General features: G+C 65.9%; 100 protein-coding genes and 1 tRNA gene (2 of these 101 running past the window's edge). 41 read left to right on the top strand and 60 right to left on the bottom strand.

The window, feature by feature from the left end; all coding sequences use genetic code 11:
• The 8 genes from paaI to paaA form a co-directional block, all read right to left on the bottom strand.
• On the bottom strand, positions 1-416 hold the 5' portion of the coding sequence (gene paaI / locus SOM61_RS10610; protein ID WP_320474052.1) for a hydroxyphenylacetyl-CoA thioesterase PaaI. 22 nt of this gene lie to the left of the window's left edge; 416 of the gene's 438 nt are visible here — the first part of the coding sequence; its start codon is at positions 414-416; its stop codon lies off the left edge, out of view.
• Positions 406-1,935 (bottom strand): 3-hydroxyacyl-CoA dehydrogenase PaaH, encoded by a 1,530-nt coding sequence (paaH, locus tag SOM61_RS10605; RefSeq protein ID WP_320474051.1) that lies wholly within the window; start codon positions 1,933-1,935, stop codon positions 406-408. Before paaH ends, paaI begins: the two co-directional genes overlap by 11 nt.
• Positions 1,936-1,937: 2 nt before the next feature.
• On the bottom strand, positions 1,938-2,729 hold the full coding sequence (paaG, locus tag SOM61_RS10600; RefSeq protein ID WP_320474050.1) for a 2-(1,2-epoxy-1,2-dihydrophenyl)acetyl-CoA isomerase PaaG: 792 nt from the start codon (positions 2,727-2,729) through the stop codon (positions 1,938-1,940).
• Between the two features lie 107 nt (positions 2,730-2,836).
• Positions 2,837-3,913, bottom strand: coding sequence for a 1,2-phenylacetyl-CoA epoxidase subunit PaaE (paaE, locus tag SOM61_RS10595; protein ID WP_320474049.1), 1,077 nt, complete (start codon positions 3,911-3,913; stop codon positions 2,837-2,839).
• Positions 3,914-3,920: 7 nt separating this feature from the next.
• A complete protein-coding gene (paaD, locus tag SOM61_RS10590; RefSeq protein WP_320474048.1) occupies positions 3,921-4,433 on the bottom strand; it encodes a 1,2-phenylacetyl-CoA epoxidase subunit PaaD in 513 nt (170 codons plus the stop codon).
• Positions 4,433-5,185: a 1,2-phenylacetyl-CoA epoxidase subunit PaaC gene (paaC, locus tag SOM61_RS10585; RefSeq protein WP_320474047.1), complete on the bottom strand. Its 753-nt coding sequence runs from the start codon at positions 5,183-5,185 to the stop codon at positions 4,433-4,435. Before paaC ends, paaD begins: the two co-directional genes overlap by 1 nt.
• An 8-nt stretch (positions 5,186-5,193) precedes the next feature.
• A complete protein-coding gene (gene paaB / locus SOM61_RS10580; RefSeq protein ID WP_147933255.1) occupies positions 5,194-5,478 on the bottom strand; it encodes a 1,2-phenylacetyl-CoA epoxidase subunit PaaB in 285 nt (94 codons plus the stop codon).
• Positions 5,479-5,560: 82 nt separating this feature from the next.
• Entirely contained in the window at positions 5,561-6,550 is a 990-nt protein-coding gene (paaA, locus tag SOM61_RS10575; RefSeq protein ID WP_320474046.1) for a 1,2-phenylacetyl-CoA epoxidase subunit PaaA, read from the bottom strand.
• 116 nt (positions 6,551-6,666) lie between these two features.
• On the opposite strand from paaA, the gene paaX reads away from it, so the two are divergent.
• Complete coding sequence (gene paaX / locus SOM61_RS10570; protein ID WP_320474045.1) at positions 6,667-7,602, top strand: phenylacetic acid degradation operon negative regulatory protein PaaX; 936 nt, start codon at positions 6,667-6,669, stop codon at positions 7,600-7,602.
• On the opposite strand, the gene SOM61_RS10565 is transcribed toward paaX, so the two are convergent.
• Positions 7,603-8,262: an NAD(P)-dependent oxidoreductase gene (locus tag SOM61_RS10565; RefSeq protein WP_320474044.1), complete on the bottom strand. Its 660-nt coding sequence runs from the start codon at positions 8,260-8,262 to the stop codon at positions 7,603-7,605.
• A gap of 100 nt (positions 8,263-8,362) precedes the next feature.
• Between SOM61_RS10565 and SOM61_RS10560 the strand changes: the two genes are divergently transcribed.
• Both SOM61_RS10560 and SOM61_RS10555 read left to right on the top strand, forming a co-directional pair.
• Positions 8,363-9,292: a LysR family transcriptional regulator gene (locus SOM61_RS10560; protein ID WP_320474043.1), complete on the top strand. Its 930-nt coding sequence runs from the start codon at positions 8,363-8,365 to the stop codon at positions 9,290-9,292.
• Between the two features lie 65 nt (positions 9,293-9,357).
• Complete coding sequence (locus SOM61_RS10555) at positions 9,358-10,491, top strand: M14 family metallopeptidase (protein ID WP_320474042.1); 1,134 nt, start codon at positions 9,358-9,360, stop codon at positions 10,489-10,491.
• A 61-nt stretch (positions 10,492-10,552) separates the two neighbouring features.
• Here the strand turns inward: SOM61_RS10555 and SOM61_RS10550 are convergent, their stop codons facing one another.
• From SOM61_RS10550 to pmbA, 3 genes are all read right to left on the bottom strand, one after another.
• The gene (locus SOM61_RS10550; protein ID WP_320474041.1) at positions 10,553-11,050 is read right to left on the bottom strand and encodes a DoxX family protein; all 498 of its coding nucleotides are present in this window, start codon (positions 11,048-11,050) and stop codon (positions 10,553-10,555) included.
• Between the two features lie 119 nt (positions 11,051-11,169).
• On the bottom strand, positions 11,170-11,412 hold the full coding sequence (locus tag SOM61_RS10545) for a hypothetical protein (RefSeq protein WP_320474040.1): 243 nt from the start codon (positions 11,410-11,412) through the stop codon (positions 11,170-11,172).
• 14 nt (positions 11,413-11,426) lie between these two features.
• Complete coding sequence (pmbA, locus tag SOM61_RS10540; protein WP_320474039.1) at positions 11,427-12,779, bottom strand: metalloprotease PmbA; 1,353 nt, start codon at positions 12,777-12,779, stop codon at positions 11,427-11,429.
• A gap of 94 nt (positions 12,780-12,873) precedes the next feature.
• Between pmbA and yjgA the strand changes: the two genes are divergently transcribed.
• The 3 genes from yjgA to SOM61_RS10525 are packed head-to-tail and all read left to right on the top strand — an operon-like array spanning position 12,874 to position 14,752.
• Complete coding sequence (gene yjgA / locus SOM61_RS10535; protein WP_320474038.1) at positions 12,874-13,473, top strand: ribosome biogenesis factor YjgA; 600 nt, start codon at positions 12,874-12,876, stop codon at positions 13,471-13,473.
• The gene (gene mog, locus SOM61_RS10530; RefSeq protein WP_320474037.1) at positions 13,451-14,071 is read left to right on the top strand and encodes a molybdopterin adenylyltransferase; all 621 of its coding nucleotides are present in this window, start codon (positions 13,451-13,453) and stop codon (positions 14,069-14,071) included. The genes yjgA and mog overlap by 23 nt, the downstream gene beginning before the upstream one ends.
• Before the next feature lie 12 nt (positions 14,072-14,083).
• Positions 14,084-14,752, top strand: coding sequence for an alpha/beta hydrolase (locus tag SOM61_RS10525; protein WP_123068825.1), 669 nt, complete (start codon positions 14,084-14,086; stop codon positions 14,750-14,752).
• A gap of 49 nt (positions 14,753-14,801) precedes the next feature.
• On the opposite strand, the gene SOM61_RS10520 is transcribed toward SOM61_RS10525, so the two are convergent.
• Positions 14,802-16,127: an aspartate aminotransferase family protein gene (locus SOM61_RS10520; RefSeq protein ID WP_320474036.1), complete on the bottom strand. Its 1,326-nt coding sequence runs from the start codon at positions 16,125-16,127 to the stop codon at positions 14,802-14,804.
• 140 nt (positions 16,128-16,267) lie between these two features.
• On the opposite strand from SOM61_RS10520, the gene SOM61_RS10515 reads away from it, so the two are divergent.
• Positions 16,268-16,822 carry a carboxymuconolactone decarboxylase family protein gene (locus SOM61_RS10515; protein ID WP_320474125.1) on the top strand — a complete coding sequence of 185 codons (555 nt, stop codon included), beginning with the start codon at positions 16,268-16,270 and terminating at the stop codon, positions 16,820-16,822.
• Positions 16,823-16,826: 4 nt separating this feature from the next.
• Here SOM61_RS10515 and SOM61_RS10510 read toward each other — a convergent pair whose 3' ends face one another.
• The 3 genes from SOM61_RS10510 to SOM61_RS10500 form a co-directional block, all read right to left on the bottom strand.
• The gene (locus SOM61_RS10510) at positions 16,827-17,675 is read right to left on the bottom strand and encodes a fumarylacetoacetate hydrolase family protein (protein WP_320474035.1); all 849 of its coding nucleotides are present in this window, start codon (positions 17,673-17,675) and stop codon (positions 16,827-16,829) included.
• A gap of 75 nt (positions 17,676-17,750) precedes the next feature.
• The gene (locus SOM61_RS10505; RefSeq protein WP_320474034.1) at positions 17,751-18,113 is read right to left on the bottom strand and encodes a c-type cytochrome; all 363 of its coding nucleotides are present in this window, start codon (positions 18,111-18,113) and stop codon (positions 17,751-17,753) included.
• A complete protein-coding gene (locus tag SOM61_RS10500; RefSeq protein ID WP_320474033.1) occupies positions 18,110-18,682 on the bottom strand; it encodes a c-type cytochrome in 573 nt (190 codons plus the stop codon). The genes SOM61_RS10505 and SOM61_RS10500 overlap by 4 nt, the downstream gene beginning before the upstream one ends.
• 86 nt (positions 18,683-18,768) lie before the next feature.
• Between SOM61_RS10500 and SOM61_RS10495 the strand changes: the two genes are divergently transcribed.
• Genes SOM61_RS10495 through SOM61_RS10480 form a run of 4 tightly spaced genes read left to right on the top strand, consistent with a single transcriptional unit; the run spans position 18,769 to position 22,982 of the window.
• On the top strand, positions 18,769-19,161 hold the full coding sequence (locus tag SOM61_RS10495) for a c-type cytochrome (RefSeq protein ID WP_320474032.1): 393 nt from the start codon (positions 18,769-18,771) through the stop codon (positions 19,159-19,161).
• Between the two features lie 10 nt (positions 19,162-19,171).
• Positions 19,172-20,134: a cytochrome c oxidase subunit II gene (gene coxB, locus SOM61_RS10490; protein WP_320474031.1), complete on the top strand. Its 963-nt coding sequence runs from the start codon at positions 19,172-19,174 to the stop codon at positions 20,132-20,134.
• Positions 20,131-22,653: a cytochrome c oxidase subunit I gene (gene ctaD / locus SOM61_RS10485; RefSeq protein ID WP_320474030.1), complete on the top strand. Its 2,523-nt coding sequence runs from the start codon at positions 20,131-20,133 to the stop codon at positions 22,651-22,653. The genes coxB and ctaD overlap by 4 nt, the downstream gene beginning before the upstream one ends.
• Positions 22,654-22,655: 2 nt before the next feature.
• The gene (locus SOM61_RS10480) at positions 22,656-22,982 is read left to right on the top strand and encodes a hypothetical protein (RefSeq protein WP_320474029.1); all 327 of its coding nucleotides are present in this window, start codon (positions 22,656-22,658) and stop codon (positions 22,980-22,982) included.
• Positions 22,983-23,130: 148 nt separating this feature from the next.
• Here the strand turns inward: SOM61_RS10480 and SOM61_RS10475 are convergent, their stop codons facing one another.
• From SOM61_RS10475 to SOM61_RS10465, 3 genes are read right to left on the bottom strand one after another with little or no spacing between them, the layout of a single operon-like run.
• On the bottom strand, positions 23,131-24,447 hold the full coding sequence (locus tag SOM61_RS10475; protein ID WP_320474028.1) for a PQQ-dependent sugar dehydrogenase: 1,317 nt from the start codon (positions 24,445-24,447) through the stop codon (positions 23,131-23,133).
• 57 nt (positions 24,448-24,504) lie between these two features.
• Positions 24,505-25,767 (bottom strand): MFS transporter, encoded by a 1,263-nt coding sequence (locus SOM61_RS10470; RefSeq protein ID WP_320474027.1) that lies wholly within the window; start codon positions 25,765-25,767, stop codon positions 24,505-24,507.
• A 17-nt stretch (positions 25,768-25,784) separates the two neighbouring features.
• The gene (locus SOM61_RS10465) at positions 25,785-27,179 is read right to left on the bottom strand and encodes a KamA family radical SAM protein (protein ID WP_320474026.1); all 1,395 of its coding nucleotides are present in this window, start codon (positions 27,177-27,179) and stop codon (positions 25,785-25,787) included.
• Positions 27,180-27,459: 280 nt separating this feature from the next.
• Here SOM61_RS10465 and SOM61_RS10460 point away from each other — a divergent pair, with 280 nt between their 5' ends.
• On the top strand, positions 27,460-27,915 hold the full coding sequence (locus tag SOM61_RS10460) for a cache domain-containing protein (protein ID WP_320474025.1): 456 nt from the start codon (positions 27,460-27,462) through the stop codon (positions 27,913-27,915).
• Between the two features lie 115 nt (positions 27,916-28,030).
• Complete coding sequence (locus tag SOM61_RS10455) at positions 28,031-29,746, top strand: methyl-accepting chemotaxis protein (RefSeq protein WP_320474024.1); 1,716 nt, start codon at positions 28,031-28,033, stop codon at positions 29,744-29,746.
• Between the two features lie 76 nt (positions 29,747-29,822).
• Here the strand turns inward: SOM61_RS10455 and SOM61_RS10450 are convergent, their stop codons facing one another.
• A complete protein-coding gene (locus tag SOM61_RS10450) occupies positions 29,823-30,392 on the bottom strand; it encodes a DNA-3-methyladenine glycosylase (protein WP_320474023.1) in 570 nt (189 codons plus the stop codon).
• Positions 30,393-30,551: 159 nt separating this feature from the next.
• Here SOM61_RS10450 and SOM61_RS10445 point away from each other — a divergent pair, with 159 nt between their 5' ends.
• Positions 30,552-31,409, top strand: coding sequence for an HDOD domain-containing protein (locus SOM61_RS10445; protein ID WP_320474022.1), 858 nt, complete (start codon positions 30,552-30,554; stop codon positions 31,407-31,409).
• Positions 31,410-31,477: 68 nt separating this feature from the next.
• A complete protein-coding gene (locus tag SOM61_RS10440; RefSeq protein WP_320474021.1) occupies positions 31,478-32,653 on the top strand; it encodes a tetratricopeptide repeat protein in 1,176 nt (391 codons plus the stop codon).
• Here the strand turns inward: SOM61_RS10440 and SOM61_RS10435 are convergent.
• From SOM61_RS10435 to SOM61_RS10405, 7 genes are all read right to left on the bottom strand, one after another.
• Positions 32,650-33,159: a DNA-deoxyinosine glycosylase gene (locus SOM61_RS10435; protein ID WP_320474020.1), complete on the bottom strand. Its 510-nt coding sequence runs from the start codon at positions 33,157-33,159 to the stop codon at positions 32,650-32,652. The genes SOM61_RS10440 and SOM61_RS10435 overlap by 4 nt on opposite strands.
• Positions 33,160-33,380: 221 nt before the next feature.
• The gene (locus SOM61_RS10430) at positions 33,381-34,652 is read right to left on the bottom strand and encodes an alpha-amylase C-terminal beta-sheet domain-containing protein (protein WP_320474019.1); all 1,272 of its coding nucleotides are present in this window, start codon (positions 34,650-34,652) and stop codon (positions 33,381-33,383) included.
• Positions 34,653-34,933: 281 nt separating this feature from the next.
• On the bottom strand, positions 34,934-36,433 hold the full coding sequence (locus tag SOM61_RS10425) for an efflux transporter outer membrane subunit (protein ID WP_320474018.1): 1,500 nt from the start codon (positions 36,431-36,433) through the stop codon (positions 34,934-34,936).
• Between the two features lies 1 nt (position 36,434).
• Positions 36,435-39,614: an efflux RND transporter permease subunit gene (locus SOM61_RS10420; protein WP_320467467.1), complete on the bottom strand. Its 3,180-nt coding sequence runs from the start codon at positions 39,612-39,614 to the stop codon at positions 36,435-36,437.
• A gap of 6 nt (positions 39,615-39,620) precedes the next feature.
• The gene (locus SOM61_RS10415) at positions 39,621-40,847 is read right to left on the bottom strand and encodes an efflux RND transporter periplasmic adaptor subunit (protein WP_320474017.1); all 1,227 of its coding nucleotides are present in this window, start codon (positions 40,845-40,847) and stop codon (positions 39,621-39,623) included.
• Between the two features lie 398 nt (positions 40,848-41,245).
• Complete coding sequence (locus SOM61_RS10410) at positions 41,246-42,091, bottom strand: alpha/beta hydrolase (RefSeq protein ID WP_320474016.1); 846 nt, start codon at positions 42,089-42,091, stop codon at positions 41,246-41,248.
• Positions 42,088-42,315: a hypothetical protein gene (locus SOM61_RS10405; RefSeq protein ID WP_320474015.1), complete on the bottom strand. Its 228-nt coding sequence runs from the start codon at positions 42,313-42,315 to the stop codon at positions 42,088-42,090. The genes SOM61_RS10410 and SOM61_RS10405 overlap by 4 nt, the downstream gene beginning before the upstream one ends.
• A gap of 153 nt (positions 42,316-42,468) precedes the next feature.
• Here SOM61_RS10405 and SOM61_RS10400 point away from each other — a divergent pair, with 153 nt between their 5' ends.
• From SOM61_RS10400 to SOM61_RS10385, 4 genes are all read left to right on the top strand, one after another.
• Complete coding sequence (locus tag SOM61_RS10400; RefSeq protein WP_320474014.1) at positions 42,469-43,446, top strand: LysR family transcriptional regulator; 978 nt, start codon at positions 42,469-42,471, stop codon at positions 43,444-43,446.
• Positions 43,447-43,489: 43 nt separating this feature from the next.
• Positions 43,490-43,936: an Mpo1 family 2-hydroxy fatty acid dioxygenase gene (locus tag SOM61_RS10395; RefSeq protein ID WP_320474013.1), complete on the top strand. Its 447-nt coding sequence runs from the start codon at positions 43,490-43,492 to the stop codon at positions 43,934-43,936.
• Between the two features lie 99 nt (positions 43,937-44,035).
• Entirely contained in the window at positions 44,036-44,974 is a 939-nt protein-coding gene (locus tag SOM61_RS10390; RefSeq protein ID WP_320474012.1) for a DMT family transporter, read from the top strand.
• Positions 44,971-45,459 (top strand): GNAT family N-acetyltransferase, encoded by a 489-nt coding sequence (locus tag SOM61_RS10385; RefSeq protein ID WP_320474011.1) that lies wholly within the window; start codon positions 44,971-44,973, stop codon positions 45,457-45,459. Before SOM61_RS10390 ends, SOM61_RS10385 begins: the two co-directional genes overlap by 4 nt.
• A gap of 294 nt (positions 45,460-45,753) precedes the next feature.
• Here the strand turns inward: SOM61_RS10385 and hutI are convergent, their stop codons facing one another.
• From hutI to ada, 9 genes are all read right to left on the bottom strand, one after another.
• Positions 45,754-46,977 carry an imidazolonepropionase gene (gene hutI, locus SOM61_RS10380; RefSeq protein WP_320474010.1) on the bottom strand — a complete coding sequence of 408 codons (1,224 nt, stop codon included), beginning with the start codon at positions 46,975-46,977 and terminating at the stop codon, positions 45,754-45,756.
• The gene (locus tag SOM61_RS10375; RefSeq protein ID WP_320474009.1) at positions 46,970-47,575 is read right to left on the bottom strand and encodes a HutD/Ves family protein; all 606 of its coding nucleotides are present in this window, start codon (positions 47,573-47,575) and stop codon (positions 46,970-46,972) included. The genes hutI and SOM61_RS10375 overlap by 8 nt, the downstream gene beginning before the upstream one ends.
• Positions 47,572-48,951 carry a formimidoylglutamate deiminase gene (locus tag SOM61_RS10370; RefSeq protein ID WP_320474008.1) on the bottom strand — a complete coding sequence of 460 codons (1,380 nt, stop codon included), beginning with the start codon at positions 48,949-48,951 and terminating at the stop codon, positions 47,572-47,574. Before SOM61_RS10370 ends, SOM61_RS10375 begins: the two co-directional genes overlap by 4 nt.
• Positions 48,948-49,736, bottom strand: a complete 789-nt coding sequence (hutG, locus tag SOM61_RS10365; protein ID WP_320474007.1) for an N-formylglutamate deformylase — start codon at positions 49,734-49,736, stop codon at positions 48,948-48,950. The genes SOM61_RS10370 and hutG overlap by 4 nt, the downstream gene beginning before the upstream one ends.
• Positions 49,737-49,759: 23 nt before the next feature.
• The gene (hutH, locus tag SOM61_RS10360) at positions 49,760-51,301 is read right to left on the bottom strand and encodes a histidine ammonia-lyase (RefSeq protein ID WP_320474006.1); all 1,542 of its coding nucleotides are present in this window, start codon (positions 51,299-51,301) and stop codon (positions 49,760-49,762) included.
• A 15-nt stretch (positions 51,302-51,316) separates the two neighbouring features.
• Entirely contained in the window at positions 51,317-53,026 is a 1,710-nt protein-coding gene (hutU, locus tag SOM61_RS10355; RefSeq protein WP_320474005.1) for a urocanate hydratase, read from the bottom strand.
• A gap of 92 nt (positions 53,027-53,118) precedes the next feature.
• A complete protein-coding gene (locus tag SOM61_RS10350; protein ID WP_320474004.1) occupies positions 53,119-54,789 on the bottom strand; it encodes an amidohydrolase in 1,671 nt (556 codons plus the stop codon).
• Positions 54,790-54,873: 84 nt separating this feature from the next.
• Positions 54,874-55,563, bottom strand: coding sequence for a 2OG-Fe(II) oxygenase (locus SOM61_RS10345; RefSeq protein ID WP_320474003.1), 690 nt, complete (start codon positions 55,561-55,563; stop codon positions 54,874-54,876).
• On the bottom strand, positions 55,560-56,633 hold the full coding sequence (gene ada, locus SOM61_RS10340) for a bifunctional DNA-binding transcriptional regulator/O6-methylguanine-DNA methyltransferase Ada (protein ID WP_320474002.1): 1,074 nt from the start codon (positions 56,631-56,633) through the stop codon (positions 55,560-55,562). Before ada ends, SOM61_RS10345 begins: the two co-directional genes overlap by 4 nt.
• Positions 56,634-56,791: 158 nt before the next feature.
• Here ada and hutC point away from each other — a divergent pair, with 158 nt between their 5' ends.
• The 11 genes from hutC (at position 56,792) to SOM61_RS10285 (ending at position 70,206) form a co-directional block, all read left to right on the top strand.
• On the top strand, positions 56,792-57,493 hold the full coding sequence (gene hutC, locus SOM61_RS10335) for a histidine utilization repressor (RefSeq protein ID WP_320474124.1): 702 nt from the start codon (positions 56,792-56,794) through the stop codon (positions 57,491-57,493).
• A gap of 76 nt (positions 57,494-57,569) precedes the next feature.
• The gene (locus SOM61_RS10330; RefSeq protein WP_320474001.1) at positions 57,570-57,977 is read left to right on the top strand and encodes a response regulator transcription factor; all 408 of its coding nucleotides are present in this window, start codon (positions 57,570-57,572) and stop codon (positions 57,975-57,977) included.
• Between the two features lie 230 nt (positions 57,978-58,207).
• Positions 58,208-58,534, top strand: a complete 327-nt coding sequence (gene trxA / locus SOM61_RS10325) for a thioredoxin TrxA (RefSeq protein WP_005665082.1) — start codon at positions 58,208-58,210, stop codon at positions 58,532-58,534.
• Positions 58,535-58,674: 140 nt separating this feature from the next.
• Positions 58,675-59,937 (top strand): transcription termination factor Rho, encoded by a 1,263-nt coding sequence (gene rho, locus SOM61_RS10320; protein ID WP_005665081.1) that lies wholly within the window; start codon positions 58,675-58,677, stop codon positions 59,935-59,937.
• A gap of 362 nt (positions 59,938-60,299) precedes the next feature.
• On the top strand, positions 60,300-60,569 hold the full coding sequence (locus SOM61_RS10315) for a type B 50S ribosomal protein L31 (protein WP_320474000.1): 270 nt from the start codon (positions 60,300-60,302) through the stop codon (positions 60,567-60,569).
• Positions 60,570-60,681: 112 nt separating this feature from the next.
• Positions 60,682-62,403: an ArnT family glycosyltransferase gene (locus SOM61_RS10310; RefSeq protein ID WP_320473999.1), complete on the top strand. Its 1,722-nt coding sequence runs from the start codon at positions 60,682-60,684 to the stop codon at positions 62,401-62,403.
• A gap of 270 nt (positions 62,404-62,673) precedes the next feature.
• On the top strand, positions 62,674-63,141 hold the full coding sequence (locus SOM61_RS10305; RefSeq protein WP_320473998.1) for a hypothetical protein: 468 nt from the start codon (positions 62,674-62,676) through the stop codon (positions 63,139-63,141).
• A 123-nt stretch (positions 63,142-63,264) separates the two neighbouring features.
• A tRNA-Leu gene (locus tag SOM61_RS10300) sits at positions 63,265-63,349 on the top strand.
• Positions 63,350-63,472: 123 nt separating this feature from the next.
• Positions 63,473-65,677, top strand: coding sequence for an O-linked N-acetylglucosamine transferase, SPINDLY family protein (locus SOM61_RS10295; protein ID WP_320473997.1), 2,205 nt, complete (start codon positions 63,473-63,475; stop codon positions 65,675-65,677).
• Between the two features lie 189 nt (positions 65,678-65,866).
• Positions 65,867-69,214, top strand: coding sequence for an MHYT domain-containing protein (locus SOM61_RS10290; protein ID WP_320473996.1), 3,348 nt, complete (start codon positions 65,867-65,869; stop codon positions 69,212-69,214).
• Positions 69,211-70,206, top strand: a complete 996-nt coding sequence (locus tag SOM61_RS10285; RefSeq protein ID WP_320473995.1) for a response regulator — start codon at positions 69,211-69,213, stop codon at positions 70,204-70,206. Before SOM61_RS10290 ends, SOM61_RS10285 begins: the two co-directional genes overlap by 4 nt.
• Positions 70,207-70,402: 196 nt before the next feature.
• Here SOM61_RS10285 and SOM61_RS10280 read toward each other — a convergent pair whose 3' ends face one another.
• From SOM61_RS10280 to SOM61_RS10260, 5 genes are all read right to left on the bottom strand, one after another.
• Positions 70,403-71,572: a glycosyltransferase family 4 protein gene (locus tag SOM61_RS10280; RefSeq protein WP_320473994.1), complete on the bottom strand. Its 1,170-nt coding sequence runs from the start codon at positions 71,570-71,572 to the stop codon at positions 70,403-70,405.
• Between the two features lie 12 nt (positions 71,573-71,584).
• Positions 71,585-72,724 (bottom strand): glycosyltransferase family 4 protein, encoded by a 1,140-nt coding sequence (locus SOM61_RS10275; RefSeq protein WP_320473993.1) that lies wholly within the window; start codon positions 72,722-72,724, stop codon positions 71,585-71,587.
• Positions 72,721-73,671 (bottom strand): GDP-mannose 4,6-dehydratase, encoded by a 951-nt coding sequence (locus SOM61_RS10270; RefSeq protein ID WP_320473992.1) that lies wholly within the window; start codon positions 73,669-73,671, stop codon positions 72,721-72,723. Before SOM61_RS10270 ends, SOM61_RS10275 begins: the two co-directional genes overlap by 4 nt.
• Position 73,672: 1 nt before the next feature.
• On the bottom strand, positions 73,673-74,713 hold the full coding sequence (gmd, locus tag SOM61_RS10265; RefSeq protein ID WP_320473991.1) for a GDP-mannose 4,6-dehydratase: 1,041 nt from the start codon (positions 74,711-74,713) through the stop codon (positions 73,673-73,675).
• A gap of 303 nt (positions 74,714-75,016) precedes the next feature.
• Positions 75,017-77,329, bottom strand: coding sequence for an NADP-dependent malic enzyme (locus SOM61_RS10260; RefSeq protein ID WP_320473990.1), 2,313 nt, complete (start codon positions 77,327-77,329; stop codon positions 75,017-75,019).
• 140 nt (positions 77,330-77,469) lie between these two features.
• Between SOM61_RS10260 and thiL the strand changes: the two genes are divergently transcribed.
• Complete coding sequence (gene thiL / locus SOM61_RS10255; protein WP_320473989.1) at positions 77,470-78,444, top strand: thiamine-phosphate kinase; 975 nt, start codon at positions 77,470-77,472, stop codon at positions 78,442-78,444.
• A gap of 1 nt (position 78,445) precedes the next feature.
• On the opposite strand, the gene SOM61_RS10250 is transcribed toward thiL, so the two are convergent.
• The 3 genes from SOM61_RS10250 to SOM61_RS10240 form a co-directional block, all read right to left on the bottom strand.
• Positions 78,446-79,774 (bottom strand): sensor histidine kinase, encoded by a 1,329-nt coding sequence (locus tag SOM61_RS10250; RefSeq protein ID WP_320473988.1) that lies wholly within the window; start codon positions 79,772-79,774, stop codon positions 78,446-78,448.
• A 265-nt stretch (positions 79,775-80,039) separates the two neighbouring features.
• Positions 80,040-82,649, bottom strand: a complete 2,610-nt coding sequence (locus SOM61_RS10245) for an EAL domain-containing protein (RefSeq protein ID WP_320473987.1) — start codon at positions 82,647-82,649, stop codon at positions 80,040-80,042.
• Positions 82,646-84,682 (bottom strand): sensor histidine kinase, YfiR-like protein-associated, encoded by a 2,037-nt coding sequence (locus SOM61_RS10240; RefSeq protein WP_320473986.1) that lies wholly within the window; start codon positions 84,680-84,682, stop codon positions 82,646-82,648. The genes SOM61_RS10245 and SOM61_RS10240 overlap by 4 nt, the downstream gene beginning before the upstream one ends.
• Positions 84,683-84,991: 309 nt before the next feature.
• Here SOM61_RS10240 and SOM61_RS10235 point away from each other — a divergent pair, with 309 nt between their 5' ends.
• The 4 genes from SOM61_RS10235 to SOM61_RS10220 all read left to right on the top strand — a co-directional run bounded on the left by SOM61_RS10235 (position 84,992) and on the right by SOM61_RS10220 (position 89,795).
• Positions 84,992-85,474: a CinA family protein gene (locus SOM61_RS10235; protein WP_320473985.1), complete on the top strand. Its 483-nt coding sequence runs from the start codon at positions 84,992-84,994 to the stop codon at positions 85,472-85,474.
• 98 nt (positions 85,475-85,572) lie between these two features.
• Positions 85,573-88,407, top strand: a complete 2,835-nt coding sequence (locus SOM61_RS10230) for a M16 family metallopeptidase (RefSeq protein WP_320473984.1) — start codon at positions 85,573-85,575, stop codon at positions 88,405-88,407.
• 57 nt (positions 88,408-88,464) lie between these two features.
• The gene (locus SOM61_RS10225) at positions 88,465-88,821 is read left to right on the top strand and encodes an ArsR/SmtB family transcription factor (protein WP_320473983.1); all 357 of its coding nucleotides are present in this window, start codon (positions 88,465-88,467) and stop codon (positions 88,819-88,821) included.
• Positions 88,818-89,795 carry a cation diffusion facilitator family transporter gene (locus SOM61_RS10220; protein WP_320473982.1) on the top strand — a complete coding sequence of 326 codons (978 nt, stop codon included), beginning with the start codon at positions 88,818-88,820 and terminating at the stop codon, positions 89,793-89,795. Before SOM61_RS10225 ends, SOM61_RS10220 begins: the two co-directional genes overlap by 4 nt.
• Positions 89,796-89,945: 150 nt before the next feature.
• Here the strand turns inward: SOM61_RS10220 and cysK are convergent, their stop codons facing one another.
• Genes cysK through tcdA form a run of 3 tightly spaced genes read right to left on the bottom strand, consistent with a single transcriptional unit; the run spans position 89,946 to position 92,377 of the window.
• Positions 89,946-90,878: a cysteine synthase A gene (gene cysK / locus SOM61_RS10215; RefSeq protein ID WP_320473981.1), complete on the bottom strand. Its 933-nt coding sequence runs from the start codon at positions 90,876-90,878 to the stop codon at positions 89,946-89,948.
• Between the two features lie 31 nt (positions 90,879-90,909).
• Entirely contained in the window at positions 90,910-91,443 is a 534-nt protein-coding gene (locus tag SOM61_RS10210; protein WP_320473980.1) for an FKBP-type peptidyl-prolyl cis-trans isomerase, read from the bottom strand.
• 43 nt (positions 91,444-91,486) lie between these two features.
• A complete protein-coding gene (tcdA, locus tag SOM61_RS10205; protein ID WP_320473979.1) occupies positions 91,487-92,377 on the bottom strand; it encodes a tRNA cyclic N6-threonylcarbamoyladenosine(37) synthase TcdA in 891 nt (296 codons plus the stop codon).
• A gap of 110 nt (positions 92,378-92,487) precedes the next feature.
• On the opposite strand from tcdA, the gene pdxH reads away from it, so the two are divergent.
• Positions 92,488-93,696: a pyridoxamine 5'-phosphate oxidase gene (gene pdxH, locus SOM61_RS10200; RefSeq protein WP_320473978.1), complete on the top strand. Its 1,209-nt coding sequence runs from the start codon at positions 92,488-92,490 to the stop codon at positions 93,694-93,696.
• A gap of 48 nt (positions 93,697-93,744) precedes the next feature.
• Positions 93,745-94,962, top strand: coding sequence for a cyclopropane-fatty-acyl-phospholipid synthase family protein (locus SOM61_RS10195; protein WP_320473977.1), 1,218 nt, complete (start codon positions 93,745-93,747; stop codon positions 94,960-94,962).
• A gap of 177 nt (positions 94,963-95,139) precedes the next feature.
• Here the strand turns inward: SOM61_RS10195 and msrA are convergent, their stop codons facing one another.
• On the bottom strand, positions 95,140-95,682 hold the full coding sequence (gene msrA, locus SOM61_RS10190; protein ID WP_320473976.1) for a peptide-methionine (S)-S-oxide reductase MsrA: 543 nt from the start codon (positions 95,680-95,682) through the stop codon (positions 95,140-95,142).
• 146 nt (positions 95,683-95,828) lie between these two features.
• Between msrA and SOM61_RS10185 the strand changes: the two genes are divergently transcribed.
• Positions 95,829-96,341, top strand: a complete 513-nt coding sequence (locus tag SOM61_RS10185; protein WP_320473975.1) for a flavin reductase family protein — start codon at positions 95,829-95,831, stop codon at positions 96,339-96,341.
• 107 nt (positions 96,342-96,448) lie between these two features.
• Positions 96,449-97,642: an acyl-CoA dehydrogenase gene (locus tag SOM61_RS10180; RefSeq protein WP_320473974.1), complete on the top strand. Its 1,194-nt coding sequence runs from the start codon at positions 96,449-96,451 to the stop codon at positions 97,640-97,642.
• Here the strand turns inward: SOM61_RS10180 and SOM61_RS10175 are convergent, their stop codons facing one another.
• Positions 97,643-98,491, bottom strand: a complete 849-nt coding sequence (locus SOM61_RS10175) for an oxygenase MpaB family protein (protein WP_320473973.1) — start codon at positions 98,489-98,491, stop codon at positions 97,643-97,645.
• A 95-nt stretch (positions 98,492-98,586) separates the two neighbouring features.
• Here SOM61_RS10175 and SOM61_RS10170 point away from each other — a divergent pair, with 95 nt between their 5' ends.
• Positions 98,587-100,545, top strand: coding sequence for a phosphatase PAP2 family protein (locus SOM61_RS10170; protein WP_320473972.1), 1,959 nt, complete (start codon positions 98,587-98,589; stop codon positions 100,543-100,545).
• A 65-nt stretch (positions 100,546-100,610) separates the two neighbouring features.
• Here the strand turns inward: SOM61_RS10170 and SOM61_RS10165 are convergent, their stop codons facing one another.
• From SOM61_RS10165 to SOM61_RS10155, 3 genes are all read right to left on the bottom strand, one after another.
• The gene (locus tag SOM61_RS10165) at positions 100,611-100,958 is read right to left on the bottom strand and encodes a hypothetical protein (RefSeq protein WP_147935595.1); all 348 of its coding nucleotides are present in this window, start codon (positions 100,956-100,958) and stop codon (positions 100,611-100,613) included.
• Between the two features lie 35 nt (positions 100,959-100,993).
• Positions 100,994-101,458: a nuclear transport factor 2 family protein gene (locus SOM61_RS10160; RefSeq protein WP_320473971.1), complete on the bottom strand. Its 465-nt coding sequence runs from the start codon at positions 101,456-101,458 to the stop codon at positions 100,994-100,996.
• 122 nt (positions 101,459-101,580) lie between these two features.
• On the bottom strand, positions 101,581-103,875 hold the full coding sequence (locus SOM61_RS10155) for a carbohydrate binding family 9 domain-containing protein (RefSeq protein ID WP_320473970.1): 2,295 nt from the start codon (positions 103,873-103,875) through the stop codon (positions 101,581-101,583).
• Between the two features lie 266 nt (positions 103,876-104,141).
• Between SOM61_RS10155 and SOM61_RS10150 the strand changes: the two genes are divergently transcribed.
• The gene (locus SOM61_RS10150; protein WP_320473969.1) at positions 104,142-106,253 is read left to right on the top strand and encodes a putative bifunctional diguanylate cyclase/phosphodiesterase; all 2,112 of its coding nucleotides are present in this window, start codon (positions 104,142-104,144) and stop codon (positions 106,251-106,253) included.
• 147 nt (positions 106,254-106,400) lie between these two features.
• Here SOM61_RS10150 and SOM61_RS10145 read toward each other — a convergent pair whose 3' ends face one another.
• From SOM61_RS10145 to pyk, 8 genes are all read right to left on the bottom strand, one after another.
• A complete protein-coding gene (locus tag SOM61_RS10145; protein WP_320473968.1) occupies positions 106,401-107,084 on the bottom strand; it encodes an OmpW/AlkL family protein in 684 nt (227 codons plus the stop codon).
• 63 nt (positions 107,085-107,147) lie between these two features.
• Complete coding sequence (locus SOM61_RS10140) at positions 107,148-108,509, bottom strand: SGNH/GDSL hydrolase family protein (protein WP_320473967.1); 1,362 nt, start codon at positions 108,507-108,509, stop codon at positions 107,148-107,150.
• A gap of 259 nt (positions 108,510-108,768) precedes the next feature.
• Positions 108,769-109,800, bottom strand: a complete 1,032-nt coding sequence (locus tag SOM61_RS10135; protein ID WP_320473966.1) for an L-threonylcarbamoyladenylate synthase — start codon at positions 109,798-109,800, stop codon at positions 108,769-108,771.
• A gap of 1 nt (position 109,801) precedes the next feature.
• Complete coding sequence (locus SOM61_RS10130; protein WP_320473965.1) at positions 109,802-110,986, bottom strand: 5-(carboxyamino)imidazole ribonucleotide synthase; 1,185 nt, start codon at positions 110,984-110,986, stop codon at positions 109,802-109,804.
• A gap of 5 nt (positions 110,987-110,991) precedes the next feature.
• Complete coding sequence (gene purE / locus SOM61_RS10125) at positions 110,992-111,489, bottom strand: 5-(carboxyamino)imidazole ribonucleotide mutase (RefSeq protein WP_320473964.1); 498 nt, start codon at positions 111,487-111,489, stop codon at positions 110,992-110,994.
• A 3-nt stretch (positions 111,490-111,492) separates the two neighbouring features.
• A complete protein-coding gene (locus tag SOM61_RS10120) occupies positions 111,493-112,389 on the bottom strand; it encodes a phosphoribosylaminoimidazolesuccinocarboxamide synthase (RefSeq protein WP_320473963.1) in 897 nt (298 codons plus the stop codon).
• A gap of 277 nt (positions 112,390-112,666) precedes the next feature.
• Positions 112,667-113,731 (bottom strand): class II fructose-bisphosphate aldolase, encoded by a 1,065-nt coding sequence (gene fba / locus SOM61_RS10115; RefSeq protein WP_109346142.1) that lies wholly within the window; start codon positions 113,729-113,731, stop codon positions 112,667-112,669.
• A gap of 124 nt (positions 113,732-113,855) precedes the next feature.
• Positions 113,856-115,018 carry the 3' portion of a pyruvate kinase gene (gene pyk / locus SOM61_RS10110; protein WP_320473962.1) on the bottom strand. It continues 286 nt past the right edge of the window, so the window shows 1,163 of its 1,449 coding nt (coding positions 287-1,449); the start codon falls outside the window, past its right edge; it ends in the stop codon at positions 113,856-113,858.

Here is a 115,018-nt window from a genome sequence, read left to right as displayed (position 1 = left end):
GTGCCGGCGACGCGGTGCGACTTGCCCCGGAACAGCGCGATCGTGCGCCCATCCTGGTCCGTCACGGCGACGTCGTAGACGCCGGTCTTGCCCTGCAGCGCCTGCTCCACCGCCTCGGCCACCAGCACGTCGCCGGGACGGCCGGGCGCGAGGTAGTCGATGGTGCAGCCGGCGCCGACGGTATTGAAGTTGTGCGAGTTGCAGGCGAAAGCGAAGGCACTGTCGGCCAGCATGAAGATGTAGCCACCGTGGCAGGTGGCGTGGCCGTTGAGCATATCGTCGCGCACCTTCATCGACATGCGCGCATAGCCGGGGCGGATCTCGAGCAGCTGCATGCCGAGGCCCTGGCTGGCCGGATCGCGTTCGTACATCGTGCGGCCGGCCAGTTCGGCCAGCCGTTGTGGATCAACGTGCATGGAAACGCGCCCCCTGCGGGTCAAACGCCAGCTTGCGGCGCAGCAGCGGCGACACGCGGTAGCGGTCTTCGCCATAGGTGGCGGCCAGGTTGGCCAGCACGGTGACGACCTGGCGCAAGCCCATGCTGTCCGCCCAGGCCAGCGGGCCGCGTGGATAGTTGACGCCCTTCTGCATCGCGATGTCGACGGCGCGGGCGCTGCATACGCCCTGGTTGACGGCATCGGCGGCCTCGTTGGCCAGCATCGCCACGGTGCGCATCACGGCCATGCCGGGCACGTCGTCCAGGCGCGTGACGGCAAAGCCGGCGGCCTGGAACAATCCGACCGCGGCCTGCCAGGCGGCGTCGCCGCACTGGTCGGCGCGCGCCAGCGCGATGCGGGTCGCTCCCGCGGGATCGAGCAGCAGGTCGAACAGGATCGTATCGCGGTGGCCGTCCGCCTCGGCGCGCTCGGTGGCGCTGCGGCCATCGGTGAGGTAGATCGCGGCGCCGTCGCAATACAGGCCGGGTGCGGCCTCGATGGCGACCGGGTCGAAGCCGGCGCCGCGCAGGCGTTCGGCGAGCGCATCGACCGCCTTGATGCCGCCGGCATGGCGCAGCGCAGACGGTTTCTGTCCTGGCGCCTCGGTCTGCGGCGCCGGTTTGGCGACCTCGTCACCGTAGCGGTAGAAACCGCGTCCCGTCTTGCGGCCCAGGAAGCCGGCGCTGACGAGTTCTTGCTGCAGGATCGAGGGCGTGAAGCGCGGGTCGTTGTAGTAGGCGGCGAATACCGAGTTGGTGACCGAGAAGTTGACGTCGTGGCCGATCAGGTCCATCAGCTCGAAAGGCCCCATGCGGAAGCCGCCGCAGTCGCGCATCACGGCGTCCAGCGTCGCCACGTCGGCGGCCTGTTCCAGCAGCAGGCGCAGGGCTTCGGCGTAATACGGCCTGGCCACGCGGTTGACGATGAAGCCGGGCGTCGACTTGGCATGCACCGGGCTCTTGCCCCAGCTTTCGGCGGTGGCGTGGACGACGTTCGCGACCTCGCGGCCGGTGGCCAGGCCACTGATCACCTCGACCAGCGCCATCAGCGGCACCGGGTTAAAGAAGTGCATGCCAACCAGGCGCTCAGGGTGCTGCAGTTGCGCGCCGATCGCCGTGACCGAGATCGACGAGGTATTGGTGGCCAGGATGCAGTGCTGGCCGACGATGCCTTCGAGCTCGGCGAAAAGAAAGCGCTTGGCGTCCAGGTTCTCGACGATGGCCTCGACGACGAGGACGGCGCCGGCGGCGTCGTGCAATGACGCGATGCGCTTGAGGCGTTCGCGCGCCAGGTCGGATTCGACCGCGCCCATGCGGCCCTTCTCGACCAGCTTCGCATAGGTCTTGCCGATGCCGGCGATGGCCTTGTCGGCGGCGTCCGCGCGGGTATCGAACAGCAGGACCTGGTGGCCGGCAGTGGCCGCGACCTGCGCGATGCCGGCGCCCATGGCGCCGCTGCCGATGACGGCGACCGTGCTGCCTGGAGGGATGGCGTGCATGCTCACTCTCCCTTGAAATGCGGCGTACGCTTGGCCATGAAGGCGGCCACGCCTTCGCGGTAATCGTGGCTGTAGCCGAGTTCGCGCATCATGCCGGCCTCCAGCTGCAACTGGTCTTCGAGCGAGTTGGCGTAGCTGGCCTGGAAGGCTTTCTTGGTGAATGCCAGCCCCTTGGTCGGCGCGGCGGCGAAGTGTTCGGCCATGGCCAGCGCCTCGTCCATCAGGGCTTCGTCGGGCACGCAGCGCCAGATCAGGCCCCATTCCTCGGCTTTCTCGGCGCTGAGTTTTTCGCCCAGCATGGCCAGGCCCATGGCGCGCGCGTGGCCGATCAGGCGTGGCAGGTGCCAGGTGCCGCCGGTGTCGGGGATCAGGCCCAGCTTGCTGAAAGCCTCGATGAAGCTGGCCGATTTGGCGGCCAGCACGATGTCGCAGGCCAGCGCCAGGTTGGCGCCGGCGCCGGCGGCCACGCCATTGACAGCGCAGATGACCGGCATCGGCAGGTTCTTCAGGGTGAGCACCAGCGGGGCGTAGAATTTTTCGACCGATGCGCCCAGGTCGACGCTCGGGGCGCCGGGGTCGACGGCGCGGTCGGACAGGTCCTGGCCGGCGCAGAAGCCGCGGCCGGCGCCGGTCAGGACCAGCACGCGGACGGATTTGTCGGCCTGCAGTTTATCGAGGGCGTCGCGCACTTCGAGGTGCATGGCCTGGGTGAAGCTGTTCAGGCGCTCGGGGCGGCTCAGGGTCAGCAGCGCGATGCCGTTTTCGATCTTGAATTGTATGGATTCGTAGCTCATTGTTGTCTCCATTTTTTTGTCGCTATCTCTTGCACGTCGTTCCCGCCCTCGCCGGGCGCCTTGGCGGGAACGACGGTCTTTGGGCTGCGGGCTATCGATCGATTCGCTTACTCATGGATATCGAAATCGACCACCACCTTGTCAGTGACCGGGAAACTCTGGCAGCTCAACACAAACCCGCGCGCCACTTCGTAATCCTCGAGCGCGTAGTTCACGTCCATCTCGACCTCGCCATCGAGCACCTTGCAGCGGCAGGTCGAGCACACGCCGCCCTTGCACGAGTAGCGCATGTCGAGCCCGGCGCGCAGGCCGGCGTCAAGTAGCGATTCCTTGTCCTTGTCCATTGTGAAGCTGGCGGCGTTGCCGTCCATGATCACGGTCACTTCAGTCAGGTTTCGTGCTGCCGATTCGGCCGAACGCGGCTTGCGCTCGCGTGTCGGCGCGCTGGCGGCGAACAGTTCGATCCGGATCTGCTCTTTCGGCAGCCCGGCTTCCTGCAGCGCGCGCGAGACGCCGTGCATCATGTCTTCCGGGCCGCAGATGAAGGCGACGTCGATGTCCCTGATATCGATCCAGTGGCGCAGGAACTGGCTGCACTTGTCTTCGGTGATGCGGCCGTTGAACAGTTCGATGTCCTGCTGCTCGCGGCTCATCACGTACACCAGGCGCAGGCGCCCCATGTACTGGTCCTTCAGGTCGGTCAGTTCATCCCGGAAGATCACGCTCGACGAGGCGCGGTTGCCGTAGACGATGGTGAAGCGGCTCTCGGGTTCGGCCTGCAGCGTGGTCTTGACGATCGACAGGATCGGCGTGATGCCGCTGCCGGCGGCGAACGCCAGGTAGTGGCGGCTGCTGGCCGGATCGAGCGGCACGTTGAAGTTGCCGCTGGGCGGCATCACGTCCAGCGTCGCGCCGGGCTGCAGGCTGTCGTTGGCCCAGCCCGAGAACAGGCCGCCGCTGCAGCGCTTGATCGCCACCCGCAGCTGCGCGTCCTGCACGGCCGAGCAGATCGAGTACGAACGGCGCACCTCTTCGCCATCGATGGTGGCGCGCAGGGTCAGGTACTGGCCCTGGCGGTAGGCGAAGGCCTCTTTCAGCTCGGGCGGGACGTCGAAGGTGACGGCGATGGCGTCGCGCGTCTCGTGCTTCACCTTCGATACGGTCAATGGATGGAACTTGCTCATGCTGGCCTCAGTGGCATTTGAAGTAGTCGAACGGCTCACGGCAGTCGAGGCACTTGTACAGCGCCTTGCACGGAGTCGAGCCGAATTCGCTGGTCAGTTGGGTGTGGGGCGAGCCGCAGTGCGGGCAGGCGACGTCGGGCGCGGCGCGGCGGCGGATGCCGGCGTGCAGGCCGCTGATGTCGATCGCCTGCTGCACCGGCGGCGCGATGCCGTAGCCTTTCAGGGCAGCCTTGCCGGCCGCGCTCATCCAGTCGGTGGTCCAGGCGGGCGACAGGCGGCTCTCGATGCGGACATCCTCGATGCCGTGCGCGCGCAGCGCTGCGCTGACCGATTCCGAGATCACCTGCATCGCCGGGCAGCCCGAATAGGTCGGCGTGATCGTGACCACGCATGTCTCGCCCTCCAGGCGCACGTCGCGCACGATGCCGAGATCGACCACCGAGATGACGGGGATTTCCGGGTCGGCGACCTCGCCGAGCCAGTCCCAGACCTGTTCAACGGAGACGGCCAGAAAGCTCATTACCAGGCCGCTCCCGGATAGGCGCGCTGCAGGAACTGCATCTCGGCCAGGATGAAGCCGAGGCGTTCGCTGTGGCGGCCCTGCTTGCCGCCGCGCTGCATCCAGGCGTCGGGCGACGGCATCGTCAAGGTGGCGTCAGCGAAGACCTCGGCCATGTGGTCGAGGCATTGCGTGCGAATCGAATCGACAGGCGGAGCGATTCCCTGCGCCACCATCGCATGGTCGATCTCGTCGTAGAGGAACATCTCGCCGCTATACATCCACAGCTCGTCGAGCGCCGTCTGCATCATGGCGCGGCTCTTGTCGCTGCCATCGCCCAGCCGCACCACGAGGTCGCCGCTGCGGCGCAGGTGATAGGTCACTTCCTTGATCGACTTGGCGGCGATCTCGCGGATGCGTTCGTCGCTGGATCGGGTCAGGCCATCCATCAGGAAGTAGTGCCAGGTGTCGAACAGGAATTGGCGCGTGAGGGTGTCGGCGTAGCTGCCGTTGGGCTGCTCGACCAGCAGGCAGCTGCGGTACTCAATGGCGTCGCGCAGGAAGGCCAGGCGGTCTTCGTCGCGGCCCTTGCCTTCGAGCTCGCCCGCATACGTCAGCCACATGCGGGTCTGGCCCAAGAGGTCGAGGGCGACGTTGGACAGGGCCATGTCTTCTTCGAGCGCGGGGCCCTTGCCGACCAGCTGGCACAGTTGCTGCGACAGGATCAGGGCGTTGTCGCCCTGGCGCAGCAGGTACTGGAATTTGGCGTCCATCTGCAGGCTCACAAGTTCTTGACTTCTTCCGGCATCGGGAAGAAGGTCGGGTGGCGGTAGACCTTGCTGTTGGCCGGCTCGAACAGCGATTCCTTGTCGGAAGGGCTGCTGGCGACGATGTCGGCGGCGCGCACGACCCAGATCGAGACGCCTTCGTTGCGGCGGGTGTAGACGTCGCGTGCGTTGTTGATCGCCATTTCGGCGTCAGGGGCGTGCAGGCTGCCGACATGCTTGTGGGCGAGGCCGTGCTGGCTGCGGATGAAGACTTCCCACAGGGGCCATTCTTTGCTCATTGTTGTCTCCGTGATGGCGTTCGCGTAGGGCGGGCGTGTCTTGGACGCGTGGACGGCAAAGCCGTCCACCCTACGGCTGTTTTTATGCCGCGGCTTTTTTGGCGGCTTGCTTGTCGGCGTGGGCGACGAGGGCGTCGCGGAACCATTCGCCGTCGTCCCAGGCTTTGACACGCGTGCGCAGGCGCTCGCGGTTGCAGGGGCCGTTGCCCTTCAGGACGTTGTAGAACTCGGACCAGTCGATCTCGCCGAAATCGTAGGAGCCGCGTTCGGCGTTCCACTTGAGGTCGGGATCGGGCACCGTCAGGCCCAGGTATTCGGCTTGCGGCACGGTCTGGTCGACCATGCGCTGGCGCAGCTCGTCGTTGGAGAACAGCTTGATGCGCCAGGCCGTCGATTGCGCGCTGTTGACCGACTCGGCATCCGACGGACCGAACATCATCAAGGAAGGCCACCACCAGCGGTTGAGCGCATCCTGGGCCATCGCCTTCTGCTCCGGCGTGCCCTTGGCCAAGGCCATCATGATGTCGTAGCCCTGGCGCGCGTGGAAGGATTCTTCCTTGCAGACGCGGACCATGGCGCGTGCATACGGGCCGTACGAGCATCGGCACAGCGGGATCTGGTTGATGATGGCCGAGCCGTCCACCAGCCAGCCGATCGCACCCATATCGGCCCAGCTCAGCGTCGGATAGTTGAAGATGCTCGAATACTTGGCTTTGCCGGCGTGCAGGGCGGCCAGCAGCTCGTCGCGCGAGACTCCCAGCGTCTCGGCGGCGCTGTACAGGTACAGGCCGTGGCCGGCCTCGTCCTGGATCTTGGCCAGCAGGACCGACTTGCGCTGCAGGGTCGGCGCGCGCGTCACCCAGTTACCTTCCGGGAGCTGGCCGACGATCTCGGAATGCGCGTGCTGCGAAATCTGGCGGATCAGCGTCTTGCGGTACGCTTCCGGCATCCAGTCCTTCGGTTCGATCTTGATCCCGGCGTCGATGCGCGCCTGGAACGCCTGCTCTTCGGCGCTCATGTCCTGTTCTGTGCGGACTTTCTTGAGGCCGGTCTCCACCATCTGTGCGTACATAGCTCCCCCGTGGTTCTCTACAATTGCAAACCCGTCCAAATCATAATACGATACAAAAAACTTGATGTACACAATAATTTTGAATCATATCGCAGCAAGAAAAATTGACCGCAATCATGAAACGACTCTCCTGCACTGGGTGGATCGCCCACAACCTGGCCCTCGATCCGCCGCGCCACAAGTCGCTGGTGGTGACCGTGTGCGGCGACACGATCGCCCCGCACGGCGGCGCCTTCTGGCTCGGCAGCATGATCGAGCTGGTGGGTCCGCTCGGCGTCGGCGACCGGCTGGTGCGCACCAGCGTGTTCCGCCTGGTGCAGGAAGGCTGGCTGACGGCCAGCCGTGAAGGCCGGCGCAGCCGCTATGCGATCGAGCCGAAGGCGCTGCCCCGCTTCGAGCGCGCCAACCGCCGCATCTATTCGGCGCCGGGCCTGGACTGGGACGGGCGCTGGACCTTCGTGCTGGCGCCGCATGGCAAGAGCGGCAGCATCGACAGCGAGCTGCGCACCCTGCTGCGCAAGGAACTCGAGTGGGAGGGTTTTGCGATGCTGGCGACGGGGGTGATGGCGCATCCGGCGCCCGAGCGCGACACGCTGCGCGAGATCATGGCGCGCGCGGATGCCGTCGACAAGGTCTTCGTGTGCCAGGTCGACGAGCTGCCCGGCATGGGCACGCGACCGCTGCCCGAGCTGGTGGGTGACTGCTGGAATCTCGACGCGGTGGTGAATGCCTATCGCGGCTTCATCGAGCGCTTCGCGCCGCTGCCCGGCATGCTGGGCAAGGGCGACGTGAGGCCCGAGGATGCGTTCGCGATCCGCACCCTCTTGATCCACGCCTACCGCCGGGTGCAGCTGCACGACCCGATGCTGCCGCTGGCCCTGCTGCCGCAGCCGTGGCCGGGGACCGACGCCTATGCGCTGGCGCGCGAGATCTACCGCCTGTGCCACGCGCGCGCCGAAGAGCACGTGCTGGCCATGCTGCGCAAGGAAGACGCGGCGACGCCGGATGCCGACGCCGCCTATCACGGCCGCTTCGGCGGCCTGCGCGATTGATTACGCCTGGCTGGCGACGGTGAAGCGCGCCCGCAGGTGGCGCGGCTGTTCGATTTCATCGGCGATCGCGAGCGCCAGGTCGGCGACCGCGATGCCGGCCGGCTTGTCGCCGTCCATCAGCAAGTCTTCGCCGCCGACACGGTAGCCGCCGGTCGCCTCGACTTGCCCCAGCATCGCGGGCGGGCTGAGGAAGGTCCAGTCCAGCGCGGTGTTGGCGCGCAGCGTGTTCAGCGCGTCGCGCGCCGCCTTTGCGCCCGGCACGATATTCGGCGGCACGTGATCGAGGAATGCCGGCGTGTCGACCAGCTGCACGCCGGGCGCCACGAACAGGCTGCCCGCGCCGCCGACCACCAGCAGGCGCCGCACGCCGCCGAGTTCAACGCCACGCTCGATGGCCGCGCTGCCGCGCATGAAGTTGTCGTACAGGGCAGGATCGTTCCAGCCCGGATTGAAGGCCGAGACCACGGCGTCGTGACCGCGCACGGCGGCCGCGATCGCATCGGCGTCATAGGCGTCGGCCACCGCCGCCGTCAGGCCCGGCTGCGGCGCCAGCTTCGACGGATCGCGCACCAGCGCGGTGACCCGGTGGCCGCGTTGCAGGAGGGTGGAAAGGACGGCGGCGCCGACAAAGCCGGTGGCGCCGATCAGGGCGATGTTCATGCGTGACTCCAGTGATGTGTTCAATTCGCCTACGATACCGGCTTCACGATAAGGCGATAAGATGGCTGCAAGCACTATCACCTTGAAGCCAGGCTAATAGATGAACGACCTGAAACCCTATGCGGTATTCGCCGAAACGGTCTCGAGCGGCTCGATGAGCGCGGCCGCGCGCCGGCTGGGCATGAGCCCGTCCGCCGTCAGCCAGTCCATCAGCGCGCTTGAGCGGCAGGCCGGCGTGACGCTGCTGCACCGCTCGACGCGCAAGCTGACCCTGACCGAGGCCGGCGCGCGTTGCTATCCGCACTGCCTGCGCCTGCTGGAAGCAGCCAATGCCGCCAACGACTCGCTGCTGCACGCGCGCGACGCGCCGAGCGGCGAGCTGCGGGTGGCGGCGCCGGTGGGCTTCGGCCTGCACATCGCGCCGGCCTTGGCGCCGGTGCTGGCCGCCTGGCCGCAATTGCGCTTGCGGCTGCTGGTCGACGACGCCATGATCGACCTGATCGACGCCCGCATCGACATCGCCATCCGCGCCGGCCGCCTGCCCGATTCGGGCTGGATCGCGCGCCGCCTGTGCCAGTTCGACGTCATCGTGTGCGCGGCGCCAGCCTATATCGAGCGCCACGGCATGCCGAGCACGCCGCAAGCGCTGCAGGACCATCACTGGCTGGGCTCGATGCGCCAGGCGACCGAGCCCAAAGGCGACGACGGCGTGCCGTCCATGGAGCTCGACCTGCGGCAGGGGGAGCAGCGCGAGCACATGCGCGTCGGCGTGCGCATCGTCAGCAACAACCAGCTCTCGCTGCAGCAGATGTGCGAACAGGGCATGGGCCTCGCGCTGCTGGGCCACGCCGACGTCCACCCCGCCCTCGAACGTGGCGCCCTGGTGCGCGTGCTGCCGCACTGGCAGTTGCCGGCGCTGCCGGTGGCGGCCATGACGCCGCGGCGCGACGGCGATCCGGCCAAGGTAAAGATTGCGCTGGACGCCCTGCAGCGCCATTTCGCCGCCCTGCCCGGCGCCAGGCCCGCCTAGCGAGCGTGTGCCGAAAACGAGTATCATCGATGCTTCAACGTACCTTCCCAACACAGGACAACACCATGTCTATCAAGATCAGCAGCCAATTCGACGCTGGCGCCATCGAGGTCGTGAACGCCACCAGCGCCAACGCCATCGACCTGAACATCCGCAAGGACTCGCACGCCGACATCATCCAGTGGTTCTACTTCCGCCTGCAGGGCGCGCAGGGCGAAGCCTGCTCCATCCGCCTGCTCAACGCCGGCAACGCCGCTTATACGGCCGGCTGGGAAGGCTACCAGGCGATGGCGAGCTACGACCGCGTCAACTGGTTCCGCGTGCCGACCTCGTTCGATGGCCAGGTGCTCACCATCGAGCACACCCCGGGCATGGACAGCGTCTACTACGCCTACTTCGAGCCATATTCGTGGGAACGCCACCTGGAGCTGCTGGACCGCGCCCAGATGGCCGAGAACGTGCGCATGCTCGACCTGGGCTCGACCGTCGACGGCCGCGACCTGAACATGCTGGTGATCGGCGAGCCGGCCGAGGGTAAGAAAAAGGTGTGGGTGATCGCGCGCCAGCACCCGGGCGAGACGATGGCCGAATGGTTCGTCGAGGGCATGCTCGACGCGCTGCTGGATCCGGCCCACCCGTTCGGGCGCCAGCTAATGAAAGAGTCGGTGTTCTACGTGGTGCCGAACATGAACCCGGACGGCTCGGTGCGCGGCAACCTGCGCACCAATGCGGCCGGCGCCAACCTGAACCGCGAATGGCTCAAGCCGAGCATGGAGCGCAGCCCCGAGGTGTTCCTGGTGCTGCAGAAGATGCACGAGACGGGCGTCGACCTGTGCCTGGACGTGCACGGCGACGAAGGACTGCCCTATGTGTTCGTGGCCGGCAGTGAATCGCTGCCGAACTTCACCAAGGAGCAAGGCGAAGCGCAAGACCGCTTCATCGCCGACTTCAAGATCGCCAGCCCCGACTTCCAGGACGTGCACGGCTACGGCGCCACGCCGTACACCGAAGAGACCCTGACCATGGGTTCGCCGCACATCACCCACGCCTTCGGCTGCCTGTCGCTCACGCTGGAACTGCCGTTCAAGGACAACGCCAACGATCCGGATCCGCAAGTCGGCTGGGACGGCGCACGCAGCGCGCGCCTGGGCGCCGCGGTGCTGCAGCCGGTGCTGAACGCGATCCGCGCAGTCAAGTAAGCCCACCCCGCTGTCGCGACAACGCCCCGCATGCCGGGGCGTTTTTTATGGCGCACCAGGGTCAGATCGCGACGCCAAAGCGACGATCCAGCGCAAACCGTCCACTGCCGCGCACCGCGATGTACAGCGCCAGGAAGCCCATCAGGAAAGGAAACTCGATGCCGCGGTCGATCCACGGCCAGGTGGGGCCGAGCGCATGGCAGATGCCGACCATTTGCAGGGCGATCAGGAGCGCGACCGGCCTGGCCCACAATCCCAGCGCCAGCATCAGCGCGCCGCCCGTCTCGAGCAGCATGACAAGGAAGGCCAGTTGCGGCGCGAACGGCAAGCCCATCACGTCCTGGATCAGCCGGGTCGAGCCGGCCATCGGATCGGCCATCGACCCGTGCGGGATGCCCAGCGCCTTGGGCAGGCCATGGGTGAACATGACGATGCCGAAAACGCAGCGCAGCAGGGCATAGAGGACGGGTTCGGCGCGCCGGTAGAAGGTGTCCAGTTGCGGCAGCAGCAGGCGCTCGCGCGCCGCGGGCCGACTGGTTTCCTGGAGGATTGATTGCATCGCTGGTCCTTGCGCGTGGTGGAAGACCGGCTCATCTTGCCGGCGCACGCTGCAGCGATAAAGATACTGAAACCGGATTGTTAATTCACTATCGATCAACAATCCAGCTGCGGGGGACCTTAGAGTTCGACGCCCAGGTGGGTCTTGACCCACGCATTCGCATCCGCGATGCTGTCGAAATGCAGGGTCGCGATCGCGGTTTTATCGGACGCAAGGAAGGTGGCATATACCTTGCGGCTGTCAGCGCCGGCCGAACTGAGCAGGTCGGATTGCGGGGCCAACTCGACGGTGGCCACCAGGTCGAGATTGAGCAGCACCGTCTTGGGGCTGCTCTCTTTGTCGATGCGGACGAATCGGCCCATGGCGCGCTCCTCTTTCAGTTACCGGCCACGACCATCTTCTCGATCAGGATCGAGCCGGTGGTCTTGTTGCCGCGTACGAGGGTATCGTTACCAACGGCAACGATTTGCTGGAACATCTCACGCATATTGCCGGCGATGGTGATTTCTTCGACCGGATACTGGATGACGCCGTTCTCGACCCAGTAGCCCGACGCGCCGCGCGAATAGTCGCCGGTCACGTAGTTGACGCCCTGGCCCATCAGTTCGGTGACCAGCAGGCCCGTGCCGAGCTTGCGCAGCATGCCTTCGAAATCGTCGCTGCGACGGGTGTCCTTGGAGACGATCTCGAGATTGTGCGAGCCGCCGGCATTGCCGGTGGTTTTCATGCCCAGCTTGCGTGCCGAGTACGAGGACAGGAAGTACCCCTGCAGCACGCCATCGGCGATCACCTTGCGGCGCACGGTCTTGACGCCCTCTTCGTCGAACGGCGCCGAGCCGACCGCGCCGACCAGGTGCGGATCTTCGACGATCTGGATGTGCGACGGGAAGACCTGCTTGCCCAGGGTATCGAGCAGGAAGGTCGACTTGCGGTACAGCGCGCCGCCCGACACGGCTTGCACGAAGGCGCCCAAGAGGCCCGCGGCCAGCGGCGCTTCGAACAGCACCGGGCAGGTGCGGGTATTGAGTTTGCGCGCATTCAGGCGCGCCAGCGCGCGCTCGGCGGCGTAGCGGCCCACTTTCTCGGGCTTGGCCAGCTCCTTGGGATTGCGCGACGAGGTGTACCAGTCGTCGCGCTGCATTTGATTGCCCTTGCCGGCGATCGGCGCCACCGAGATCGTGTGGCGCGAGAACGGGTAGCCGCCGATGAAGCCGCGCGAGTTGGCGCCGACGAAATGCGATTGCTGGACGTAGACGCTGGCGCCTTCGCTATTGGTGATGCGCTTGTCGACCTCGAAGGCGGCGTTTTCACAGCGCTTGGCCAGCTCCACCGCTTCTTCGGTGCTGATCTGCCATGGGTAGAACAGACGCAGATCCCGGGGTGCAAGCTCGAGGAGATCGGCATCGGGCAGGCCGGCGCAATCGTCCTCGGCGGTGAAGCGGGCGATATTGGCGGCTGCTTCCACGGTCGCCTTGAGCGAGCCGGTCGAGAAATCGGAGGTGCTGGCATTGCCGCGGCGCTGGCCCACGTAGACGGTGACGCCCAGGCCCTTGTCCTTGTTTTGCTCGATCGTCTCGATGTTGCCTTTACGCACAGAAATCGACAAACCGCTCCCTTCGCTGATCTCGACCGAGGCGTCGGTCGCGCCCTGCTCGCGGGCGAACGCCAGTACGTCGCGCGCCAGCTGTTTGAGCTGATCCTGGGTGTGGGTAAAAGCGTTGTCGTTCATAGGTGTTTTTCGTGGCAGGCCCTAAAACAGTTATCATAGCAGCCGTTTACAGTTTTCACTGATCGGCCCCGCGCCAATCAAATCCATTCATATCATGCCTAATCCAAATCGCGGCTCCGTCGGCTTCCAGTCGAACGAGTTCGAACCCGAATACGACCGCCCTTCCAAGTCGGAACTCAAGCGCCAGTCGAATGAGTTGCAAAAGCTCGGCGAACAGCTCGTCGAAGCCCCGCGCGACCGTGTCAAGCGCGTGCCGATGCCGGAAGACATTCGCGATGTCATCCTCGAGACCCAGACCATCACCAACCACGAAGGCCGCCGCCGCGCCATGCAGTTCGTGGGCAAGAAGATGCGCACCCTGGACGAGGAAGAAGTCGCCATCATCCAGCGCACCATCGACAGCTGGAAAGGCGCTTCGAAAGCCGAGACGGCATCGCTGCACGCGCTCGAGCGCCGCCGCGAGAAGCTGCTGGCCGACGACAAGGCGCTGACCGTCCTGCTCGAGGAAAATCCCGAACTCGACGTCCAGCACCTGCGCACCCTGATCCGCAACGCGCGCAAGGAAGTGGCCGAGTCCAAGCCGCCGAAGGCCTACCGCGAAATCTTCCAGATCCTGAAGGACCTGGGCAAGAAGAAGAAAGCCGACGCCGACGCCGATGAAGAAGGCAACGATGACGACGCCGACGAAGAGTGACGACATGCTCGTGATCGGCCTGGTGTCGGTCTCCGACCGCGCCAGCGGCGGCGTCTACGAAGACAAGGGCATCCCGGCGCTGAACGAGTGGCTGGCGGGCGCGATTACGACGCCATTTCGCGTCGAGACGCGACTGATCCCGGACGACCGCGCCAATATCGAAACGACCCTGGTCGAACTGGTCGATAGCGCGCGCTGCCACCTGGTGCTGACCACCGGCGGCACCGGCCCGGCGCGGCGCGACGTCACGCCCGAGGCCACGCTGGCCGTCGCCACCAAGGAAATGCCCGGCTTCGGCGAGCAGATGCGCCAGATCAGCCTGCGCTTCGTGCCGACCGCGATCCTGTCGCGCCAGACCGCCGTCATCCGCGAAACTGCGGACCACGCGGCCCTGATCATGAACCTGCCGGGCCAGCCGAAGTCGATCAAGGAAACCCTCGAGGGGCTCAAGGACGACGCCGGCAACACGGTCGTCGGCGGCATCTTCGCCGCTGTCCCCTACTGCATCGACCTGATTGGCGGTCCGTACATGGAAACCGATCCGGCGGTGAGCAAGACCTTCCGTCCCAAATCGGCGCTGCGTGCGCCTGCTGTTTAAACAAGAGAGCCTATGAGCCAGCTGCTGGAAAACATTGAAGTCGAGACCGCGCCGAACCCGGAAATCGCCATCATCTGGCTGCATGGGCTGGGCGCCGACGGCAACGACTTCGTGCCGATGGTGCGCGAACTGGACCTGGCCGGTCTGCCCGGCATCCGCTTCGTGTTCCCGCATGCGAACACGATGCCGGTGACGATCAACGGCGGCTACGTGATGCGCTCCTGGTACGACATCGTCGCCACCGACCTGGTGCGGCGCGAAGACGAAGCCGGCCTGCGCGCCTCGCAGCTGCAGGTCGAAGCGCTGATCGCCCGCGAAAAATCGCGCGGCATCCCGGCTTCGCGCATCATCCTGGCCGGCTTCTCGCAGGGCTGCGCGATGACCCTGCAGACCGGCCTGCGCCACCCGGAACCGCTGGCCGGCATGATGTGCCTGTCGGGCTACCTGCCACTGGCGGGCGTGGCCGGCGCCGAGCGCCATGAGGCCAGCCTGGCCACGCCGATCTTCATGGCGCATGGCGTGCAGGATCCGGTGGTGCCGTTCGCGCGTGCGGAAGATTCGCGCAAGGTGCTCGAGTCGCTCGGCTACCAGGTCGAGTGGCATGCCTACCAGATGCAGCACACGCTGTGCCTGGAAGAGGTGCAGGATATTGCGAAGTGGATTCGCAAGGTTGTTGCGTAATTTTGCGGTACTGGTTTGCGGGCTGACTTGGGTTCCCGCCACCAGCGCCTCAATTCGCCAGCGCCGCCTCCACCGCATCGCTCAAGCGCGACACGATCTCCGACAAATCCGCCGGCGTCGCAATGAACGGCGGCGCCAGCAGCACATGGTCGCCGTGCTGTCCATCGATCGTTCCCCCCATCGGATAGACCAGCAGGCCGCGCGCCATCGCCTCGGCCTTGATCGCCGCATGCAGCTTGCGCTCGGGATCGAACGGCTCCTTCGTCTCCCTGTCGCGCACGAATTCCAGCGCCAGCAGCAGCCCGCGTCCGCGGATGTCGCCCACGTGTTCGTGCACCCCGAACACGTCGCCCAGCATGCGGCGCAGCACCGCGCCGCGGCTGCGCACGCGCGCCAGCAGGTCGTCGCGCTCGATCACCTGCTGCACCGCCAGCGCCGCGGCGGCCGCCACCGGATGGCCGATATAGGTGTGCCCGTGCTGGAACATGCCGCTGCGGCTGCGCAGGCACTCGACGATTCGCCAGTGCGCCAGCACCGCGCCGATCGGCTGGTAGCCGGCACCCAGGCCCTTGGCCACGGCCACGATGTCGGGCGCCACGCCATCCTGCTCGATCGCGTACATGGTGCCGGTGCGGCCCATGCCGCACATGACTTCGTCGGCGATGAGCAGGATGTGATGGCGGTCGCAAATGGCGCGCACGCCCTGGAAGTAGCCGGGCGTGGGCGGGATCGCGCCGCCGGTCGCGCCCACCACCGGTTCGGCCACGAAGGCGATGATGTTCTCTGGCCCGGCGCGCAGGATGGTCGTCTCCAGTTCGTCGAGCAGGCCGGCGGTGTAGTCGTCGACGCTGACGCCGCTGGCGCGGCCGCGGTACTCATAGCAGGCCGACACCCGCAGCGCATCCTTCAATAGCGGGGCGAAGGCGCGCCGTCTCCATTCGTTGCCGCCCACGCCCAGCGCGCCCAGCGTGTTGCCGTGATAGCTCTGGCGCCGCGCCAGAAAGCGGGTGCGCTGCGGCTCGCCCATCTCGACCCAGTACTGGCGCGCCAGCTTGAGCGCGGTCTCCATCGCCTCGGAGCCGCCGGAGACGAAATACACTCCGCCCATGCCTTCCGGCCCGCCCTCGACCAGGCGCTTGGCCAGCTGCTCGGCCACGTCGGTGGTAAAGAAGGCAGTGTGGGCGTAGGCGCAGCGGTCGATCTGGCGGTGCATGGCGGCGATCACGTCGGGGTGGCCGTGGCCCAGCGAAGAGACGGCGGCGCCGCTGCTGGCGTCGATGTAGGTCTTGCCGTTGGTGTCGCGAAGCACGATGCCTTCGCCGCCAGCCGCGAGGGGCGGCACCTGGCGCAGGCTGCGGTGGATGATATGGCTCATGAACGCTTACCTCCAGTGGGGTCGACACTTGACGATAAGCGCGCGGGCGACGGCTTCTTTTGATTTTTAGCGCGGGCCGTGCGAATATTTCTGTGGATTCACTTTTGGTGCAACACATGAGTGAGCAGATGAATGAGCAGATGAGCGAACGCCTGGGCCCCATCCCGGATCACGCACTGAGCGAGGCCCAGCGCACCGCCGCGCAGGAGATCGCCGCCGGCCCGCGCGGCGCCGTCTACGGCCCCTTCGTGCCGCTGCTGCGCAGTCCCGAGCTGATGAGCCATGCGCAGCGCATGGGCGAGTATCTGCGCTACCGCAGCGCGATCGGGGTGCGTTTGTCGGAGCTGGCGATCCTCGTTACGGCGCGCCAGTGGGACCAGCAGGTGGAGTGGGCGATCCATGCGCCGATCGCGGCCCAGGTGGGGATTCCGTCGTCGGTGATCACCGCCATCGCGGCGCGCGAGCGGCCGGGCGACATGCTGGTGGACGAAGCGGTGGTGCACGACTTCTGCACCCAGCTGCACGAGCACAAGGCGGTGTCGGACCGGGTGTATGCCGACGCGCTGGCGCTGTTCGGCGAGCAGGGCGTGGTCGACCTCATCGGGATCAACGGCTACTACACCCTGCTCGCCATGGTGATGAATACGGCGCGCACCAGCGTGCCCGAAGAGGGCGACTGGCGCATGCCGGATTAGTTGGCTACTTCGGAAACGCGACCACCTCGGCCTGCTGCTCGCCCAGTCCCGCGATCCCCACGCGCAGCTGGTCGCCCTTCTTGAGGAAGCGCTGCGGCGAGCGGCCCATGCCAACGCCCGGCGGGGTGCCGGTGGTGATGATGTCGCCCGGCTCCAGGGTCATGAAGCGCGATACGTAGCTGACGATCTGCGCGACACTGAAGATCATGCTCGCCGTGTTCCCGGTCTGCATGCGCTTGCCGTTCAGCTCCAGGTAGAGGTCGAGGTCTTGCACGTCGTAGATTTCGTCGCGCGTGACCAGGAAGGGGCCGACCGGGCCGAAGGTGTCGCAGCCTTTTCCTTTATCCCACTGCGAGCCCATTTCGAACTGGAAGGCGCGTTCCGAGACGTCGTTGACCACGCAGTAGCCGGCCACGTGCTTGACCGCGTCTTCTTCGCTCACGTACTGCGCGCGCGCGCCGATGATCACGCCCAGCTCGACTTCCCAGTCGGTCTTCTTCGAGCCTTTCGGCAGCACGATCGCATCGTCCGGGCCGTTCAGGGAGCTGATCGCCTTGGTGAAGAACACCGGCTCGCTCGGCATCGTGGATTTGGTTTCGGCGACGTGGTCGGCGTAGTTCATGCCGATGCCGATGAATTTGCCGACGCCCTTGACCGGCACGCCCAGGCGCGGATTGCCGCGCACCAGCGGCAGGGTTTTGTGGTCGATCTTCGCCAGCTTGCGCAGCGCCTTGTCGCCCAGTACCGACGCATCGATGTCGTCGATGATGCCGGACAGGTCGCGCAGGCGGCCCTCTTCGTCGAACAGGCCCGGTTTTTCTTTGCCCGGGCGGCCATAGCGCACCAATCTCATGTCAATCTTCCTCGATCGTGAACGTGCAGGCCGTGGGCGGCCCGCATCAAACCGGGGATGATACCAAGGATCGACCTATTGACTGAGCAGATAGGCGCTGATGTCGATCGCATCGCGCTCGCTCACACCCATGGCCGGCATCGCATTGCCGGGGTCGATGGCCTGTGGATCCATGATCCAGCGCACCAGGTTGTCCTGGGTGTTGGGCACCTTGCCGGCGATGTAGCGGCGCTCGGCCATGTCGTCGAGCGGCCGGCCGACATAGACCTTCGAGCCGGCGATGGTCGGCACCGCGTGGCAGGAATGGCAGGCGTACTGGGTCAGCGCGATCTTGCCGCGTTCGGGATCGCCCTGGATGCCGGGCGCCGGCCGCGTCGGGCCGCAGGCCGCCACCAGCATGGCCAGCGCCATCATGGCGGGAATGCGTGCTGCGGTCATGGCGCCTCCCCCTCGGTTACGGTTGCCGCCGCTGCCCCGATAGAGGTCCTGCGGCGAAAATCTTCCTGCGTCATGTCCGGCATGGCCGACACGAACGCCACCACGGCCCAGATATCGTTGTCGCTCAGGTGATATTCCCAGGCCGGCATGCCGCTCATCTTGATGCCGTTGCGCGTGATCCAGTACAGCTCGCGCGTTTCCCAGTTGACGTCGGCGTCGACCAGCGGGCCGGGCACCGGCTGCATGCTCATGCCCTGCTTGAGCGGCGCCACACCCGGCCCGCCATGGCACTGGATGCAGTTGGCCTTGTAGACGGCAGCGCCGCGCACCAGCTGCTCCGGCGCGCCCAGTCCCTCGGGCACCTGGATATCGCGCGCATGGTTCTGCACCGAATACTGCAAGCCTTCCTCGAAGACGGTATAGATCAGCGGGTAGTGCTGCTGGGTGGCGGCGATGTTGTAGAAACCGCCGCGCAGGACGACCAGGCCGATGACGGCGCCGATCACCCCTGCCCCCAGCAGGGTCAGCACCATGGTCTTGACGATAAGTCGTGCGCGATTGGATAGCATCACTTAGGCCGCTCTGTTAAAAAAATGACATCGGATTTCTTGTATTATAAAAGCCACAGCCTTTTCACGAAAAATCAACCGTGCGCATGAATATCTGTCAATACGGCCGCCCCCCCCTGCTCCGCGCCAGCGCCCTGCTGCTGTGCGCGGCGCTGGCGAGCGCCTGCAGCAGCCAGGACCAGCCCAGCCGCGTCGAAGGCGGCGATCCCGAGCGCGGTCGCCTGCTGACCCAGCAATACCAGTGCGCGGCCTGCCACTTCATTCCCGAGGTGCAGGGCACGAACGGCGACGCCGGCCCGTCGCTGCAATACATGGGCCGCCTGAGCTATATCGCGGGCAGCATCCCGAACCAGCCCGAGAACATGGTGCGCTTCCTGCGCAACCCTCCCGCGGTCAAGCCCGGCACGCTGATGCCGGCGCTCGGCATTTCCGAAGAAGATGCGCGCCACATGGCCGCCTTCATGTACACGCTGAAATGAGCGAGCTGCGATGAACGACCTGCAATCCGTCCTCCACCCGGCAGGCGCCGATGCCGCCATCATCCACCAGTTCACCTGGGTGCTGTGTGTCGGCGCCACGCTGATCTTCGTCTTCGTGATGGGCTTGCTGACCCTGGCCATGCGGCGCAAGGCGCGCCCGATCCGGCCCGCCATCTGGATCTTCGGCGCCGGCATCGCCTTCCCGGTCGTGGTGCTCACCGCCCTCCTCGCCTGGAGCACCTGGCGCAGCGCGCAGCTGGCGCCGCAGACCTCGCACGACGCGATGACGATTTCGGTCACCGGCAAGATGTGGTGGTGGGAAGTACGCTACCGCGACCCGGCGACCAATCGCGAGATCATCACCGCCAATGAAATCCACATACCGGTCGGCGAGTCGGTCTACCTGGGCATGACGGCGTCCGACGTGATCCACAGCCTGTGGGTCCCGGCCCTGGCCGGCAAGCGCGACATGATCCCGGGCCGCGTGACGGGCCTGACCCTGCGCGCCGACAAGGCGGGCGTCTACCGCGGCCAGTGCGCCGAGTACTGCGGCGAGCAGCACGCGCGCATGGCCTTCCACGTGATCGCCCTGCCGCGTCCCGAATTCGACGCCTGGCTGGCGCGCCAGGCGCAACCCGCGCTGCCGGCCGACACCACGGTGCTGCAGCGCGGCCGCGAGGCCTTCCTGGCGCAGCAATGCCAGGCCTGCCACACGATCCGCGGCGTCACCGACGTGCCGCCGTTCTCCGAGCAAGCGCGCATTGCCGACACCTCGCGCCTGGGCCCCGACCTGACCCACGTCGGCAGCCGCCGCGAGATCGCGGCCGGCACCCTGCGTAATCACCGTGGCACGCTGGCCGGCTGGATCGCCGACCCGCAAGCCATCAAGCCGGGCGTGTTCATGCCGCCTTCACAAGACCTGGACGGCGAAACCCTGCGCGCACTGGCCACTTACCTCGAGCACCTGAAATGACGACGCGCGACGCTACCTTGAACGACGACGCTTTACCCAATCCCCTGCCACGCCCGCCGCTGGAGCTGACCCGCCTCGAAGAAGTCTGGGAAACCCCGCGCGGCTGGCGCTTCTTCAAATCGGTCAACAACACCAATATCGGCCTGCTGTACATCGGCACGGCGATCCTGTTCTTCATCCTGGCCGGCATCCTGGCCCTGATCATGCGGGTGCAGCTGGCGGTGCCGGACAACGACCTGGTGGCGGCCAGCACCTACAACCAGATCTTCACGATGCATGGCACCGTGATGATGTTCCTGTTCGCGATCCCGATCGTCGAGGCGATCGCGGTCTATCTGCTGCCGAACATGCTGGGCGCGCGCGATCTACCCTTCCCGCGCTTGTCGGCATATGCCTTCTGGGCCTATGCCTTCGGCGGCCTGGCCTTCTTCTGCACCCTGTTCTGGGGCCTGGCGCCGGACGGCGGCTGGTTCATGTATCCGCCGCTGACCGGCATGAAGTATTCGCCCGGCCTGAACGCCGACTTCTGGCTGCTGGGGATCGGCTTCATCGAGATCTCGGCGATCGCCGGTGCGATCGAACTGATCGTCGGCATCCTGTTCACCCGCGCACCGGGCATGACCCTGCGCCGCATGCCGGTGTATGCCTGGGCGATGCTGGTGGTGGGCGTGATGATCATCATCGCCTTCCCGGCCGTGATCGCCGGCACGGCGCTGCTCGAACTCGAGCGCGCGCTGAACATGCCGATCTTCGATCCCGAGCGCGGCGGCGACCCGCTGATCTGGCAGCACCTGTTCTGGTTCTTCGGCCACCCCGAGGTCTACATCATCTTCCTGCCGGCGGCCGGCATGATCTCGACCATGATCCCCACCATCGCCCAGAACCGCCTGGTGGGACGGCGCGTGATCGTGGTGGCGCTGGTCGGCGTCGGCATCTTCAGCTTCGGCCTGTGGGCCCACCACATGTTCACCGCCGGCCTGGGCGTGCTCGAGATGAGTCTGATCTCGGCGGCCAGCATGGCGGTCGCCATCCCCACCGGCATCCAGGTATTCGGCTGGATCGCCACCTTGTGGAGCGGGCGTATCAAGATGAACGCTCCTACTCTGTTCATGCTCGGCTTCATGTTCATCTTCGTGCTGGGCGGGCTGACCGGCGTGATGGTGGCCGTGATCCCGTTCGACTGGCAGGTGCACGACACCTATTTCATCGTCGCCCACCTGCACTATGTGCTGATCGGCGGCATGGTGTTCCCGGTGTTCGCCGCCATTTATTACTGGATGCCGCTGGTGAACGGCAACCAGATGTCCGAGCGCTGGGCCAAGCCGATCTTCTGGCTGCTGTTCGGCGGCTTCAACATCACCTTCTTCCCGATGCACATCACGGGCCTGTACGGCATGCCGCGCCGGGTGTACACCTACTCGCACGAGATGGGCTGGGACTGGCTCAATATGCTGTCGACCGTCGGCGCCTTCATGTTCGCCCTCGGTATCCTGGCCATGATCGTCGACGCCACCCGCACCCTGCGCCGTCCGGAGAAAAAGACCGGCAATCCGTGGAATGCGGCCACGCTCGAATGGCTTCCCAACGAAGACTACGGCAACCGCAGCATCCCGATCATCACCTCCGACGATCCGCTGTGGGACCAGCCGACCCTGTCGAAGGAAGTGGAAGAAGGACGCCATTACCTGCCCGGCACCGTCACCGGCCGCCGCGAGACAATCGCCACCAGCCCGGTGAGCGCGACACCCAACTACCTGATGATCCTGCCCGGCGACAGCTGGCTGACCGTGATCGGCGCCGCCGGCACCGCCGGCTTCTTCCTGCTGCTGACCGTGAAGGCGATGGTGCTGGCCTTCATCTGCGGCTTCATCGCGATCGCCTCGATCATCGGCTGGCTGTGGCAGTCGGATCGCAGCGTCAATATGACGCACGCTCCGATCGGCGGCGGCATCAAGCTGCCGATCGGTGCGGTTGGTGCCGCCTCGCATTCGTGGTGGGGCACCTTCATCATGCTGATCGTGATCTACGGAATCTTCTGGTCCTTTGCCTACACCTATATCCACACCTCGATGCGGCTCGAGATCTGCCCGCCGCCGGGCGCCTCGCTGCCCGACGGGATCTACACCATCGGCGCCGCCGTCCTGCTGCTGGCGGGCTCCGCCCTGGTCTGGTTCAGCGGCCGCCTGAAGGGCCACGGCATGGCCTGGACGACGCTGGCGGCGCTGGCCTGCACCACGGGCGCCTTCCTGCTCGACGTGCACAGCTGGCGCCTGGTACACCTGGACGGCACCAAGGACGCGTGGAGCGCCTCGATCTCGATCATGCTCGGCTTCCAGGGCGTGATGCTGTTCGTGCTGCTGCTGGCCGCACCCTACCTGTGCGTGCGCGCCTGGCGCGGCCTGGTCAAGCCGGAAAACCGCGCCACGCGCGACAATATCGCGCTGATCTGGCACTACGTGACGCTGCAGGGCCTGACCGCCATGGTGGTGATCCGTGGCCTGCTGCTGGTGATGGATTGACTATGGACGACCAATTCTTCCGGCGCGCCACGCGCGCCTCGCTTCCCCTCCTGGTCTGGGCCGCGCATTTCGGCTTCAGCTATATCGTGGCCACGGCCCAGTGCACGCCGGGCGCCTGGCGGCCCGAAGGGCCGAACCCGTGGCTGCTGGGCGGCGTCACGCTGCTGGCACTGGCCATCTGCGTATGGAGCGGCGCCGCCGGCGCCAGGCGCCTGCGGCAGGGGTCGACCGAGTTCGTGGATTATGTGGCGGCGGCCAGCGCGGTGCTGGCGTTCGTGGCGATCGCGTGGACCGGGATGCCTGTGTTGCTGGTGAGCGGCTGCGCCTGACGGCGCGCTCGGACACGCGGCCGTAACACGTCGTTCCCGCGCAGGCGGGAACCCAAGCTTGCTCGCACTGACGCTACGTCCAATGATATCGGCAACGCGAAAGACTTGGGTTCCCGCCTGCGAGGGAACGACGTGCTGGCGTCGCGGATTAGCCTGGCTCAGGCACCACGCGCCAGATCACGTTGCCGACATCGTCGGCCACCAGCACCGCGCCCTTGTGGTCGACCGCGACCCCGACCGGCCGGCCATGGGCCTGGCCATCCTGGTTGACGAAGCCGGTCAGCATGTCGACCGGCTTCCCGTTCGGCCGTCCACCCTTGAACGGCACGAACACCACGTTGTAGCCCGAGCGCGGCTTGCGGTTCCATGAGCCGTGGTTGCCGATGATGGCGCCGTTCCTGAACTGCGCCGGCAGCAGCGAGCCTTCGTAGAAGGCCAGGCCCAGCGCCGCCACGTGGGCGCCCAGCGCGTAATCCGGCACGATTGCCTTTTCCACCAGGTCGGGACGCGGCGGCTTGACGCGCGTGTCGACGTTCTTGCCGAAGTAGCTGTACGGCCAGCCATAGAAGCCGCCATCCTTCACCGAAGTCAGGTAGTCCGGCACCAGGTCGCTGCCGATCAGGTCGCGCTCGTTCACCACGGTCCACAGCACACCGGTCTCGGGCTGCCAGGCCATGCCGTTCGGATTGCGCAGGCCCGACGCGAACACGCGCGTCTTGCCGCTGGCGACGTCGATCTCCAGGATCGCGGCCCGGTCCTGTTCCTGGTCCATGCCGTTCTCGGCGACGTTGCTGTTCGAGCCCGTGGTCGCGTACAGCTTGCTGCCATCCTTGCTGGCGATGATGTTCTTGGTCCAGTGGTGGTTCAGCGGACCGCCCGGCAGCGGCGCCACCTGCTGCGGTTTGTCCAGGATCTCGGTCACGCCTTCCTTGTACGGAAAGCGCACCACCGCATCGGTATTGGCCACGTACAGGGTGTCGCCCACCAGCGCCATCCCGAACGGCGAATTCAGGTCTTTCAGGAACACGCTTTTGAGTTCGGCCACGCCGTCACCGTCGGCGTCGCGCAGCAGGCTGATACGGTTCGCGCTCGGCACGCCGGCGCCGGCACGCGCCATGACCTTGCCCGTCACCCAGTCGCCGATGCCCTTTTTTGCGGGACGCTGCGGCGCATTGGTCTCGGCCACCAGCACGTCGCCGTTCGGGAGCACGTAGATCCAGCGCGGGTGATCCAGCGCGGTGCCGAACGCATTGACCGCCAGGCCGGGCGCCGGGGTCGGCGTCATATTGGCCGGCCAGCTCTTGGCCGGGGCGATGTGGACGGTCGGGATAAGGGTCTTGTTCGGCTCCTTCAGGGTCGGCTGCGACCCCATGTCGGCGCCGGCCGGCAAGGTCGATTTATCGCCGCAGGCGGCCAGCACGAGCATGGCGGCGCCGGCGCACATCAACGGAAGTGGTTTGCCCATGGCTTTCCCCAGGAATATTGAATGGGGAAAGTGTATATGACAAGTCGCCCTTGCACGTTACGGCTGAGAAAGCTCAGCCGTGCGCCGGCGCGCGAAACGCCACAGGCCGGGCAGCTGGATCGCCACCAGCAGGGCGAAGGCGGCGCGGTAGGCTTCCGGCGGCGCGCGGCCGAGCAGGTCGGGCTCCCACAGGCCGATCACCAGCCCGAACCCAGCCTGCACCAGGAAGGCGCCGATGAAGATCAAAAGGTTCAGGAAAGTCGCGGCGCGTCCTGTCAGTTCGCGCGGCATCGATTGCGCCACGATGGCGTATTCGATGCCGGTGATCGTGCCCACCAGCGTGAACATCACCGACAGCATCGCGAAACTGGGACGGTAACCGACCACGAAGGCCGCCTGCACCAGCACGAAGAAGGTGATGCCGGCGGCCGCCACATCGAGCGGCGGCATGCCGCGCCTTCCGGCCCATTCGGTGATCATGCCGACCGCGATCGCACCGAACACCACCGCCGCCATCCCCAGGTACAGCAGATAGGCGACCGCGGGCTCGGGATAGCGGCCCACGTCGGACAGCCAGCGCCCGATCCACAGGCCCTGCACCCCGAAGAACACCGCATGCGGGATCAGCACCAGTGAGGCCACCGCCCGAAAACTCGATGCACGCCAGACTTCGCGCAGGGCCGGCAGCAACGGACCGCGCTGCGCGGCGGGGCCGTCGGCCTTGGGGTACAGCAGCGCGATCAACAGGCCGGTACAGGCCACCAGCGCCGCCAGCAGGAGGAACAGGCCGCGCCAGTCGGTGTATTCCAGCGCCGCGCGCACCGGCATCGTGGCGCTGGCGGCGCCCATGCCGCCCACCGCGATCAGGTAGCCGTGCACCGACGGCAGCCGGTTCGGCGCGATCCAGGTGGAGATCGCCTTGACCGCCGCCATGAAGCAGCCGCCCAGGCCGCAGCCCATGACGGCGCGCGCCGCCAGCAGGCCATAAAAGCCGTTGCAGTTCGCGAACAGCAGCGCGCCGCAGGAAGCCAGCAGCAGCATCGTCACCTGCACCCGGCGCGGCCCAAAGCGGTCCAGCGCCATCCCGACCGGCAGCTGGACCAGGGCGAAGGCGAAGAAGAACGCGCTGGTGAGCAGCCCGAGCTGGCCCGGCGTGAGCGCCAGCGCGCCCACCAGGTGCGAGGCCAGCACCGCGTTCACGTTGCGCAGCAGGCAAGACAGGTAGTGCCCCAGCGCGAACGGCAGGAACACGTAGAAGAACACCCCCACGCCGGACAGGCGCAGGGGTGCCGGGCAAGCCACGGCGGCTGGCTGCATCATCGGACCCGCGCCCGGCGTCAGGCCGCGTCGGGTTGCGCTTCGCCGCGCTGGCCGGCCGGGACCAGCGGGATCACGCGCCCGCCGGGGCCGCGCAGCGGGCCGCCGCTTTCCATCTCGAAGAAGAAGCGGTCACGCCCGAACGCGGGCTTGAGGTGATCGAGCCAGGTCGCATTGGGGTCGAACCTGGCGAAGAACGGGCGGCGCACCCACTCCGGATTGCGCGCCTGCAGGAACTGCAGCGCGAACAGCTTTTCGCCATTGATGGTCACCACCCCGTCGATCACGACCTTGCCCGGGAAGGCGCTCATCGACGGCCCGCGCACGGTGCGCGACAGGCCCGACACCATCGAGTACGCCTCCTGGAAGATCTCATGGGCGCGCGCCAGCGGCAGCGAGAAGTAGTCGCGCGGCCCGGTGTCGCGCTCGACGAACATGTAATAGGGAATGGCGCCCAGGCGTACGCCGGTGGTCCACAGCTCGGCCCAGCTCTTCGGGTCTTCGTTGATGTGGCGGATCAGCGGACCTTGCATGCGCAGGGTGGCGCCGGTGCCGACGATGCGCTTGACCGCCTGCTGGGCGATGGGCGCCCGCAGTTCGACCGCGTGGTTGTAGTGGCCCATGATGGCCAGGTTCTTCCCGCTCGCCACCACTTTCTCGAACAGACGCAGCAGGTCGTCGCTGTCCTTGTCCGACACGAAGCGCTGCGGCCAATAGGCGACCGACTTGGTGCCGATGCGGATGTTCTGGATGTGTTCCAGCTCGGGCGCCAGCAGGGGTTCGAGGAACTCGGCCAACGAGCGGGTGTTCATGATCATCGGGTCGCCGCCGGTGATCAGGACGTCGGTCACGTCCCGATGCATCTTGAGGTAGGCCACCAGTTCGCTGCACTCGCGCGCATCGAACTTCATCTCTTCCATGCCGACGAACTGCGGCCAGCGGAAGCAGAAGGTGCAGTAGGCGTGGCAGGTCTGGCCGGCGCTGGGGAAGAACAGCACGGTCTCTTTATACTTGTGCTGCAGGCCCTTGAGCGGCGCGTCGTTCACGCGCGGCACGTTGTGCGTCATCTGGCCGGCCGGGTGCGGATTCATGCGCATGCGGATGTCGTTCACCAGGCGCGCGGTCGCGGCATCGTCCTTCTTGACCAGCACCAGCTCGCGCAGCTGCTCGTACTCCTGGGCCGGCAGCATGTCGCGGTGCGGGAAAGTCAGGCGGTAGATCGGATCGTCGGGCACGCGCTTCCAGTCGATCAGCTCATCCATCACATAGGCGTTGGTGCGAAACGGCAGCACGTGGGATACCACCTGTACGGCTTCCTGCAGCTCGGGCGAAAGCCATTCCCATTGGCGCGCGGTAACGATGGACTGGCGCGTGTACGGCTTGAACTTGGTAGGCGTCGATGCAGTCGTGGTCACAAGAATTCTCCAGTGAGATGACAAGCGGCAAGTTGCCGGGAAGCACTCATCTTAGGGAGCCTGTATGCAACAGGAATTGCCTTCAATCAATCACCCTGTCTCTCGCACCGGGGTTTGGACAAACCTGTCGCAAGGCGTGACGAAATGAGGCAAGGACACAACGCGACCGGCTCGCAGTCCTTGCGCTTGTGCGAACGCAATCCGGCACTGTCACGGCTGGGTACATTAGTGCGTGCAGTTGAGAAATATCCTACAAGCATTCAACTGAAAGGAAGTCCCCATGAAGATGATCGCCACCGTCGCTGCCCTGTGCCTGGGGCTGGCCGCCACGAATGCGCTGGCCAATGACCCGACCGAGAAAGACGCCATCGCGATGGCCGAGCGCGGCGCCGCCGTGATCAAGGCCAAGGGCAAGGCCGAGATGATGAGACTTATTAACGCCAAGGATCCGAGCTTCGTCCAGGGCGCGCTGTATGTCGACCTGCGCGACGTCAAGACCGGCATCGTGCTGGCCCACCCGTACAACCCATCGATCGTCGGCAAGGACCTGACCGACGTGCCCGATGCGAACGGCAAGAAATACCGGCGCGAGATCATCGAGCTGGCCGCGGCCAAGGGCAAGGGCTGGGTCGATTACCAGTACAAGAATCCGACCACGGGCAAGATCGAGCCGAAGACCACGTATATTTTGCTGGTCGATGATGTGGTGCTGGAGGCGGGCATCTATAAGAAGTGAGTTTTGGCTGGCGCTTTCAGGGTGCCGGCAAACTTGGGTCCCCGCCTTCGCGGGGACGACGGCTATTCTCGCTGCGCCTCCTGTCCAGCGATGGCCACCACTCACGGAGTAATCCATGCTGAACAAACTGCGGATCGGCCAGAAACTGCTGCTGGCCCCGGGACTCGTGCTCGTCCTGCTGACCATGCTTTCGGCGGCCGCCTATTACGGCATGGTGCGCCAGAACGCGTCGCTTGAGCACATGGTGCAGGTGCGCGCCGCGCGACTGCAGGCGGTGGCCGACGTCGCCGGCGAGGCGCGCTTCGCGCATGCCAACGCCTACCAGCTGCTGGCCTGGGTCAACGGCAGCTTCGCCCAGAACCGGCTGACGGCGCTGACGGCCGACATCGGGCGCAGGCACGCCGCCATCGGCGACAAGCTGGGCAAGTTCGCGCTAGAAGCAGAAGCGGACGAACGCGCGCCGATCGAGGCCTCGCAGGCGGCGCTGGCGAGCTACCGCAAGGCGGTCGGCGAGACCATCGAGATGGCATCAAGCGACCAGTCGATCGCCACCAACTCGATGCAGAAGGCCGAACAGCAATTCGTCGCCCTCGACGCCGAACTGACGCGCCTGGCCCAGCTCGAGAAAGAAATGAGCGAGGGTGCCCACGCCGCCGCCAAGGCCGAGTTCCGTAGCCTGGGCTTGAGCATGGCCGGCCTGGTGCTGCTGTCGATCGGCCTGTCGCTGGCGGTGACGATGCTGGTGCGGCGCTCGATGCTGGCCGGGATCAACGCGATCGCGCACACGGTCGGCGAACTGGCCGAGGGCCGGCTCGACGCGCCGCCCTTGCAGGCGAAAGGCCGCGACGAAATCGACGACACCGCGCGCGCGCTCGATCACACCATAGCGCGCCTGAACGCCGCCCTGCACAGCGTGATGAACGCGGTGCGCTCGATCGACACGGCGTCGCAGGAAATCGCCAGCGGCAACCTCGATCTCTCGACCCGCACCGAGATGCAGGCCGGCTCGCTCGAGCAGACCGCCAGCACCATGGAAACCCTGACCACGGCGGTCAAGGACAATGCCAGCAATGCGCGCCAGGCCTCGGAACTGTCGGCGACGGCGGCGCAACTGGCGGCGCGCGGCGGCCAGGCGGTGCAGCAGGCGGTGACGACGATGGAATCGATCCAGGCCAGCTCGCGCAAGATCGTCGAGATCATCGGCGTCATCGACGGCATCTCGTTCCAGACCAATATCCTGGCCCTGAACGCGGCGGTGGAAGCGGCGCGCGCCGGCGAACAGGGACGCGGCTTCGCGGTCGTGGCCTCGGAGGTGCGCACCCTGGCCCAGCGCTCGGCGGCGGCGGCCAAGGAGATCAAGGGCCTGATCGCCGATTCGGTGAACATCATCGAGCGCGGCAACGCCTCGGTCAGCGAGGCCGGCGCCAGCATGGGCGACATCGTGTCCTCGGTGCGCCAGGTGAACGACATCATCGGCCGCATCAGCATCGCCAGCACCGAGCAGGCCGACGGCATCGCCGAAGTCAATCGCGCGGTCGGCCAAATGGACGGCATGACGCAGCAGAACGCGGCCCTGGTCGAGCAGGCCGCGGCGGCCGCCGAAAGCCTGCACGAGCAGACCGTCAACCTGGCGAAGGCGGTGGCGATCTTCCGCATCGCACCGGGAACGGATGGCGACGCAGCCGGCGTCGATACGCAGCAGGAGACGATTGCCGAAGAAGCGCCGGAAGCCGGCTTCCAGGGCGTGGGCGAACGGCGTTCATCAGGCAGTGCGATGCGGGGCAGCCCGGTGCGCGCCCTACCCGCCGCCCCCACGCGCCGCCGCGCCTGAAGCAAGCACGCCGCTCACGCAAGCAGAATGCCCGCTGCGCAAGCACCGTCGCACCCGCGAAGGCGGGTGCCCAAGTTCAGCGGAACGGCCTGCTCACAAACTTCGACCCCGCCAACCCAAACCGCCAAGGCACGTCGACCGCCTTAGAAATCCCGATACGCGGCCCGGCCACAACCGTCAATCCCGGCGCGGCCGGCAACAGTTCGAATGGTTGTTCCGACAACGCCATGCCATTGTGCACATGGGTCACGCCCAGCGCCTGGCACAGCTTGCCCGGCCCGGAACACAGCAGGCGCTCATCGACCGCATCGCGCCGTACCCGCATGAGGTCCAGCCCCGCCACCGGCTCCAGCGCGCGGATCAGGACACCGGCGCCATGCCCCGCCTCCTGGCACACGAAATTCAGGCACCAGTGGATGCCGTACGACCTGTAGACATAAGCATGCGCGGGCGGCCCGAACATCGACGCATTGCGCTCGGTCGGCCCGGAGTACGCATGCGAAGCCGGGTCTTCATGGTCATAGGCTTCGGTCTCGACGATGCGACCACCGACGCCGTCGACCAACACCGTCACCCCGATCAACTGCTGCGCAACCGTCTCTGCCGGCGCCGAAAAATCGATCCCTGCAATTGTAGAAATAGCCATGCGGCGATTCTAGCGTGGGACAGCACGACCCGCCGTTTTGGTGAAATTGACACAAGAACAGAGTGATAATGGCATTGCCTTGCTGCAATATCGAAATGACTCGGGTATAGTGGCAGAGTCCTCCGCATTTCCGCGAAGCCTATTCGCGCCTCCACCTCCATGAACACCGTCGTCGAGTCCATTCCGCAGATCGACCAGGTCGATGCCCTGATCAAATCGATCCGCATCCCGCCTCGGCCCAGCCTGCTCGCCGACCTGCAGCGCGAACTGGCAGCGGAAGATCCGTCGCTGGACGCCATCGGCAAGATCGTGGCGAGCGACGTCGGCATGTCTGGCGCCCTTCTGAAACTTGCCAATTCGGCCATCTATGGCGGCCGGCGCAAGGCCAAGTCGATCGAGCAGGCCATCCTGTTCCTCGGTATTAACCAGGTGGCGGCCATGATGACCGGCCTGCTGGCGCGCCAGGCGATTCCCGCCAACAGCGCGGCCCTGGCCAGCTTCTGGGACATCTCCACCCGCCGCGCGCAGGCGATGGTGTTCCTGTCGCGCCGCCTGCGCATGGGCGAACCGGACGTGGCCCACACCTTCGGCCTGTTCTGCGATACCGGTGTGCCGCTGCTGATGGAGCGTTTCAAGGATTACAACGTCACCTATGGCGCGGCCTCGCTCGAAGCGGTCCGCCCGTTCACCGCGCTCGAAGTCGAACGCCACGACACCAGCCACGCCGCCGTCGGCTGCCTGCTGGCGCGTAACTGGGGGCTGTCGGACCACGTGTCGTGGGCCATCCTGCACCACCACGACTACGCCGTGATCGACGACACGTCGACGGCGTCGCCCGTACGCTCGCTGGTCGCGCTGTCGCTGCTGGCCGAGAATGCGATCTGCCGCTACCAGGGCCACGCCGAGTCGAACGAGTGGAACAAGGGCGGCGCCGCGGCCTGCGCCTATCTCGGTTTGTCGGACGAAGAAACCGCCGAGATCCTGGACGAATTGCTGGAAGCCTTCCACGAGGATTGACGCACTTTACTTCTGCCTGACGCAAGCGGATACTGGGATGTAAATACCCGCGCGTACAGGGAGGAGACATGAAGCGCCTCGTGACCGGACTGCTGTCGCTGTCCTTGCTGCTGGGCGGCTGCGCCAGCACCGCCCCCACCTCCCCGCCACCCGCGCTGTTTGCCGACGAGCGCTTCGCGCCGCCGTCCGAAGCGGTCGGCGCACAAGACCTGTTCACGCTCAGCCCCGCAATGCGCGACTACCTGCGCAGCTCCACCTTCACCCAGCGCCTGCGCGCCAAGGGCATGCGCCACGGCCTGGTGGATGCGCTGTACAGCAAGACCGATCTGAAACTGGAATACGAGTCGCGCATCACGCGCACCGCCAGCGAAACGTACGAGGCGCGCATGGGCAACTGCCTGTCGCTGGTCGTCATGACCGCCGCCTTCGCGAAAGAACTGGGGATGCCGGTGCGCTTCCAGAGCGTGGAGGTGGCGGACAGCTGGAGCCGCACCGCCGGCATCTACCTGTCGAGCGCCCACATCAACATCAGCCTTGGACAGCATGCGTCCGACGTCCTGCGCGGCTATGATCCCGAACGGGTGCTGGTGGTCGATTTCATCCCGCGCGACGAAGCCGCGAGCCTGCGCACCCGCGAGCTCGAAGAAGAAGACGTCGTCGCCCTCTACCTGAACAACCGCGCCGCCGAAGCGCTGATACAGGACCGCATCGATGACGCCTACTGGTGGGCACGCGCGGCGGTGGCGGCGCGTCCCGGAACGGCGACCACGCTCAATACGCTGGCCGTGATCTACCACCGCCACGGCGAACTGGCGCTGGCCGAGCGCACCTTCCAGGCCGCGCTGGCGCGCGAGCCCGAGAACCTGTCGGTGCTGCGCAACCTGGAGCCGCTGCTGCTGACGCTGGGCCGGCCGCTGGAAGCGCAGGCGCTGGCCAAACGCATCGCATCGATCGAGCCGACGCCGCCGTATCACTATTTCGACCAGGGCATGGTGGCGCTCAAGGCCGGTAACTTCGACGGGGCCGTGGCGCTCTTCGCACGCGAGGTGAAGCGGGCGCCGTATAACGACGAGTTCAGGTTCTGGCTGGGGATCGCGCACCTCAAGCTCGGGCATCTGGGCGATGCGCGCGAGCATATCGCGCTGGCGGTCGATCACAGTACGCGCGGGGATATGCGGGAGGTGTATTCGGCCAAGTTGGCGCATTTGCGGAAGGTGGCGACGACAGGGACGCGCCTTCGCTAGCCCCGCTGCTCGTCGCCCCGGAGTCTCGACCACACATCCAGCTTCTGTTCGAACGACATCGCCATATGCGCTGGCGAACTGGATGGCAACACGACGGTACGATAAGCAGCTGCTGCGAATTGCGACGCGAACTTGCCCGACGCCTGGCCATTGAAGCCGACCGTCTCGAGCAAGGGGCACAGCTCGCGCAGTCGGTCGAAGTCATTGGCAGCCGGCTTGCGGATCGCCGAATCCAGACTGCCAACCCGCTCGCACTCGCCCAGCACATCCCACAGGCCGATGCCATGCGCCAGCAGGCGCGGCAAGCGTTCGGCGTAAGGCAGCGCCGCCAGGTCGTCGTCCACCACGCTGGAAATCAGGCGCCAGAACTGGTTGCGCGGATGGGCGTAATACTCGCCGGCGGCCAGTGAAGCGGCACCAGGGAAACTGCCCAGGACAAGGATGCGCACGCCGGCATCGAGAACCGGCGCCAGGCCGGTGAGAGTGGGGACGGTTGCGTTCTGCATGAAGGCATTGTAGCGATAGGCAGACCTGACAGCTTGAAACCCGGCCAGCGCGCGGCTTTCGTTGCACAGGCGCGTCAAGCAAAGCGGAGATGCTGCAAAATGGAGATGGGCATACGCCTGAAGACATCCGGGTGTATCGCTGGCAGGATTTGCACGTATCGCTGGTTTTTTGCTTAGAAAGGAAGCCGGCCACCGCGTGGTAGCCGGTTCAGAGACGGATCCTACTTGATCCAGACCGCGTAATTATTCCCCGACGTCTGCAGCACCCACCCACTTCCCGCCGGACTCCAGCTATTCGGCCCGATCTTCATCGCCAGCTGACGCGTATTGCCGTTGATAATCGCCGCATACAGTCCCTGGGTCGCCTGCTGGATCGCCACCGGCGACGTCGAATGCACGCCCGCGCTACGCCGCGCCGCCATCAGCGCCGAAATCGGCGTCTTGAGGTTCCAGTTATAGATGTGCGGGTAGTACACGGTCGGAATCCCCGGATGGCTCAGCACATACGCATACCCTTCCATCACCGCGCCGCACGGCACCGACCAGTAGTTCTGGCCATTGCCACAGCTTTCGGACGGACCGGTATCGTGGTTGTCCACGAAGGTCACAGACATCGCCGGCCACCAGCCCAGCGCCCCCTGCGGCTTGCCGGATGAGTCACGCAGACGCCAGTAGTTGCCGTTCGCAAGCGCATCGTTGAGCAGGCCCTTGGTGGTGAAATCGAAGGCGCCGCAGCTGTTGGCCGTGCCGTTAATCCAGTTCATGATTTCCTGGCGGTGGGCGTCGATATTGTTCAGGTTCATATCGTTCCACAGCTCGCCGACGCAGAATTCGGCGCCGAAGGCGTTAGCGTACTGGCCGGCATAGCTCGGGCTGAAGCCGCGCACGTAGTCGATCCGCATGCCGGTAAAGCCCACCGGCTTCAGGGTGTGGTTGAGCCAGGTGATGATGCCGTTCTGGACTTCGCCCACATTGCGGTGGTCGAGGTCGCGGCCGCCGTCGAAGCCGAGGGCCGTGTCGGGATTGCCCAGGCCGCAGTTGCATTCGTCATTGTTGACGATCGAGTGCAGGGTCCAGTTGGGATTGGTGAAGTCCGACCAGTTGGTGGTGCCGACGCGGTGGTTGACCACGATGTCGGCCACTGCCCTGATGCCGTTGTTGGTGAAGGCGCGCACGACGTTGGTCAGCTCGGCCGAGCTGCCATAGCTGGAACTCAACACATTGAGCTGGCGCGGCAGATAGCCCTGGGACGCGGCGGAATCCGACGCCGGCGGGAACCAGACGTGGGTGAATCCCATCGTTTTCAGGTCGCCCACATTGCCCAGCAGCGTGTTGTACCAGTTCGGACTTTGATAGCCCGACGAGTTCCAGTGGAAGCCCTGCAGCAGGACGGCCTGGCTGTTGCCGGACTGGGCCGGCGGGGTGGCGGCACTGGCTCCTGCGCAAACAGCCAGGGCGCTCGCCGCCAGCATGACGATGATGCTCTTCTTCATTATTGTGTCTCCTCCGATTTTTTTGCAGTTGGAATGGTTTTCCTTCAAAAATCAGCGTCTTGTCACGCCCATCGGAAGCGACCAGCGAGGTAGATAAACTACCTGTTTCCTCCAAGAATCCTTGCCACCGATGAGTTCGACACGAAGAGTCTCTGCGCGCACGATAAGTGTGTCAATTGAATCTGGGTGAAATATGTAGTTTTCCTACCTCAAACAAAAAAGCGGCGGTACGCTCACACGCACCGCCGCAAAGGGCAAACAAACGCCAGGGGTAAATCAGTTCAACGCTGTGCCAGTGTCGTAGTGCCCGCCTGCGCCGCATCCCAGCCGCCACCCAGCGACCTGATCAGCGCCACGGTGGTCAGCGCGCGGTCGCCGCGCAGCTGCACCGCGCTGCGTTCCACCGCCGCCAGGTTGCGCTGCGCATCGAGCAGTTCCAGGTAGCTCGAGCGGCCGGCGTCGTACAGCTTCTGCGCCAGGTCGGCGGAGCGGCGCGCCGAGACCACGGCGGCGTCGATCTGGGCCGACTGGCCGGCCAGGATGCGTAGACCCGCCAGGTTGTCCTCGACTTCGGCGAAGGCCACCAGCACGCTCTGGCGATAGGTGCCGACCGATTCCTCGAGCGCCGCTTCGCTGCGCAGCACGTTGTTACGGTTGCGGCCACCGTCGATCAGCGGCATCGACGCCAGCGCGCCCACCACCCACGAGCGGCTGCTCCACTTGAACACTTCCGAGAACACGCCGCCCACGCCGCCGCCATCGGCGCTGATGGTCAGCGCCGGGAACATGGCGCCGCGCGCCACGCCGATGCGGGCGTTGGACGCTTCCATCGCACGCTGGGCGGCGACGATGTCGGGACGGCGCTCCAGCAGCGACGACGGCAGGCCGGCGGGAATCGCCGGCATCAGGCTCGCATCGAGCAGCGGGCTCGGGCCGGCCACGTAGTCGGCCGCCGGCTTGCCCAGCAAGACCGCGAGCGCGTGCTCGGTGGTGGCGCGCTGGCGCTGCACGCCGATCGCTTCGGCGCGGGCAGTCGCCAGCTCGGTGCGGGCGCGCGACAGGTCGAATTCGCCGATGTCGCCCAGGTCGAAGCGGCGCTGGGTCACGCCCACGCTCTCTTCACGCAGGCGCACGGTCTGGTCCACCGTCACGAGTTCAGCGTCCAGCGCGCGCAGCCTGAAATAGGTCTGGGCCACGTCGGCCTGCAGCGCCAGCAGCACCGAGCGGAAGTTCGCCTCGGACGTCGCCGCGTCGCCGCGCGCCGCCGACACGCCGGCCGCCACGCGGCCGAACAGGTCGACCTCGTAGCTGGCCGAGAGGCGCGCCGTATAGCTGTTGCGCGCTTCGGTGTCGGTGCCCTGCGGCAGGTTCGATTCCAGCGGCGACAGGCGTGCGCGTTGGGCGCCGATGCCGATCCCCACTTGCGGGATGCGGTCGGCTTCGGCGATGCCGGCGATGGCCCGTGCCTGCTTGACGCGGCTGGCCGCGACCGACAGGTTGGCGTTGTTGGCGGCGGCTTCCTCGATCAGCGCGGTGAGCGCCGGGTCGTTGAAGGCCAGCCACCACTGGCCGCGCGCCTGGGCTTCGGCCGGCTGCGCCGGCTTCCAGCGCGCACCGTCGATGCCTGCCACTTCCACGTCGGCCGCGGCCGGCGTTTGCGACTCGCGGAAGGCGGTCGGGGTGGCGACGTGCGGCTGGACGAAGTCCGGCGTGGCGCAGGCGGTCAATAACAAGGCCGCCAGCAGCGGCGCGACGCCGCGTCGAATGAATGGATTATTCATCTCAATGTACTCCTTCCGTGCTGTGCGCCACGGCGGGCGCCTTCGCAGGTTTTTCAAAACGCTTGGCCAGCATGCGCAGCAGCACGTAGAACAGCGGCGTCAGGAACAGGCCGAAGAAGGTCACGCCCAGCATGCCCCAGAACACGGCGATACCGATCGCGTGGCGCATCTCGGCGCCGGCGCCGCTCGAGAACACCAGCGGCACCACGCCGGCGATGAAGGCGATCGACGTCATCAGGATCGGACGCAGACGCAGGCGGGAAGCTTCCAGCGCGGCGTCGATCACGCTGCGGCCATGGTCTTCGAGTTCGCGGGCGAATTCCACGATCAGGATCGCGTTCTTCGAGGCCAGCCCCACCAGCACGAACAGGGCGATCTGGGTGAACACATTGTTGTCGCCACCCGACAGCTTGACGCCAGCCAGCGCGCACAGGATCGACATCGGCACGATCAGGATCACCGACAGCGGCAGGGTCCAGCTTTCGTACTGGGCGGCCAGCACCAGGAACACCAGCAACACGCACAGCGGGAACACATAGATCATGGTGTTACCCGACAGGATGTCCTGGTAGGTCAGCTCGGTCCATTCATACGACACGCCCTTCGGCAGCGTCTCTTTCGCGATCTGTTCCATGATGGCTTGCGCCTGGCCCGACGACACGCCCGGAGCGGCGCCGCCATTGAGCTCAGCCGACACATAGCCGTTATAGCGCGTCACGCGGTCGGGACCATAGGTGTCCTTCACGCGCATCACCGACGACAGCGGAATCATCTCGCCGGTATTGCTGCGTACCTTCAGCTGCTCGATCTGCTCGCGGTGCGAACGGAACTCGGCGTCAGCCTGCACGCGCACCTGGTAGGTACGGCCGAACTGGTTGAAGTCGTTCACGTACACCGAACCCAGATTCACCTGCAAGGTCTGGTTGATCGCGGACAGCGGCACGCCCAGCTGCTTGGCTTTCACGCGGTCGATGTCGGCGAACAGCTGCGGCACGTTGATCTGGAAGCCCGAGAACACACCGGCCAGCTCAGGGGTCTGCCAGGCGCGTGCCTGCACTGCCTGCACCGCGTTGTTCAACTCGTCGTAGCCGACGTTGCCGCGGTCTTCGATCATCATCTTGAAGCCGCCGGTGGTGCCCAGGCCGTTCACAGGCGGTGGCGACAGCACCAGCACGAAGGCGTCTTCGACGGCGCCCATGCGCTTGTTGATCTCGGCCGCGATGGCGTCCGCGCTCATGTCCTTGCCCTTGCGATCCTTGAACGGCTTCAGGCTGGTGAACACGATGCCGGCGTTCGGCGCATTGGTAAAGCCGTTGATCGACAGGCCCGGGAAGGCGATCGACGATTCCACGCCCGGGATTTCCTTGGCGATGGACGACATCTGGCGGATCACGGCTTCGGTACGGTCGAGCGACGCGGCGTCCGGCAGCTGGGCGAAGCCGATCAGGTAGGCTTTATCCTGCTGCGGCACGAAGCCCGGCGGCACCGCCTTGAACATGAACACGGCGGCCACGGCCAGCGCCAGGTAGACGCCGATGGCGGCGGTCTTGCGGCGCAGGACGCCCTTCACGCCATCTTCGTACTTCTCGGACGAACGGGCGAAGAAGCGGTTGAACACGCCAAAGAAACGGCCGAACACGGCGTCGATCATGCGCGTCAGGCGGTCTTTCGGCGCATGATGCGGCTGCAGGATCGAGGCCGACAGGGCCGGCGCCAGGGTCAGCGACACGAAGGCCGAGATCACGGTCGAAATCGCGATGGTCAGGGCGAACTGGCGGTAGAACTGGCCGGTCAGGCCCGCCACGAAGGCGATCGGCACGAACACAGCGCACAGCACCAGCGCGATGGCGATGATCGGACCGGAGACTTCCTTCATTGCCTGGATCGTCGCATCGTGCGGCGTCAAGCCATTGGCGATATTCCGTTCGACGTTTTCCACCACCACGATCGCATCGTCGACCACGATGCCGATCGCCAGCACCAGGCCAAACAGCGACAAGGTGTTGATCGAGAAGCCGAAGGCCAGCATCACGGCGAAGGTACCGACCACCGAGACCGGCACCGCCAGCAGCGGGATGATCGAGGCGCGCCAGGTTTGCAGGAAGATGATGACGACCAGCGCCACCAGCACCACGGCTTCGAGCAGGGTCTTGACCACCGAATCGATCGATTCGCGCACGAACTGGGTCGGGTCATACACGATCGAGTACTCGACGCCCTGCGGGAAGTCCTTCGCCAGCTCGTCCATCGTGGCGCGCACGTCGCTTGATAATTGCAGGTCGTTGGCGCCAGGGGCGGCGAAGATCGGAATCGCCACCGCCGACTTGTTGTTCAGCAGCGAGCGCAGTGCATACGAGCTGGAACCGAGTTCCAGGCGCGCCACGTCCTTGAGCAGGGTGGTGCCGCCGTCGGCATTGGTCTTGAGGACGATGTCGCCGAATTCCTCGACGCTCTGCAGGCGGCCCACCGTGTTGACGGTCAGCTGGAAGTCGGCGTCCTTGGCCGGACCCTGGCCGATCACGCCGGCCGCGACCTGCACGTTCTGTTCGCGGATCGCGTCGACCACATCGCCCGCGGTCAGGTTGCGCGCTGCCACCTTCTGCGGATCGAGCCAGACCCGCATTGCGTATTCGCCGGAACCGAACAGCTGCACCTCGCCCATGCCATTGATGCGGGCCAGCTGGTCCTTGACGTTCAGCACCGCGTAGTTGCGCAGGTACAGGTCATCGTATTGGCCATTGGGCGAATTCAGGTGCACCACCATGGTGATGTTGGGCGACGATTTCACCGTGGTCACGCCGATCTGGCGCACCTCTTCCGGCAGGCGCGGCAAAGCGCGCTGGACCCGGTTCTGCACCGCGGTCTCGGCCTGCTCGACGTTGGTGCCGATCTTGAAGGTGACGGTCAGCATCAGCGCGCCATCCGAGGTGTTTTGCGAGGACATGTACAGCATGTCCTCGACGCCGTTGATCTGTTCTTCAAGCGGCGTGGCCACGGTTTCGGCGATCACCTTCGGGTTCGCGCCCGGATACTGGGCGCGCACCACCACCGATGGCGGCACCACTTCCGGGTACTCCGAGATCGGCAGCTGGAAGATCGAAATCAGGCCGCCGACGAAGATGATCACCGACAGCACCGCCGCGAAGATCGGCTTGTCGACAAAGAATCTGGAAAAGTTCATGTTCGATTACTCCTTGACGTCGGCCAGCGCCACTTTGGCGTCCTTGGCCGCCGGGGCTGCGGCCGCGGGGGCCACCATCGGCACGGTTTGGGCGGCGATCGGCGCGCCGGGACGCACGCGCTGCAGGCCGTTGACGACGATCTTCTCGCCCGGCTTCAGGCCTTCGCGCACCACGCGCAAGCCATCGTCCAGCGGTCCGAGCTTGACGGCGCGGTATTCGGCCTTGCCCTCTTTATCGACCACGTAGACGAATTTGCGGTCCTGGTCGGTGTTGATGGCGCGGTCGGCGATCAATATCTGCTGGGTCGGCACGCCGCCGGCGATCTGCACGCGGGCGAACAGGCCTGGCGCCAGCTGGCGGTCGGCGTTGGCCAGGGTGGCGCGCATGCGCACGCTGCCGCTGCGGCTATCGAGCTGGTTGTCGACGAATTCGAGCTTGCCGCTGTGCGGGAAGCCTTCTTCGCCGGCCAGGCCGACCTTGACGTCGACCGGCTGGCCGGCGTGGGTGCGGCGGCTCACGCGCAGATAGGTGCTTTCGTCGCCGTCGAAGCTGGCGTAGATGCGCTCCAGCGACACGAGCGAAGTCAGTACCGCGCTGGCGTCGACCAGGTTGCCGAGGGTGATTTCGGCTTTCGAGACGCGGCCGTCGATCGGCGCGGTGACGCGGGTATAGGCCAGGTTCAGGCGCGCGGCCTCGTGTTCGGCGGCGGCGGCGCGGGCGGTGGCGTCGAGTTCCTTCTGGCCGGCGTCGCGTTCGTCGAACTCGCGCTGGGCGATGGCTTTATCGCCCAGCAGGCGCTCGGCGCGCTGCAGTTCCAGGCGCGCCAGGTCGGCGCGGGCGCGGGCTGCGGCGGCGGTGGCCTGGGTGCGGTCGGACTCGGCCTGGTAAGGACGCGGGTCGATCACGAACAGCACGTCGCCCTTCTTGACTTCGGCGCCCGGCTTGAAATTGACGGCGGTGATGTAGCCCGAGACGCGCGAACGGATCTCGACCACATCGATCGCTTCCAGGCGGCCCGAGAATTCCTGGGTCTCGAGGACGGGTTTTTGCAGGACCACGGCGGCGGACACCGGCGGCGCGGGGGGCGCGGCCGGCGCATCGTTGCTGTTGGCGTCAGCGCAGCCGGTCACACCGGCGCCGACCACGCCGGCGAGCGCCAGCGCAGCGACGATCACGCGCAGCTTGCCCTGCAACAGACCCTTTGTTTTGCCCAGTTCTGGTTGGTTATTCATGATTAACCCTTCTTATTAAACACGATTGAAAAGACAATAAAACCCCGTCCGGCGTCGTCAACTTGTCGAGTCGAGCGAAACGCTGGCGAAAAGAAGCCCCTTCCGCGCCGCAGCGCGGAAAAAAGTTCAGTATCTGGATGGAGCGCGGCCGGTCAGTTCATGCCGGCAGCACCGGGCTCAGGCCCGTGGACAGTCGCGCGCTGCTTGCAACCGCCGGCCCCGTGCCTGCTCGTTGTGATTCATGGCGACCCTCCTTTGTAGATTTACTCTTACTTACCCGCATAAACTGCGAAAGACGCAGTTACAGCGATTCCCCCACCAATGCGCCTGGCACGGTGTCTTGCGATACGATTGTGTGCCCGGCTCGGCCGGGCGTCAGGTGGACTGGTGCTGGACCGTCAGGCGCCCCCGCGCCCCTCCAGCCGCGCGAGGAAGCTGGAGATTTCAAGCATTGCCTGCACCTTGCAGGCGCACTCGTTGCGCCCGTTCGGATCCTGCAGGTCCGGTGCGGCCATGCGGCGCACGGTGGTGCAGATGCCGGCGTTGATCAACTTGGCGCCGTATTGTTCGGCCTCGTCGCGCAATGGGTCGTCCTCGGCCGACAAGATCAGGGCCGGGGCCAGGTTCTTGAGGCGGCTCGAGTGCAGCGGCGCCGCATATGGATGCGAGCGGTCGGCCGCATGCGGCAGATAGCCGCGGTAGGCGGCCGCACATACGGTAGCCGCTTTTTCGCGATCAGCACAATAGGTCATTTGGCGCATCGAACCGGTAGACAGGGCCGGGTCGAGCATCGGCATGACCAGGATCTGGCCGGCAAGGGCCGGACCGCCGCGGTCGCGCGACATCAGCGCGCACACCGCCGCCAGGTTGGCGCCGGCTTCGATGCCGGCCGTCACCATCTGCTTGCCGTTCCAGCCCAGCTTGGTCTTGTTCTTCTTGGCCCACTGCAGCACGGCGTGGGCATCCTCGACCGCGGCCGGGAACGGGCTCACGGTCGCCAGCGTATAGGTGGTGGCCAGCACCAGCGGCAGGTGGTCGCATTCGGCCAGGCTGCGCAGGAAGTCGTCGCACTCGTCCAGGTCGCCGCTATCGAAACCGCCACCGTGGAAATACACCACCAGCATGTCGCGCTTGACGGCCGGGCCGGCGGCATACAGCCGCGCGGCCAGGGGGCCGGTGGCGCCACCGACCTCGAGCTCGCGCACCTTCAGGGTGCGGTCGACGGCTTCCAGCACGGCGCTCACCGGGCGCCACCCTGTTTCTGGAGCTCGACGATGCGAGCGTCGACGCCGGCGCAATCGCCCACGCAGCTCATCTGCATTTCGAGGGACAGCGCATGGAAACCACGGGCCTCGGCGCCGGCGGCGCGCGAGTAGGCATCGGTGCAGAGCAGTGCCGCCAGTGCCACGCCGCTCAGGGCGACTGCTACCGTGGTAAAGATTCCGTTCTGAATGTTCCGATGGCTCATGGCCTGCTCCGTCTTCCTGGTCAATACATTGTTGCGATGCACACATAATAGTCTTCATCTACAATCAGATAAAGATGGCAATACCGAATTGATTGTTCGGATTGCTGAACAATCGCTGCATTTTTCTCTGCCTTTTGATCCGGAGAACAGGATATGAACAAACTCCAGGCCATGGAAGTCTTCGTGCAGGTGGTCGACGCCGGCAGCTTCACGCGCGCTGCAGAGACCCTGCAATTGCCCAAGGCGACGGTGTCGACACTGATCCAGTCGCTGGAATCGTCGCTCGCTTCCAAGCTCTTGCACCGCACCACGCGCCATGTGTCGGTGACGTCGGACGGCGCCGCCTATTATGAGCGTTGCGTGCGCATCCTGTCGGACGTGCGCGATGCCGAGGAATCGCTGTCGCGCCACCGTTTCAGCCCCAGCGGACGGCTGCGGGTGGACACGCCGACCGGGCTGTCGACTGAGATCCTGATTCCCGCCCTGCCCGACTTCTTCGAGCGCTATCCGGACATCACGCTCGAACTCGGCACCACCGACCGCCCGGTCGACCTGGTCGAGGAAGGCGTCGATTGCGCCGTGCGCGGTGGCGAATTGCTCGATACCAACCTGATCGCGCGCCGCGTCGGGGTGATCAACTTCGTTACCTGCGCTTCTCCCGCCTATGTGGAACGCTATGGCATGCCGATGCATCCGCGCGACCTAGAACGGCACCGCTGCGTGAACTATTTTTCGGCAAAGAACGGCAAGATCTCCAACTGGGACTACAACCGCGACGGCGAGCGGATCGAAATGACCCTGCCCGGCGTGATCGCCCTGAACGATTCGAACGCCTATATCCAGGCTGGCCTGTCGGGGCTGGGCGTGATCAATATGACGGATTACCTGCTCAACGAGCACCTAGCCACCGGCAAAATGGTGCGCCTGTTGCCCGAATGGCGCTGCGACCCGCTGCCGGTACACGTCGTCTATCCCCACAACCGCCACCTGTCGGCCAAGGTACGGGTGTTCGTCGAATGGATCTCGGAACTGTTCGCGAACCATCCGAACCTGCGCCTGCAGCCGGCCGACACCGCGGCGCCGGTGCCGGCCCTGCCCTCAGGGGCGCGGCAGACGGGACAAGGGGACTGAAGCGGGCGTAGAATCGTCGGCATAACAACCGGAGACCGCCGTCATGGAATTTTCCTCTACGCCGCGCGATATCGACGTCTTGCTGGCCCGCTATGCCGAGAGCCACCGCAATCCCGTCAACGAACTGATCCACTTCGTCTGCATCCCCGCCATCGTGTTCAGCCTGCTGGGCATCTTGTGGGCAATTCACCCGATCGTGGCCCTGGCGGTCGTGGCCGCCGCGCTGGTCTATTACACCAGGCTGTCCAGGCCGTTCGCGCTGGGGATGGCGGCGATGGCCGCCGTGATGCTGGGTCTGCTGAACATGCTGCCGGTGGGGACCGTGCTGGTGACCTCGATCGGGGTGTTCGTGCTGGCCTGGATCGGGCAATTCATCGGCCACCATATCGAGGGCAAGAAACCGTCTTTCTTCGACGACCTGCGCTTCTTGCTGATCGGGCCATTGTTCGTGCTGAGCTTCCTGTATCGGCGGATGCGGCTGGCCTATTGATCACCCCAAACGACGATGTTGCGCTTTTGATACAGCACGGCGCCCCACCGTCTTAAAAGATGCCGGCAGGAACAAAGCGAGAGGACTATACTCCCGCGAATGTCCTCTCCCGTCCTCTTCATCGTCGCCTCACTGATCTGGGGCTCGACCTTCTGGGCCATCACCTTACAGCTGGGACACGCCGCTCCCGCCGTCTCGGTGGCCTACCGTTTCTTCCTGGCCGCCGCTGCCCTGTTCGCCATCTGCCTGGTGCGCCGCGACAGCCTGCGGCTGCCCTGGCGCACCCATCGCTGGATGGCGCTGCAGGGCGGGCTGACCTTCGGCATCTCGTATATCTGCACCTATGAGTCGGAGCAGCACATCGTGTCCGGCCTGGTGGCGGTGATGTTCGCGCTGATGGTGTTCTGGACGCCGATCTGGAGCCGCATCTTCTTCGGCACCGCCATCAGCCGCCGCACCTGGGCCTGCGGCGCCGTCGCCACCATCGGCGTGGGCCTGCTGTTCTGGCACTCGATCAGCGATGCCTGGCAAGAATTGAAGACGGGCGGCGACGGCCACTTCCTGGCCGGCGTGGTGCTGGCGCTGGCCGCCACCCTGGCCAGCTCGGCCGGCAGCATCGTGGTCAACAAGGTCAAGGAACAATGTTCCAACCTGCCACTGACGATGGCCTGGTCGATGCTGTGGGGCGCGTCGATGGTGGCCGTATGGTCGCTGGCCAACGGCAATGCCTTCACCCTGCCCGACAGCGCCACCTACTGGGCGGGCCTGGTCTACCTGTCGATCTTCGGCTCGGTGATCGCCTTCTTCGCCTATTTCACGCTGATCGGCCGCATCGGCGCCAACAAGGCCGTCTACATCGGCGTCGTCACGCCTGTGCTGTCGGTGCTGCTGTCGGTCCAGCTCGAAGACTACCGTCCCGGCCTGCTGGAATTCCTGGGCATGGTGCTGTGCCTGGCCAGCGTCGCCTGGGCCGTGCGCGCGCCTGCCGCCAAGAGCGTGCAATCCGCTAACCTGAACAATGCCATCGAATCGCCATGACTGTTAATTTCTCCATCCGCCCCGCGCAGCCGCAAGACGTCGCCCACATCCACGCCATGATCATGGAGCTGGCCGTCTTTGAAAAACTCGAACACATGGTGGTCGCCACCGAAGCCCTGCTGCACGAAGGCCTGTTCGGCGCGCATCCATCGTGCGAAGCGATCGTCGGCGAAGAAAACGGTGAAGTCGTTACCTTCGCCCTGTTCTTCCACAATTTCTCGACCTTCCTCACCAAGAAGGGCCTGTACCTGGAAGACCTGTATGTGAAGCAGGCGCACCGCAGCAAAGGTTATGGCACGCAGATGCTGCAACGCCTGGCGCAACTGACGGTCGAACGCGGCTGCGGCCGTTTTGAATGGTCAGTGCTGGACTGGAACGAGCCAGCTATCCAGTTTTACAAAGCCATGGGCGCGGATGTCATGCCGGACTGGCGCATCTGCCGCGTTACCGGCGACAGCCTGGTAGCGCTTTCGCAGCGCAGTTAAAGTATTTAATAAACCGGCGCACAAAGAAAAACCCACGGGCCGTAGCACCGTGGGCAAACCCATTTTGGCAAATGGGGAGGGGAGATGGGAATCACATGAATGACTATAGTCGGCCATTCTTAATGATCCATTAAGGCTTACATTTGCTTACCGCTGTAACCGCCGCTGTAACTACCGGTCTTTATTGCGTCTTGAATCCATCATCGACCAGGCGCGAAACCCAGGCTTGACGGCGATCAAGCACCTACCCACTGTGACTGCGGGTGTTGCGCCAAGGGGACAAGTGTTGCCGGACTAAGCAGGGAGATGCGGCGCGCGCAGCACGCCGCCATTGACCACGGCCTCGCAGGGATTGAAGCCGATCGCATATGCCAGGTCGGCGGGACGGGCGATCTTCCACAAGGCCAGGTCGGCGCGCTTGCCAACCGTCAGGGTGCCGATCTCGGCCTGCAGACCCAGGGCCAGCGCGCCATAGGCGGTGACGCCGAGGAGCGCTTCCTGCGGCGTCAGGCGCCACAGGGTGCAGGCCATATTCATCGCCAGCAGCAGCGAAGTCATCGGCGAGGTGCCGGGATTACAGTCGGTGGCCACCGCCATCGGCACGCCGGCTTCGCGCAGCGCCTCGATCGGCGGCATCACGGTCTCGCGCAGGAAGTAATAAGCCCCCGGCAGCAGCACCGCCACGGTGCCGGCGCGCGCCATCGCCGCGATGCCCTGAGGGCTCAGGTGTTCCAGGTGGTCGGCCGACAGGCCCTCATAGCGCGCCACCAGTTCCGCCCCGCCCTGGTCCGACAACTGCTCGGCGTGCAGCTTGAGCGGCAGGTCGAGCTTGCGCGCGGCCTCGAATACGCGCTCGGTCTGGGCGCTGGTAAAGCCGATCCGTTCACAGAAGGCGTCGACCGCGTCGACCAGGCCTAGCTCCGCCAGCGCCGGCAACATGCGCTCGCACACTTCGGTCACGTAGTCGTCCTGGCGGCCGGCGAATTCCGGCGGCAGCGCGTGCGCGCCGAGGAAGGTGGTCGCTACCCGCACCGGCAGCAGCTCGCCGATGCGGCGCGCGGCGCGCAGCATGCGTTCTTCGGCGCCGCGTTCGAGGCCGTAGCCGGACTTGATCTCGAGCGTGGTCACGCCTTCGGCCAGCAGGGCGCGCACGCGTGGCAGGCTGGCTGCGACCAGGTCGTCGATACTGGCCTCGCGCGTGGCGCGCACGGTCGACATGATGCCGCCGCCCTGGCGCGCGATGTCTTCATAGGTGGCGCCGTTCAGGCGCGCTTCCCACTCGTTGCTGCGGTTGCCGGCGTGGACCACGTGGGTATGGCAGTCGACCAGGCCCGGTGTCATCCAGGCGCCGCCGCAATCGTGCACCCGGCTTGCCTGCGGGGCGTCGGCGCGCTTGCCGATCCAGGCGATGCGGCCATCCTTCACCGCCAGCGCGGCATCGAGCAGCTCGCCGTAGCCGTCCTCCATCGTCGCCAGGTGGACGTTGGTGAACAGCAGGTCCGCGCTCCCTTCAGTCATACATCGCCTCGTCGTCGTCCTCCGAATAATAATGGACGTCGACGATGAAGATCGTGGCCTGCCCCGCTTCCAGCGACCACACCGTGCCCTGGTCGAGGATCACGGCGTCGTAGCGCACCAGGCCGATGCGTTCGTCGTCGCTGGCCAGTTGCAGGCTGTCGCCCTCGGCCAGGAACAGCACCGTCACCTCGGCGCGCGCGACGAAGGTGGAGTCGCCGCTCAGGCGCCGCCGCCCGAACTGATGCCAGCAGCGCTCGCTGCGCGACATCACATTGAAGTCCAGGGTCGGCCCGCGATTGAGCCGGGCCTGCACTTCCGAGGCGCCGTCGAACGCGATCACGGGTTCGGCGTCGCTGATCAGGGTCGGTTCGCCGTCGATCTGCAAGGTCAGGCCATGGCCGTCGACCAGCGCCAGTGTGCGGTCCACGCCAGGGAACTGCGAGAACGCGCCGTCCTCGGAAATGGTCGCCAGGCTGACGCGCCAGTCGAAATCGTCGAAGCCGGCGTCGGGCGGGCCGATCGCGATCTCGATCGTGCTGCCGCCGCCGTTCTTCCACGGCACCGGGGACAAGCCTGCAAATGGAATCAAGACAGTCATTTCGCCACCTCCTGGGACACTGCGCGCAACTGATTCAGCGCTTGCCGGTAACGCCCGGCGATCGCCTCCTGCGCCATGTGGCGCCTGTTCTCGACCACCCAGCGGCCGCCGCACAGCACGTCGCGCACCAGGTTATCGTTGCCACAGAATACAACACGTCCGAGCACTTCGGCCTCAATGATGCCATCGAGGTTAGGATGATCGTCGTCCAGCACCAGCAGGTCGGCGCGGCTGCCGGCCTCGAGCCGCCCGACGCGCCGCCCCGCCGCATCCGCGCCGCCGCCAAGCGCAGCCTGCCACAGGAAGCCGGCCACGTCGCGCTGAGCGGGCGTGTACGCCACATTGCGCTTCTGGTGCAGCAAGCGCTGGCCGTACTCGAGCCAGCGCAGCTCTTCCACCGGGCTTTGCGACACATGGCTGTCGCTGCCGATGCCGAAACGTCCGCCCGCTTCGACGAAGGGCGCCAGCGGGAACAGGCCGTCGCCCAGGTTGGCCTCGGTGGTCGGGCACAGGCCGGCCACCGCGCCGCTTCTTGCCAGCGCCGCGACTTCCGTGTCGTTCAAATGGGTCGCGTGTACCAGGCACCAGCGCGCATCGAGCGCGATGTGGTCCATCAGGTACTCGACCGGTCGCCGTCCCGCGTGCGCCAGGCACTGCTCCACCTCACCCTGCTGCTCGGCGATGTGGATGTGCAGCGGACGGCCCGGCAGGCCGGCCGCCAGTTCGCGGATCTGGCCGATGGTGGCGGCGCGCAGCGAATGCGGCGCGGCGCCGACTTCCAGCTGGCCGCTGCGCAGCGGCGACAGCGCCTCGACGATGCCGAGCACCTCATCGACGTTCGTGCGAAAGCGCGCCTGCGCCGGCGCCAGCGGCTTTTCACCGAAGCCGGCGTGGCTGTACAGCACCGGCAGCAGGGTCAGTCCCATGCCGGTCGCCTGCCCCGCCGCGGCCACGCGCTCGGCCGTCTCGGCCGGCCGCGCATAGGCGGCGCCATCGACGTCGCGCTGCAGGTAGTGGAACTCGCACACCGAGGTATAGCCGTGGCGCAGGCACTCGGCGAACAGCTGGGCCGCGATGGCCTCGATCTGGCTTGGGGTGATGCGGGACGCGAAGCGGTACATCAGGTCGCGCCAGGTCCAGAAGCTGTCCGGCCCGTCGCCGGCGACTTCGGTCAGGCCGCCCAGCGCGCGCTGGAAGGCATGCGAATGCAGGTTGACCATGCCGGGCAAGACGTATTGCGCCTGCCTCGTGCCGGGGGACGCCGTGGCGCCCGGCGCCACCCGGGTCAGGTCGCCGTGCGCATCCCATTCGAGCAGCACGTCGCGCCGCCAGCCCTGCGGCAGCAGCGCATGGCGCGCGAACAGGGCGGTCGTCATGAACGCACCCAGTTCACCGCCGCGCCCACCATATCGCGCAGCAGCGGTTGCAGCTGGCCCGCGACGTCAGGACGGTAGTCGAACGGCGGCGCCTCGTTCATGTACAGGCACTGGCATTTCTCGAGCTGGATCGCGTGCACGCCGTTCGACGGCTGGCCGTAGTGGCGCGTGATGTGGCCGCCCTTGAAGCGGCCGTTCAGGGCGATCGTGTAACGCTCCTGGGCGCGCGCCACGCCGAGGATGGCTTCCTCGAGTCCCGGGCCGCACGACTTGCCTTCGGCGGTGCCGAAGTTCAGGTCCGGCAGCTTGCCCTCGAAAAAGCGCGGCACGACAGAAGCGATGGAATGCGCTTCCCACAGCACCACGCAGCCGTGCTCGGCCTTCAGGCGATCGAGTTCGGCGCGTAGCTGCTCGTGATACGGCCGCCAATAGCGTTCCAGGCGCCGCTGCACCTCCGCCTGGTCGGGCTCCATGCCCTCCTTGTACAGACGCTCGCGCCCGAAGGTGTCGAGCGGGCACAGGCCGGTCGTGTCCAGGCCCGGATACAGATTGGTGTTCTCCGGCGGGCGGTTCAGGTCGATCAGGTAGCGCGACCAGCGCGCCGAGATGGTCGAGACGCCCATCTCTTCCAGGAAGCCGTACAGTTCCGGCAAATGCCAGTCGGTGTCGGCGCGCGCCGCGGCGCAGGGCGCCAGCGTGTCCGCCACCTCGTCGGGTATGTCGGTGCCCGCATGCGGCATCGATACCAGCATGGGAAGCCTGCCTGCCTTGAACCGGAACTCCATCACGACTCCTCTCCGTTACAGGTTTACGGGTGCAGCACGGTGAACAACTCCTTGCACGACGCCGACAGCGCGCCATCGACCACCAGCTGGCGCGCGGCCTCGATATCGGGCGCGAAGAAGCGGTCTGCATCGTAAGGGGCGACCTGCTGGCGCAGCTGGGCATGCACCGATTCCAGCGTCCCGGAACTCTTCAAAGGGCGGTGGAATTCGATCCCCTGGGCGGCTGCCAGCAGTTCGATCCCGACGATGACCGCCGTATTGTGCGCCATCTGGTCGAGACGGCGCGCAGCGAAGGTCGCCATGCTCACGTGGTCTTCCTGGTTGGCCGACGTCGGCAGGCTGTCGACGCTGGCCGGATGGGCCAGCGACTTGTTTTCCGAGGCCAGCGCGGCAGCGGTCACGTGGGCGATCATGAAGCCGGAGTTCAGGCCCGGTTCGCGCACCAGGAAGGCCGGCAGGCCGGACAGGTTGGCGTCGATCAGCAGCGCGATGCGGCGCTCGGCCAGCGCGCCGATCTCGGCGATCGCCAGCGCCAGCGTGTCGGCGGCGAAGGCCACCGGCTCGGCGTGGAAGTTGCCGCCAGAGATGATTTCTCCGCCCTCGAACAGCAGGGGATTGTCGGTCACCGCATTCGCCTCGATCAGCAGGGTGCGGCCGGCATTGGCGATCAGGTCCATCACGGCGCCCATCACCTGCGGCTGGCAGCGCAGGCTGTACGGGTCTTGCACCCGCTCGTCGCCCACCAGGTGCGAAGCGCGGATGGCGCTGCCGGCCACCAGTTCGCGGTAGATCTTCGCCGCCGCGATCTGGCCCGGCTGGCCGCGCACCGCGTGGATGCGCGGATCGAACGGCGCATCGCTGCCGCGCGCGGCATCGACCGACAGCGAGCCGGTGACCATCGCGGCCTCCAGCAGGCGTTCGGCCATGAACAGGCCGTGAAGCGCCAGCGCGGTCGAGACCTGCGTGCCGTTGATCAGGGCCAGGCCCTCTTTCGCCGCCAGCGTCACCGGTTCGATGCCGGCCTCGCGCAGCGCGTCGCTGGCCTCGACCAGCACGCCGTTGTGGCGCACCGGGCCCACGCCCAGCATCGCCAGCGTCATATGGGCCAGCGGCGCCAGGTCGCCCGAGGCGCCGACCGAACCCTGACAGGGAATGGCCGGCATGATGTTGGCGTTGTACAGGGCGATCAGGGTCTCGACGATCACCGGACGCACACCCGAATAGCCGCGCGCCAGGCTGCCGATCTTGGTCAAGAGGATCAGGCGCACGATGGTGTCCGACAGCAGTTCGCCGGTGCCGACCGAGTGCGACAGGATCAGGTTGCGCTGCAGGGTAGCCAGTTGGTCGTTCGGGATATGGGCCTTGGCCAGGATGCCGAAGCCGGTGTTGATGCCATAGGCCGGGTCTCCCTTGGCGACGATGGCATCGACCGTGGCGGCCGATGCCGCAATGGCGTCCCAGGCGTCGGCCGCCAGGCTCAAAGGCTGGCGCGCGGCCCACATGGCGCGCAGGTCGGCGAGCGCCATCTGGCCTGGTTGCAGGGTGAAGTTATTGGTGTCGTTCATCAGCTTGTGCTCGCGTTACTTGATCATTGGGAGGTTCAGGCCATTGCGCTTGGCGCAGTCGATGGCGCTGTCATAGCCGGCGTCGGCGTGGCGCATCACGCCCGAGGCGCTGTCGTTCACCAGCACCCGCGCCAGGCGCTTGGCTGCGGCGTCGGTGCCGTCGGCCACGATCACCACGCCGGAATGCTGCGAGTAACCCATGCCCACGCCGCCGCCATGGTGCAGCGAGACCCAGGTGGCGCCGCCGGCCGTGTTCAGCAAGGCGTTCAGCAGCGGCCAGTCGGACACCGCATCGGTGCCGTCGCGCATGGCCTCGGTTTCACGATTCGGGCTGGCCACCGAGCCGGTGTCCAGGTGGTCGCGGCCGATCACGATCGGCGCCTTCAACTCGCCCGTGCGCACCATCTCGTTGAAGGCCAGGCCGGCCAGGTGGCGCTCGCCCAGGCCCAGCCAGCAGATGCGCGCCGGCAGGCCCTGGAAGGCGATCCGTTCGTTTGCCATGTCGAGCCAGCGGTGCACCCGCGCGTCGTGCGGGAACAGTTCCTTGATCTTGGCATCGGTTTTATGGATGTCTTCCGGGTCGCCCGACAGTGCCACCCAGCGGAACGGGCCGCGGCCCTCGCAGAACTGCGGCCGGATATACGCCGGCACGAAGCCCGGAAAGTCGAAGGCATCCCGCACGCCCTCGTCCTTGGCCACCTGGCGGATATTGTTGCCGTAGTCGACGGCATGGGCGCCAAGCGCCTTGAAGTCGAGGATGGCGCGCACGTGGATCGCGCACGATGCCGCCGCTTCCGCCTTCAGGCGCGGGTGCTGCGTAGGATCCTGCTGCGCCGCCTTCCACTGATCGACGCTCCAGCCGATCGGCAGGTAGCCGTTGATCAGGTCATGGGCCGAGGTCTGGTCGGTGACCAGGTCCGGCACCAGGCCGCCCTCTTTCGCGCGGCGCACCAGTTCCGGCAGCACCTCGGCCGCATTGCCGAGCAGGCCGATCGAGATGGCGTCGCGCGCGTCCTTGTGCTGGCGGATCATGGCCAGCGCCTCGTCGATGTCGCGCGCCTGCTTGTCCAGGTAGCGGGTGCGCAGGCGGAAGTCGATGCTGCTCTGCTGGCATTCGACGGTCAGCGAGACGGCGCCGGCGAAGGTGGCGGCCAGCGGCTGGGCGCCGCCCATGCCGCCCAGGCCCGCGGTCAACACCCAGCGGCCCGCCATATCGCCGCCGAAGTGCTGGCGTCCCGCTTCGGCGAAGGTTTCATAGGTACCCTGCACGATGCCCTGGGTGCCGATATAGATCCAGCTGCCGGCCGTCATCTGGCCGTACATGAACAGGCCCTTGCGATCGAGTTCGTTGAAGTGTTCCCAGTCGGCCCATTTCGGCACCAGGTTCGAGTTCGCCAGCAGCACGCGTGGCGCATCCGGGTGGGTCTGGAACACGCCGACCGGCTTGCCGGACTGGATCAGGAGGGTCTGGTCATCCTCGAGTGTGCGCAGCGAGGCCAGGATTTGGTCATAGCACTCCCAGTTGCGGGCGGCGCGGCCGATGCCGCCATAGACCACCAGGCGTTGCGGGTTTTCCGCGACCTCGGCGTCGAGGTTGTTCTGGATCATGCGGTAGGCGGCTTCGGTCAGCCAGCTCTTGCAACTGAGCTGGCTGCCGCGCGGGGCCTGGATGACGCGGGCGGGGTCGAAACGCGGGTCGTCCAGGGGACGGGTATCTTGGGACATGGCGGCTCCTTCGGTCGGTGACACGGCGCACGCCAGCGGCGCGCGCCGTAAAGCTGCTCTGAAGTCTAGGTTGTCTATACAACCTCGTCAAATCATTTCTTGAATACCTGACGGCCGGCTACCCACGTCTCCAATACGCCGGTCTTGTGAATGTCATAGGTCGGCATGCGGAACAGGTCCTGGTCGATCACGATGAAGTCGGCCTGCTTGCCCGGCTCCAGCGAACCCAGGTCTTTTTCCTGGTGCCCGGCGTAAGCGGCATCGAGCGTAAAGCAGCGGAAGGCTTCCTTGAGCGACATCGCCTGGTTCGGATACCAGCCGGCCACCGGCTGCCCCTGCGCATCCTGGCGCGTGACGGCGGCGTGGATGCCGAAGAACGGGTTCGGCGACTCGACCGGGAAGTCCGAACCGCAGGCGATGCGCGAGCCCTGGTGCAGGAAGCTGCGCCAGGCGTAGGCGCCCTTGATGCGGTCCGGCCCGATGCGGGTCTCGGCCATGTTCTTGTCCGAGGTCGCGTGGGTCGGCTGCATCGATGGGATGATGTCCAGCGTCTTGAAGCGCGGGATGTCGGCGGGCGTTACGACCTGGGCGTGCTCGATGCGGTGACGTTGCGCACCGCTCTGCGTCGCCTTCAGTTCCTTTTGATAGATGTCGAGAATCTGCTTGTTGCCGGCGTCGCCGATCGCGTGGACGTTGACCTGGTAGCCGCGGCGCATGGCCTTGGCCATCATGGCATCCATCTGCGCGGTCTTGTAGAACAACAGGCCGTGCGAATGCGACTCGTCGCTGTAGGGCTTGATCAGGGCCGCGCCGCGGCTGCCCAGCGCGCCGTCCGAATACAGCTTTACTGAACGCAGCGCATACATGCCGTTGCCGTAATCCTTCAGCGGGCCCTTGGCGGCCAGCTGGTCGAAGTCCTTGTCGGTGCCGGCGATCATGCCGTACACGCGGGTGGTCAGCTTGCCCTGATCCGCATAGGCGCGGTACAGGCGGTCCTGGGCCACGTCGACGCCGGCGTCGTGCACGCTGGTCAGTCCCACGCGCGCCAGTTCGGCCAGCGCGCGGTCGAGCATCAGGCGACCCTCGGCCTCGGTCTGCTGTGGCAGCACCTTGGTCAGCAGTTCCTGGGCGGTGTCAACCAGCACGCCGGTCGCCTCGCCGTTGGCGTCGCGCACGATCTTGCCGCCGACCGGGTCCGGCGTCGATTTCGTGATGCCGGCCAGCGCCAGCCCGCGGCTATTGGTCCAGCCGGCGTGGCCGTCGACGCGCTCCAGCCATACCGGGCGGTCCTTGATAACGCCGTCGAGTTCCTGCGCGGTCGGGAAGCGGCCCAGCTTCCAGTTTTCCTGGTTCCAGCCGCGGCCGCGGATCCATTCATGGCCAGCGTTCGCGCGCGCGTAGTCGCCGATCGACTTCAGGGCGCCGTCCAGCGAGGTGCTGTGGAACAGGTCAAGCTGGGTCAGTTGCTGGCCCAGGCCGAACACGTGACCATGGGCGTCGATCAGGCCCGGCAGCAGGGTGCGGCCTCCCATGTCGACGCGCTTCGCGTTCGGCGCTTTCGCTGCGACGTCGGCGCCGCTGCCGACGGCGAGGATGCGACCCTTGTCGTCGAAGGCGATCGCGGTGAACTGGACCAGCTCACCTTTCCCGTTCAGGGTATAGCCGTTGGCATTGTCGATCAGGGTATCGGCATGTGCCGACAGGCTGCCGAGGGCAGCCAGGACGAGTAGGGAACACTGCAGGGATATCTGGCGCGCGCGCATGCTTTTTTTCTCTCTCCGAAATGGGTTTCCGCGCTTCGTGGGCACGGTTCGACAGAGTGTACTGCATGCGTGGGCGGCGGCCCTTCAGGTGGCGTCGTGGAAGATGATCCCCAGGGTATGGCGCAGGCCCTGCCGCACCCGGCTGACGCCATGCCGCATCGCCACCCGATAGACGCCGCGCGTGCCCTGCACCGGCCGCTGGTTGACGGCGAAGACGACGGCGTCGCCCTGATCGAGGCTCACCACTTCGGCGCGCGACTGCATGCGCGGCCGCTGCTCGGTGAGCACGAATTGGCCGCCATCGAAGTCTTCGCCGGGCCGCGACAGCAGCACCGCCACCTGCAGCGGAAACACCTGCTCGCCATACAGGTCCTGGTGCAGGCAGTTGTAGTCGCCGGCGCGGTAGCGCAGCAGCAGCGGCGTCGGACGCAGCTGGCCGGCCGCGTGGCACGTCGCCAGGAAATCGGCGTGGTCGCTTGGGAAGCGCACATCCAGCCCGAGCGCCGCCTGCCAGCGGTTGGCGATGCGCGCCAGCGGCGGATACAGGCTGGCGCGCAGCGCGGCCAACGGCTCCGGCAGCGGATACCCGAAATACTGGTATTCGCCGCGGCCGAAGCCGTGGCGCTCCATCACCACCCGGCTGCGAAAGCGCTGCGGCTCGTCGTAGGCGGCAATGAAGCGCGCGCAGTGGCGCGCATCGAGCAGGCCCGGAATCACGGCGCAGCCGGCGGCGTCGAGCTGGACGCCGACGTCGTCCCAATCGATGACGGTCACTGCTCTGCCTCACGCTCGAGCAACGTGCGCTTGCGCTCGATCCCCCAGCGGTAGCCGGACAGCGCGCCGCCGGTACGCACCACGCGGTGACAGGGAATCGCCACCGCCACTGGATTGGCGGCGCAGGCGCCGGCCACGGCGCGCGCGCCATCGGGCACGCCGACCCGTTCGGCCAGTTCGGCATAGGTCACGGTCTGGCCCGAGGGAATCGCACGCAGCGCCTGCCACACGCGCTGCTGGAAGGCGGTGCCGCGCACGTCGAGCGGCAGCTCCAGGCCAATGCGCGGTTGCTCGACCAGGCCGATCACCAGCGCCACGGTGCGCTCGAAGCCTTCTTCGGCGCCGCGCAGCTCGGCCTTGGGAAAGCGCGCCTGCAGGTCTTCCACCAGCGGTTCCGGTTGGTCGCCCATCAGGATCGCGCAGATGCCGCGCCCGGTGGCCGCGACCAGGATCGCGCCCAGCGAGCATTCGGCCACGGCAAAGCGGATCGTCTCGCCCTGCCCGCCGGCGCGGTAATTCGACGGCTGCATGCCCAGCACCTCGTTCGACGCCGCATAGAAGCGCCCGCTGGAGCCATAGCCGGCGCAGTACAGGGCGTCGGTGACCGAGGCGCCCCCCTCCAGTTCCTGGCGCACCCGGGCGCCGCGCCTGGCCGCGGCATAGGCCTTGGGCGTGATCCCGGTCTGGGACTTGAACACGCGGTGGAAGTGAAAGCGGCTCATGCCGGCGGCCTGGGCCAGGGTATCCAGGTCGGGTTCCTCCTCCGCTTCCTCGATCAGGCGGCAGGCGCGCGCCACCGCCTCGCGCTGGCGCTCGGCCAGCGGCGGCAGATGCGGCGCGCAGCGCAGGCAGGGCCGGAAGCCCGCCGCCTCGGCCGCCTGGCTGCTGGCATGGAAGGCGACGTTGGCGCGGCGGGCAGCACGTGACGGGCACGAGGGCCGGCAATAAACGCCGGTGGTGCGCACCGAATAATAGAAACTGCCGTCAGCGCCGGCATCGCGCCGCTGCACGGCGTCCCAGCGCGCATCGTCGCCGATACTGTCGATGTCGTTCCGATCCGTTGTCGTCATGATGGTGTCCTCCTTCAGCAATAGCGCCATCCTGAAGCCGCCGCCGCCAGGCCGCACTCCGGGTCTTGCTTTCGAATCGCGGTGCTAGAATCGGGCTTGGGTCCCAGAGGCCAGGCATTCGGAGATTGAGTTTGGAAGCACAGACCGCGCAAGAGAGCATGCAGGAAAAGTCGCCCATTTTCCAGCAGATCAAGGATTACCTGGTTGGCGAAATCGCTTCCGGCCGTTGGAAGGAAGGCGAACTGGTGCCCTCGGAGCAGGCGCTGGTGCGCCAGTTCGGCGTATCGCGCATGACCGTCAACCGCGCCGTGCGCGAACTCACCGCCGAGCAGGTGCTGGTGCGGCGCCAGGGCTCGGGCACCTATGTCGCCCCCCAGAAGTACCAGGGCACGCTGGTCGAGATCCGCAATATCGCCGACGAGATCCGCGCGCGCGGCAAGCTGCACACCAGCCGCGTGCTGGCGCTGGAGGCAAGAAGCGCCGACGACACGCTGGCCGCCGAGTTCGACCTGGAGCCGGATGCCACCCTGTTCCACTCGCTGATCGTCCACTTCGAGAACGAGGCGCCGGTCCAGCTCGAAGACCGCTGGGTCAACCCGGTCTGCGCCCCGGCTTACCTGGAGCAGGATTTTTCCCGCATCACGCCCAACGAGCACCTGATGGCGACGGCGCCGCTGCAGGGGGCCACCTATACGATAGAGGCCCAGCCGGCGCCAGAGGAAGAGGCGCGCCTGCTGGCGGTCAAGGCCGGCGCCCCGTGCCTGGTGCTGCACCGGCGCACCACCTCGGCCGGCCGTGTGGCGTCGGTGGCCACCATGTGGCATCCGGGGCACCTGGCGCGCTTCACGGGCAGCGTTTGATAAATAAATACAGATTCGGACAACCCGGCTTGCCAGTTTTTCGCGATAATGGCCGTCGATCTACCCATTCCAGATAATGACGAACATGCCTCCCGACGCCATCGACTCGCCTTCCGCGCTACTGCGCGTGCTGGTGCTCGACGACGACCATCTGCTATTGGAGGTGATGCGCGAGATGCTGGCCGCTTGCGGGCCGTGCGAGATCGTCCTCGAACTCGATGCGCGCCAGGCCCTGGCCCGGCTCGACGAAGCCATGCCCGACGTCCTGATCTGCGACCTGGTGCTGCCCGAGATGGACGGCATCGAGTTCCTGCAGGCCGCGGCCAGCCTGGGCTATGCCGGCAAGGTGATCCTGCTGTCGGCCCTCGAGGACGAGGTGCGCGAGGCGGCCGCCGAACTGGCGCGCGCCCTCGGCCTGCGGGTGGTAGGCTCGTTCCGCAAGCCTCTCATGCCCCAGCAATTGCGCCATGCGCTGGCATGTTGAGATTTTGTACAAAGCCCCGAACACTTTTTAAAAAAATGGGGTATTATTCGCCTCATTCCCCGCCTGACACCCTCTAGCCGTTCTTCCAATATTGAAATTCGCACACAGTGCCTCCACCATTGTGTAGCAGCAATATTTGGCAAGGCAGTACACACGGTAGCCGGTCGAGACATTCCGCATGACTAGTCTCAAGGCGTTAATAACGATTCTTACCTCACATTGAGGAAACCATGAGCGAAAACATCAAACACATCAGCGATGCATCCTTCGAAGCCGACGTGCTCAAGTCCGAGCAGCCGGTGCTGGTCGATTTCTGGGCCGAGTGGTGCGGTCCTTGCAAGATGATTGCCCCGATCCTGGAAGAAGTAGCCAAGGAATACGCAGGCAAGATCACGATCGCCAAGATGGACGTCGATGCGAACCAGGCCGTGCCGGCCCAGTTCGGCATCCGTGGCATCCCGACCCTGATCCTGTTCAAGAATGGCCAGGTTGCAGCCCAGAAAGTCGGCGCAGTCGCCAAGGGTCCGCTGACCGCTTTCATCGACAGCAACATCTGATACAAGTAATATAGCGGCGACGGCGCGCCCGCGCAGTCGCCACGCAGTCACAATATTGGCCGGGAGTCACCCTCCCGCCTCGATTAACCCACGCAGTCCCCTCCCCTACCTAATTCACCCGTCACGGGTCACCCACACACATGCATTTATCTGAACTGAAGGCGATGCACGTTTCCGCGCTGCTGGAAATGGCAATCGGCCTCGACATCGACAACGCAGCCCGCCTGCGCAAACAGGAACTGATGTTCGCGATCCTGAAGAAGCGCGCCAAGCAGGGCGAGCAGATCTTCGGCGACGGCGCCCTCGAGGTGCTGCCGGACGGTTTCGGTTTCCTGCGCTCGCCGGACGCGAGCTATATGGCTTCGACCGACGACATCTATATCTCGCCGTCGCAGATCCGTCGTTTCAACTTGCATACGGGTGACTCGATCGAAGGTGAAGTGCGTACGCCGAAGGACGGCGAGCGTTACTTTGCACTGGTCAAGGTCGACAAGGTCAATGGCGAATCGCCGGAAGCGTCGAAGCACCGCATCCTGTTCGAGAACCTGACCCCGCTGCACCCGAACGAGCCGCTGCGCCTGGAGCGCGACATGAACGGCGCCGAGAACATCACCGGCCGCATCGTCGACCTGATCTCGCCAATCGGCAAGGGCCAGCGCGGCCTGCTGGTGGCGTCGCCGAAGTCCGGCAAATCGGTCATGCTGCAGCACATCGCGCATGCGATCACCGCGAACCACCCCGACGTGACCCTGATCGTGCTGCTGATCGACGAACGTCCGGAAGAAGTGACCGAGATGCAGCGTTCGGTGCGCGGCGAAGTCGTCGCCTCGACCTTCGACGAACCGGCCACCCGCCACGTGCAGGTTGCCGAGATGGTGCTCGAGAAAGCCAAGCGCCTGGTCGAAATGAAGAAGGACGTGGTCATCCTGCTGGACTCGATCACCCGCCTGGCGCGCGCCTACAACACCGTGATCCCGGCCTCGGGCAAGGTGCTGACCGGTGGTGTCGACGCCAACGCGCTGCAGCGTCCGAAGCGCTTCTTCGGCGCAGCCCGTAACGTCGAGGAAGGCGGCTCGCTGACCATCGTCGCGACCGCGCTGATCGAGACCGGCTCGCGCATGGACGACGTGATCTACGAAGAATTCAAGGGCACCGGCAATATGGAGGTGCACCTGGAGCGCCGCCTGGCCGAGAAGCGTGTTTATCCGGCGATCAACCTGAACAAATCGGGCACCCGCCGCGAAGAGCTGCTGATCAAGCCCGACCAGCTGCAGAAAATCTGGATCCTGCGCAAGCTGCTGTACTCGATGGACGAGATCGAGGCGATGGAGTTCATCCTCGACAAGATGCGCGCGACCAAGAACAATGTCGAGTTCTTCGACATGATGCGCCGCGGCGGTTGATCCGCCTGCGTCGATCGCGCGAAAGCGGCCTGCGGGCCGCTTTTTTGTTTTGTTATGTGAGTATCGCTAACGCCATTCCGCCGATATCGCCCGCCCGTCGTTCCCGCGCAGGCGGGAACCTAAGGTTTTTGCGCTGCCGGCCAAGTCAAACGTCGTCACGGCGCATGCAGACTTGGGTTCCCGCCTCCGCGGGAACGACGTCGATAGGGCGACAATGGAATGTGTATAGTTTGCCTGCCACGCAAAACCAATTTATAATCTCCGGTTCAGTCCAACCCCTGGCAAGTGATCGGCAATCGGGTCAAGAAGCAGGACGACCGCCGAAGTGCTGTTTGGCTACCAACTCAATAGAAAGCAATACCATGAAGACCGATATCCATCCAGATTACCGCGAAGTCGTCTTCCACGACCTGTCGTGCGACTTCAAATTCATCACCCGTTCGACCATCAACACCCGCGAAACGATCAATCACGAAGGTAAAGACTACCCACTGATCAAGATCGAGGTGTCGGCTGAGTCGCACCCGTTCTTCACCGGCAAGCACAAGATCGTCGACACCGCTGGTCGCGTCGAAAAATTCCGCCAGAAGTTCGGCGCAGTCGGCTCGAAGACCTCGGTCGCCAACGGCTAATTGCCGCAGTAGATTCTTCGAAGCCTCCGGGCTTCGTCAAAGAAGCCGCCTCAGCGGCTTCTTTTTTTTTCGCAGCTATACTAAGCAGTTATTCCATCCATCCGATTTGCCGATGAAACCAGTCCGTCTTCCCGCCGCCGCCACCCTGGCGCTGCCCCGCTGGGCCCTGCTCGCGCTGGGCATGCTGTACATCCTGCCCGGCATCATCGGCCGCGATTTGTGGAAGGAAGACGCCGGCAGCTTCGGCATCATGTGGACCATGGCGCATGGCGGCCTGGATGACTGGCTGTACCCGAACATCGCCGGCCTGGCCAGCGTCGACGAGGGCCCGCTGGCCTTCTGGCTGGGCGCCATCTGCATCAAGCTGTTCGGCTGGATCCTGGGCGACGTGCTGGCCGCGCGCGTCTCGACCATCGCCATCTTCGCGCTGGGCACGATGTCGCTGTGGTACACCGCCTTCCATCTTGGACGGCGCGCCGAGGCGCAGCCGCTGCGCCTGGCCTTCGGCGGCCAGCCCGAGCCCGACGATTACGGCCGCACGCTGGGCGACACCGCCGTCCTGATCTATCTCGGCAGCCTGGGCCTGCTGCTGCAAAGCCACCTGACCCTGGCCGCCACCCTGCAGGGCGCGCTGCTGGCCTATTTCCTGTACCGCGCCGTGCGCTACGTCGAGCACACCAGCACCCGCAACGCGGTGCTGGTCGGCCTCGCCCTGGGCGCCCTGACGCTAACCCAGGGCTTCCTGCCGCCGCTGGTGCTGATCGTGGCCCTGTTCGCCTGCACCCGCTACCTCGACATGCCCGCCGGCCAGGCGCTGCGCCACCTGCTGGTGGCGGCCGGCGTCGGCGTCGGCCTGACCATGGTGTGGATCCTGCCTGCCATCATCGTGCAGCCGTATGGCCTGCCGCCGGTGGCCGATTGGCTGGCCTGGAACGGGGCGCAGTTCGGCCTGCCCGGCTGGGTTGCGGTCAAGACCTTCTTCCGCACGGGCGTCTGGTTCTTCTGGCCGGCCTGGCCATTCGCGCTCTGGGCGGTCTGGGCCTGGCGCCGCCAGCAGCAGATGCTGCACATCGTGCTGCCGGTGTTCTTCTTCCTGGCCCTGGTGCTGCAGCTGCTGTGCGACCCGGTGCCCGAGAACAGCGACTTCCTCAAGATGCTGCCGCCGCTGGCCCTGATGGCCGCCTTCGGCCTGCCGACCATGAAGCGCGGCGCGATCAACGCCATCGACTGGTTCTCGGTGATGGTGCTGACCATGCTGGGCGCCACCATCTGGCTGTTCTGGATCGCCAAGCTGACCGGCTGGCCGGCCCAGCTGGCCAAGAACGCGCTCAAGCTGGTGCCCGGTTTCACGCCCGAAATCGGCATCGTCACCTTCACAGTGGCGGCCGCCGCCAGCGTGGGCTGGGTCGTGCTGGTGCACTGGCGCCTGTCGCGCCAGCCATCGGTGCTGTGGCGCGCGGTGGTGCTGTCGTCGGGCGGCCTGATCCTGCTGTGGGTGCTCCTGATGACGCTGTTCCTGCCTGACCTGAACTACGGCAAGAGCTACGCCGGCGTGGCCCAGCAGATCGCGGCGCGCCTGCCGGCCGACACCGACTGCATCGAGACCAATGTCGGCCCGGCCCAGCGCGCTTCGCTGGCCTATTACGGACGCCTGCCCTTCGTGAGCCTGGCCGGCGACAAGTGCGACTATGTGCTGCTGCAAGACAGCCTGCGCAACCGCAACGACCGCGCGCTGCTGCGCAAATGGGGCGTGCGCAACACGATCCCGCTGTGGGAAGGCCGGCGCGCCTCCGACCGCGACGAGCGCTTCAGGCTGTTCCGCCGCAGCCAATAAGATGCACCTCGACAAGCCGCACACCGTGCGGCTTGTTTCGTTATGAGGCCTGCGAGCAACGATATTCACCTGTGCGCGGCAAGTGTTGCCAATATGAGAACCTGTTCGCAAAGGATGCGTGTTTGCGTGGAGTCAAGCACCGGCCTGGTGGCGCTCGTCACAATGTGTGAGTCGATGCAGATCAATTACCAGGCTGAATGGGGTGTTGCGTCAGTTTAAGTACAGGCCAACATGGACCGTTGCACAAGATGCTGTGAGGGAGAGATCACCATGAAAAGTGTGACGTTTTCAGAGATCGTGCGCGTCCGGGAGCGGCCCGGATTTCTACGGCGCATCGACACCTGGCGCCAGTCCCTGCCCTGGGCGCTGACCCTGATGGGCGGCCTGCCGCTGCTGGTGCTGGCGCTGCACCTGATCGACCCCGGCACGCCGCTGCCCTTCCTGGTGCTGCCGGCCATCCTGGGCGGCTTGCTGCCGGTGTATATGCTCGGGCCTGGCCGCTTCGAGATGCGCACCCGCTTCGATGCCCACTACATGATCAACACGCTCGACGAAGCGCTCGGCACGCTGGGCTACCGGCGCACTGCTGCCGACAGCACCAGCATCCGCTACTTCCGCCCGCGCCCATGGCTGCGCGGGCAAGAAGGCGCGATCAATGTCGCGGTGCGCGAGCATGTGCTGGAGATCGTCGGGCCGGTGGGGAGTTTGCGGTTGCTGCAGCATCGGATTGCGCGCTGAGCCATGGCGCCCGGCCCGGGTTGGGGGCTTGCCCAAGGGCAGCCGCATGCCGGGTTGTGCCAATTTCTTGCGCACACTGGTCAGTTGTGCGCGCCATGTGCTAAGATGCGCCCCTGCTATTGGGCCTCTGTGGCGGAATTGGTAGACGCACTTGACTCAAAATCAAGCGCCGTAAGGCGTGCCGGTTCGATTCCGGCCGGAGGCACCAGCCCAGCAAGTTAGAAACCCGCATCCCTCACCGGACCAGCGGGTTTTTTGTTGTCCAGCCCGGCCTATGGCACGAGATACAGCCTCCTTGACCCTCGCCCGCGTCTTACCCTAATGTATCGGCATGAGCACGCTCCCACCCAGCGCTGACGTCCGCCAGATCGTCGACCAGGCCATGCAGGCCGCACACCACGAAACCGAGGCGGGCAACGTCGACCAGGCGCTCGCCCTGTACGGGGCGGTGCTCGATCTCCAACCCGGCCACGCCGGCGCCCACCACGCCGTGGCCGTGCTGGCCATCCGCGCCGGGGATGCCGAGGTCGCGATGCCCCATTTCGCCGCCGCCCTGGAAGCCGACCCCGACCAGGAGGCCCACTGGCTGGCCTATCTCGACGCCCTGATCGCGGCGCGCCAGTTTTCCGCCGCCGCGCAATTGCTCCAGCTCGGCCGGACCCACGGCCTGCAAGGACCGGTCATCGACGACATCGAACGGCAGCTGGCAAGCTCGGGCGCGCCCGACAGCGCCGAGATCGACGCCGCCGCAGCGCTGTTCGCCGAGGGACGCAGCGAAGAAGCGTACGAGGTCGCGCGCGCGCTGGTCGAGCGCTTCCCCCAGCACCCATTCGGCTGGAAATTATTGGGCGGCATTTATCACCGGCGGGGCGAGGCGCAGGGCGCCCTGCATGCGATGGCGATGTCCGCCAGGTTCGACGACGACGATCTCGAAACGCTCAACAACCTGGGCACGCTGCTGATGCGCGCCAACCGGCTGGACGAGGCCGAGAACGTGCTGCGGCGCGTGATCGCGCGGCAGCCCGGGAATGTGGATACCCTTAACCAGCTGGCCATCACCCTGTCTGAGCAAGGGAACCTGTCCGAAGGGTATGCCACCGCCACCGCGGCGCTGGCGCTCGATCCGCAGCATGAGAATTCCACCATCACACTCGCGCTGATCTTGCAGGCCCAGGGCCGGGCGGCCGAAGCGGTGGCTGCCTATCGCACATTGCTGAAGCGACGCCCGGAGAATATCGGCGCCCGCAGCAATATGTTGTTTTGCATGAACGAAATACCCGGGCTCACGCCGGACGCGCTGTTCCGCGAGCACCTGCACTATGGCGAGCTGGTCGAACGCAACACCGCGCCGTCGCTCCACTGGGACAACACGCCCGAGCCGGAGCGGCGCCTGCGCATCGGCTTCGTGTCGGGCGACCTGCGCAACCATGCGGTCGCCGCCTTCATCGAGCCGGTATTCGAGCGCCTGGGACAGCGTCCCGGACTGGCGCTGCATGCCTACTACAACCATAGCCTGAATGACTCGGTCACCGCGCGCCTGCGCGGCCACCTGCCGCATTGGCGCGACATCACCGAACTCGACGACGATGCGCTGGCGCGGCTGGTGCGCGCCGACGGCATCGACATCCTGATCGATCTGTCCGGCCACACTTCCTTCAACCGGCTGCCCGCCTTCGCGCGCCGGCTGGCGCCCGTACAGGCATCCTGGCTGGGTTATCCCGGCACCACCGGCCTGGCGGCCATGGATTACTACCTGGCCGACCGCAAATTCCTGCCGCACGGACAGTATGACCACCTGTTCTCGGAGAAACTGCTGCAGTTGCCAATGTCGATACCCTTCCACCCGGTCACGAGCGCGCCCGACGTCGGCCCGCTGCCCGCCCTGGCCAACGGCCATGTCACGTTCGGCAGCTTCAACCGTCTCAGCAAGTTCAACCGCGAAGTGATCCAGGCTTGGGGGACGCTGCTGCGCGCCCTGCCCGATGCGCGGCTGCTGGTGGCCGGGATGCCCGAGCAGGACGACCTTGCACAGCTGCGCGCCTGGCTGGACCAGGAAGGCATCGCCGCGCACCGCGTCGATTTCCATGGCCGCATCGCGATGCACGACTACCTGGCGCTGCACGGGCAGGTCGACCTGTGCCTCGACACCTTCCCCTACACGGGCGGCACCACGACCATGCACGCCGGCTGGATGGGCGTGCCGACCCTGACCCTGGATGCAGGCACCGTGAGCGGACGGCAAACCGCCTGCATCCTCGAGCATTGGGGGTTGCACCATTTCGTCGCGCACGGCGTCGACGATTTCGTCGCCAAGGGCTTGGCCATCTGCACCGACCTGCCTGCGCTGGCGGCGGTGCGCGCCACGCTGCGCGAACGCTATGCGCTGCCCACATCGGACTCCAGGACCCGGGTCGCCGACGGCATCGAGCACGCGCTGCGCCTGATCTGGCGCCGCTGGTGCCAGGGACTGCCGCCACAAAGCTTCGAGGCGACGCTGCCGCCATCCCCCTCCGACGCCACACCCCGATCGGCGTAGCCCGGTCCAGTCTGCAAGCGCGCGTGGTTGCTCAACCACGCCCGCGCCAAAATGGTCGCTTGGAAGCTACATTACATCGCTAAAAATCCAGTAAATCCAGTAATCACTACATTTCCACACGGGAAGATGCCATACTTCGCGGTCATGCCCTTTGGATAGAGTTTCCCTATCCTGACTACCCGCGAATTCATGTTGCAACTATTTAACGCACCCGCCGATCCATCCATGCTGACCTATGGGGTCTATGAGCCACGCCTGGTCGTGCTGTCGCTGCTGGTGGCGATCTTTTCTTCCTGGATGGGCCTGCAGATCACGGGCCGCGCCAGCGCCAACCCCGCCCACCGCGCCATCGTGCTCGGCACCGGCAGCCTGGCGCTGGGCGCCGGCGTGTGGTCGATGCACTTCATCGGCATGCTCGCCTTCAACCTGTGCACGCCGGTCCATTACGACCATGGCATCACGCTGCTGTCGGCCCTTCCCAGCATCGGCGCATCCTGGGTCGCGCTGAACCTGATTTCGCGTCCCCAGCTGCGCCTGGCGCACCTGCTGGTGGGTGGGGTGCTGGTCGGGGCCGGCATCGGCGCCATGCACTATGCCGGCATGGCCGGCATGCGGATGCGCCTCGACCTCTATTACGATCCGGCCATGTTCGCGCTGTCGATCGTGGTCGCGGTGGTGCTGGCCACCCTGGCGCTGGGCATGCGCCATGGCCTGTCGCGCTGCCGCCTGCTGAACGAATCGCGCCGCCTGCTGATTGCGGCGGTGGTGATGGGCTGCGCCATCGCCGGCATGCACTACACCGGCATGGCGGCCGCGCGCTTCGCCGGCGAAGTCGATCCGATGGGCCTGAACGGTTCGAACAGCGACTTCCTGGCGCTGTCGATCACCGTCATCACGGTGGCGCTGTCGCTGGGCGTGGTGGCCGTCAACGGCCTGCTGCGCTATCGCGAGATATACCTCGGCCTGGAGCGCAGCGAAGCCTGGATGCGCGCGCTGCTCACCACCACCGTCGACGGCGTGATCACGGTCGGGCGCGACGGCACCATCGCCGAATTCAACGCATCGGCCGAGCGCATCTTCGGCTGGCGGCGCGACGAGATCGTCGGGCGCAATATCGCCCTGCTGCTCAATGAGCGTGACCGCAGCGCCGAACGCGGCCTGCTGCACGTGCTGCGCAAGGGCAGCCTGGAAGGCGTCAACACCAGCACCGAGACCTTCGGGCTGCGCAAGGACGGCAGCCTGGTGCCGGTGCGCGGGGCGCTCGGCCACGCGCTGCTCGATGGACAGGACCTGTTCGTCTGCTTCGTCACCGACATCAGCGAGCGACGCGCCATGGAAGGGGCGCTGCGCGACAGCGAACAGCAGTTCCGTTCCCTGATCGGCAATATTCCCGGCATTTCCTACCGCAGCAAGCTCGATGGCGACTGGCCGATGGTCTTCGTCAGCGAAGCAGTCGAGCGCGTCACCGGCTACCCGGCCGCCGACTTCCTGGGCGAGCCGCCGCGGCGCGTGTTTGGCGCCATGATCCATGCCGAAGACCGCGTCCGGGTCGCCAGGGAGACCGGCGCCGCGCTGCGCGAAGGCCGGCCCTACCTGGTGGAATACCGCCTGCTGCATGCCGATGGCGGCGTGCGCTGGCTGTGGGAAAACGGCACCGGCGTGCGCAACGAGGCCGGCGACGTGCAGTGGCTGGACGGCGTCATCCTCGACATCACCGAGCGCCGCCAGATGGAAGAAGCGCTGCGCGCCGCCAAGGAAACCGCCGAGCAGGCCGCCGCCGCGCGCGCGACCTTCGTGGCCAATATGAGCCACGAGATCCGCACCCCGATGAATTCGATCCTGGGCTTCACCGACGTGCTGCTGGACGGCGACCTGGACGTGGAGCAGCGGCGCCACCTGGACACCATCCGCAGCGCCGGCCGCGCCCTGCTGCGCCTGCTCAACGAGATCCTCGACACTGCCAAGCTCGAAAAAGGCGCGGTGGAGCTGGAGCAGAACGACTACAACCTGCTGTCGCTGATCGACGAACTGTCCTCGACCCTGGCTGCGAACGCGCGCGCCAAGGGCCTGCACCTGGACATCCAGTACGATCCGGCGCTGCCGACGGGCCTGCGCGGCGACGAGCTGCGCATGCGCCAGGTGCTGACCAACCTGCTCGACAATGCGATCAAGTTCACCGCCAAGGGCAGCGTGACGCTCAAGGTCGGCGCCCAAGGCGACCAGTTGTGCATCGCCGTGATCGACACCGGGATCGGCATCGCGCCCGAGCGCCTGACCGCCATCTTCGATCCGTTCACCCAGGCCGACGCCTCGATGACGCGCCGCTTCGGCGGCACCGGCCTGGGCACCACGATCAGCAAGCAGCTGGTCGAGCTGATGGGCGGCCGGATCTGGGCCGAGAGCGAGCTCGGATGCGGCACCACCTTCCATGTGCGGGTGCCGCTGGTGCTGGCGCGCTTTGCGCAGCAGGCGCCGCGCGTGCGCAGCGCCGCCGTGCTGCCGCCGCTGCGCGTGCTGGTGGCCGACGACGTGCCGCAGAACCTGGAACTGATGCAGCTCCTGATGAGCCGCCGGGGCCACACCATGACCGCCGTCCGCGACGGCGCCGCCGTGGTCGAACTGGCCGTCGGCGGCGGGTTCGACCTGGTGCTGATGGACTTCCAGATGCCGACCATGGACGGCCTGGCCGCCACCCGCGCAATTCGGGCCAGTGAAGCACAAGAGGGCCGCCCGCGTTTGCCGGTGATCGCGATGACCGCCAGCGTGCTGCAGGAACACCGTACTGCCAGCGTCGATGCCGGCATGGACGGTTTCGCCAGCAAGCCGGTGGACTGGTTCGCGCTGTCGCACGAGATCGCGCGCGTGCTCGGCCTGCCCGGCAGCACGCCGGATGCGCCTGGTGCGGCCAATGCGCCGCGCGAAGTGCTGAACCAGCGCGCCGGCCTGCACCGCTGGAGCAACCGCGAGGACGCCTATGCCGAGGCGCTCGAGCACTTCGCCCGCCAGTACGCCAACCTGGGCCAGGCGCTGCGCCTGCATGCGGCTGGCGGCGAACACCAGCAGCTGCGCATGCTGGCGCACAAGGTGCGCGGCGCGGCCGCCAACGTCGGCCTCGAGCTGCTGGCCGACGCCCTGGCCGCCCTGGAGCAGGCCACCGATGCGGTGCCGACCGATGCGCGCCGGGTCGCCAACACCGTGGTGGTGGCGAACAATGCGCTGGACGCCGCCCTCGAGGCGCTGCGCGCCGTGGCGACGGCGCCGGCGCCGGTGGCGCAAGGCAGCACGGTCGACCTGGCGCGCGCGCGGCGCGCCGGCGGCGTGCTGCTCGAGGCGCTGCGCCGCGGCGCCCTGAACGACGGCGCCATGGCCAGCCTGGCCGCGGCGCTGGCGGCGCATCCGGCCGCCACCCGCGTCACCCAGGTCCAGTCGGCGATTGCCGACTTCGACTTCGACCTCGCCCTCGGGCACCTGGAGGCCGTCATCGGCCTGCTGGGTGATGGGGCACTTGACGAAATTTCCGACGAATCCCCAGCATGAGCCAACCGAACACCCGCCCGCTGATCCTCGCGGTCGACGACGAAGCCAGCAACCTGCAGCTGCTGCGCCAGATCCTGCAGGACCACTATCGCCTGCTGTTCGCCAAGGACGGCGCGCGCGCGCTCGAACTGGCGCGCCAGGAGCAGCCCGACCTGGTGCTGCTGGACGTGATGATGCCCGGGATGTCGGGCTACGAGGTGTGCGCCGCCCTCAAGGCGCATCCGGCCACCGCCTCGGTGCCGGTGATCTTCGTGACCGCCCTGACCGAGACCGCCGACGAGGTCGAAGGTTTCGAGGCCGGCGCGGTCGACTACATCACCAAGCCGGTCAGCCCGCCGGTGGTGCGGGCGCGCGTGCGCACCCACCTGTCGCTGGTGCGGATGGAAGAACTGCGCGCCAGCCGCCTCGAGATCGTGCAGCGCCTGGGCCTGGCGGCCGAGTACAAGGACAACGAGACCGGCCTGCACGTGATCCGCATGAGCCACTTCTCGCGCATCCTCGGCATCGCCGCCGGCATGACGGAGATCGAGGCCGACGACCTGCTGCACGCGGCGCCGATGCACGACGTGGGCAAGATCGGCATCCCGGACCGCATCCTGCAGAAACCCGGGCCGCTCGACCCCGAGGAATGGAAGATCATGCAGGGCCACGTGACGATCGGCGCCGAGATCATCGGCGAGCACGATGGCGGCATGCTGTCGCTGGCGCGCCAGATCGCGCTGACCCACCACGAGAAATACGATGGCAGCGGCTATCCGAACGGCCTGGCCGGGGAAGACATTCCCCTGGTGGGCAGGATCGTGGCGATCGCCGACGTGTTCGACGCATTGACCTCGGTGCGGCCGTACAAGAAGGCCTGGACCGAGGAAGAGGCGGTGATTTTTCTCCGCGAGCAAAAGGGCCGCCACTTCGACCCGCTGCTGGTGGATTTGTTCGCCGACCAGATGCCGGCGATCCGCGAGATCAGGCTGCGCTGGGCCGAGACGGCGTAACAAATCATCTTCGTTAGCCTTAACACGTCGTTCCCGCGCAGGCGGGAACCCAAGTCTCGTCACACAGTGGCAGCGGCAAACGTAGCCGCGAAGCACGCAAACTTGGGTTCCCGCCTCCGCGGGAAGTCGTTGCTGCCAGTGGCAGGAACGACGTGCTGGTGCTGGTTCCCGCAGAGGCAGGAACGACGGACGGGTGTTAACGAATGAACTGCGATTTAGGCTGTTCAACCGCCGTATCGACTTCCCTGGGCGAACGCCTTGCCACCAGCTCGTGGTACAGCGCCGTGTAATTGGCCGCCATCTTCTCTGACGTAAACAATTCTTCGAAACGCGCCTCGGCGCGGTGGCCCATGGCGCGCGCCATGTCCGGGTTGTCCCACAGGGTGCGCATTGCCGCGCGCAGCGCCTGCGCGTCGGACGGCGGCACTACCAGGCCGGTGTCCCCGTCGATGTTGATATAGGTGGTGCCGGTGCCGATCTCGCTCGAGATCATCGGCTTGCCGTACATCGCGCCCTCGAGCAGCGAGATGCCGAAGGCTTCCGACCGCAGGTGCGAGGGGAAAGACACCGCATAGCACAGGGTCAGCAGCGCCGCCTTGTCCGGTTCGTCGATCGCGCCGACGAACATCACGTTGGACAGGCCCAGGCGCGCGGCCTGTTCCTTGAGCTCCTGCTCGATCGGCCCGGCGCCGACGATCACGATCGGATAGTCGAGCCCTTGCGCCGCTTCGAGCAGGATGTGCAGGCCCTTGTAGTAGCGCAGCACGCCCACGAACAGGAAGAACTTGGGACCCACGCGCTCGCGCCAGTGCGCCAGGCGGTCGGGCTCGGGCTGCGGATAGGTGCCGCGGTCCAGGCCGAAGGGAATGACCGAGGTTTTTTGCTTGTAACGCGCCAGCACGGTCGACGAACCGAGGTAGTTGGGCGAGGTGGCGACGATCGCGTCGACGCTCTTGAGGAAACGGTGCTTGAGCGGCTGGTACAGGCGCAGCAGGTGGCGCTGGCGCACGATGTCGGAGTGGTAGGTGACCACCGTCGGCTTGTCGACCCGGGCCATGAAATGGGCCAGGTCCATGAAGGGCCAGGGGAAGTGGTAGTGCACCACGTCGGCCTGCTTCGCCAGGCGCGCCAGCGCGCCGATCGACTGCACCGAGATGGCGTTGGACGCGATCTCGGCATTGAGCGGCACGCGGTGGACCATATGGCCTTCGAATTCGAACGGCACCAGGTTGTCGTGTCGCGACAGCGACAGCACCGTATTGCTCACGCCGAGGCGGCCGGTGCCCACGCACATCTGGCGGATCACCTGTTCGACCCCGCCCACGGAATCCGGGTGGTAGGTCTTGTAGAAATGAAGGACACGCATAATCAGCTCAGCTTACTGCGAAAGGACGGCACGGTACACTTCCGCCGTCAGGCGTGCGGTGTTTTGCCATGTCAGTTGTTCGGCGCGGGCGCGTCCGGCGGCGATACAGCGCGTGCGCGCAACACCGTCCGTGGCCAGGATGCGCATGGCGTCGGCGATGGCGCCGCTCGACAGCGGGTCGACCAGCAGCGCCGCGTCGCCCGCCACTTCAGGCAGCGAGGTCGTGTTCGAGGCCACCACCGGCACGTTCGAGGCGAAGGCTTCCAGTACCGGAATGCCATAGCCCTCGTACAAGGAGGGAAAGACGAACACGCCGGCGCCGGCATACAGGTCACGCAATTGCCCATAGTCGGTCAAGCGATCCAGCCAGACCACGTTCTCGCCCGCCGCCTGCGCCGCCCTGATCGACGCCACCAGGGCTTCGCTGCGCGCGCCGGGCGCGCCGACGATCACCAGGCCACGTTCGGCGCGCAAGGGCGCTGACAGCGTCAGATACGCTTCCAGCAGGCGCTCGACGTTCTTGCGCGGTTGCAGGGTTCCAACAAAAAAGAAATAGCCAGGCTGCAGGCCATAGGCGTCCAGGGTCGCCTTGACCGCCTGCGGTGCGGGTGCTGTGAGCCATTCCTCGTCGACGCCGCAGGGCACCACCGAGATGCGCCGCTGGTCGACGCCGAAGCATTCGACCAGTTCGTCGATGGCGAAGTGCGACAGCGCGATCACGTGGTCGGCCTTGCGCGCCGCACGGGCTTGCAGCCAGTTCTTGAGCGTGCGCAGGCGCGGGTTGCACCATTCCGGGTGCTTGATCGGCAGCGCATCGTGCAGGCTGGCCACCACCGGGCAATCCATGCGCACCACGCGGTAGTCGGTCACGTGGAAGATATCGGCCGGCATGTGGACACGGTGCGCGCCCGGCGTCACCAGGTCGATCAAGGTCGCTGACTCAAAAGATTGAGGGAATGCCTGGCCGATGGAGATACCCGCATCGCCCTGGCGCAGGCGGGGCCAGGAAAACGGCGCCACCTCGCAGAGCGTTGCGGGCAGGTGCTGCATCAGGGCCCGGGTGTACACGCCGATGCCGTCCAGCCGGCCACCGGTCAAACCGGGCTCGACCATGGTCGTGCCCAGACCGACCTTGATGACTGCCGGTTTCACGCCCGGTACATCCAGTCCAGCGTCTCGTGCAGCGGGGTCGGCGCCAGGTCGCCAATCACGGCGGCCAGCTTGCGATTGCTGCCAGTCAGTTGAAGCACGTCGTTGGCGCGCACGAAGGCGGGATTGACCTGCACGTCGATACGGTAGCCGGCGATATCGCCCATGGTCTCGATGACATTCGAGAGCGAGTGCGGCGTGCCCGAACAGACATTGAAGGCTTCGCCGGCGGGCGCCGCCGCCAGCAGGCGGCGATAGCTGCGCGCGACCATGCGCACGTCGGAAAAATCGCGCGCGATGGCGAGATTGCCCAATTCGATGCGTTGTTCGTTGCGGCGGAAGTGATTGACGATCTTGGGCAGCAGGAAATTCTCGGCCTGGCCCACGCCGGTGTAATTGAATGGACGCACGATCGTGATCGGCAATTTATCCATCCACAGGCGCGCCATGTATTCCATCGCCAGCTTGCTGACCGCGTAGTCGTTGGCGGGCGCCGGCGGCACGCTTTCGTCGATCACCGGCACATTGGCATTGCCGTAGATATTCGCCGACGAGGCCAGCAGCACGCTGGTGGGACGATGCTCGCCGGCCGCCAGTGCTTCCAGCAGGTTGCGCGTGCCCACCACATTGACGCGGTAGATCGCCTCGACGTTGGCATGGCCCACGAAGGCGATGCCGGCCAGGTGGGCCACGACGTCGGGCTTGGCCTCGGCGACCATGGCGGCCACCGCATCGCGGTCGCACAGGTCGACCGCAAACAGATCGGGCCCGGTTTCCTCGCCCGGCATCACGGTGCCGAACACCCGGTAACCCGCGGCCGTGAGTTCTTGCGCCAGGTAATGGCCGGTGAAGCCGCGCAGGCCCGTGATCAGGGCGCGGCGGCCCTCCCCTTCGCGCTCGGTCGCGCGCTGCGCGAGAGCGGAAACGTCATCCGTGGCCAGGCGCGTCATATCAGAACGAGAAGCCCTGTTCGTTGCGACGCAGGTCGGCGTCGACCATCATCTGGCACAGCTCTTCGAGCGTGGTCTTCGGCTCCCAGCCCAGCTCGCGCCTGGCTTTCTCGGGGTCGCCGATCAAGAGCTCGACTTCGGCCGGACGGTAGAACTTGGGCGAGACGCCCACCAGCTGCTTGCCGCTCTGGTTGCAGTGGGCCACTTCCTGCTCGCCCGAACCGCTCCAGTCCAGCGTGACGTTGGCAGCCTTGAAGGCCATGGTGACGAAGTCGCGCACGGTCTCGGTGCGGTTGGTCGCCAGCACATAGGTGTCCGGCTTGTCGGCCTGCAGCATGCGCCACATGCCTTCGACATATTCCTTGGCAAAGCCCCAGTCGCGCTTGGCGTCCATATTGCCCAGCTCCAGCAGTTCCAGCTTGCCCTGCACGATCTTGGCCACCGAATCGGTGATCTTGCGGGTCACGAACTCACGGCCGCGCAGCGGCGACTCGTGGTTGAACAGGATGCCCGAGGAACCGAAGATGTCGTAGGACTCGCGGTAATTGATGGTCATCCAGTGCGCGTACAGCTTGGCCACGCCATACGGGCTGCGCGGGTAGAACGGCGTATCTTCTTTTTGCGGGATGGCCTGCACCTTGCCGAACATTTCCGAGGTCGACGCCTGGTAGAAACGGATCTTCGGATTGACGATGCGGATGGCTTCCAGCAGGTTGACGGCCCCCAGGCCGGTAATCGAGGCGGTGGTCACCGGCTGGTCGAAGGACACGCCGACGAAGCTCTGCGCCGCCAGGTTGTACACCTCGCTCGGCTGCGCCGATTCGATCAGGCGCAGGCTCGACGCCAGGTCGGTCAGGTCGTATTCGACCAGCGACAGGTTCGGATGCGAGGTGATGCCAAGTTCATCGATGCGCCAGAAATTGACCGAGCTCGAACGACGGTAGGTGCCGGTGACGTGATAGCCTTTTTCCAGGAGCAACTGCGCCAAATAGGCGCCATCCTGGCCGGTGATACCGGTGATGAGGGCTCGTTTGTTTTGCATGTTCTTGGATGGATATGAAGTGGTCTTGCGGGCGCCACGTATTACCTGACGAGCCCGGCGAAGCTTGGATTGTAACAGAGGAGGTCGTTTTGCCTAATTGCGCATCAGAAATGAGTGCAATTAAATCAACACTTATCTGAACATTATGACCCGAAAATGACGCGCAGCGACGGTCGCTTACGGTTTGTTACCAGTGTCTTTGCAGGGCGACAAACAGCGACAGCTGGAGACAGGTTCCAAACAAAACGCCTGCCCCGGCGCAAGGCGCGCGAGGCAGGCGTCAAGTAAAAACCGGCTAGATGATTACCGCTGGGAAACAGCGTCCACCACGGCCAGCGCCGTCATGTTGACGATCCGGCGCACCGTTGCCGACGGGGTCAGGATGTGGACCGGACGCGCGCAGCCGAGCAGGACCGGGCCGATCGCGATGCCGTTGCCGGCCGCCGTCTTGAGCAGGTTGTACGAGATATTGGCGGCATCGATGTTCGGCAGCACCAGCAGGTTGGCGTCGCCCTTCAGGGTCGATTCCGGCATGATCTTGGCGCGGTTCTTGGCGTCGAGCGCGGCGTCGCCGTGCATCTCGCCGTCGACTTCAAGCTCCGGCTTCTTCTGCTGCACCAGGGCCAGGGCGGCGCGCATCTTCTGCGCCGATTCCGTATTGGCGCTGCCGAAGTTCGAGTGCGACAGCAGGGCCGCGCGCGGGCAGATGCCGAAGCGTTCCATCTCCTCGGCCGCCATGATCGTGATCTCGGCCAGCTGCTCGGCGTTCGGATTCTCGTTGACGTGGGTGTCGACCATGGCCAGCTGGCGTTCCGGCGTGATGATGAAGTTCATCGCCGCATAGACGTTGGCGCCGGCGCGCTTGCCCAGCACCTGGTCGATGAATTCCAGGTGCATCTGGGTGGTGCCATAGGTGCCGCAGATCATGCCGTCGGCTTCTCCCTTGTGGATCATCATGGCGCCGATCAGGGTGTGGCGGCGGCGCATGGCCAGCTTGGCCAGGTCTTGCGTCACGCCCTTGCGCATCACCATCTGGTGGTAGCTCTGCCAGTAGTCGCGGTAGCGCTCGTCGAAGTCGGGGTTGATGACGTCGAAGTGCACGCCCAGCTTGAGGCGCAGGCCGAATTTCTCGATGCGCTGCTCCAGCACCGCCGGACGGCCGACCAGGATCGGGCGCGCCAGCTTCTCGTCGACCACCACCTGCACCGCGCGCAGCACGCGTTCGTCCTCGCCTTCGGCGTAGACGATGCGCTTCATCTCCGGCGGCGCGCTCTTGGCGACCGTGAACAGCGGCTTCATGAAGGTGCCGCTGCGGTACACGAACTGCTGCAGCGTTTCGGCGTAGGCTTCCAGGTCCTCGATCGGACGGGTGGCGACGCCGCCATCCATCGCGGCCTTGGCCACGGCCGGCGCGATATGGGTCAAGAGGCGCGGATCGAACGGCATCGGGATCAGGTATTCCGGACCGAAGGACAAGTTCGAGATGCCGTAGGCCGAGGCCACGATGTCCGACTGCTCGGCATGGGCCAGGTCGGCGATCGCGTGCACCACCGCGATTTCCATTTCGCGCGTGATGGTGGTCGCGCCGCAGTCCAGGGCGCCGCGGAACATATACGGGAAGCACAGGACATTGTTGACCTGGTTCGGGTAGTCCGAACGGCCGGTGGCGATGATGGCGTCGCCGCGCACCGCCTTCGCGTCTTCCGGCAGGATTTCCGGATTCGGGTTGGCCAGCGCCAGGATCAGCGGGCTCGGGGCCATCTTCGCGACCATGTCCTGCTTGAGCACGCCGCCAGCGGACAGGCCCAGGAAGATGTCGGCGCCAGGGATGACATCAAGCAGCGAACGGTGCGGCGTGTCTTGCGCGAAGCGTTCCTTGTCCGGGTCCATCAGTTCGACGCGACCTTTATAGACCACGCCGGCCAGGTCGGTCACGAAGATGTTCTCGATCGGAAAGCCCAGGTCGACGATCAGGTCGAGGCAGGCCAGCGCGGCCGCGCCGGCGCCCGAGACCACCAGCTTGCATTCCTTGATGTTCTTGTTGACGACCTTCAGGCCGTTCAGGATGGCGGCGCCGACGATGATCGCGGTGCCGTGCTGGTCGTCGTGGAAGACCGGGATCTTCATGCGCTCGCGCAGCTTGCGCTCGATGTAGAAGCACTCGGGCGCCTTGATGTCTTCCAGGTTCACGCCGCCAAAGGTCGGCTCGAGCGAGGCGATGATGTCGACCAGTTTATCGGGATCGGTCTCGTTGATCTCGATGTCGAACACGTCGATCGCGGCGAACTTCTTGAACAGCACGCCCTTGCCTTCCATGACCGGCTTCGACGCCAGCGGACCGATATTGCCCAGTCCCAGCACGGCGGTGCCGTTGGAGATCACGGCAACCAGGTTGCCGCGCGCGGTGTACTTGTAGGCGTTGGCGGGATCCTTGACGATTTCCTCGCAAGGCGCGGCCACGCCCGGGGAATACGCCAGGGCCAGGTCGCGCTGGTTCAGCAGGCCCTTGGTAGGCGCCACGCTGATCTTGCCGGGACGGGGAAACTGGTGATACTCGAGCGCTGCTTGACGCAGTTGCTGACGTAATTCTTCTTTTTTGTCAGATGACGAATCCATGCTGGGCAGCCTTCCTGAAGCAAATCGGGGTCTTTGATTTTATCAGACAGGATGTTGTCAATGGCTACGTATTTTCACCACACTTATGTGCGGTTGCAGCAATTCCTGGTAGACCATCGCGTAACGGTACAATCGCCGCCATGCTTTCCGAATTCGACCTCATCAAGCGTTATTTCAAGCGCCAACGCCCCGGCCGCCATGACGTCGCGCTGGGCATCGGCGACGACTGCGCCCTGCTCGCCCCGGCGCCTGGCCGCCAGATCGCGATCTCGTCCGACATGCTGGTCGAAGACCGCCATTTCTTCGCCGGCGCCGATCCCTTCATGCTGGGCCACAAGGCGCTGGCCGTGAACCTGTCGGACCTGGCCGCGATGGGGGCCCGCCCCGTCGCCTTTACGCTGGCGCTGTCGCTGCCGCGGGCCGATGAAGCATGGCTCGAGGGTTTCTCGCGCGGCCTGTTCGCGCTGGCCGACGAGCATGGCTGCGAACTGATCGGCGGCGACACCACCAGGGGGCCGCTGAATATCTGCATCACCGTGTTCGGCGAAACCGCCCCCGGCCATGCGCTGCGACGCGCCGCGGCAAGACCGGGCGACGACATCTGGATCTCGGGCACGCTGGGCGATGCGCGCCTGGCGCTGGCCGGCTATTGGAAAGAGGTCGAACTCTCCCCGGAGGCGCATGCGCAGGCGGCGCCACGGCTGCACATGCCCACGCCGCGCGTGGCCCTCGGCCTGGCGCTGGCGGCGGCGCCGATTGCCCACGCCGCGCTCGACATCTCGGATGGCCTGGTCGGCGACCTGGGGCACATCCTGGCGGCGTCAAGCGTCGGCGCCACGCTCGACGTCGACGCGCTGCCGGCCGGCCCGGCGCTGGCGCGGCAAGACCTCGCACTGCGGCGCCGCTTCACGGCGGCCGGCGGCGACGATTACGAATTGTGCTTCACGGCGCCGGTGTCACAACGCGCGGCGGTGCTGGAGGCGGCGGCGCTGGCCGCCACGCCGGTCACCCGTGTGGGCGCGATCGACGCCGGCCCCGGCCTGCGCCTGGTCGATGCGCACGGCGCGCCGCTCGACCTGGGATTGACGGGCTGGGACCACTTCAGCGGGGCGTGAGCTATTCCACTGACGATGCCGTACAGATCGAGGACTTCGGGCGCGGCCGAACATCGGCATACGCCAGGGCCGCCTTGACATCGATCCGCCAGACCGTGCCGGTGCCCGGCGCGGAATCCAGGACGGCGTCGGCCTGGATGAGCCTTGCGCGCTCTTCGATGCCGCTCAGGCCCCAATGACCGGGCTTGTCCCGATCGCCAGCGCCAATACCGCGTCCGTCGTCTCGCACCGTCAGCACCAGCGCTTTCGATCCGTACTCGACGATCACCTCATGCTGTCTTGCATGCGCATGAAGAAAAGCATTGCAGATGGCTTCCCTTCCAATGGCGCATAGTTGCTGCTGTACGACCGGATGAAGCGTCCGCGCCTTCCCTTCACAGCGCAGCATGAACTGCTGGCCAGGCAGGGCCGTTTGTTCTCCGGCCATACGCAGATACTCGTGCAAGGGTGGAGCATGACTCGAACCGGCACGCAAGCTGGCGATCTTGTCGCGCCCCTCCTGGATGGCATTGTTGGCGTCGCGCATGCAACGATTCAGGGAGTTCCCTAATGCGGATTCGGATTCAGGCAGCATCGCGCATGCTTTCATCACGAAGCCCTGGAACGTCTGCAGCACGGTGTCATGAAGATCGCGCGCGATGCGCTCGCGCTCCTCCCTTTCGGCCACGGCCTTCAGTTCATCCACCAGCTGGAGGATGATGAGCAAGAAGAGCACCCAGCTTCCGACGGCGATGGTCAGTGCCGCATTGACCCAGATGACGACCAGAACCGGGATGCCCCATGGCGCCGACGGGAGGGACGTTCCGGCGCCGAACTCCAGGAACGGGTGCATCGATGCCGCTACAGCCTGGATCGCCATGATCGCAGCGGCTATACCGTATGCCAATCGCGCGTGTGGCCGACTGTGCTTCCACAGAAGCCATGCCATCCAGCCATTCGCCCCGACATAAATCGGCGTCAGGGCCAGCAATCTTGAAGGCCTGTCAGGGAAAACGAGCGTCCACGTCGCCGTCAGGACGGCAACCAGTGAAAGAAACAGGAATAATGTGGATCGCTTGAAAGGTCGACCTACGAACTGGGCAGTCCCGAATAGAAAAAGGACTTGCCCGCTTACCAGGAGCATGGAAAAAACGAAAGCGGACAGTTGCGGATTGGCGCTGATATCCAGGGCATCGAAAAGGCTGGCAAGACCGACCGAGAAAGAGGCGGCAGCCCATAGCCGAATGCCGGAAATGCGCGGTACCGAGACGTGGATGACGTAGAAAATGATGCTGCCAACGATCGATTTGATACCCACCACCGCTGCCAACGTGGACTGATCGAGTTCCATGAGGATAATCCAGGCTTTAACCAGCTGATAACCGCGCTGGCATCAGTGTATGAGCTTGTTATTATTGGGGCAAGCAGATGCTGCTTCCTAGGGAAGCCCTGATTTATTCTGGCGGGAGAGAATCGGTCACGAAAAATGTGCCCGGCAAGGCCTCGCCGGCCGCGCACAAACCGCAGCGATACCCCGTGGTATCGCGAGGATTTGCAACGCTGCAGGGTGCATTTTCTCGTGGCCGATTCCCCGCCATGAATAAATCAGTGCTTCCCTAGGCCGCCTCGCCCTGCTGGTCTTCCTCGCGCGGCGTCTTGCGGTCGTCGTAAGGCCCGTACGTCATCCAGTAATGCCGGAACGCGAGGCGGACATTGTCGCGCAGCTGCTGGTCGTCCCATGGCTTGGTGTAGAAGCGGTAGATTGCGCCGCGGTTGATCGAGTCGAGCACCGAGTCCACCCCGGTATAGCCCGACAGGATGATGCGGATGGTCTCGGGGTACATCTCCTTGACCTTGCTGAGGAACTCGGTCCCGCTCATCACCGGCATGCGCTGGTCGCACAGGATCACGTGCACCCGGTACAGCGCCAGCAATTCGAAGCCCTCGGCCGGCGAGGACGCGGTCAGCACGCGGTAGCCGTCGCGCCGGAACAGGCGGTGCAGCGCGCTCAGGACGTTCGGGTCGTCGTCGACGATGAGCAGGGTCTGCACCTTGTCGTCGGCGGTCTGTTTCTCGTCGGGCTTGGCGCGGTTGGACACCACCATCTCGGCCAGCTGGTCGGCCGGCAGCGCGCGCGAAAAATAAAAACCCTGGATCTGGTCGCAGCGGTTGCGCCGCAGGTAGGCCATCTGGGCGCGCGTCTCGACGCCCTCGGCGATCACCTGCATGTGCAGGCTGTGCGCCATGCTGATGATGGCCAGCGCGATGGCGGCGTCGTCCGGGTTGTTGACGATGTCGCGCACGAAGGCGATGTCGATCTTGAGCTTGTCGATCGGGAAGCGCTTCAGGTAGGCCAGGCTCGAGTAGCCGGTGCCGAAATCGTCGATCGCGATCCGGATCCCGAGCGCCTTCAGGCGCGTGAGCACCTCGGTGGTGCGCTCGGCGTTCTGCATCAGCGCGCTCTCGGTCAGCTCCAGTTCCAGCAGCCCCGGTTCGACGTCGTGGCGCGCCAACGCTTCCTTGATCACGCCTTCCAGGTCGCCTTCCACGAACTGGCGGCTCGACACGTTCACCGCCACCCGCACGTCGCGCACCCCGTCCGCATTCCAGGCCGCGATCTGGCGGCAGGCCTCGTCGATGATCCAGTCGCCGACCCGCACCACCAGGCCCGTCTCCTCCATGATCGGCACGAATTCGGCCGGATACACCAGGCCGTAGCCGGGACGGTGCCAGCGCAGCAGCGCCTCGGCGCCGGCGATGCGGCCGGTGTTGAGCTCCATCTTGGGCTGGTAGTGCAGCACGAACTGGGCGTCTTCAAGCGCGCCGCGCAGGGCCAGTTCGAGGTCCAGGCGCGCCAGCACCTGCACGTTCATGCCTGCGGTGAAGAAGCGGTAGCCGTCGCGGCCGGCCTCCTTGGCGCGCACCATGGCGGTGTCGGCATACTTGACCAGCGCGCCCGGCTCCACCGTATCGTCCGGGTACATGGCGATGCCGATGCTGGCCGTCAGCGCGGCCTGCTGGCCGTGCAGGTCGAACGGCATGCGCAGGGATTCGCGCACGTCGTTGGCCATGTTCACCGCGTCCTGCTGCTCGCGCGGCATGGTCAGGATCAGCGCAAACTCGTCGCCGCCAAGGCGTCCCACCGAATCGCGCACCTTCGCGCAACGCACCAGGCGCGTGCTGAACTGGCGCAGCAGCTCGTCGCCGCCGCGCGTGCCGAGCGTGTCGTTGATCACCTTGAAGCGGTCGAGCGTGATGCACAGCACCGCCACGCGCCAGTTCTTGTCCTGGGCCAGCTCGATGGTGTCGCGCAGGTTTTCGAAGAACAGGGTGCGGTTCGGCAGGCCGGTCAGGGCATCGTAGCTGGCCGCGTGGCGCAGGTTTTCCTGGGCCTGCAGGCGCTCGCTGATGTCGCGCGCCACCGCGATCAGCATGCGCTGCGCGGCGTGCTCGACGTCCTGTTCCTGCAGCTTCCAGCTGATCTCGACCGCCACCGAGCCTTCGCCGCCGGCGCGCAGCAGATCGGTCTCGACGATGTCGGCCTCGGACTCGGACTCGCCATCGTGCGCGGCGCCGCCGCCCAGCAGGCGCTCGAGCTGGGTGCGCGTGGCCAGGCCCAGCGCCACCGGGTCGATACGCAGCAGCGCGTCGCGCGAAAAGCCCAGCATGCGGCAGGCGCCTTCCGACACGTCGACCATCGCCATGCTGGCGGTGTCGATCAGGAACAGGGCGTCCTGGGTGGCGTCCATCGCGCCGCGAAAGCGCGCCAGTTCGGCGGTGCGCTCGCGCACCTGGCGCTCCAGCTGGCTGCCGTAGTCGAGCGACTCGCGGTGCAGCAGGCGCACCTCGAGCAGGTTGCGGATGCGGGTCATCACCTCGACCGTGTCGATCGGCTTGCCGATGAAGTCGCGTGCGCCCGCCTCGAGCGCCGCCAGTTTCTTGTCCGGCTCGGCCGTCACCACCAGCACCGGCAGCCACGAATCGCTCTCCAGCGGCTTCAGGGCTTCCATCACCTCGAAGCCGTTCATGCCCGGCATGTGCAGGTCGAGGATGATCAGGTCGAAGCGGTGCTTGAGGTGCAGCGCCACCACCTGGCGCGGGTCGTGGGTGGAACTGACGTTCTCGTAGCCGGTGGTCTTGAGGAGGTATTCGAGCAGCTGCACGTTCACCGGCTCGTCGTCGACGACGAGGATGCGCGCGCGCCGGATGTCGGACAGGGAAATCATCTAGCCTTCCTTTCGCCTGGCCCGCCCGTCCTGGGCTGCTGCGCCAGCGTACTATTGATCGCTTCAGTGAATTTATCGATGTCGATCGGCTTGGTCAGATAGCGGTGGAAGCCCGCCGCCATGCCGCGCTCGATATCGCGCGGCATGGCGTTGGCGGTCAGCGCGATGACCGGAATCCAGGTGGTCTCGGGATCGGCGCGCAACTGGCGCAGCACCTCGTAGCCGCTCATTCCCGGCAGGTTCAGGTCCATCAGGATGGCTTCAGGGAGGTGCGCCCTGGCCAGCTCCAGGCCGAGTTGGCCGTCGGGGGCCGACAGCAGGCGCAGGTCGCGCCGGAAGGCGACGATTTCTTCCACCAGCCGCAGGTTGGCCGGGTTGTCCTCGACGTACAGCACCAGGTGCGGCTCGCCCTCGTCGGGCAAGTCGCTCGGCGCGCTCGCGGCCTCGGGGCCGCGCTCGGGCAGCGCCGACGCCAGCGGCGTGGTGCTGGCCAGCTCGATCCAGAACACGCTGCCCACGCCCGGGCTGCTGGTGACGCCGATCTCGCCGCCCATCAGTTCCACCAGGCGCTTGGTCACCACCAGGCCGATGCCGGTGCCCTCCTGCGCCCCGGCTTCCTGGCCCAGGCGGTTGAAGGGCTGGAACAGGTTGGCCAGCTGCTCCGGGTTCAGGCCGTTGCCGGTGTCCTGCACCGACAGGCGCAGGCGGTCGGGGGTCGGATGTTCGCAGCTGACCACCACCGCGCCCTCTTCGCGGTTGTACTTGACGGCGTTCGACAACAGGTTGAGCAGCACCTGTTTCAGGCGCGTGCGGTCGGCCATCACCACCGCCTCCGACGCGTCCGGGAACAGGGCCCGCACCTTGCGGGTGGCGGCGATCGGCTCGATCATGGTGCGTACTTCGAGCAGGATATCGGTCAGGGCCACCGGTTCCATCGACAGGGTGATGGTGCCCGATTCGACCTTGGCCAGGTCGAGGATCTCGTTGATCAGCGTGAGCAGGTGGCGGCCCGACTTGAGGATGTGGTTCGCGAATTCCTTCTTCTGTTCCAGGGTCGAGGGCAGCGTGTCGGACGTCAGGATCTGGGCGAAGCCGAGGATCGCGTTGAGCGGCGTGCGCAGCTCGTGGCTCATCGAGGACAGGAAGGCCGACTTGGCCTGGTTGGCGCTCTTGGCTTCCTCATTGGCGTTGGCCAGTTCGGCGTTGGCCAGCGCCAGCTGCAGGGTGCGCTCGTCGACGCGCTGCTCGAGCTGCTCGTTCAGGCGCATCACTTCCTGCTGCGCGCGCGTGCGCTGCCGGGCTTCGCGCAGGGTGGTGCTGTGCGAATCCTCGAGTTCGCGGGTGCGGCCTTCGATCTCGGTCAGCATGGCGTTGAAGGAGTCGGCCAGCTCGGCCGCCTCGTCGTCGCCAATGCGCGGCGCGCGGCGCGAATAGTCGCGCGTGGCCACCACCTCGCGCGCGATCTCGGTGACAGCCACGATCGGCGCCGTGATCACGCGTCCCAGGCGCCACATCAGCAGATAGGCGATCGCCATCGCCAGCAGGGTCACGCCGGCCGCGATCGCGAGATAGTCGATGGTGCGCGCCAGCAGGCGGTTCTCGGCGCGCAGCACGACGGTGCCCACGGTGTCGCCATTCTCGACGATGGGGTGGCGCACCAGCAGGTAATCGGTGGCGCCCTCGGACTGCACGGCCGCGTCCAGGCGCTGGGGAATATTGCGGGGTTCGCCGGCGGCGGCGTAGGAGGCGAACAGCGCGCCTTTGGCATCGTAGATGGCGGCCGCCCGCACCAGGGGACTGGTGCGCAGCAGCGCCAGGTTCTCATTGGCCAGGCGCGGGTCGTCGAAGCTCAGGGCTGCGGACGTCATGTGGCCAACCAGTTCGGCCTGGGTCGAGAGGTCGTTCACCAGGGCGCGGTGGTAACTGCGCAGGTCATAGGCGATCACGATGGCGATCGAGACCAGCAGCGCGACGAACGTGGTCGTCATCACCACCGCCACCAGCTTCTTGCGGATAGAGCGCTGGCGGCTCATGCTTCCTCCACGGACCGCTCATGGAACAGCATGCGCGGCATGTAAAATTTCTAACAAAGACGAGAAATCGGTCATCTCAGCATAGCAGCACGCCCGTGCTGTGTGTCGCACGAAACATTTATCAAGCCGAGGCAGGATGAGAATGCGGCTGGCACTGTAAACGTTCGACTGCTGTTTGGGTAGCAATTTTTGAAACTTCGACTTGCCGTTCGCTTACCGCGCGCCCGCGCAGCGCGCTAGAATGAAGGAAGTCCGACCGGTTTCCCGACGTGGCATTCGCCCGGCCGGCGGCTTCCAAAGGAGACCCACGTGACGAACGAACTCATTGACCTTGCCCAGAAAGTCAGCGACGCCCTCGGCCCCAAAAAACTGATGCTGGCCGCCGCCGAATCCTGCACCGGCGGCGGCATCGCCTACACGCTCACCGCCATCCCCGGCTCGGGCGACTGGTTCGACTGCGGCTTCGTGACCTATTCGAACACCGCCAAGAACGAGATGCTGGACGTGCCCGATGCCGTGATCGCCCAGTTCGGCGCGGTCAGCGAAGAAGTGGCCGCCGCCATGGCCGCGGGCGCCGTGGCCAACAGCAATGCCGACATTGCCGTCTCGACCACTGGCATCGCCGGCCCGACCGGCGCCGTGCCCGGCAAGCCGATCGGCACCGTGTGCTTCGGCTGGGCGCGCGGCGATCATGTCCATACAGAACGCCTGGTGTTCCAGGGCGACCGCCAGGCGGTGCGCGAGCAGTCCATCGCCCACGCGCTGCGCGGCATCCTGCGCTTCGTCGAGTAAGCTTCGCCTTGCCACAAGTTTCTCCGTATCCGGGATAATGGCAAGGCGTGCGCCGCTCGATCGCGGCAAGGGCATTGTCATTGAATTACGGAGAGTATTTGAACATTCCCACCCTGATGGTCCCGCTGATGCTTGCTGCCGTTCCGGCTACCGCGCCGGCGGCCGGCCAGGCCCAGGACCAGCCTCCTGCGCCGGCCTCGGCGCCGATCCCGTCGATCGCTTTTGAAAAGACGGTGCTGCCCAACGGCCTGCAGCTCATCCTGGTCGAGGACAAGCGCCTGCCGATCGTGGCCGTCAACCTGTGGTACCACGTGGGCCCGGCCAACGAGGCGCCCGGCCTGACCGGCTTTGCCCACCTGTTCGAGCACATGATGTTCGCCGCCACCCGCCACATCCCGCGCGGCGAGGCCGACCGCCTGCTCGAAGGCGCCGGCGCGACCGACAGCAATGGCGGCACCGGCTTCGACAGCACCAGCTACTACGACACGGTGCCCAGCAACCAGCTCGAACTGGCGCTGTGGGTGCATGCCGACCGCATGGGCTTCTTGCTGGACGTGCTCGACCAGCCGGCCTTGACCAACCAGCAGGACGTGGTGCGCAACGAACGCCGCCAGACCGTCGAGGGCGAGCCGTATGGCCTGGTCGAGGAAGCGTTGCTGCAAACGCTGTTCCCCAAGGGCCATCCGTATGCGGCCTCGATCATCGGCTCGCACGCCGACATCCAGGGCGCGCGACTGGAGGACGTGCGCGAATTCTTCACCAACTACTATGGCCCCAACAACGCCAGCCTGGTGATCGCCGGCGACATCGACAAGGGCAAGACACGCGAACTGGTGATGCGCTACTTCGGCGGCCTGCGCCGCGGCCCGGACGTCGTGCGTCCAAAGGTGGTCACGCCCCCGATCGCGGCCGAGCGCCGGGTCGTGGTGCGCGACCGGGTCGAGCTGCCGCGCGTGTTCATGGGCTGGCTGACGCCGGCCGCCTACCAGCCGGGCGACGCCGAGCTGGCGGTGGCCGCCACCATCCTCGGCGGCGGCAAGTCGAGCCGCCTGTACAAGGCGCTGGTGTACGAGCGCCAGATCGCGCAGGACGTATCGAGCACCCAGACCTCGCTGGCCTTGGGTTCGACCTTCGTGGTCGACGTCACCGCGCGCGCCGGCCACACGCCGCAGGAACTGGAAGCGGCGATCGACGCCGAGCTGGAACGGCTGCGCAAGGACGGCCCGAGCGAGCGCGAAGTCGAACGTGCCCGCAACAGCCTGGAGACGGCCCTGCTGGCGTCGCTCGAAAAACTCGGCGGCGACGGCCTGGCCGAGCAACTCAACCACTACAACCTGTACACGGGCGACCCGGGCTACCTGGCCAAGGACCTGGCGCGCCTGCGCCGCATCGACGCCGCCGCCGTGCAGCGCGCGGTGCAGACCTGGCTCAAGCCGGAGGCACGCGCCGTGGTGACCGGGGTGCCCGGCAAGCCGAAGGTCGACGATCCGCGCGCGCCCAAGCCGGTCAAGACGCCGGCCGCGCCAGCCCCACAGGTCGCACTCAATGTGGCCGAACCGTGGCGCGCGACGCCGCCGGTGGCCGGCCCGACGCCGAAGGTCACGCTGCCGCGTGGCGAGACTTTCAAGCTCGCCAACGGCCTGACCGTGATCCACCACCACAATCCGGCGCTGCCGCTGGTGTCGAGCCAGCTGGTGGTCAAGAGCGGTGGCGCGGCGAACCCGGACAATTTGCCGGGCCTGGCCGGCTTCACCGCCCAGATGCTCGAAGAAGGCACGGCCACCCGCAGCGCCCCGGACATCGCCGACGAGATCGCGCAATTGGGCGCCTTCATGGACACCGGCAGCAGCGACGACGTCTCGACCGTATCGCTGCTGGCGCTGCGCGCGACCTTCGCGCGCGCGCTCGAGGTGGTGGCCGACATCGTCCAGCACCCGTCGTTCCCGGCGGCCGAGATCGAGCGCCAGCGGCAGGACCGCCTGGGCTCCCTGACGCAGCAGCGCGACGATCCGGAAACGGTGGCGGCGCTGGCGGCGGCCGGCGCCCTGTTTGGCAGCGCGCATCCAAAGGCTTATGGCCAGCTGGGATTGGCCCCGGCGATCCGCGCCACCACGCGTGAGGACATCGCCGGCTTCTGGCAGCGCCACTACGTGCCGTCCAATGCGGCGCTGGTGGTGACCGGCGACATCACGCGCGCCGAACTGGAAGCGCTGGCCGAGGCGCAGTTCGGCGCCTGGCCGGCGGCCGACGCGCCCGGGGTGAAGCCGGCCGAGACCCGTCCCACGCCGGCGCGCCTGGTGCTTGTCGACCAGCCGGACGCCGGTCAGACAGCGCTGCAGGTGGCCTCTATGGGCCCCGCGCGCGACACGCCCGACTTCCCTGCCCTGCAGGTGATGAACGGCGCGCTGGGTGGCATGTTCTCGAGCCGCCTGAATAACAATCTGCGCGAGACCAAGGGCTATACCTACGGCATCTACTCGCACTTCGACTACGACCGCACCCCCGCGCCATTCTCGGTCGAGGCCAGCGTGCAGCAGGACGCCACCGGCGCATCGGTGCGCGAGATCCTGCGCGAGATCGCGGCCATGCGCGAGCAGCCCTTGTCGCAGGCCGAACTCGATGCGGCGCGCAACGCCCAGCTGCTGTCGCTGCCGGGCCAGTTCGAGACCAATGCCGACATCGGCGCCAGCCTGACCGAGTTGTTCGTCTATGGGCTGGCGCCGGATTACTACGACCGTCTGGCGCGGGAGCTGGCGCAGGTCGGCGTGGAAGACGTGCAGAGAGTCGCGCGGGCGTATCTCGATCCGGACCGGATGATCGTGGTGGCGGTGGGCGAGCGGCGCAAGATCCTGCCGCAGTTGCAGAAACTTGGGCTGGGACAGCCCGAGATGCGCGACGACGACGGGCAGGTGATGGACAAGAAGCAACGCTGAACGACACCGCGCTTGCCCGGCGCGGTTGTTTCACCTAACATATGAACATCTATTCATATGTTAGAGCCACACTTGACCATCGCACATCCTCCCGCCCAGCCCATCGCCCCGCCGCCCGAGGAGGCGATCGGCCAGCTGGCCGACCTGTTCCACCTGCTGGGCGACCCGACCCGGCTGCGCATCGTGCTGGCCTGCCTGGCCCAGCCGACGGCGGTGGGCGATATCGCGGCCGGCCTGTCGCTGTCCAGTTCCCTGGTCAGCCACCACCTGCGCCTGCTGCGCGCGGCCCGCATCGTCAAGGCCGAACGCCAGGGCAAACAAGTTTTCTATTCGGCTGCTGACGCCCACATCAGCAGCCTGCTCTCCACCATGTTCGAGCACATCGCCGAACCCGCCAACGGAATGGACGCATGAGCCACCCACACGACCATCAGCACAAGCACGACCATGACCACGGTCACGATCATGGCCATTCCCATGGCTTCGGCCATCATCATCACCATATGCCCTCGCCCGACGGCCACGGCCGCGCCTTCGCCCTGGCGATCGGCCTGAACCTGGCCTTCGTCATCGTCGAGTTCACCTATGGTTTCATCGCCCACTCCACCGCGCTGATGGCCGACGCCGGCCACAACCTGTCCGACGTGCTGGGCCTGATGCTGGCCTGGGGCGCTGCCCTGCTGGCCAAGAGCGCGCCCAAGGGCCGCTACACCTATGGCCTGCGCGGCTCGTCGATCCTGGCGGCGCTGGGCAACGGCCTGCTCCTGATGGTGGCCTGCGGCGCGATCGCCTGGGAAGCGGTGCAACGCATCGCCGAGCCGGCGCCGGTGGCCGGCGCGACGGTATCGATCGTGGCCGCCATTGGCGTCGTCGTCAATGGCTTCTCGGCCTGGTTGTTCCTGGCCGGCAGCAAGGGCGACCTGAACATCCGCGGCGCCTACCTGCACATGGCGGCCGACGCCGCGCTGTCGCTGGGCGTGGTGATTTCAGGGCTGGCGATCATGTATTCGGGCTGGACCTGGATCGATCCGATCGTGAGCCTGGTGATCGTGGTGGTGATCGTGATCGGCACCTGGTCGCTGCTGCGCGAATCGGTGCAGCTGTCGATGGCCGCCGTGCCGCCGAACGTCGATGCGGGCAAGGTGCAAGCCTTCCTGGCCGGCCAGCCGGGCGTGACCGAAGTGCATGACCTGCATATCTGGGCCATGAGCACGACCGAGACCGCGCTCACTGCCCACCTGGTGATCCCGGGCGGCTATCCGGGCGACGCGGTGCTCGACGCCATCGAGCACACGCTGCGCAAAAAGTATGCGATCCACCATTGCACGCTGCAGGTGGAACAGGGGACGATTCATCACCACTGCACCTTGCAGGGGCACGCGCACTAGCTATAGGTACGCGCAAAACTTGGGTACCCGCCTGCGCGGGTACGACGTGCACAAGGTGCGGGCTAAAGAGTTTGCATCCCGATTCCGCCACTCCAAACAACGTCGTTCCCGCGCAGGCGGGAACCCAAGCATGATGCGCAGGGTTAGCGCTTATCCCGCCAGATTCGCATACAGCGCCGTGCTGAGATAACGCTCGCCGAACGAGGGAATGATGACGACGATCAGCTTGCCCGCGTTCTCGGGCCGGCGCGCCACCTCGATCGCGGCCCACAGCGCCGCGCCCGACGAAATGCCGACCAGCAGCCCTTCCTCGCGCGCGGCGGCGCGCGCCGTCTCGAAGGCATCCTCGTTCTTCACGGAGAATACTTCGTCGTAGGACGCGGTATTCAGTACCTGCGGCACGAAGCCGGCGCCGATGCCCTGGATCGGGTGCGGGCCCTTGGTGCCCTTCGACAGCATCGGTGACGCCTCGGGCTCCACGGCGATGGCCTGGAAGCCGGGGCGGCGCGGCTTGATGACGTCGGCCACGCCGGTGATGGTGCCACCGGTGCCCACGCCAGCCACCAGGATGTCGATCTTGCCGTCGGTGTCGCGCCAGATTTCCTCGGCCGTGGTGCGGCGGTGCACCTCGGGGTTGGCCGGGTTGTTGAATTGCTGCGGCATGAAGGCGCGCGGGTCGCTTGCCACGATCTCTTCGGCGCGCCGGATGGCGCCCAGCATGCCTTCGCTGCCGGGAGTGAGCACCAGCTCGGCGCCATAGGCGCGCAGCAGCATGCGCCGCTCGCTGCTCATGGTCTCGGGCATCACCAGCTTGCAGCGGTAGCCGCGCGCCGCGCACACCATCGCCAACGCGATGCCGGTATTGCCGCTGGTGGGTTCGACGACCGTGGTGTCCGAGTCGATGAGACCGGCCGCCTCGGCGGCCTCGATCATGGCCAGGCCGATGCGGTCCTTGACGCTGTGCGCCGGATTGTGGAATTCCAGCTTGCCGACCAGGTCGGCTCCGCTGCCCATCGCCAGCTTGCGGATGCGCACCAGCGGGGTATTGCCTATCAGTTCAGTGACATCGTTCGCGATTCTCATTACCGCCTCCGTTGCCGAACAAATATTGACGTTATTTGACGTCCAGCAGCTCCACGTCGAAGATCAGGTCGGAATCCGGCGGGATCATGCCGCCGCCCGCGCCGCGCTTGCCGTAGGCCAGTGCGCTCGGGATGATCAGGGTGCGCTTGCCGCCGACCTTCATGCCGGCCACGCCCTGCTCCCAACCCTTGATCACGCGGCCCGCACCGAGCTGGAACTCGAGCGGATCGCGACCGCCGTCGAGCGACGAATCGAATTTGCGTCCGCGCTGCTGGCGGGCCAGCGGCTTGTGGAACCAGCCGGTGTAGTTGACCACGACATTGCTGCCCAGCGACGCTTCCTTGCCGGTGCCGACCACGCGATCGACGATCTCGACCTGGGGCGCGGGCGCTTCGGCCACCGGCGCCGGGACCTGGTTCTCCGGCGGCGCGACCGGCGGGGTGCTCGACTGCTGCACGTCCGGCGGCGGCTGGGTGGTCGGTTTGCTGGCGTCCTGCGCGCCTTCCTGCGCCTGGACGCTCGCGGCGGCCAGCAGCAGTGCAATGAATGCAGATCGACGAATCATGTGTGCTCTTCCAAGAATAGGCAACCGGACGGTTGCAACAATCTTATGATAACAAGGCCGCTTCGGCTTGCACAGTTTGCCCTGCCGGGACAGCCTGGGCTTCCAGGGCAGCCTCGGCATTGGCGGCCTCGGCCAGCCGGCGCAGCACCTGGCCCGCCGTCACCATGCCGAAGGTGGCGGTGACCACCATGCTCGAACCGAAGCCGGCGCAGTTCAAACCGGTGATGCTGTTCGGATCGACATCGCAGGCATCGCCAGCGTCGGGATAACGCAGCGGTTCCATCGAGAACACGGCGTCGATATGGTATTTCTGTTTCTCGCCCCGCGAGAAACCATATTGTGCGCGCAAGATTTTGCGCACTTTCTTGAGCAGGGGCTCTTGTTCGGTACGGGCCAGGTCGCGGATCTCGACCTTGGTCGGATCGATCTGGCCGCCCGCGCCGCCCACCACCACCAGCGGCATCTTGTTGGCGCTGCACCAGGCGATCAGGGCCGCCTTCGGCTTCACGCTGTCGATGGCGTCGACCACATAATCGAAATCCTTATCGCCGATCATTGCCGGGATGTTCTCGGGATCGATAAAATCCTCGACCAGCGTGACCTGGCAGAACGGATTGATCTGGGCGATGCGCTGCTTGAGCGCCTCGATCTTGGCCATCCCGACGGTCGACGACAGCGCCTGGATCTGACGGTTGATGTTCGACTCTGCCACATTGTCGAGGTCGATCAGGGTCAGGCGGCCGACCGCGCTGCGCGCCAGCGCCTCGACCACCCACGAGCCGACGCCGCCGACGCCGATCACGCAAACGTGTGCTGAACGAAAACGTTCAAGCGCGCGCTCACCGTAGAGGCGGGCAATGCCGCCAAAGCGCCGCGCGAAGTCGACTTCTTCGTCCAACGTTGCCGAAAAGAGCTGAGTGTTGATCTGGTTCATCCCAATATTGTAGCGGACACGCCTTTCGCATCTGCACTAAAATACCTCTTAGATAACCAAATAGTGATGAGCAAATTTTTTGCGTGTCACCAAAATGCTACTGGAACGCCATGAGCTCCCTCCTGCACGACGCCGCCCCCGATTTCACCCAGCCGATCGCCGTGCTCAAGCACTGCCACGGACGCATCCGCAAACAGCTCGCGACCCTGGAAAAACTGCTGGAACACCTGCCGCAGCACGGCGCCGACGAGCAGGCACGCCAGGCGGCGAGCGCGGTGCTGCGCTACTTCGACAAGGCGGCCCACCTGCACCACGACGACGAGGAGCAGGACCTGATCCCGATGCTGCGCGCCACCGCCCAGGGCGACGACGCCGCCATCCTGCAGGCGCTGGCGCCGACCATCCTGCAAGACCACAAGGATATGGATGCGCTGTGGCAAGACCTGCACGAGCAGCTGACCGCCATTGCCGAAGGCACGGGCACGGTGCTGCCGGATAGCCAGGTGCGGCGCTTCGTGGCCAGCTATAGCTCCCATATGGAACGCGAAGAAAGCACCATGGCGCCGATGGCGATGCGCCTGTTCTCGCCGGAGCAGATGGCGCAACTGGGCCAGGCCATGCAGCTGCGCCGCGGCATCGCGGCGCCAGGGGCAACCGTGCCCCCGCTGGCGCCGGCCGTGGGCCAGGCCGTGGCCGACCTGCGCAAGGACTACGGCCAGGCCAGCCTGGACGAAGCCGACGTGAGCGACGACCCGATCGCGCAATTCACGGCCTGGTTCGAGCAGGCCCTGAAAGCCGAGGTCAACGAACCGAATGCGATGTCGCTGTCCACCGTGGCCGCCAGCGGCAGGCCCAGCTCGCGCATCGTGCTGGTCAAGCAATTCGATGCGCGCGGCTTCTCGTGGTACACGAATTACGACAGCAAGAAGGGCGCGGATTTGCGCGACAACAGCTACGCCGCATTGTTGTTCTTCTGGAGCGAACTCGAACGTCAGGTACGTATCGAAGGACATGTGGAGCGTACTGCGCCGGACGAAAGCGACCGCTATTTCCGCAGCCGTCCCCTCAAGAGCCGGTTGTCGGCGATCGCCTCGCACCAGAGCGCGCCGATCGACAGCCGTGCGCAGCTCGAACAGAACTACGACGTCGTGGCGCAGGGGGCCGGCGAGGATCCGGCGCGTCCCGACAACTGGGGCGGCTACCGCCTGATCCCCGACCGTATCGAATTCTGGCAAGGCCGGCGTTCGCGCTTCCATGACCGCATCGTCTACGAGCGTCAGGAAGACGGCAGCTGGACGCGCCAGCGTTTGCAACCGTAACCGGCCAGGAGCCGCGGCCGGCTACGCCTTTGATAAAAGGGGTGGACCGTGTTCGATCAGATCAAGCTGTCGGCCTGGCAATCGGGCCTGCGCGGCAAATTGCCGCAACTGTCACTGCCACTGCGCGTGGAGCTATGGAACGGTGAACGCATCGACCTGTCGTCCGATCCACCGCGGGTCACCATCCGCATCCCCGGCCCCGCCGCGCTGCGCTACCTGCGCTCCCCTTCCCTGTACAGCCTGGGCCGCGCCTACGTCGAAGGCGCGATCGAGGTGATGGGCCGCGCGGCCGACATCATCGCGGTCGGCAATGCGCTGGCGGCGTCCGGCGCCGACAATGGGCGCGGCCGCCTGGCCGACGCGCTGGGCTTCCGGCGAAACCACACGCGCGAATCCGACCGCGACGCGATCCGCTACCACTACGACGTCTCCAACGAGTTCTACGCCGCCTGGCTCGATCCCGGCATGGTGTATTCCTGCGCCTATTTCGAAGGGGGCGACGAAGACCTGGCCACCGCGCAAACCAAGAAGATCGACCACATCCTGCGCAAGATCGACCTGCGCCCCGGCCAGACCCTGCTCGACATCGGCTGCGGCTGGGGCGCGCTGGTGCTGCGCGCAGCCGAACAATTCGGCGCACGCTGCGTGGGCATCACGCTGTCCGAGAACCAGGCCGCGCTGGCGCGCGAACGGGTCGTCAAGGCGGGGCTGCAGGACCGTGTCGAGATCCGGATCCAGGACTACCGCGACGTCGACGGCCATTTCGAGCGCATCACCAGCGTCGGCATGTTCGAGCACGTCGGCGTGCAGCACCTGAAGGATTATTTCGCGCAGGTGGCGCGCCTGCTGGCGCCAGGCGGCGTGGTGATGAACCACGGGATCACCACCACCGACGCCGACAACGGCGCCACGCCCTACGGCGGCGGCCAGTTCATCGACGAATACGTGTTCCCGCAGGGAGAATTGGCGCACCTGGCGACCGTGGTGCGGGCGATGCAGGAAGGCGGCCTGGAAGTGCGCGACGTGGAAAACCTGCGCCGCCACTATGCGCACACCTGCGCGCTCTGGACCGACAATTTCGAGAGCAATGCCGCCCACATCCGCACCCTGACCGACCCCAGGCGCTTCCGCATCTGGCACGTCTACCTGGCCGGCTGCGCCTACGCCTTCGCCCACGACCGGATCAGCCTGTACCAGATCGTCTGCGGCAAGGCGGGGAGCGACGTGGCGCAGTTGCCTTGGTCGAGGAGGTATATGTATACGTGATCAGTACCGTTGCTGTAATTTAAACAGCACCGTCACTGTAACCTGACCCGCACCGTCGTCCCCGCGAAGGCGGGGACCCAATTCCTCAGCGCTGTCACGGAAAATTATTGCAGAGGCGGCTCATGCTTACTTGGGTTCCCGCCTCCGCGGGAACGACGTGGGTTGCTTGTATGCTGCCTATGCCTTCAGGCGATCCGTAAATGTCTTGCGGAACTTGGCCACCTTCGGCGCCACCACGAAGGCGCAGTAACCCTGCAGCGGGTGCTGGGCGAAGTAGTTCTGGTGATAGTCCTCGGCCTTGTACCAGGTTTCCTGCGGCTTGACCTCGGTGACGATCGGCGCGTCCCACACCAGGCCCATCTCGCCGATCACCTTGTGCGCAACCTCCACCTGCTCGGGCGAGGTGGTGAAGATCACCGAGCGATACTGCGTGCCGACGTCGTTGCCCTGGCGATTCAGGGTGGTCGGGTCGTGGATGGTGAAGAAGATTTCGAGGATGTCGCGGTAGGCGATCACGGCGGGATCGAATTCGAGACGCACCACCTCGGCGTGGCCGGTGGCGCCGCTGCACACCGCTTCGTAGCTCGGATAGTCGACCTGGCCGCCCATATAGCCCGATTCCACACGGGTGATGCCGCGCGCCTCGAGGTACACCGCTTCCACGCACCAGAAGCAGCCGCCGCCCAGGATGGCTACTTCGGTTGCTTTTTGCTCACTCATAGTTCACCTTGGCATTTGTAAGAACAGATAAGCTTTAATGTAGCGCAAAGTACCTTGTTCTGCATTGAACTGCCGGCATAGTCACCACGGTTACGGCAAGGACACCCCCGACGATGGCATAATGAGCGCCAACGCTCAGGAACCGCATGAATACACTGTCCTCCCGCGCAACGACGCGCGGCTTCGATACAACACATTTCCGCCACGCCCTGTCGCAATTCGCGACCGGCGTGACCGTCATTACCACACGCCTGGCCGACGGCAGCTTCCGGGGTCTCACCGCCAGCTCCTTCAATTCGGTCTCGCTCGACCCGCCGCTGGTCTTGTGGAGCCTGGGCGCCGGCGCCAACAGCCTGCCCATCTTCAGCGGCAACTCGCACTACGTCATCAATGTGCTGTCCGCCGGCCAGGAAGAACTGGCGCTGCGCTTCTCGCGCCGCACCGAGAACCCGTTCGAGGGCGTCGAGTACGAACTGTCGCGCACCGGCCTGCCGATCCTGAAAGGCGTGTCGGCGTGGTTCGAATGCCACAACCGCAGCCGCTATCCCGAAGGCGACCACGTCATCTTCGTCGGCGAGGTCGAGGAGTGCCAGGTCCATCCACAGTCGGCCCTGATCTTCCACGGCGGCAAATTCGGCAGCACGGCCGGTCAAAAATAGAAATTCCTGTCGCAGTTTCAAAAGATACGTGGGCGGCACGTTTCTATAATGGCCAGGTGCGCCGCGCGCGCTACCGACCGAACTAGAATCCAGAGACAGGAATTTCCATGACCCGTACCGACTCGTCCAAAAAAGCTTCCTTCCACTGGGATGACCCGCTGTTGCTGAACAGCCAGCTGACTGACGACGAGCGCATGGTGCGCGATGCGGCAGCCGCCTATTGCCAGGACAAGCTGCAGCCGCGCATCCTCGAGGCCTTCCGCCACGAGGCCATGGACGTCTCGATCTTCCGCGAAATGGGCGACCTGGGCCTCTTGGGCCCGACCATTCCCGAGCAGTACGGCGGCCCTGGCCTGAACTACGTCGCCTACGGCCTGATCGCGCGCGAAGTCGAGCGCGTCGACTCCGGCTACCGCTCGATGATGAGCGTGCAATCCTCGCTGGTGATGGTGCCGATCTACGAATTCGGCAATGAGGAAACGCGCCAGAAATACCTGCCGAAGCTGGCCACCGGCGAATGGATCGGCTGCTTCGGCCTGACCGAACCCAACCACGGCTCCGACCCGGCCTCGATGGTCACCCGCGCACGCAAGGTCGATGGCGGCTACAGCCTCACCGGCAGCAAGATGTGGATCACCAATTCGCCGGTCGCCGACGTGTTCGTGGTGTGGGCCAAGGACGACGAAGGCGCGATCCGCGGCTTCGTGCTCGAGAAGGGCTGGAAAGGCCTGTCGGCGCCGGCAATCCACGGCAAGTTCGGCCTGCGCGCCTCGGTCACCGGCGAAATCGTCATGGACGAGGTGTTCTGCCCGGAAGAAAACGCCTTCCCCGAAGTGCGCGGCCTGAAGGGCCCGTTCACCTGCCTGAACTCGGCGCGCTACGGCATCGCCTGGGGCGCGCTGGGCGCGGCCGAAGACTGCTGGCACACCGCGCGCCAGTACACGATGGACCGCACCCAGTTCGGCAAACCGCTGGCGGCGAACCAACTGGTGCAAAAGAAGCTGGCCGACATGCAGACCGAGATCACCCTTGGCCTGCAAGGGTGCCTGCGCCTGGGCCGCATGAAGGACGAAGGCACGGCGGCGGTCGAGATCACCTCGATCATGAAGCGCAACTCGTGCGGCAAGTCACTGGACATCGCCCGCGTCGCGCGCGACATGCTGGGCGGTAACGGCATTTCGGACGAGTTCGGCATCATCCGCCACATGGTCAACCTCGAGGTGGTCAACACCTATGAAGGCACGCACGACATCCACGCCCTGATCCTGGGCCGCGCGCAGACCGGCATCGCCGCGTTCTGATCATCGCTCAGTGACGCGCCGCGCGGCCTGGGCCTGCGGCGTGTCGCCCAGCGGCACCAGCACCGACCCACGCGCCAGGGCGCGCACCAGCGCCGCTTCGCCGAAGCGCAATCCCCGTCCGCGCAGCTGCGGCAGCGAGCGCACCGGCTCGGGCGTGATCTCCACCGCGGCGCGCACCAGCAGCCGCTGCAAGGGCCGCAACGGCGCCGGCAGGATGGGCGCCTCGCCCATGATCCGCACGAAGTCCGCGAGGATATCGGAGCCTTCCAGTCCGGGCGCGGTCTTCGCCAGCATCGCTTCCCACTCCTTCCATGAACAGGGGGCGCCGGTCGCCCCGTACAGGCGCGCGGCCGGTTCCGACTCGGCGAAGGCGGCGTCCTTCTCGGCATCGGACAGCGCGCGCACATAGCGGTGATAGGCCTCGGTGAACCCGAACGAGGCGGTCGCCTGCACCCAGTCGAGCAGGCGCGGATCGTTGGCCTGGTAGGCCACGCCATCGGGCGTAGTGCCCTTGACCCGGCCATGCATGCGCACCACGTGCGCGATCATTTTTTCGGCCGCCGGGCGCGGGCCGTACACCGTCATCATCGCCGCGAAACCGGTGCGGCGCAGGCGCGTGCCCGGGTCGCGCTGGAAGCTGCTGTGGTCCCATACGCCGGAGCGCACCGACGGCTCGGCCAGTTCCAACAGCACCGCCGTCACGCCGCCGACAAAGAGGCCAATGGGATTGGCGAACACGCGCCACGAGACGCCGTCATGCGGCGCCAGCGCCGCCTCGCCCGCCGGCTGGCTGAAGTCGAAGGCCATGCCCGCCGGGGGCTGCATCAGATCGCGTACCGCATCGAGCATTCCATTCCTCCTGATGATCCCGTCATCAACGTGTCATGGCGTATTCATATCATCCCTTCAATTTTTGTGTTTTACATTTCACTGAAGGATTTCACATGCACCAAGTAGTCCAGCTGCGCCGTCTTCCCCTCGCCCTCGCCATCGGCGCCGTCCTCGCCCTCTCCGCCTGCGGCGGCTCGGACCACGACGACGATGCCGACGTCGTTGTCGTCATCCCCCCGGCGCCGGCCGACCAGGGTGCGGCCGACAGCGCGCCGGTGCCGGGCGTCACGGCCTTCGTCGACACCGTCGCCACCAACCAGCGCGGCGACGCCCGCTACGCCACGCTGGCCACCAACGCCGGCGTGCGCGTCCTGGGCGGCATGCTCGACATCTTCAAGCCGGTGGCCGAGATCGTCGATGCCGGCGTGACCGCGCCGGCCGTGGACGGTTTCCCGGCCATCGTCGCCTCGACCTGGACCGGCGTGCCGAACGACGGCAGCAACGGCGGCACGATCGTCAACGCGCAGGTGCACAACGCGAACATCGACTACGTGGTCAAGGCCACCGCCAGCCGCACCCCGGAGCAGACCTTGCTGGCCTACCTGGACGACCGTCGCGGCAAGGGCTACAGCACCGCCAGCGGCATGGGTCCGCTGACCGCCGCCTGGCGCAGCGCCTCGCGCCAGACCACCACCATCAACGACATGCCGCAGGACGCCGTGACCGTCAAATACGAAGACGGCGGCAACAACAACGGCGTGGGCGGCGATGCCAATCCCGAGTTCGGCAAGGTGATCGACCTGGTCAATGCGATGGGCGCCAACGGCTCGACCGAGCCGGCCAAGCGTTTCTATAAATACGCGCGCCCCTACCGCTGGAGCAGCGCGGTGCAGGTGGTGCCGCAGCTGGAACCGGCCAAGAGCACGACGCCGGGCACCGACGGCGGCTTCACCAGCGGCCACTCGGCCGAGGCGACCCGCAACGCCGTCGCGATGGCCTATGTGGTGCCGGAACGCTTCCAGGAACTGGTCGGCCGCGGCCTCGAATTGGGCGAGAGCCGCATCTTCGCCGGCATGCACTCGCCGCTGGATGTGATCAGCGGCCGCGTGCAGGCGCAAGCCATCGCCGCCGCCAACCTGATTGCCGCCGGCGCCACCACCCGCGCCGCCGCCCGCGCCCAGGCCCAGGCCACGCTGATGAAGCTGACCGATACCAATGCCGGTAACTTCGCGAACTACGCCGTTTCCGGCACGCCGGCCAACGACCGCTTCGCCGACTACGCGACCAGCCGCGCCAACTACCTGCGCCGCATGACGTATGGCTTGCCGCAGATCGGCTCGACCACCGCGCCGGCCGTCGTGCCGAAAGGCGCCGAAGTGATGCTGGAAACCCGCCTGCCCTACCTGAGCGAGGCGCAGCGCCGCGTGGTGCTCAAGACCACCGCGATCCCTTCCGGCTATCCGGTGCTGGACGATCCTGAAGGCTGGGGCCGCCTTAATTTGTTTGCCGCGGGCGAGGGCTATGCCGTCTTCACCGGCAACGTGGTCGTGAACATGGATGCGGGCAAGGGCGGCTTCAATGCGGTCGACCGCTGGCGCAACGACATTTCGGGTAGCGGCAAGCTGGTCAAGCAAGGCAGCGGCAACCTGAAGCTGGGCGGCAAGAACAGCTGGACCGGCGGCGCCCAGGTCGAAGGCGGCACGCTCGAAGCCCTGTCGATGACGGCCTTCGGCACCGGCGACGTGTATGTCGCCAGCGGCGCCACGGTGGTGAACAATACGGCGGGCACGTTGGCCCTGGCCAAGCAATACACCCAGCTCAAGGGCGGCACGCTGGAAATGCGCGTCGGCGCCGTGACCCAGGGCCACCTGAGTGTCAACGGCGCGGTGACCGTCGGCGGCGGCACCTTGCGCATCGTGTTCCAGAACGGCTACAAGCCGGCGGCTGGCGCGACGCTCAAGGTGATCACGGCGGGCAGCCTGAAAGGCAAGTTCGAGACCATCACGATCGAGGGCTTCACGGTGACGCCGACCTATACCGCGACCGGACTGGAACTGCGCCTGGGCGCTTGATCCCCAGCGCCGCGTCGATGTGAAAAGGGCCGGGATCGCTGTCGATCCCGGCCCTTTTGTCTTGCTTATTCGTCGAAGTCTTCGGCCAGGTTCTTCCAGCCGCGGCTCTTGGCGAAGGCCGCGAATTCCTCGGGCGCTTCGAGCACGATCAGGCGGCTCTCCTGCAGGCCCGGATCGCTGTGGCCGAAGTCCGGCCCCTTGTAGCCGACCGCGCGCAGGCGGTCGACTAGCTGGCGCACCAGGACCGTGTCCTTGTAGGCGCCCGGTTCGAGCTTGGCCGCGAACTTCACGTACACGTCAATAATCCCGTAGCCCTCGTCGAAGATGGTGATGTTCTTTACGTCGAGGGTACGGCCTTGTCCGTCCTTGGCCTGGAAGGCGCCGGACAGTTCAATATCGGATTCGGTAGTCATGGCGTCAGCATATCACCGCGGCGCCCGGCGCGGCGTCAGTGATCGTAGCTCAGGACGCGCAGCAGCTTCCAGGCGCCGTCCTCGCGCGCCCACACCATCGAGAAGCGATAGACGCTGCAGCCTTCGGGCTCGCTGGCCGACGGCTTGTTGCAGAAGCGGTGCTTGCCGATGTGCATGGCATGATCCGGCCCGGATGGGATGATGTCCACGCTCTCCGGCATGGCCTCGCGCCGGACCCGGTTCGGTCCCTTGAACATCTTCTCGAACGCAGCGATGTTGTCGTCGTAGCCGGTGAGGCCACTGCGGTCGTGATAGAACTCGAGGCGCCGGCTGAAGCCTTCTTTCATCGGGCCGATGTCGCGCGCATTCATGCCGCCGAACAGGCGCGCGTCGGCCGCCGTGATGTCTGCCGCCAGGCGCGCCCGGTCCTGTCCGTCATCGGCGCCAGATGCCATGGCGCTTGCCGCCGTCAGGCAGGCCGCCAGCAATCGCTTGTTCATGTTCTCCCCCGTCCATTGGATGCCCGTACTATGCCAGCGCTCACCGCCGCGGGCATGACCATTCCGATGGAACGACGAAGCGCTGGGCCGAATGGCGGCCTCTCACGATAAACGGATCGCGCCTACACTTCCCACTGCAGCTTGAAGGTCAGCGACCTGCTGCGCTCATCCACCAGCGGCAGCTTGTCGTTCACGATGCCGAACGACACCGTGCGCCCGACCCGCCACTGGTAGCGGTACAGCAGCGAGCGATGGATCTGGCGGTCGTTCCACGCCTCCAGCTGGGTCACGCCGTCGTCGCGCCGCGCGGCCCAGGTGTTCTGGGCCAGCAAGCGCAATGAATCGCGTGAACTGAAATGCAGCATCGCCAGCCAGCGCCAGGCGGTGTCGGAGAACGCGGGCTGGCCCAGCGTGCCCTGCACCCAGGCCCGGTTCACGTGGTGGTCCAGCTCCAGTGACCAGCCGCGGCGCAATGGGAAGCGCAGCCCCACGTCCAGGATCACGTTGCCGCCCGGCCCCACGCGGTCGGCGTCGACGTCGAGCTGGCGTCCGAGCGCGACCTCCATCGCGATCTTCGAGACCCACGGCGCCGGCGTGGCGCCGATGCCGAAATTGACGACCCGGGTATCGTGCAGGCGCCCGCCCGGCCTGCCGCGCTGGCGGTCGAAGCCCAGCTCGACCCAGGCGTCGGTCTGCAGCGGCGCGGCGAACCACACGCCAGGGCGCAGCTTGCGCTCGACGGTCTCGCCGCCGCGCTGGCCTGCGCTTTGTCCACCACCTTTGTCGTCGGCCAGCGTGCGCATCTCGTGCACGATCAGATAGGTCTCGAATTCATACAGTTCTAATGCCCCCAGAGATTGCGGGCCCAGGATGCGGTTCATCGATCCCGTGATGCGGGCGATGCCGGCCTGCGGCACGAAGCCGTTGTCGTTCACGAAGCCCGGCGCGATCGCTTCCACCTCGGCCTCGTGCCACCAGCGTGCGGTCTTGTGCAGGTACTTGCCCCACAGGTAGCCGCCGGAACGCCCGTCGACCTTTGCCGGCAGGTCGTCGTCGGTGAAGCCGGCGGTCGTGCGCGAGGCCATCGCCACGCCGGACAACTGATGCTGGACGCCGCCGTCGGTCTCGCCGCGCCATTGCGCATCGAGGCCCAGCACTTCATTCGACCCGAAGCGGTGGTAGTTGCGCTGCGAGACGAAGGCGCCCAGCAGCAGGCCTTCCTGGTGCCAGCGCGCACGCGCCAGGCTGGCCATTGTGCGCTGGGTCTGCGCGTATTCCAGCGTTTCATAGGGACGCCCGCGCAGCACCAGGCCGCCCGGCTCGTCGCGCAGGCTCATCGCGGTGGCGTCCATGTGCGCGCCGCGCCAGGTCGCGCGCAGGCCGTATTCGGGATCGTTCACGGTGCGCGAATAGAAGGCCGGCAGCGGCAGGCCCAGCACGTCGGCGCTCTCCAGGAAGAAGCCGCGCTTCTCGGGCAGGCTGAGCGCCACGTTGCTGGCGCCCTGCGACACCGGCTCGTCGATCTCGACCTGCGAGAAATCCGGGTTGATGGTGGCGTTGAACACCCAGTCGGCGCGCGGGCGGGCATTGATTTCCAGGCCCAGCTCGGCCTGCGAGCCGCGCATCCGCTGGCCCGGACTCCAGGCGCGTGCGCTGCGCACCGTCAGTTCGGGACGCAGCTCGACGAAGCCGCGGTCGCGCACCGCTTGTACGGTGGCGTCCATGCCCGCGATCTCCTGCAAGAAGCTCAGGTGGCTCAGGGCGTCGATCCGGAACGGCGCCGTCACCAGCAACGCTCCTTGCGCATGCGGGACGCTGCGCTCGACCATCATGCGCCAGTTGCGTCCGTCCGCATACGGGAAACGCAGGTTCGACAGCGGCCAGCGCACTTCCATGCTGTAGCCGTCGGGCAGGATCTTGACGGCGGTCTCGACCGGGAAGTCCGGCCCCAGGTCGGATTCATCGTCGTCGGCGCGGTGGATGCCGTCGCTGACCACGCCCAGGGTATTGATGCGCACGAACTGGGCCGAGCGGCCGTGGCCGGCCGGGTCGATCCAGATGCCGATGAAGTCCTGGTCGGGGGCGATCTTGTCGCGCCGCGCCAGCTGGCCGCGGCGCCGCTCGGGCGCCGGATCCCAGGCGCGGATGCCGAATACCAGCGCGCCATCGTCCACTAGCAACTGCACCGTCGTGCGCAAGCCCCCTGGAGGGGGCTGCCCGTCGCGCGGCAAGTGCTTGTGGAAATCGTCGTACAGCGGCGAGCGCTGCCAGACCGCCTCGTCGAGCACGCCGTCGATCGCCGGCGCCTCGGGCGCGCCAATGCGCAGCGCGCGCAAGCCGTCGCGATCGGCGGAAGCATGCGCAGCACCGGCCGAGAGGAAGGCGGCTAGCAGGACAAAAAATCGGCGCAGGTTCACGTCAGAGGGATCGCTCGGGGATGGGGGCCGGGCAGTCTAGCATGCAAGTTGTTAAAAAGAAAATTCAACCGGTATTCCATGCAACTTGGGTTGCGACTGTGAAAGTGATTATTGAACATGTCACATTCCGTGGTATGGCGTTCTCATTTGACAATCTTTAGCGCTATCAGCCTCAGGTCCACTCTGTGTGCGTGGGTATTTACGCTACCATCAATGCACGACGCATGAAGATCGTGCCAGTCTCTACTTCTTGGGCGTGAGAACACATGAGTGCGCAGACGAGTACGACGCAGCCGGATCCTTCCCTGCCCGAGCAGCCGGGCGCCCTGTCGCTCGACCTGCTATTAAGTCACCTGCCGGGCGCAGTCTATCGCTGCCATAACGACCGCGACTGGACCATTGAATTCATCAGCGAGGGCGTCGAAAAGCTGACCGGCTACTCGCCGGCCGCCTTCACCGCGCGGCCTGGTCTACCTTTCGGCTCCATCATTGTTCCTGAGGATCGCGTCCTGGTGGATGGCGCGGTCGCCCTTGCGCTGGCCCAGGGCCGCGCCTACCAAGTCACCTACCGGATCCGCACCGCGAGCGGCGACATACGCTGGATCTGCGAACAGGGTTCGCTCAATCTGTCGGGCGGCGCACCCGGCATGCTGGAAGGTTTTCTCTCCGACTTCACGCGCCTGAAAAAGGCCGATCTCAAGATGCAGGAGCAGGCCTCGTTCCTGCAACGGGCGCGCGACGCCATCATCGCGATGGATATGCATTCCGTCATCAGCTACTGGAACCATGGCGCCGAGCGCCTGTATGGCTGGAGCGCCCAGGAAGCGCTGGGCAAGCGCTTCTGCGACCTGTTGTGCGACAAGCCCGCGCTCTACGAGGCCGCCTTCAGGCACACGCTCGAGTCGGGCGAGTGGGCGGGCGAACTGGCCCATATCCGGCGCGACGGCTCGACGGTCGACACCGATACCAGCTGGACCTTGCTGGGCCCGGACGACATCCTTGGCGCCTGCCAGAAGATCCTGGTGATCGGCACCGACATCAGCGAACGCAAGATCAACGAGGCCAGGATCTTCCACCTGGCCTTCTTCGACCACCTGACCGACCTGCCCAACCGCGCCAACCTGCTCGACCACCTGCGCCGCGCCCTGCTCACCAGCACGCGCACGCGCAAGTGGGGGGCGCTGATGTTCTGCGACCTCGACAATTTTAAATTCCTCAACGACAGCCAGGGCCACGCGGCCGGCGACCAGCTGCTGCAGGCGGTGGCGCGCCGCCTCGAGCACTGCGTGCGCGAGGCCGACATGGTGGCGCGCCTGGGCGGCGACGAATTCGTGGTGCTGATCCAGCCAACTGAGGACGCACGCGAACTGGCCGCGAACCAGGCCGAAATCGTCGCTGCCAAGGTCGTGGCGGCCCTGGCCGCGCCGTTCCAGCTGGGCGAGCTGAATTACTCGGTGTCGGTCAGCATCGGCGTGGTCACGCTGTGCGGTGTCCACGACACGGTGGAATCGACCTTGCGCCAGGCCGACGGCGCGATGTACCAGGCCAAGGCCGCGGGCCGCAACACCTTTCGCTTCCACGATCCGGCGGTGCAGGCCGCGTGGTCGGCACGCGCCGAGCTCGAAGGCAGCCTGCGGCGCGCGCTGCAAAACGACGAGTTCATACTGCACTACCAGCCCCAACTCGACCGCTCGGGCCGGGTGCTCGGGGCCGAGGCGCTGCTGCGCTGGCGCCTGCCCAATGGCCGGGTGCTCTACCCGGCCGAATTCATCCGCGCCGCAGAGGAAAGCGGGATCATCGTCGAGATCGGCAAATGGGTGCTGCGCACCGCCTGCGCCGAGCTGGCGCGCTGGCAGCGCGTGCCCGAGACGGCCGGCCTGACCCTGTCGGTTAACGTCAGCGCGCGCCAGTTCAACCAGCCGGATTTCGTGCCCATGCTGCAGGGGATCTTCGAACACAGCGGGGTGCAGCCATCGGGCCTGAAACTCGAACTGACCGAAAGCCTGGTCATCACCGATTTCGTCCAGACCGCGCACACCATGGCCACGCTCAAGCGGCGCGGCCTGAGTTTTTCGCTGGACGACTTCGGCACCGGATACTCATCGCTGGCCTACCTGCGCAAGCTGCCGCTCGACCAGCTCAAGATCGACCACTCCTTCATGCGCGACGTGCTCACCGACCAGAACGACGCCTCGATCGTGCGCTCCATCATCGCGCTGGGAGACAGCCTGGGATTACAGGTGATTGCCGAAGGGGTCGAGACGCTGGGACAGCGGCAGTTCCTGTCGGATGCCGGCTGCTATCTCTACCAGGGTTTCCTGTACCAGCATGCCCTCAGCGCCGAGCATTTCACGCAGTACGCGCGCGGGGTGCATTAACGTTTACCGCTAACGTAAAAACGTCGTCCCCGCGCAGGCGGGGACCCAAGTTTTCCAGCGCAGTGTCTACATAAAACGTAGTGGCTACACAAAGGACTTGGGTCCCCGCCTGCGCGGGGACGACGTATTGAAGCTAACGAAAACCGCTTAGAACTTGTAACCCACCGCCAGCACGATCGCCACCGGATCCAGTTTCATGAACTGGGTCTGGCCGGTCGAGAAGTGCACGTCGGTGCGCAGGCGGGTCTTGATGACGGTGGCGTCGGCGAACCAGCGCTCGTCGAAGTTCATCGCCACGCCGACTTGCGCGCTATAGGTCAGCTTGTTGTCGATCTTGAAGGTGGTCGGCACGTCGCTGCCCGGATTGGTGATCGCGGTCATCTTGCTCGAGCCGCGTTCCTTCATGAAGTAGGCATAGGTCGGGCCGACGCCGATGAACGGACGGAAGGTCGAGGTCGGCGCGCCGAAGCGGTATTGCACGAAGGCGGTCGGCGGCAGCGCCTCGACTTCACCCAGCTTGCCGGTGCCATCGATCGCGCCGGCGCCGTAGATGCTGTGCTTGTATGGCGTGCCGAGCGCGCCTTCGAGCGAAATATTGTCGGTCAGGCTGTACGACAGGATCAGCACCGGCTGCATGTCGTTGCCGACGTCGGCCTTGGTGCCCGGCAGCGCCGGCGCGCTGATGTCGCCGCTCTCGACCTTCGGCATCAGGCGGTTGAAACCGACCTTGGCCGTGATCTGGCCGGCCGATTGCGCGTATGCGCCGGACGCGAATGCCAGCCCGGCAGCCACACCCAGCACCTTGATCATGCTGTTGAAACGAACTTTCATGCTATCTCCTGATATGTGTGTGAGGGCCCGCCGCCAGGGCAGCAGGCCCGCCGCTGCTTGCTCTTACAGCCAGCCCTTGATTGCCATGTCCTTGAAGACGTAGCGGGCGATGAGGTCGTTCTCGAACGGGGTCGGGTGGATCCCGTCGGCGAACATGTAGCGGCTCACGTCACCTGCGACCGTGTTGTTCGCGGTGCAGATCAGCGAGGTGGTGCCCAGCGCATTGACGGCGCAAGCCGGGGCGCTGGTGTTGGTCAGGCCGTATGGGCCCGGGTTCTTCACCTGGTCGTTGCTGACGGTGTACAGGTCGGTGTACAGCACGCGCGCATCGTCGGCGCCCAGGCCGGCTTTCAGCTGGGTATTGAAGGCGTTGACCATGGCGGTCACCAGTTGCTGGATCGCCACAGGACGCGACTTGGCGGTCGGGGTGCTGGCGACGTCCGGCAGGTTGGCGACGATGACGTACTTGGCGCCCTTGGCCAGCAGTTCGCTCTTGACCAGACCCGCCATCTGCGCGCCGGCGGTACCGACCGCGGTGACCATGGCGGTCGCGTTGGCGGTGGCGTAGGCGCCGGCCGCGGTATTGCCGGCGGCGGTGCCGTCGGCCTGGGCGGCGGCCACGATCGGGCCATACACGGCCGGCTGGGCGACGGCCTGGTTACCCGGCTGCATCGCGGCAGCGGTCACGGCGGCGGTCACGACGCTTTGATCGGTCTTGCCCGGACGTGCGTTCTCGGTGGCGATCGCCACGCCGATGGCTTGCGCCGCGGCTTGCGGGTTGGTCGCGCCGGCCGCGAGGCGGGTGGCCAGGGCGGTGGCGAAGGCTTGCGCGCCGGCGGCGGTGCCGGCATTGGTCACGGCGGCCAACTGCATCAGCACGTCATTACCGCCCGACAGCACGGTCACCAGCTCGGTGCCGGTGAACTTGTTGCCGGTCTTGGTCAGATGATTGGCGATCTGGGTCACCATCGGCGTGGTCATTTCGCCGATCGGCGAGCCGGTGGCGACATTACCCGGACCAACCGGATTGACCACGCGCGAACCGCCTTGCGCATAGTTGAAGCAATTGGCGTGGTTCACGATCGGCACATTGAAGCCGAGCGAGGCGTCGCCCACCAGGCCGGTCTGGGCGGCGCACGGCGCCGGCAGCTTGAGCTGGGCGGCCATGAAGTCGAGCCAGATCTTGCCGTTCAGGTCTTCGTTCTTGGCAGTGCTGTCGCCATTGATGGTGAACTTGCCGCCGCCGGCCGCCGCAACGGCGCCGACGCGGTAGGTGCCCACGTCCGACAGGCTGTCGCCGAACGACACCATATTGGTGAAGGTGAGCTTGACGGTCTGGTCGCCGCCGGCTGGGCTGGTGCCGCCGCCGCATGCGGTCAGGAGCGCGGCCGTCAGAACGGCCAGCGCGAATTTGGTATGACGCATTGTGTCTCCTGGATTGAAATTATTGTGAAACGAACGCCCGTGCTATTCGCATCATGGTAACTATGCCAGCGTTCAAACCGCTTGTATAGCAAATTCCATTGCGCGTGGGCATTTGGCTACCACACCTATCAGAAGAGATGGGTAGACCTGAGGGAAGGGATTATAACCACCGTTTTCCCAACAGAAAGAGACGGGTTTGTAACAGACGAGAGCGAAATGCGGAGCGTTTGAGCTCCGTCATTTGCTTTATTGATATAAATTAAACTTTTGCTTGGCTGTTGAGCAAACCGTGCACGATGCCCGTCGAACCATGGGCTGCACGGCGCAGACGATCATTGACGCCCAGCCAGTCGCCGCCCTGCGGCGGCGCCTCGACCAGGATCACGTCGCCCCCCTGCCCGTCCATCGCGCGCAGCGCGGCGTACAGCGCGTGGGCGAAGCCGTCGGGCGCGGCCGGCAGGCGCAGCGCGGCGTGGGTGGCCGGCATGTCGCTCATATGGATCAGGGCCACCTTGCGGCCGGCGCCGTGCAGCGCGGCCAGGGTATCGAGCAGGGTCGCCCGTTCCTGCATCGCCACCGGCGTGTGCGGCGCGTAATGCGATTCGAGCGTGCCCGAGGCGCGCGGCGCCGCAGCATCCGGCGCGGCCGGCTGTTGGTCGATCACGGCGGCGATCGCCTCGGCACTGATCTGGCCGGGACGCAGCAGCACCGGGCCGTGCGTGTCCAGGCGAGACAGGTCGACGATGGTCGATTCGATGCCGACCTGCGAGGGGCCGCCATCCAGGATCATGGCCACGCTGCCGTCCGGCCCGAATTCTTGCTGAACATGCTCGGCCAGCGTCGGGCTGACGTGACCGAATTTATTCGCCGACGGCGCCGCAACGCCACCGCGCCCGCCCTTGAAGGCGCGCAGCAGCGCCAGCGCCACCGGGTGCGCCGGGCAGCGCAAGCCGACCGTGTCCTGGCCGCCGCTGACGGCGTCCGGGATGTTCGGGGCGCGCTTGAGGATCATGGTGAGCGGGCCGGGCCAGAAGGCAGCGGCCAGCGCTTGCGCCTGCGGCGGGATGTCGCAGGCCCAGTAGTCGAGCGGCGCCTCCGGCGCCAGATGCACGATCACCGGATGGTCTTGCGGGCGGCCCTTGGCGGCATAGATGGCGGCCACCGCCGCCGGATTCTCGGCGTCGGCGCCCAGGCCATACACGGTCTCGGTCGGGAAGGCGACCAGCGCGCCCGATTCGAGTGCGCGGGCGGCGGCGCCGATGGCCGCCGGATCGAACTGCTGCGTGTCCATCTTAAGGCTCGATTCCCAGGATGGCGCAGGCGGCGCGCAGATTGCCCTGCGCTTGCCCCAGCGTCGGCGCCACGAAGGTCACGTGGCCCATCTTGCGGCCGCGGCGCGGGTCGTTCTTGCCGTACAGGTGCAGGTTGGCGCCAGGCAGCGCCAGCACCCCGTCCCAGGCCGGCTCGCGTGCTTCTTCGCTTTCGCCTTCGAACCACACATCGCCCAGGATGTTGAGCATGACGCTGGCCGAATGCTGGCGCACGTCGCCCAGCGGCAGGCGCGCCATCGCACGGACCTGCTGCGCGAACTGGCTGGTGATGCAGGCGTCGATGGTGTAGTGGCCGCTGTTGTGCGGCCGCGGCGCCATCTCGTTGACGACCAGGGTGCCGTCTTCGAGCACGAAGAACTCGATGCACAGCACGCCCACGTAACCCAGCTGGGCGACGATGGCGCGCGCCGCATCCTGGGCCTGCTGCGCGCAGGCCGCGGACACGTTCGGTCCCGGCACGGTGGTGGTGAACAGGATGCCGTCGCGGTGCACGTTCTCGGCGATCGGGTACACGACCGACTCGCCGTCATGGCCGCGCGCGGTGAGCACCGACACCTCGTAGGCCAGCGGCAGCATCTTCTCCAGCAGGCATGTCACGCCATCCATGCCGTCGAAGGCGGCGCGCACGTCCTCGCGCGAGCGCACGCGGACCTGGCCCTTGCCGTCGTAACCCATGCGCACGGTCTTGAGGATGCCCGGCAGCAGATCGTCGCCAATGGCGTCGATATCGGCATGCGAGGCGATGGTCTTGTGCGGGGCCGGCATCACCTTCGAGGTCGGCGCGCAATCGACAAAGAACTTCTTCTCGAGGATGCGGTCTTGCGCGATCTGCACGCACAGGCTCGATGGCGCGACAAAGCTGTCGGCGGCGAGCTGCGCCAGGCTGTCGGCCGGGACGTTCTCGAATTCGGTGGTGACGGCCGCGCACAGGGCCGACAGTTCGGCCAGGGCGCCGCCATCGGTGTAATCGCCTTCGATGGTGCGGTCGGCTACCTGGCCGGCCGGGCAATCGGCGCTCGGCTCGAGCACGGCGACCTTGTAGCCCATGGCCTGGGCGGCGTGGGCGAACATGCGGCCGAGCTGGCCGCCGCCCATCACGCCAAGCCAGGTCGACGGATCGGCGGATGGGAGAAACGGTTGAGTCATATTACTTATACGGGAAGGGTCATGGCCTTGGCGGCGGCGGTCTGGTCGCGGCGGAACTGCTCCAGCTTGTCGGCAAGAATCTCGTCGCCCGCGGCGATGATCGCCACCGCGGTCAGGGCCGCGTTGGCGGCGCCGGCTTCGCCGATGGCGAAGGTCGCCACCGGCACGCCCTTCGGCATCTGCACGATCGACAGCAGCGAATCCTCGCCGCGCAGGTATTTCGATGGCACCGGCACGCCCAGCACCGGCACGATGGTCTTGGCGGCCACCATGCCAGGCAGGTGGGCCGCGCCGCCGGCGCCGGCGATGATGGCGCGCAGGCCACGGCTACGCGCCTGTTCGGCATAGGTGAACATCTCGTCCGGCATGCGGTGGGCCGAGATCACTTGCGCTTCGAACGGCACGCCGAATTGCTTCAGGATCGCCACAGCATTCTGCATCACGTCCCAGTCCGAGGACGAGCCCATGATCACACCCACCAAGGGTTTTGCTTGCTCGGTCATCTGTTACGCCTTCAGCTTTTCGCCGGTCAGGCGTTCGATGGCCTCGAAATACTTGGCCTGGGTTTTTTCGATGACGTCCGCCGGCAGCGCTGGCGCCGGTGCGGTCTTGCCCCAGTCGGTCAGGGTTTCCAGGTAGTCGCGCACGAACTGCTTGTCGAACGACGGCGGCGACATGCCCGGCGCGTACGAGTCGGCCGGCCAGAAGCGCGACGAATCGGCGGTCAGGACTTCGTCCATCAGGTGCATCACGCCGTCGTCATCGAGGCCGAATTCGAACTTGGTGTCGGCGATGATGATGCCTTTGGTGGCTGCGTATTCGGCGGCGGCGGTGTACAGCTTGATGCTGATATCGCGCATCTTGGCGGCCAGTTCGGCGCCGATCTTTTCTTCCATCTGGGCGAACGAGATGTTTTCGTCGTGCTCGCCGATATCGGCCTTGGCGGCCGGGGTGAACAGCGGTTCCGGCAGCTTGTCGGCCTGGCGCAGGCCGGCCGGCAGCGTGATGCCGCAGATGGCGCCGCTTTGTTGATAGTCCTTCCAGCCCGAACCGATGATGTAGCCGCGCACGACGGCTTCGACCATGATCGGTTTCAGGCGCTTGGCCACGACGGCGCGGCCGCGTACCTGCTCCACCTCGTTCTCGGCGACCACGCTTTCCGGCGCCACGCCGGTCAGGTGGTTCGGCACGATGTGACCGAGCTTCTCGAACCAGAAATCGCTCATCTGGTTCAGCACCATGCCCTTGCCCGGGATCGGCTCGTTCATGACCACGTCGAAGGCCGACAGGCGGTCGGTGGTGACGATCAGGATCTTGTCGTCGCCGACGGCGTAGTTATCGCGCACCTTGCCGTGACCGAGCAGTGGCAGGGACTGGATGGAGGATTGGTAGAGGCTGTTCATAGATGAGCTATCAGGAAAGCGGAAACCGGCGACAAGGGCCGCCGGTTGAGAAAGTCAGGCTGTGTGGGCCTGTGCAATGCGATATTTTACGTCAAAAAAGGCTGCGGTCGATCAAACCGCCGGCCTTGACAACTGCCCCGCGCCCCCTGAACGTCGTTCCCGCGAAGGCGGGAACCCAAGCTTGCATGCATTGTGGTGATATTTAATCTTGCCACTGCTCAGCGAAAATTGGGTTCCCGCCTTCGCGGGAACGACGTGCGAAAGGCGCGGGCTTGGCTTACTGAACGATCTGCGCCAGCTCGCCGGCCTTGTAACGCTCGGCCATCTTGTCCAGCGGGATCGGCTTGATCTTGCCGGCCTGGCCTTCGCAGCCAAACGCCAGGAAGCGCGCCTTGCACACTTCCATCGCGGCTTCGCGCGCCGGCTTCAGGTAGTCGCGTGGGTCGAACTTCGACGGGTTCTGGAACATGTATTTGCGGATCGCGGCCGTCATCGCCAGGCGGATGTCGGTGTCGATATTGATCTTGCGGACGCCGTGCTTGATACCTTCTTGAATCTCTTCGACCGGCACGCCATAGGTTTCCTTCATGTCGCCGCCGAATTCGCGGATGATGGCCAGCAGTTCCTGCGGCACCGACGACGAGCCGTGCATCACCAGGTGGGTGTTGGGGATGCGGGCGTGGATTTCCTTGATGCGGTCGATCGCCAGGATGTCGCCGGTCGGCTTGCGCGTAAACTTGTAGGCGCCGTGCGAAGTGCCGATCGCGATCGCCAGTGCGTCGCATTGGGTGCGCTTGACGAAGTCGGCCGCCTGGTCGACGTCGGTCAACAGCTGCTCGCGGGTCATCTTGCCATCCGCGCCGTGGCCGTCTTCCTTGTCGCCCTGCATCGTCTCCAGCGAGCCCAGCACGCCGAGTTCGGCTTCGACGGTCACGCCGATCGAGTGCGCGAACTTGACGACTTCTTGCGACACCTGAACGTTATATTCATAGCTGGCGACGCTCTTGCCGTCGGCCTCGAGCGAACCGTCCATCATCACAGAGGAAAAGCCCGAACGGATCGCGGCCATGCAGACGGCCGGCGACTGCCCGTGGTCCTGGTGCATGACGACCGGGATGTGCGGATAGGCTTCGACGGCGGCGTCGATCAGGTGACGCAGGAAGGCTTCGCCCGCGTACTTGCGTGCGCCGGCCGAGGCCTGCATGATGACCGGGCTGTTGGCAGCATCGGCGGCGGCCATGATGGCCTGCACCTGCTCCAGGTTGTTGACGTTGAATGCCGGCAGGCCGTAGCCGTTTTCGGCGGCGTGGTCCAGCAATTGACGCAATGATACGAGTGCCATGGTTGTACTCCAAAACAATAAAGAAACTTGTCCGGGAATCCCGAATGCCGAGCGCGGCGCCGTCCGTCCTGGACAGCGCCGGGCAAATGCCGCTACTGCGCCTCAGGCCACTCGTTGATTCCCTTTAATCAAACTCGCCGACGCGCACGATCTTGAGCGCATTGGTGCCACCGGCCTGGCCCATCGGCGAGCCCCAGGTGACGACGATCAGGTCGCCCTTGCGTACGAACCCTTCTTTCATCAACAGTTCCTCAGCCTTGCGCAGCACGGCGTGGCTGCCGCCTTCCTGCGGCAGATTGAATGCTCGCACGTTGCGGTACAGCGATGCCTTGCGCTGCGTCGCCTGCAGCGGCGTCAGGGCGAAGATCGGGGTGTCGATGCTGTGACGGCTCATCCACAGGGCGGTCGAACCCGACTCGGTCAGCGCCACGATCGCCTTCACGGCCAGGTGGTGGGCGGTGAACAGCGTGCCATAGGCAATGGTCTGGTCGATGCGGGTGAACTGCTTGTTCAGGAAGTCGACGTCGATCTTGTTGTATTCGGACTGCTCGGCTTCGACGCAGATCGCGGCCATCATCTCGACGGTCTCGATCGGGTACTTGCCCGATGCGGTCTCGGCCGAGGTCATGACGGCGTCGGTGCCGTCCAGAACGGCGTTGGCCACGTCCGACACTTCGGCGCGGGTCGGCACGGCGTTGACGATCATCGACTCCATCATCTGGGTCGCGGTAATGGCCAGCTTGTTCGAATCGCGCGCCATGCGGATCATGCGCTTCTGCAGCGCCGGCACGGCGGCGTTGCCGACTTCGACGGCCAGGTCGCCGCGGGCGACCATGATGCCGTCCGACGCGTCCAGGATCTCTTGCAGCAGCGGAATCGCTTCGGCGCGCTCGATCTTGGCGATCATCATCGGCTTGTGGGCATACGGCTCACCGGCGATGTTCGCCAGCTGGCGCGCCATTTCCATATCGGTCGCGCTTTTCGGGAACGAAATGGCGAGGTAGTCGGCCTGGAAGCTCATCGCGGTCTTGATGTCTTCCATGTCCTTCGAGGTCAGCGCCGGCGCGGTCAGGCCGCCGCCCTGGCGGTTGATGCCCTTGTTGTTAGACAGTTCGCCGCCAACCTTGACCGTGGTATAGATCTCGTGGCCAACGACGCGGTCGACGATCAGCACGATCAGGCCGTCGTTCAGCAGCAGCTTGTCGCCCGGCTTGACGTCGCGCGGCAGCGCCTTGTAATCCAGGCCGACGCGTTCCTGGTTGCCCAGCTCGCCGTCATCGCCCCACT

It is taken from the genome of Massilia sp. CFBP9012 (assembly GCF_034045115.1).
GTDB lineage: Bacteria > Pseudomonadota > Gammaproteobacteria > Burkholderiales > Burkholderiaceae_D > Telluria.
Note: the sequence above shows the minus strand (reverse complement) of the source record. Positions and strands in the feature narration are given on the sequence as shown.

Coding starts and splice junctions, on each gene's coding strand:
- paaA (WP_320474046.1), bottom strand. CDS start 6,550: ATGTACGCACAGATGGTGGAGACCGGCCTCAAGAAAGTCCGCACAGAA.
- SOM61_RS10435 (WP_320474020.1), bottom strand. CDS start 33,159: ATGCAGAACGCAACCGTCCCCACTCTCACCGGCCTGGCGCCGGTTCTC.
- purE (WP_320473964.1), bottom strand. CDS start 111,489: ATGACCGAGCAAGCAAAACCCTTGGTGGGTGTGATCATGGGCTCGTCC.
- SOM61_RS10550 (WP_320474041.1), bottom strand. CDS start 11,050: ATGCAATCAATCCTCCAGGAAACCAGTCGGCCCGCGGCGCGCGAGCGC.
- SOM61_RS10175 (WP_320473973.1), bottom strand. CDS start 98,491: ATGCTCGATGCGGTACGCGATCTGATGCAGCCCCCGGCGGGCATGGCC.
- SOM61_RS10500 (WP_320474033.1), bottom strand. CDS start 18,682: ATGCTATCCAATCGCGCACGACTTATCGTCAAGACCATGGTGCTGACC.
- yjgA (WP_320474038.1), top strand. CDS start 12,874: ATGCCTAATCCAAATCGCGGCTCCGTCGGCTTCCAGTCGAACGAGTTC.
- hutG (WP_320474007.1), bottom strand. CDS start 49,736: ATGGAGTTCCGGTTCAAGGCAGGCAGGCTTCCCATGCTGGTATCGATG.
- SOM61_RS10520 (WP_320474036.1), bottom strand. CDS start 16,127: ATGAGCCATATCATCCACCGCAGCCTGCGCCAGGTGCCGCCCCTCGCG.
- SOM61_RS10470 (WP_320474027.1), bottom strand. CDS start 25,767: ATGATGCAGCCAGCCGCCGTGGCTTGCCCGGCACCCCTGCGCCTGTCC.
- hutH (WP_320474006.1), bottom strand. CDS start 51,301: ATGAACGACACCAATAACTTCACCCTGCAACCAGGCCAGATGGCGCTC.
- SOM61_RS10495 (WP_320474032.1), top strand. CDS start 18,769: ATGAATATCTGTCAATACGGCCGCCCCCCCCTGCTCCGCGCCAGCGCC.
- SOM61_RS10560 (WP_320474043.1), top strand. CDS start 8,363: ATGAACGACCTGAAACCCTATGCGGTATTCGCCGAAACGGTCTCGAGC.
- SOM61_RS10220 (WP_320473982.1), top strand. CDS start 88,818: ATGAGCCACCCACACGACCATCAGCACAAGCACGACCATGACCACGGT.
- SOM61_RS10240 (WP_320473986.1), bottom strand. CDS start 84,682: ATGAGCCGCCAGCGCTCTATCCGCAAGAAGCTGGTGGCGGTGGTGATG.
- cysK (WP_320473981.1), bottom strand. CDS start 90,878: ATGAGAATCGCGAACGATGTCACTGAACTGATAGGCAATACCCCGCTG.
- paaX (WP_320474045.1), top strand. CDS start 6,667: ATGAAACGACTCTCCTGCACTGGGTGGATCGCCCACAACCTGGCCCTC.
- SOM61_RS10480 (WP_320474029.1), top strand. CDS start 22,656: ATGGACGACCAATTCTTCCGGCGCGCCACGCGCGCCTCGCTTCCCCTC.
- SOM61_RS10330 (WP_320474001.1), top strand. CDS start 57,570: ATGACGAACATGCCTCCCGACGCCATCGACTCGCCTTCCGCGCTACTG.
- SOM61_RS10285 (WP_320473995.1), top strand. CDS start 69,211: ATGAGCCAACCGAACACCCGCCCGCTGATCCTCGCGGTCGACGACGAA.
- hutU (WP_320474005.1), bottom strand. CDS start 53,026: ATGTCCCAAGATACCCGTCCCCTGGACGACCCGCGTTTCGACCCCGCC.
- trxA (WP_005665082.1), top strand. CDS start 58,208: ATGAGCGAAAACATCAAACACATCAGCGATGCATCCTTCGAAGCCGAC.
- SOM61_RS10120 (WP_320473963.1), bottom strand. CDS start 112,389: ATGAACAGCCTCTACCAATCCTCCATCCAGTCCCTGCCACTGCTCGGT.
- tcdA (WP_320473979.1), bottom strand. CDS start 92,377: ATGAACCAGATCAACACTCAGCTCTTTTCGGCAACGTTGGACGAAGAA.
- SOM61_RS10385 (WP_320474011.1), top strand. CDS start 44,971: ATGACTGTTAATTTCTCCATCCGCCCCGCGCAGCCGCAAGACGTCGCC.
- SOM61_RS10455 (WP_320474024.1), top strand. CDS start 28,031: ATGCTGAACAAACTGCGGATCGGCCAGAAACTGCTGCTGGCCCCGGGA.
- SOM61_RS10130 (WP_320473965.1), bottom strand. CDS start 110,986: ATGACTCAACCGTTTCTCCCATCCGCCGATCCGTCGACCTGGCTTGGC.
- paaB (WP_147933255.1), bottom strand. CDS start 5,478: ATGAGCAAAGAATGGCCCCTGTGGGAAGTCTTCATCCGCAGCCAGCAC.
- SOM61_RS10555 (WP_320474042.1), top strand. CDS start 9,358: ATGTCTATCAAGATCAGCAGCCAATTCGACGCTGGCGCCATCGAGGTC.
- SOM61_RS10370 (WP_320474008.1), bottom strand. CDS start 48,951: ATGACGACCGCCCTGTTCGCGCGCCATGCGCTGCTGCCGCAGGGCTGG.
- SOM61_RS10140 (WP_320473967.1), bottom strand. CDS start 108,509: ATGCGTCATACCAAATTCGCGCTGGCCGTTCTGACGGCCGCGCTCCTG.
- SOM61_RS10270 (WP_320473992.1), bottom strand. CDS start 73,671: ATGACGCGCCTGGCCACGGATGACGTTTCCGCTCTCGCGCAGCGCGCG.
- mog (WP_320474037.1), top strand. CDS start 13,451: ATGACGACGCCGACGAAGAGTGACGACATGCTCGTGATCGGCCTGGTG.
- paaC (WP_320474047.1), bottom strand. CDS start 5,185: ATGGACGCCAAATTCCAGTACCTGCTGCGCCAGGGCGACAACGCCCTG.
- SOM61_RS10165 (WP_147935595.1), bottom strand. CDS start 100,958: ATGACTACCGAATCCGATATTGAACTGTCCGGCGCCTTCCAGGCCAAG.
- SOM61_RS10375 (WP_320474009.1), bottom strand. CDS start 47,575: ATGACTGTCTTGATTCCATTTGCAGGCTTGTCCCCGGTGCCGTGGAAG.
- SOM61_RS10210 (WP_320473980.1), bottom strand. CDS start 91,443: ATGATTCGTCGATCTGCATTCATTGCACTGCTGCTGGCCGCCGCGAGC.
- SOM61_RS10315 (WP_320474000.1), top strand. CDS start 60,300: ATGAAGACCGATATCCATCCAGATTACCGCGAAGTCGTCTTCCACGAC.
- gmd (WP_320473991.1), bottom strand. CDS start 74,713: ATGCAAAACAAACGAGCCCTCATCACCGGTATCACCGGCCAGGATGGC.
- SOM61_RS10185 (WP_320473975.1), top strand. CDS start 95,829: ATGAATACACTGTCCTCCCGCGCAACGACGCGCGGCTTCGATACAACA.
- SOM61_RS10545 (WP_320474040.1), bottom strand. CDS start 11,412: ATGGGCCGATTCGTCCGCATCGACAAAGAGAGCAGCCCCAAGACGGTG.
- SOM61_RS10445 (WP_320474022.1), top strand. CDS start 30,552: ATGAACACCGTCGTCGAGTCCATTCCGCAGATCGACCAGGTCGATGCC.
- SOM61_RS10460 (WP_320474025.1), top strand. CDS start 27,460: ATGAAGATGATCGCCACCGTCGCTGCCCTGTGCCTGGGGCTGGCCGCC.
- paaG (WP_320474050.1), bottom strand. CDS start 2,729: ATGAGCTACGAATCCATACAATTCAAGATCGAAAACGGCATCGCGCTG.
- SOM61_RS10225 (WP_320473983.1), top strand. CDS start 88,465: ATGTTAGAGCCACACTTGACCATCGCACATCCTCCCGCCCAGCCCATC.
- paaE (WP_320474049.1), bottom strand. CDS start 3,913: ATGAGCAAGTTCCATCCATTGACCGTATCGAAGGTGAAGCACGAGACG.
- SOM61_RS10295 (WP_320473997.1), top strand. CDS start 63,473: ATGAGCACGCTCCCACCCAGCGCTGACGTCCGCCAGATCGTCGACCAG.
- SOM61_RS10565 (WP_320474044.1), bottom strand. CDS start 8,262: ATGAACATCGCCCTGATCGGCGCCACCGGCTTTGTCGGCGCCGCCGTC.
- SOM61_RS10525 (WP_123068825.1), top strand. CDS start 14,084: ATGAGCCAGCTGCTGGAAAACATTGAAGTCGAGACCGCGCCGAACCCG.
- SOM61_RS10150 (WP_320473969.1), top strand. CDS start 104,142: ATGAGTGCGCAGACGAGTACGACGCAGCCGGATCCTTCCCTGCCCGAG.
- SOM61_RS10415 (WP_320474017.1), bottom strand. CDS start 40,847: ATGAATAACCAACCAGAACTGGGCAAAACAAAGGGTCTGTTGCAGGGC.
- thiL (WP_320473989.1), top strand. CDS start 77,470: ATGCTTTCCGAATTCGACCTCATCAAGCGTTATTTCAAGCGCCAACGC.
- SOM61_RS10305 (WP_320473998.1), top strand. CDS start 62,674: ATGAAAAGTGTGACGTTTTCAGAGATCGTGCGCGTCCGGGAGCGGCCC.
- SOM61_RS10405 (WP_320474015.1), bottom strand. CDS start 42,315: ATGAGCCATCGGAACATTCAGAACGGAATCTTTACCACGGTAGCAGTC.
- hutC (WP_320474124.1), top strand. CDS start 56,792: ATGCAGGAAAAGTCGCCCATTTTCCAGCAGATCAAGGATTACCTGGTT.
- hutI (WP_320474010.1), bottom strand. CDS start 46,977: ATGACTGAAGGGAGCGCGGACCTGCTGTTCACCAACGTCCACCTGGCG.
- SOM61_RS10475 (WP_320474028.1), bottom strand. CDS start 24,447: ATGGGCAAACCACTTCCGTTGATGTGCGCCGGCGCCGCCATGCTCGTG.
- SOM61_RS10450 (WP_320474023.1), bottom strand. CDS start 30,392: ATGGCTATTTCTACAATTGCAGGGATCGATTTTTCGGCGCCGGCAGAG.
- paaH (WP_320474051.1), bottom strand. CDS start 1,935: ATGCACGCCATCCCTCCAGGCAGCACGGTCGCCGTCATCGGCAGCGGC.
- SOM61_RS10395 (WP_320474013.1), top strand. CDS start 43,490: ATGGAATTTTCCTCTACGCCGCGCGATATCGACGTCTTGCTGGCCCGC.
- ada (WP_320474002.1), bottom strand. CDS start 56,633: ATGACGACAACGGATCGGAACGACATCGACAGTATCGGCGACGATGCG.
- rho (WP_005665081.1), top strand. CDS start 58,675: ATGCATTTATCTGAACTGAAGGCGATGCACGTTTCCGCGCTGCTGGAA.
- SOM61_RS10440 (WP_320474021.1), top strand. CDS start 31,478: ATGAAGCGCCTCGTGACCGGACTGCTGTCGCTGTCCTTGCTGCTGGGC.
- SOM61_RS10350 (WP_320474004.1), bottom strand. CDS start 54,789: ATGCGCGCGCGCCAGATATCCCTGCAGTGTTCCCTACTCGTCCTGGCT.
- SOM61_RS10505 (WP_320474034.1), bottom strand. CDS start 18,113: ATGACCGCAGCACGCATTCCCGCCATGATGGCGCTGGCCATGCTGGTG.
- SOM61_RS10515 (WP_320474125.1), top strand. CDS start 16,268: ATGAGCGAACGCCTGGGCCCCATCCCGGATCACGCACTGAGCGAGGCC.
- SOM61_RS10250 (WP_320473988.1), bottom strand. CDS start 79,774: ATGGAACTCGATCAGTCCACGTTGGCAGCGGTGGTGGGTATCAAATCG.
- SOM61_RS10260 (WP_320473990.1), bottom strand. CDS start 77,329: ATGGATTCGTCATCTGACAAAAAAGAAGAATTACGTCAGCAACTGCGT.
- SOM61_RS10145 (WP_320473968.1), bottom strand. CDS start 107,084: ATGAAAGTTCGTTTCAACAGCATGATCAAGGTGCTGGGTGTGGCTGCC.
- pmbA (WP_320474039.1), bottom strand. CDS start 12,779: ATGAACGACAACGCTTTTACCCACACCCAGGATCAGCTCAAACAGCTG.
- SOM61_RS10245 (WP_320473987.1), bottom strand. CDS start 82,649: ATGATTTCCCTGTCCGACATCCGGCGCGCGCGCATCCTCGTCGTCGAC.
- SOM61_RS10180 (WP_320473974.1), top strand. CDS start 96,449: ATGACCCGTACCGACTCGTCCAAAAAAGCTTCCTTCCACTGGGATGAC.
- SOM61_RS10425 (WP_320474018.1), bottom strand. CDS start 36,433: ATGAATAATCCATTCATTCGACGCGGCGTCGCGCCGCTGCTGGCGGCC.
- SOM61_RS10290 (WP_320473996.1), top strand. CDS start 65,867: ATGTTGCAACTATTTAACGCACCCGCCGATCCATCCATGCTGACCTAT.
- SOM61_RS10400 (WP_320474014.1), top strand. CDS start 42,469: ATGAACAAACTCCAGGCCATGGAAGTCTTCGTGCAGGTGGTCGACGCC.
- SOM61_RS10135 (WP_320473966.1), bottom strand. CDS start 109,800: ATGGACACGCAGCAGTTCGATCCGGCGGCCATCGGCGCCGCCGCCCGC.
- msrA (WP_320473976.1), bottom strand. CDS start 95,682: ATGAGTGAGCAAAAAGCAACCGAAGTAGCCATCCTGGGCGGCGGCTGC.
- SOM61_RS10390 (WP_320474012.1), top strand. CDS start 44,036: ATGTCCTCTCCCGTCCTCTTCATCGTCGCCTCACTGATCTGGGGCTCG.
- SOM61_RS10310 (WP_320473999.1), top strand. CDS start 60,682: ATGAAACCAGTCCGTCTTCCCGCCGCCGCCACCCTGGCGCTGCCCCGC.
- paaD (WP_320474048.1), bottom strand. CDS start 4,433: ATGAGCTTTCTGGCCGTCTCCGTTGAACAGGTCTGGGACTGGCTCGGC.
- ctaD (WP_320474030.1), top strand. CDS start 20,131: ATGACGACGCGCGACGCTACCTTGAACGACGACGCTTTACCCAATCCC.
- SOM61_RS10160 (WP_320473971.1), bottom strand. CDS start 101,458: ATGAACAAGCGATTGCTGGCGGCCTGCCTGACGGCGGCAAGCGCCATG.
- coxB (WP_320474031.1), top strand. CDS start 19,172: ATGAACGACCTGCAATCCGTCCTCCACCCGGCAGGCGCCGATGCCGCC.
- SOM61_RS10510 (WP_320474035.1), bottom strand. CDS start 17,675: ATGAGATTGGTGCGCTATGGCCGCCCGGGCAAAGAAAAACCGGGCCTG.
- fba (WP_109346142.1), bottom strand. CDS start 113,731: ATGGCACTCGTATCATTGCGTCAATTGCTGGACCACGCCGCCGAAAAC.
- SOM61_RS10430 (WP_320474019.1), bottom strand. CDS start 34,652: ATGAAGAAGAGCATCATCGTCATGCTGGCGGCGAGCGCCCTGGCTGTT.
- SOM61_RS10280 (WP_320473994.1), bottom strand. CDS start 71,572: ATGCGTGTCCTTCATTTCTACAAGACCTACCACCCGGATTCCGTGGGC.
- SOM61_RS10420 (WP_320467467.1), bottom strand. CDS start 39,614: ATGAACTTTTCCAGATTCTTTGTCGACAAGCCGATCTTCGCGGCGGTG.
- SOM61_RS10170 (WP_320473972.1), top strand. CDS start 98,587: ATGCACCAAGTAGTCCAGCTGCGCCGTCTTCCCCTCGCCCTCGCCATC.
- pdxH (WP_320473978.1), top strand. CDS start 92,488: ATGAGCTCCCTCCTGCACGACGCCGCCCCCGATTTCACCCAGCCGATC.